Annotated in this window: 100 protein-coding genes (2 of these 100 running past the window's edge); 39 read left to right on the forward strand and 61 right to left on the reverse strand. The window is 62.3% G+C overall.

Going from position 1 to position 115,343, the window contains the following annotated elements:
• Together A0U93_RS13910 and A0U93_RS13915 are read right to left on the reverse strand one after the other, a co-directional pair.
• On the reverse strand, positions 1-695 hold the 5' portion of the coding sequence (locus tag A0U93_RS13910; protein ID WP_077807860.1) for a metallophosphoesterase. It extends 232 nt beyond the left edge of the window; 695 of the gene's 927 nt are visible here — the first part of the coding sequence; its start codon is at positions 693-695; the stop codon falls past the left edge of the window.
• A gap of 3 nt (positions 696-698) precedes the next feature.
• Positions 699-1,457 (reverse strand): acid phosphatase, encoded by a 759-nt coding sequence (locus A0U93_RS13915; RefSeq protein ID WP_147150663.1) that lies wholly within the window; start codon positions 1,455-1,457, stop codon positions 699-701.
• A 206-nt stretch (positions 1,458-1,663) separates the two neighbouring features.
• Between A0U93_RS13915 and htpG the strand changes: the two genes are divergently transcribed.
• Positions 1,664-3,529 carry a molecular chaperone HtpG gene (gene htpG, locus A0U93_RS13920; protein ID WP_077807861.1) on the forward strand — a complete coding sequence of 622 codons (1,866 nt, stop codon included), beginning with the start codon at positions 1,664-1,666 and terminating at the stop codon, positions 3,527-3,529.
• 61 nt (positions 3,530-3,590) lie between these two features.
• On the opposite strand, the gene A0U93_RS13925 is transcribed toward htpG, so the two are convergent.
• The 4 genes from A0U93_RS13925 to A0U93_RS13940 form a co-directional block, all read right to left on the reverse strand.
• Entirely contained in the window at positions 3,591-4,427 is an 837-nt protein-coding gene (locus A0U93_RS13925) for a helix-turn-helix transcriptional regulator (RefSeq protein ID WP_077807862.1), read from the reverse strand.
• 308 nt (positions 4,428-4,735) lie between these two features.
• Entirely contained in the window at positions 4,736-5,854 is a 1,119-nt protein-coding gene (locus A0U93_RS13930) for a retropepsin-like aspartic protease (RefSeq protein WP_077807863.1), read from the reverse strand.
• Between the two features lie 70 nt (positions 5,855-5,924).
• A complete protein-coding gene (locus A0U93_RS13935) occupies positions 5,925-9,362 on the reverse strand; it encodes an ATP-binding protein (protein WP_077807864.1) in 3,438 nt (1,145 codons plus the stop codon).
• Positions 9,362-10,630: a metallophosphoesterase family protein gene (locus tag A0U93_RS13940; protein ID WP_077807865.1), complete on the reverse strand. Its 1,269-nt coding sequence runs from the start codon at positions 10,628-10,630 to the stop codon at positions 9,362-9,364. Before A0U93_RS13940 ends, A0U93_RS13935 begins: the two co-directional genes overlap by 1 nt.
• 97 nt (positions 10,631-10,727) lie before the next feature.
• On the opposite strand from A0U93_RS13940, the gene A0U93_RS13945 reads away from it, so the two are divergent.
• From A0U93_RS13945 to A0U93_RS13960, 4 genes are all read left to right on the forward strand, one after another.
• A complete protein-coding gene (locus tag A0U93_RS13945; RefSeq protein ID WP_077808553.1) occupies positions 10,728-12,413 on the forward strand; it encodes a Na+/H+ antiporter in 1,686 nt (561 codons plus the stop codon).
• Between the two features lie 166 nt (positions 12,414-12,579).
• Positions 12,580-14,643, forward strand: a complete 2,064-nt coding sequence (locus A0U93_RS13950) for an FUSC family protein (protein WP_077808554.1) — start codon at positions 12,580-12,582, stop codon at positions 14,641-14,643.
• Positions 14,640-14,834 carry a DUF1656 domain-containing protein gene (locus tag A0U93_RS13955; protein ID WP_077807866.1) on the forward strand — a complete coding sequence of 65 codons (195 nt, stop codon included), beginning with the start codon at positions 14,640-14,642 and terminating at the stop codon, positions 14,832-14,834. The genes A0U93_RS13950 and A0U93_RS13955 overlap by 4 nt, the downstream gene beginning before the upstream one ends.
• A 12-nt stretch (positions 14,835-14,846) precedes the next feature.
• Complete coding sequence (locus tag A0U93_RS13960; RefSeq protein WP_077807867.1) at positions 14,847-15,797, forward strand: HlyD family efflux transporter periplasmic adaptor subunit; 951 nt, start codon at positions 14,847-14,849, stop codon at positions 15,795-15,797.
• A gap of 12 nt (positions 15,798-15,809) precedes the next feature.
• Here A0U93_RS13960 and A0U93_RS13965 read toward each other — a convergent pair whose 3' ends face one another.
• Positions 15,810-17,015, reverse strand: a complete 1,206-nt coding sequence (locus A0U93_RS13965; protein ID WP_077807868.1) for a mechanosensitive ion channel family protein — start codon at positions 17,013-17,015, stop codon at positions 15,810-15,812.
• Between the two features lie 125 nt (positions 17,016-17,140).
• A complete protein-coding gene (locus A0U93_RS13970; protein ID WP_077807869.1) occupies positions 17,141-17,542 on the reverse strand; it encodes a winged helix-turn-helix transcriptional regulator in 402 nt (133 codons plus the stop codon).
• A 97-nt stretch (positions 17,543-17,639) separates the two neighbouring features.
• Between A0U93_RS13970 and A0U93_RS13975 the strand changes: the two genes are divergently transcribed.
• The gene (locus tag A0U93_RS13975) at positions 17,640-18,704 is read left to right on the forward strand and encodes an SDR family oxidoreductase (RefSeq protein WP_077807870.1); all 1,065 of its coding nucleotides are present in this window, start codon (positions 17,640-17,642) and stop codon (positions 18,702-18,704) included.
• A 16-nt stretch (positions 18,705-18,720) separates the two neighbouring features.
• Here A0U93_RS13975 and cyoD read toward each other — a convergent pair whose 3' ends face one another.
• The 10 genes from cyoD to A0U93_RS14020 all read right to left on the reverse strand — a co-directional run bounded on the left by cyoD (position 18,721) and on the right by A0U93_RS14020 (position 29,205).
• Positions 18,721-19,026 (reverse strand): cytochrome o ubiquinol oxidase subunit IV, encoded by a 306-nt coding sequence (gene cyoD, locus A0U93_RS13980; protein ID WP_077807871.1) that lies wholly within the window; start codon positions 19,024-19,026, stop codon positions 18,721-18,723.
• Positions 19,023-19,694 (reverse strand): cytochrome (ubi)quinol oxidase subunit III, encoded by a 672-nt coding sequence (locus A0U93_RS13985; RefSeq protein WP_077807872.1) that lies wholly within the window; start codon positions 19,692-19,694, stop codon positions 19,023-19,025. Before A0U93_RS13985 ends, cyoD begins: the two co-directional genes overlap by 4 nt.
• On the reverse strand, positions 19,691-21,739 hold the full coding sequence (locus A0U93_RS13990) for a cbb3-type cytochrome c oxidase subunit I (protein WP_077807873.1): 2,049 nt from the start codon (positions 21,737-21,739) through the stop codon (positions 19,691-19,693). The genes A0U93_RS13985 and A0U93_RS13990 overlap by 4 nt, the downstream gene beginning before the upstream one ends.
• Positions 21,740-21,770: 31 nt before the next feature.
• Positions 21,771-22,721 (reverse strand): cytochrome ubiquinol oxidase subunit II, encoded by a 951-nt coding sequence (locus A0U93_RS13995; RefSeq protein WP_077807874.1) that lies wholly within the window; start codon positions 22,719-22,721, stop codon positions 21,771-21,773.
• A 91-nt stretch (positions 22,722-22,812) separates the two neighbouring features.
• A complete protein-coding gene (locus tag A0U93_RS14000; protein ID WP_077807875.1) occupies positions 22,813-25,236 on the reverse strand; it encodes a TonB-dependent receptor in 2,424 nt (807 codons plus the stop codon).
• 202 nt (positions 25,237-25,438) lie between these two features.
• Positions 25,439-26,206 carry a sulfotransferase family 2 domain-containing protein gene (locus A0U93_RS14005; protein ID WP_245824920.1) on the reverse strand — a complete coding sequence of 256 codons (768 nt, stop codon included), beginning with the start codon at positions 26,204-26,206 and terminating at the stop codon, positions 25,439-25,441.
• 104 nt (positions 26,207-26,310) lie between these two features.
• Positions 26,311-27,261, reverse strand: a complete 951-nt coding sequence (locus A0U93_RS14010) for a bile acid:sodium symporter family protein (protein WP_077807876.1) — start codon at positions 27,259-27,261, stop codon at positions 26,311-26,313.
• 48 nt (positions 27,262-27,309) lie between these two features.
• Positions 27,310-27,498 (reverse strand): hypothetical protein, encoded by a 189-nt coding sequence (locus tag A0U93_RS16285; protein ID WP_147150665.1) that lies wholly within the window; start codon positions 27,496-27,498, stop codon positions 27,310-27,312.
• Between the two features lie 66 nt (positions 27,499-27,564).
• Positions 27,565-27,987, reverse strand: coding sequence for an alternative ribosome rescue aminoacyl-tRNA hydrolase ArfB (gene arfB, locus A0U93_RS14015; RefSeq protein WP_077807877.1), 423 nt, complete (start codon positions 27,985-27,987; stop codon positions 27,565-27,567).
• Between the two features lie 93 nt (positions 27,988-28,080).
• Positions 28,081-29,205 carry a zinc-dependent alcohol dehydrogenase family protein gene (locus tag A0U93_RS14020; RefSeq protein ID WP_077807878.1) on the reverse strand — a complete coding sequence of 375 codons (1,125 nt, stop codon included), beginning with the start codon at positions 29,203-29,205 and terminating at the stop codon, positions 28,081-28,083.
• Positions 29,206-29,501: 296 nt separating this feature from the next.
• Here A0U93_RS14020 and A0U93_RS14025 point away from each other — a divergent pair, with 296 nt between their 5' ends.
• On the forward strand, positions 29,502-30,335 hold the full coding sequence (locus A0U93_RS14025; protein WP_342743044.1) for a L,D-transpeptidase: 834 nt from the start codon (positions 29,502-29,504) through the stop codon (positions 30,333-30,335).
• Positions 30,336-30,372: 37 nt separating this feature from the next.
• Here the strand turns inward: A0U93_RS14025 and A0U93_RS14030 are convergent, their stop codons facing one another.
• The 3 genes from A0U93_RS14030 to A0U93_RS14040 all read right to left on the reverse strand — a co-directional run bounded on the left by A0U93_RS14030 (position 30,373) and on the right by A0U93_RS14040 (position 32,657).
• Positions 30,373-30,765, reverse strand: a complete 393-nt coding sequence (locus A0U93_RS14030) for a DUF3597 domain-containing protein (protein ID WP_077807880.1) — start codon at positions 30,763-30,765, stop codon at positions 30,373-30,375.
• A gap of 122 nt (positions 30,766-30,887) precedes the next feature.
• Positions 30,888-32,192: an adenosylhomocysteinase gene (gene ahcY, locus A0U93_RS14035; RefSeq protein ID WP_077808556.1), complete on the reverse strand. Its 1,305-nt coding sequence runs from the start codon at positions 32,190-32,192 to the stop codon at positions 30,888-30,890.
• A gap of 135 nt (positions 32,193-32,327) precedes the next feature.
• Positions 32,328-32,657, reverse strand: a complete 330-nt coding sequence (locus tag A0U93_RS14040; protein WP_077807881.1) for a hypothetical protein — start codon at positions 32,655-32,657, stop codon at positions 32,328-32,330.
• Between the two features lie 275 nt (positions 32,658-32,932).
• Between A0U93_RS14040 and A0U93_RS14045 the strand changes: the two genes are divergently transcribed.
• Positions 32,933-34,003 (forward strand): CorA family divalent cation transporter, encoded by a 1,071-nt coding sequence (locus A0U93_RS14045; RefSeq protein ID WP_077808557.1) that lies wholly within the window; start codon positions 32,933-32,935, stop codon positions 34,001-34,003.
• A gap of 3 nt (positions 34,004-34,006) precedes the next feature.
• On the opposite strand, the gene A0U93_RS14050 is transcribed toward A0U93_RS14045, so the two are convergent.
• Both A0U93_RS14050 and nagA read right to left on the reverse strand, forming a co-directional pair.
• Complete coding sequence (locus A0U93_RS14050) at positions 34,007-34,405, reverse strand: hypothetical protein (protein ID WP_149026885.1); 399 nt, start codon at positions 34,403-34,405, stop codon at positions 34,007-34,009.
• A 26-nt stretch (positions 34,406-34,431) separates the two neighbouring features.
• Entirely contained in the window at positions 34,432-35,535 is a 1,104-nt protein-coding gene (gene nagA, locus A0U93_RS14055; protein ID WP_077807883.1) for an N-acetylglucosamine-6-phosphate deacetylase, read from the reverse strand.
• Positions 35,536-35,702: 167 nt separating this feature from the next.
• Here nagA and A0U93_RS14060 point away from each other — a divergent pair, with 167 nt between their 5' ends.
• From A0U93_RS14060 to aroE, 4 genes are all read left to right on the forward strand, one after another.
• A complete protein-coding gene (locus A0U93_RS14060) occupies positions 35,703-36,899 on the forward strand; it encodes an acetate/propionate family kinase (RefSeq protein ID WP_077807884.1) in 1,197 nt (398 codons plus the stop codon).
• Positions 36,900-36,914: 15 nt separating this feature from the next.
• Positions 36,915-39,278: a phosphoketolase family protein gene (locus A0U93_RS14065; RefSeq protein ID WP_077807885.1), complete on the forward strand. Its 2,364-nt coding sequence runs from the start codon at positions 36,915-36,917 to the stop codon at positions 39,276-39,278.
• Complete coding sequence (locus A0U93_RS14070; protein ID WP_245824922.1) at positions 39,275-40,093, forward strand: Cof-type HAD-IIB family hydrolase; 819 nt, start codon at positions 39,275-39,277, stop codon at positions 40,091-40,093. The genes A0U93_RS14065 and A0U93_RS14070 overlap by 4 nt, the downstream gene beginning before the upstream one ends.
• A gap of 94 nt (positions 40,094-40,187) precedes the next feature.
• Positions 40,188-41,042, forward strand: coding sequence for a shikimate dehydrogenase (aroE, locus tag A0U93_RS14075; RefSeq protein WP_077807887.1), 855 nt, complete (start codon positions 40,188-40,190; stop codon positions 41,040-41,042).
• A gap of 26 nt (positions 41,043-41,068) precedes the next feature.
• Here the strand turns inward: aroE and A0U93_RS14080 are convergent, their stop codons facing one another.
• Both A0U93_RS14080 and A0U93_RS14085 read right to left on the reverse strand, forming a co-directional pair.
• Positions 41,069-42,082, reverse strand: a complete 1,014-nt coding sequence (locus tag A0U93_RS14080) for a lysophospholipid acyltransferase family protein (RefSeq protein ID WP_077807888.1) — start codon at positions 42,080-42,082, stop codon at positions 41,069-41,071.
• Between the two features lie 57 nt (positions 42,083-42,139).
• Complete coding sequence (locus A0U93_RS14085; protein WP_077807889.1) at positions 42,140-43,189, reverse strand: sulfotransferase family 2 domain-containing protein; 1,050 nt, start codon at positions 43,187-43,189, stop codon at positions 42,140-42,142.
• Between the two features lie 177 nt (positions 43,190-43,366).
• Between A0U93_RS14085 and A0U93_RS14090 the strand changes: the two genes are divergently transcribed.
• Positions 43,367-44,602, forward strand: a complete 1,236-nt coding sequence (locus A0U93_RS14090; RefSeq protein WP_371862825.1) for an SMP-30/gluconolactonase/LRE family protein — start codon at positions 43,367-43,369, stop codon at positions 44,600-44,602.
• A 32-nt stretch (positions 44,603-44,634) separates the two neighbouring features.
• Here A0U93_RS14090 and A0U93_RS14095 read toward each other — a convergent pair whose 3' ends face one another.
• The gene (locus A0U93_RS14095) at positions 44,635-45,555 is read right to left on the reverse strand and encodes a hydrogen peroxide-inducible genes activator (protein ID WP_077807890.1); all 921 of its coding nucleotides are present in this window, start codon (positions 45,553-45,555) and stop codon (positions 44,635-44,637) included.
• 143 nt (positions 45,556-45,698) lie between these two features.
• Here A0U93_RS14095 and ahpC point away from each other — a divergent pair, with 143 nt between their 5' ends.
• Together ahpC and ahpF are read left to right on the forward strand one after the other, a co-directional pair.
• The gene (ahpC, locus tag A0U93_RS14100; protein ID WP_077807891.1) at positions 45,699-46,262 is read left to right on the forward strand and encodes an alkyl hydroperoxide reductase subunit C; all 564 of its coding nucleotides are present in this window, start codon (positions 45,699-45,701) and stop codon (positions 46,260-46,262) included.
• A gap of 124 nt (positions 46,263-46,386) precedes the next feature.
• Positions 46,387-47,970, forward strand: a complete 1,584-nt coding sequence (gene ahpF, locus A0U93_RS14105) for an alkyl hydroperoxide reductase subunit F (RefSeq protein WP_077807892.1) — start codon at positions 46,387-46,389, stop codon at positions 47,968-47,970.
• Positions 47,971-48,010: 40 nt separating this feature from the next.
• On the opposite strand, the gene A0U93_RS14110 is transcribed toward ahpF, so the two are convergent.
• The 10 genes from A0U93_RS14110 to A0U93_RS14155 form a co-directional block, all read right to left on the reverse strand.
• Positions 48,011-49,144, reverse strand: coding sequence for an aminotransferase class I/II-fold pyridoxal phosphate-dependent enzyme (locus tag A0U93_RS14110; protein ID WP_077807893.1), 1,134 nt, complete (start codon positions 49,142-49,144; stop codon positions 48,011-48,013).
• Positions 49,145-49,148: 4 nt separating this feature from the next.
• The gene (gene rsmA / locus A0U93_RS14115; RefSeq protein ID WP_077807894.1) at positions 49,149-49,979 is read right to left on the reverse strand and encodes a 16S rRNA (adenine(1518)-N(6)/adenine(1519)-N(6))-dimethyltransferase RsmA; all 831 of its coding nucleotides are present in this window, start codon (positions 49,977-49,979) and stop codon (positions 49,149-49,151) included.
• Between the two features lie 2 nt (positions 49,980-49,981).
• Positions 49,982-51,379 carry a peptidylprolyl isomerase gene (locus A0U93_RS14120; protein WP_077807895.1) on the reverse strand — a complete coding sequence of 466 codons (1,398 nt, stop codon included), beginning with the start codon at positions 51,377-51,379 and terminating at the stop codon, positions 49,982-49,984.
• A gap of 10 nt (positions 51,380-51,389) precedes the next feature.
• On the reverse strand, positions 51,390-53,726 hold the full coding sequence (locus A0U93_RS14125; RefSeq protein ID WP_077807896.1) for an LPS-assembly protein LptD: 2,337 nt from the start codon (positions 53,724-53,726) through the stop codon (positions 51,390-51,392).
• Positions 53,726-54,880 (reverse strand): LPS export ABC transporter permease LptG, encoded by a 1,155-nt coding sequence (gene lptG, locus A0U93_RS14130; RefSeq protein ID WP_245824924.1) that lies wholly within the window; start codon positions 54,878-54,880, stop codon positions 53,726-53,728. Before lptG ends, A0U93_RS14125 begins: the two co-directional genes overlap by 1 nt.
• A complete protein-coding gene (lptF, locus tag A0U93_RS14135; RefSeq protein ID WP_077808559.1) occupies positions 54,870-56,075 on the reverse strand; it encodes an LPS export ABC transporter permease LptF in 1,206 nt (401 codons plus the stop codon). The genes lptG and lptF overlap by 11 nt, the downstream gene beginning before the upstream one ends.
• Before the next feature lie 79 nt (positions 56,076-56,154).
• Positions 56,155-57,582: an FAD-binding oxidoreductase gene (locus A0U93_RS14140; protein WP_077807898.1), complete on the reverse strand. Its 1,428-nt coding sequence runs from the start codon at positions 57,580-57,582 to the stop codon at positions 56,155-56,157.
• 15 nt (positions 57,583-57,597) lie between these two features.
• A complete protein-coding gene (locus tag A0U93_RS14145) occupies positions 57,598-58,134 on the reverse strand; it encodes a hypothetical protein (RefSeq protein ID WP_077807899.1) in 537 nt (178 codons plus the stop codon).
• On the reverse strand, positions 58,134-59,144 hold the full coding sequence (locus A0U93_RS14150) for an L-threonylcarbamoyladenylate synthase (RefSeq protein WP_077807900.1): 1,011 nt from the start codon (positions 59,142-59,144) through the stop codon (positions 58,134-58,136). Before A0U93_RS14150 ends, A0U93_RS14145 begins: the two co-directional genes overlap by 1 nt.
• Entirely contained in the window at positions 59,141-59,953 is an 813-nt protein-coding gene (locus A0U93_RS14155) for a 3'(2'),5'-bisphosphate nucleotidase CysQ family protein (protein ID WP_077807901.1), read from the reverse strand. Before A0U93_RS14155 ends, A0U93_RS14150 begins: the two co-directional genes overlap by 4 nt.
• Before the next feature lie 58 nt (positions 59,954-60,011).
• Between A0U93_RS14155 and A0U93_RS14160 the strand changes: the two genes are divergently transcribed.
• Positions 60,012-61,226: an outer membrane beta-barrel protein gene (locus A0U93_RS14160; protein ID WP_245824926.1), complete on the forward strand. Its 1,215-nt coding sequence runs from the start codon at positions 60,012-60,014 to the stop codon at positions 61,224-61,226.
• Between the two features lie 18 nt (positions 61,227-61,244).
• On the opposite strand, the gene A0U93_RS14165 is transcribed toward A0U93_RS14160, so the two are convergent.
• Positions 61,245-62,030, reverse strand: coding sequence for a sulfite exporter TauE/SafE family protein (locus A0U93_RS14165; RefSeq protein WP_077807903.1), 786 nt, complete (start codon positions 62,028-62,030; stop codon positions 61,245-61,247).
• A gap of 230 nt (positions 62,031-62,260) precedes the next feature.
• On the opposite strand from A0U93_RS14165, the gene A0U93_RS14170 reads away from it, so the two are divergent.
• The 9 genes from A0U93_RS14170 to A0U93_RS14210 all read left to right on the forward strand — a co-directional run bounded on the left by A0U93_RS14170 (position 62,261) and on the right by A0U93_RS14210 (position 71,419).
• Positions 62,261-63,784, forward strand: a complete 1,524-nt coding sequence (locus A0U93_RS14170; RefSeq protein WP_077808560.1) for a leucyl aminopeptidase — start codon at positions 62,261-62,263, stop codon at positions 63,782-63,784.
• Entirely contained in the window at positions 63,781-64,227 is a 447-nt protein-coding gene (locus A0U93_RS14175; RefSeq protein WP_077807904.1) for a DNA polymerase III subunit chi, read from the forward strand. The genes A0U93_RS14170 and A0U93_RS14175 overlap by 4 nt, the downstream gene beginning before the upstream one ends.
• Before the next feature lie 12 nt (positions 64,228-64,239).
• Positions 64,240-65,058, forward strand: coding sequence for a hypothetical protein (locus tag A0U93_RS14180; protein ID WP_077807905.1), 819 nt, complete (start codon positions 64,240-64,242; stop codon positions 65,056-65,058).
• Positions 65,059-65,188: 130 nt separating this feature from the next.
• On the forward strand, positions 65,189-66,034 hold the full coding sequence (locus tag A0U93_RS14185) for an aldo/keto reductase (protein WP_077808561.1): 846 nt from the start codon (positions 65,189-65,191) through the stop codon (positions 66,032-66,034).
• Between the two features lie 74 nt (positions 66,035-66,108).
• Complete coding sequence (locus A0U93_RS14190) at positions 66,109-67,494, forward strand: hypothetical protein (RefSeq protein WP_077807906.1); 1,386 nt, start codon at positions 66,109-66,111, stop codon at positions 67,492-67,494.
• A complete protein-coding gene (locus A0U93_RS14195; RefSeq protein ID WP_147150669.1) occupies positions 67,491-68,387 on the forward strand; it encodes a hypothetical protein in 897 nt (298 codons plus the stop codon). Before A0U93_RS14190 ends, A0U93_RS14195 begins: the two co-directional genes overlap by 4 nt.
• A complete protein-coding gene (locus A0U93_RS14200; RefSeq protein WP_077807908.1) occupies positions 68,384-68,926 on the forward strand; it encodes a hypothetical protein in 543 nt (180 codons plus the stop codon). The genes A0U93_RS14195 and A0U93_RS14200 overlap by 4 nt, the downstream gene beginning before the upstream one ends.
• Positions 68,916-70,034, forward strand: a complete 1,119-nt coding sequence (locus A0U93_RS14205) for a hypothetical protein (protein WP_147150671.1) — start codon at positions 68,916-68,918, stop codon at positions 70,032-70,034. The genes A0U93_RS14200 and A0U93_RS14205 overlap by 11 nt, the downstream gene beginning before the upstream one ends.
• Positions 70,031-71,419: an NADH-quinone oxidoreductase subunit D-related protein gene (locus A0U93_RS14210; protein WP_147150673.1), complete on the forward strand. Its 1,389-nt coding sequence runs from the start codon at positions 70,031-70,033 to the stop codon at positions 71,417-71,419. The genes A0U93_RS14205 and A0U93_RS14210 overlap by 4 nt, the downstream gene beginning before the upstream one ends.
• A 36-nt stretch (positions 71,420-71,455) precedes the next feature.
• On the opposite strand, the gene A0U93_RS14215 is transcribed toward A0U93_RS14210, so the two are convergent.
• Positions 71,456-72,154: an NUDIX domain-containing protein gene (locus tag A0U93_RS14215; protein ID WP_077807911.1), complete on the reverse strand. Its 699-nt coding sequence runs from the start codon at positions 72,152-72,154 to the stop codon at positions 71,456-71,458.
• A gap of 126 nt (positions 72,155-72,280) precedes the next feature.
• On the opposite strand from A0U93_RS14215, the gene A0U93_RS14220 reads away from it, so the two are divergent.
• Both A0U93_RS14220 and A0U93_RS14225 read left to right on the forward strand, forming a co-directional pair.
• Entirely contained in the window at positions 72,281-72,757 is a 477-nt protein-coding gene (locus A0U93_RS14220; protein ID WP_077807912.1) for an NADH-quinone oxidoreductase subunit B family protein, read from the forward strand.
• Between the two features lie 5 nt (positions 72,758-72,762).
• Positions 72,763-73,653 (forward strand): NUDIX hydrolase, encoded by an 891-nt coding sequence (locus A0U93_RS14225; RefSeq protein WP_077808562.1) that lies wholly within the window; start codon positions 72,763-72,765, stop codon positions 73,651-73,653.
• Between the two features lie 12 nt (positions 73,654-73,665).
• Here the strand turns inward: A0U93_RS14225 and A0U93_RS14230 are convergent, their stop codons facing one another.
• Complete coding sequence (locus tag A0U93_RS14230) at positions 73,666-75,828, reverse strand: histidine kinase dimerization/phosphoacceptor domain -containing protein (protein ID WP_077807913.1); 2,163 nt, start codon at positions 75,826-75,828, stop codon at positions 73,666-73,668.
• A gap of 354 nt (positions 75,829-76,182) precedes the next feature.
• Here A0U93_RS14230 and A0U93_RS14235 point away from each other — a divergent pair, with 354 nt between their 5' ends.
• Entirely contained in the window at positions 76,183-78,381 is a 2,199-nt protein-coding gene (locus tag A0U93_RS14235) for a TonB-dependent receptor (RefSeq protein ID WP_077808563.1), read from the forward strand.
• Between the two features lie 43 nt (positions 78,382-78,424).
• Here A0U93_RS14235 and A0U93_RS14240 read toward each other — a convergent pair whose 3' ends face one another.
• Entirely contained in the window at positions 78,425-81,115 is a 2,691-nt protein-coding gene (locus A0U93_RS14240) for a M16 family metallopeptidase (protein ID WP_245824928.1), read from the reverse strand.
• 159 nt (positions 81,116-81,274) lie between these two features.
• On the opposite strand from A0U93_RS14240, the gene A0U93_RS14245 reads away from it, so the two are divergent.
• From A0U93_RS14245 to A0U93_RS14255, 3 genes are all read left to right on the forward strand, one after another.
• Positions 81,275-81,823 (forward strand): hypothetical protein, encoded by a 549-nt coding sequence (locus tag A0U93_RS14245; RefSeq protein ID WP_174807208.1) that lies wholly within the window; start codon positions 81,275-81,277, stop codon positions 81,821-81,823.
• 128 nt (positions 81,824-81,951) lie between these two features.
• Entirely contained in the window at positions 81,952-83,010 is a 1,059-nt protein-coding gene (locus A0U93_RS14250) for a glycosyltransferase (protein ID WP_077807914.1), read from the forward strand.
• A 227-nt stretch (positions 83,011-83,237) separates the two neighbouring features.
• The gene (locus tag A0U93_RS14255) at positions 83,238-86,411 is read left to right on the forward strand and encodes a TonB-dependent receptor domain-containing protein (RefSeq protein WP_245824930.1); all 3,174 of its coding nucleotides are present in this window, start codon (positions 83,238-83,240) and stop codon (positions 86,409-86,411) included.
• A gap of 58 nt (positions 86,412-86,469) precedes the next feature.
• Here A0U93_RS14255 and A0U93_RS14260 read toward each other — a convergent pair whose 3' ends face one another.
• Genes A0U93_RS14260 through A0U93_RS14315 form a run of 13 tightly spaced genes read right to left on the reverse strand, consistent with a single transcriptional unit; the run spans position 86,470 to position 97,249 of the window.
• Positions 86,470-86,772 (reverse strand): hypothetical protein, encoded by a 303-nt coding sequence (locus tag A0U93_RS14260; protein ID WP_245824932.1) that lies wholly within the window; start codon positions 86,770-86,772, stop codon positions 86,470-86,472.
• 12 nt (positions 86,773-86,784) lie between these two features.
• The gene (locus A0U93_RS14265; protein ID WP_077807915.1) at positions 86,785-87,939 is read right to left on the reverse strand and encodes a hypothetical protein; all 1,155 of its coding nucleotides are present in this window, start codon (positions 87,937-87,939) and stop codon (positions 86,785-86,787) included.
• Positions 87,939-89,279 carry a hypothetical protein gene (locus tag A0U93_RS14270; protein ID WP_077807916.1) on the reverse strand — a complete coding sequence of 447 codons (1,341 nt, stop codon included), beginning with the start codon at positions 89,277-89,279 and terminating at the stop codon, positions 87,939-87,941. The genes A0U93_RS14265 and A0U93_RS14270 overlap by 1 nt, the downstream gene beginning before the upstream one ends.
• Positions 89,279-90,151 carry an OmpA family protein gene (locus A0U93_RS14275; protein WP_169852774.1) on the reverse strand — a complete coding sequence of 291 codons (873 nt, stop codon included), beginning with the start codon at positions 90,149-90,151 and terminating at the stop codon, positions 89,279-89,281. Before A0U93_RS14275 ends, A0U93_RS14270 begins: the two co-directional genes overlap by 1 nt.
• A 43-nt stretch (positions 90,152-90,194) precedes the next feature.
• Entirely contained in the window at positions 90,195-91,550 is a 1,356-nt protein-coding gene (locus A0U93_RS14280) for an MFS transporter (protein WP_077807918.1), read from the reverse strand.
• A gap of 10 nt (positions 91,551-91,560) precedes the next feature.
• Positions 91,561-91,965, reverse strand: coding sequence for a DUF4870 family protein (locus A0U93_RS14285; RefSeq protein WP_077807919.1), 405 nt, complete (start codon positions 91,963-91,965; stop codon positions 91,561-91,563).
• Positions 91,966-91,987: 22 nt separating this feature from the next.
• On the reverse strand, positions 91,988-92,719 hold the full coding sequence (gene ccmI / locus A0U93_RS14290) for a c-type cytochrome biogenesis protein CcmI (RefSeq protein WP_077807920.1): 732 nt from the start codon (positions 92,717-92,719) through the stop codon (positions 91,988-91,990).
• Positions 92,720-92,723: 4 nt separating this feature from the next.
• Entirely contained in the window at positions 92,724-93,203 is a 480-nt protein-coding gene (locus A0U93_RS14295) for a cytochrome c-type biogenesis protein (RefSeq protein WP_077807921.1), read from the reverse strand.
• A complete protein-coding gene (locus A0U93_RS14300) occupies positions 93,200-93,733 on the reverse strand; it encodes a redoxin domain-containing protein (RefSeq protein WP_245825211.1) in 534 nt (177 codons plus the stop codon). Before A0U93_RS14300 ends, A0U93_RS14295 begins: the two co-directional genes overlap by 4 nt.
• Positions 93,734-93,756: 23 nt before the next feature.
• Positions 93,757-95,739, reverse strand: coding sequence for a heme lyase CcmF/NrfE family subunit (locus A0U93_RS14305; protein WP_077807922.1), 1,983 nt, complete (start codon positions 95,737-95,739; stop codon positions 93,757-93,759).
• A 3-nt stretch (positions 95,740-95,742) separates the two neighbouring features.
• Positions 95,743-96,282 (reverse strand): cytochrome c maturation protein CcmE, encoded by a 540-nt coding sequence (ccmE, locus tag A0U93_RS14310; protein ID WP_077808568.1) that lies wholly within the window; start codon positions 96,280-96,282, stop codon positions 95,743-95,745.
• A 32-nt stretch (positions 96,283-96,314) separates the two neighbouring features.
• Positions 96,315-96,461, reverse strand: coding sequence for a hypothetical protein (locus A0U93_RS16510; protein WP_169852775.1), 147 nt, complete (start codon positions 96,459-96,461; stop codon positions 96,315-96,317).
• Complete coding sequence (locus A0U93_RS14315; RefSeq protein ID WP_077807923.1) at positions 96,458-97,249, reverse strand: heme ABC transporter permease; 792 nt, start codon at positions 97,247-97,249, stop codon at positions 96,458-96,460. The genes A0U93_RS16510 and A0U93_RS14315 overlap by 4 nt, the downstream gene beginning before the upstream one ends.
• A 158-nt stretch (positions 97,250-97,407) precedes the next feature.
• Here A0U93_RS14315 and A0U93_RS14320 point away from each other — a divergent pair, with 158 nt between their 5' ends.
• The 3 genes from A0U93_RS14320 to pstS all read left to right on the forward strand — a co-directional run bounded on the left by A0U93_RS14320 (position 97,408) and on the right by pstS (position 99,862).
• Entirely contained in the window at positions 97,408-97,827 is a 420-nt protein-coding gene (locus A0U93_RS14320) for an EVE domain-containing protein (RefSeq protein ID WP_077807924.1), read from the forward strand.
• Positions 97,824-98,756 carry a nucleoside hydrolase gene (locus A0U93_RS14325; RefSeq protein WP_077807925.1) on the forward strand — a complete coding sequence of 311 codons (933 nt, stop codon included), beginning with the start codon at positions 97,824-97,826 and terminating at the stop codon, positions 98,754-98,756. Before A0U93_RS14320 ends, A0U93_RS14325 begins: the two co-directional genes overlap by 4 nt.
• A 122-nt stretch (positions 98,757-98,878) precedes the next feature.
• Positions 98,879-99,862 carry a phosphate ABC transporter substrate-binding protein PstS gene (pstS, locus tag A0U93_RS14330; RefSeq protein ID WP_077808569.1) on the forward strand — a complete coding sequence of 328 codons (984 nt, stop codon included), beginning with the start codon at positions 98,879-98,881 and terminating at the stop codon, positions 99,860-99,862.
• Between the two features lie 129 nt (positions 99,863-99,991).
• Here the strand turns inward: pstS and A0U93_RS14335 are convergent, their stop codons facing one another.
• The gene (locus A0U93_RS14335; RefSeq protein ID WP_371862830.1) at positions 99,992-101,407 is read right to left on the reverse strand and encodes an amino acid permease; all 1,416 of its coding nucleotides are present in this window, start codon (positions 101,405-101,407) and stop codon (positions 99,992-99,994) included.
• A gap of 80 nt (positions 101,408-101,487) precedes the next feature.
• Positions 101,488-102,708, reverse strand: a complete 1,221-nt coding sequence (locus A0U93_RS14340) for a lytic transglycosylase domain-containing protein (RefSeq protein WP_077807926.1) — start codon at positions 102,706-102,708, stop codon at positions 101,488-101,490.
• A 132-nt stretch (positions 102,709-102,840) separates the two neighbouring features.
• On the opposite strand from A0U93_RS14340, the gene A0U93_RS14345 reads away from it, so the two are divergent.
• Genes A0U93_RS14345 through A0U93_RS16290 form a run of 5 tightly spaced genes read left to right on the forward strand, consistent with a single transcriptional unit; the run spans position 102,841 to position 107,968 of the window.
• Positions 102,841-103,302, forward strand: coding sequence for a flagellar basal body-associated FliL family protein (locus A0U93_RS14345; protein WP_147150676.1), 462 nt, complete (start codon positions 102,841-102,843; stop codon positions 103,300-103,302).
• Positions 103,299-104,336 carry a FliM/FliN family flagellar motor switch protein gene (locus tag A0U93_RS14350; RefSeq protein ID WP_077807928.1) on the forward strand — a complete coding sequence of 346 codons (1,038 nt, stop codon included), beginning with the start codon at positions 103,299-103,301 and terminating at the stop codon, positions 104,334-104,336. The genes A0U93_RS14345 and A0U93_RS14350 overlap by 4 nt, the downstream gene beginning before the upstream one ends.
• Entirely contained in the window at positions 104,329-104,778 is a 450-nt protein-coding gene (locus A0U93_RS14355) for a DUF6468 domain-containing protein (RefSeq protein WP_077807929.1), read from the forward strand. Before A0U93_RS14350 ends, A0U93_RS14355 begins: the two co-directional genes overlap by 8 nt.
• A gap of 30 nt (positions 104,779-104,808) precedes the next feature.
• Positions 104,809-105,474, forward strand: a complete 666-nt coding sequence (locus A0U93_RS14360; RefSeq protein ID WP_077807930.1) for a MotE family protein — start codon at positions 104,809-104,811, stop codon at positions 105,472-105,474.
• Positions 105,467-107,968: a hypothetical protein gene (locus tag A0U93_RS16290; protein ID WP_147150678.1), complete on the forward strand. Its 2,502-nt coding sequence runs from the start codon at positions 105,467-105,469 to the stop codon at positions 107,966-107,968. Before A0U93_RS14360 ends, A0U93_RS16290 begins: the two co-directional genes overlap by 8 nt.
• 33 nt (positions 107,969-108,001) lie before the next feature.
• Here A0U93_RS16290 and A0U93_RS14370 read toward each other — a convergent pair whose 3' ends face one another.
• The 6 genes from A0U93_RS14370 to ftsZ all read right to left on the reverse strand — a co-directional run.
• A complete protein-coding gene (locus A0U93_RS14370) occupies positions 108,002-108,592 on the reverse strand; it encodes an isochorismatase family protein (protein ID WP_077807932.1) in 591 nt (196 codons plus the stop codon).
• Between the two features lie 39 nt (positions 108,593-108,631).
• A complete protein-coding gene (gene ligA / locus A0U93_RS14375) occupies positions 108,632-110,683 on the reverse strand; it encodes an NAD-dependent DNA ligase LigA (protein ID WP_077807933.1) in 2,052 nt (683 codons plus the stop codon).
• Positions 110,680-112,407, reverse strand: coding sequence for a DNA repair protein RecN (recN, locus tag A0U93_RS14380; RefSeq protein WP_077807934.1), 1,728 nt, complete (start codon positions 112,405-112,407; stop codon positions 110,680-110,682). Before recN ends, ligA begins: the two co-directional genes overlap by 4 nt.
• A 179-nt stretch (positions 112,408-112,586) precedes the next feature.
• On the reverse strand, positions 112,587-113,465 hold the full coding sequence (locus A0U93_RS14385) for an outer membrane protein assembly factor BamD (RefSeq protein WP_077807935.1): 879 nt from the start codon (positions 113,463-113,465) through the stop codon (positions 112,587-112,589).
• A 72-nt stretch (positions 113,466-113,537) separates the two neighbouring features.
• On the reverse strand, positions 113,538-114,482 hold the full coding sequence (gene lpxC / locus A0U93_RS14390) for a UDP-3-O-acyl-N-acetylglucosamine deacetylase (protein WP_245825212.1): 945 nt from the start codon (positions 114,480-114,482) through the stop codon (positions 113,538-113,540).
• A 220-nt stretch (positions 114,483-114,702) separates the two neighbouring features.
• Positions 114,703-115,343, reverse strand: partial view of a cell division protein FtsZ gene (gene ftsZ / locus A0U93_RS14395; RefSeq protein ID WP_077807937.1) — the 3' end only. It continues 814 nt past the right edge of the window; 641 of the gene's 1,455 nt are visible here — the last part of the coding sequence; its start codon lies beyond the right edge, outside the window; its stop codon occupies positions 114,703-114,705.

Below are 115,343 nucleotides of genomic sequence, written 5' to 3' on the forward strand. Positions count from 1 at the left end.
ACGTAGATTGTCACCCGATGCTTCTGAAGCAGGGGAACCAGTGCGTCGATCAGCTCCGGTTCATCGAAGCGCTTTTCGGCGGTGTGGATCGGGTGATGGCCGATCACGATCTTCCAGTCGGCGTCCGATCCGCCGAGGGCGCGGTCGAGCCATGCCAGCTGGGCCGCGGTGTCCTGCCCGCTGATATCGACTTTCGTGCCACGATAGCGGCTGATGAAAGGCGATGTATCGACGAAGAACGTGTCCAGCACGCTGCCATCCGGCAGCCGGTCGCGCAGGGCATAGTAGCGCGCGGGCAAATGCCAGCGACTATCGACCTGCGCGCCATAGCGCAGTTGCGGCTCGATCTTGCCGCGATAATCGTGATTGCCGAGAATGACGCGCCAGGGCGTCTGGAGGCTGGGAGCGCGATAGATCGATTCGAATGACGATTGCCATTGCGCGTCGGACACGGACGTGACGCCGTCATCGTAGAAGTTATCGCCGACGGAGACTGTATAGAGACTGCCGTGCCGGGCGGCGACCTCCCCCATGACATCGGCGAGCTGGCCTTGCTCGTAATGGCCCTGACGTCCCCAATCGCCGATCATGACGCAATTATGCGTTGGTGTGCGCGCTTGGGCAGGAAGTGCCGGTAGCGCCGCACCGGCGACGGCCGTGCCGAGGAAGCGACGGCGGGTGAGCATGGGAATCATGGGTTATTCGATTGGCTGGCTTGCGGTCTGGCTGTCGGCAGCGCAGCGGGCGGCGTCGGGCACCTGCGGCCTGGCGCGCAGGGCCGCGACTTCCTGTCGGGCCGCCAGCAGGTCGGCCTGGAACTGGGAATCTGCCTGAAGGGCCGCGAACATCGCGCCGCCGTTGATCCAGCCCGCCTGCACGTCGCTCTTCCAGTGTACGCCGCAGACGATGCGGCTTTCACCGAAGACGCGCCCGCGATGCAGGATTTCAGTAGCGCGGTCGGGCATGATCTCCGCCAGGATGGAGGCCACGATCCAGCCATGCGTGGTGTGACCGGATGGGTAGGCCGGACTATCGCCCAGATGGGCCCGGTCGTCCGTGCAGATCGGCAGGTCGTTGCCGACGAAGGGGCGCTTGCGCTTCCAGTATTGCTTCTCGTCCGTCACCGATTGTTCGATCGCGGGTTGCAGATGCGCGATCAGCGCCGTGAGCCGGGGCAGACGGTTGGCGTCCAGTGTGACACCCGCGGCGCAGGAGAAGTCGGCCAGCAGGTGTTGGGGGTGCAGATCGGCATCGTTCAGCGCCGTGCGCCAGCGCGCCGAGCCGGCAAGATGGCGCGTTTCCTGGAATACGGCGTCATCCTCGTGCTGGGCGGTCGAATGGGCGGCCGGTGGCGGCGGCAGGATGATGCGGCCATCCGGCAGGGCAGGCGCGGCCCAGGCCGCCAGGGGAAGAGCGGCGGCGAGGAATGGAAAAGTGAAGAGCAGACGCATCGACATGATCTCGTTTCGATAAACGGGCGGACGTGTTTTCAAATCGCGTCATCATGACCGGCGCGCCGCACAGCGTCACGCCCGGCACGGCTGGTTTCATGGAAGTATCATATCGGTTGCGTGGCTGCTGACCGGTTGAAAATCTTAACGATGCTCCGCATATCCTAGCATCATCACGAGGCCATACCGGCGCGTCCCCACGAGAGGAAACCATGAGCGAACAGACCACGCAAACGCCGCAAGGTGCGGAACAACACGAGTTCAGCGCGGAAGTCGGGCGACTTCTCGATCTCGTTGTTCACGCGCTGTATTCCGAGCGGGAAATCTTCTTGCGCGAGTTGGTCGCCAATGCCGCCGATGCCTCCGACAAGCGTCGCTTCGAGGCGCTGACAGACGCCTCCAGGGCGCTTCCGGCCGATGCCTCGATCCGCATCCATCCCGACAAGGATGCGCGTCTGCTGACGATCAGCGACAACGGTGCGGGCATGAGCCGCGATGAACTGGCCAGGAACCTTGGCACCATCGCACGTTCCGGCACGCGTGCCTTCGGCGAAAAGCTGGACGCCGCCAAGCCGGAAGACCGTCCGAGCCTGATCGGTCAATTCGGCGTCGGCTTCTATGCGGCTTTCATGGTGGCCGACAAGGTGGATGTGATTTCCCGCCAGCCCGGTTCGGATGAAGCGTGGCAGTGGTCGTCGGACGGCAAGGGTGCCTATACGCTGGCGCCGGCAACGCGTGAGACACCGGGCACGGACATCATCCTGCACATCAAGTCCGATGCGGATGAATTCCTGGATGCATGGCGTCTGCGGTCGATCGTGCGCAAATGGGCCGATCATATCTCCTGGCCGATCACCCTGCGAGAGGGCGAGGAGGACAAACCTGCCAACGAAGGCACGGCGCTGTGGCGGAAGTCCAAATCCGATATCACGCCGGAGCAGTATACCGAATTCTACCGCCACGTTTCGCATCAGTTCGACGAACCGTATGCAACGCTGCACTGGCGCGCCGAGGGCACGACGGAATTCACGTCGCTCCTGTTCATCCCCGGTGCGCGTCCGTTCGATTTCATGGAACAGTCGCGTGAGAGCAAGGTGCATCTGCACGTACGCCGGATGTTCATCACCGACGAAGCTGAGCTGCTGCCGGCATGGCTGCGCTTCGTGCAGGGTGTGGTGGACACCGAGGATCTGCCGCTGAACGTCTCGCGCGAGATGTTGCAGTCCACGCCGGTTCTGGCGCGCATCCGCAAGGCCGTGACCAAGCGCGTGATGACGGAAATCAAAAATCGCTCGAAGGATGCGGAGCAGGCCGCCGGCTTCGCGACGTTCTGGGAGAACTTCGGCCCGATCGTCAAGGAAGGCATCTGGGAGGATTCGGAGCATCGGCAGGAACTGGCGGCGCTGGCACGCTTCCGCTCCACGCATTCCGACGATCCGACGACGCTGGACGATTATATCGGTCGCATGAAGCCGGATCAGGAAGCGATCTATTACTTGACGGGCGATAACGCGGAAGCACTGGCAGCCTCGCCGCAGCTCGAAGGTTTCCGTGCACGCGGCGTGGAGGTCCTGCTTCTGTCCGATCCGGTGGACGGATTCTGGCCGGAGCGCCTGTCCTCGTATCAGGACAAAACGCTCAAGAGCATCAGCCAGTCGCATGGCGATCTGGAGAAGTTCGAGGCACCGGCGCCGGAAGGCGAGGCCGCGGATCTGACGGCGCTCATTCCAGCACTGAAGGAAGCGTTGGGCGAGGCGGTCAAGGACGTGCGTGGCACCGTGCGTCTGGTGGGCAGCGCCGTGGTGCTGACGTCGGAAGGCGGTCCGGACCTGACGATGCAGCGCCTGATGCGTCGTTCCGGGCAGACGTTGCCGAGCATTCCGCCCATTCTGGAAATCAATCCGCACCATCCGCTGATCCGCGACCTGGCGGCCCGCGCGACGAAGGGTGAAAGCGTTGCGGATTATGCGCAGGTTCTTCTGGACGTTGCGCGTATTCAGGATGGCGAGACATTGCCGGACGCGACAGGCTTTGCGCAGCGTCTGACGGCCATGCTGGCCGCGTCGGTCGCCATCTAGACGGCCATACGCCCCGACCGTTCCGGCATGACCGCCGGAACGGTCGGGTTTTCAGTTTCGCTTAGCGCTGATCGTCTTTCGCGCCTTCGCGTCGCAGTTCGCGGGGCGAGAGAGCGAAATGACTGCGGAAGCGGCGCGAGAAATGCGCCGCATTGCGAAATCCGTGCTGGCGGGCGATATCTGCGATGCTGATGTGCTGGCGATAGGGGTCGAGTAGCGCCTCACGCGCTTTTTCAAGCCGTCGCGTCGCAATCCAGCCGGCGATGGCGCCGGGCTCGTCCTTGAAAAGCTGGTAGAGAGTGCGGGGCGATATCTTGTGGCCCTCTGCGATCTTCTGCGGTGTCAGTGTCAGATCGCCGAGATTCCGGTCGATATGTTCGCGGATACGTTTACGACGCCAGGCCCGTTGGTCATTAAAATCGGCAAGATCGACACTGCTACGAAGCGTCATGTCGATCAGGTCCATCATATGATCGGAAAGTCGTGCTTCGACGACCTGATGTGCGCCTTTTTCAGTATCGGGATGGCAGAAATGACGCGCCATGGCGAGGAGAAGGCTGCCGGGGACTATTTTCGTCGAGAATGCGACGGCATCCAGTTTTTCCAGGTTCGGCAACCTGTTCATGATATGCAGGCGCGGTACTTCGATCCGCACGGCGTGCGACTTGTCGTGCGGTAGCCAGTGGCTCTGTTCATGAAGCCACAGGAACCCATCATGCACGTTGGCGACCGTGATGTCCTTATTGCAGGTGACATGGCTTTCGTGGGCGACCTGAAGGAGTAGCGACAGACGATCTTCCGGCGTCAGATGGGTTTCATTATGCCCAGCCGTATGCTCGACGATAAAAACATCGCCGAGCGAGTAATGTGAATTAACTCGAGATGACGTCTCGCACATTACAACATCCTCATGGATTTTTCGTTATGTATACATACGTCGTAAAATAGATTTTGCATAATTTTTTCATTTAATTAAATTGAATACAAATCGATAGATCGTCGGGACTGGAAAAATTCCTGTTTTCTTTGATTTGGAGGGCAGGAAATTTGCATGGGCGAACTATCGACGCATTCAGACTGCGATGCAATATTTTCGTTAGTAATTAACGACGCATTAACTTAGAAAGCCATAAGCGGCGTGGTGGCAACACAGATATGCGGGGGAAGTCATAAAAGGTCATGGAATGCGTGTTCCGACAGGAACGCCTAATGCTGTGACGCAGTCGCATGGGCGACATGCGAAGCAATCGGGGACAGGTTGCCGGGACCGACATCTTTCGCGCCGGTGTCATCCAGCGCGCCGCTGAAGAACATCATGGCCGTCGGGAAGGCCATCAGAACCTTGCGATGGCGAAAGAAGTCACGCCCCAGAAGATTATAGTTCGCCGGTTCGATGCTGACCGGGAAATTCGCACCATGCCAGTTTCCGATGTCGACCTGCCGGTAGGTATGGCGATAGCCGACCAACGTGCTCCCGTTGAGGGTATTGACGCGATCGCCTTCGTCCAGTGCGGCGCGGGTCAAACCGTCCGCCAGGGCGTCCTGCTCGGAAATGACGGAGAGATTGGACCCCGGCTCGAGATGCATGCCGATCGCAGCGCCATCGAGCGTCACGCTCACCAGATTATCCACGCCGGTCCGGCCGGTGAGAAGGGGCGCGCGAAAGGCATGTCCCCCGACGGCGGTGGAGAGCGGCGGGCAACCGGCGGCGTGCGTCTCCATGAAGAATGTCGCGCGACGTGCGGGAATATTCAAAAGGACGTTGTAGTTACCCAGCATGTCGAAGCCGAGAACGGCGATGGCGCTCATCGCCACACGCGACGACTCTCCGGTCGTTTCGCCGAGCTTGATGCCATCGACTTTTTCCGCGTGGCCCTGGGCGAAAACGAGCTGCCGGATGCGGGTCGTCCAGGTATTCTGGACACCGCTGATCGTCTGGGAGCCGATCTGTTGCAGGTCGGGCAGATCGAGATTGTCGTCATTCCCGTCGAAAACGCCGATCATGTCTTCGCTCGGACTAAGAAAACCCGCGCCTTCCTCGCCATTGATGCCGACCGGAACGGTCGGACTGCCGTTGCGACTGAGAAGGTCGGCCGCCAGGACATGATTGATGCAACGTGCCGGCAGCCCTGTTTCCGCGACAATATCGAATGGATAGGGTGGCGGCACGAAGCCGGTCTGGCCGTTCGGACCCTGCTGGACGAACATGAGAGGATGAATGCCCGGATGCGCCGGCGGTTGGCATGCGGAGAGTGTGCCGCCTGTCACGACGCACAGGGCGGTTGTGCGGAGCAGGGTGTATCCTTGCCGCAGACATTTGGTCATCGTGTCGTCATCCAGCCAAGCGAGAGATATTCCGTCTCACAAAACTGGTGCCCGGGAAAGACACGCTCTGTCACACTGGCACGGTATCCAGTTCGACGACCGGCGCATCCAGCAGGTCTTTGGCCAAAGCCGCGATATGTGCGTGATGCGTCAGGAACAGGACCTGCGTCCTTTCTGCCATGTCGCCCAGGACAGTCAGCCCGGCCTCGGCGCGGGCCTCGTCGAAGGTGATGAACAGATCGTCCGCCACGAACGGCAGCGCCACGTTGCGGGCGAGGGCACCATCCAGCGCGGCCAGGCGCAATGCCAGAAAGAGCTGGTCCGCCGTGCCTTCGCTCATCGCATCCACACGCACCATCTCCGTTCCGTCGGCGCATATCCCGACGAGTTCCGGCGCGCCGTCGTCCAGCACGCTGAGCCCGCGATAGCGACCGCATGTCAGGCGCGAGAACAGTTCGCCCGCGCGTTGCAGCAGTGGGTTGCGCGTGGCCAGACGCTGTCGCGCCACGATGCGTCGCAGGATGGCGACCTGCAGGCGGCTTCGCACATAGTCTTCCGCATGGGTATTGATTTCCGCCAGGGCGGCCTGCGCGTCTGCAGCGGCTTCATGCGCGCCCGTCCGCGTCTCGAGCTGGCGCAGTGATTCGGTCGCTTCCCCGAACCGGGCCGTTGCATCGTCCTTTTCCCGCTGAAGCCGGGCGAGTTCCTCACTGAGGTGTCCCTTGTCGGCACGAAGGGCATCCGGATCGGCCTGTTCGGCTTCCGCCCTCAATTGCGCAATCGAGAGACCCTCGCCGAGTTCCAGCAGCTGCGCTTCCTTGTCGACACGTCGCGCAAGAAGCGCGCGAATACCGCGAGCGCGGACGATCGCCTCTCGCAATGCGGAAGGTTCCTGCGTCCCGGCACGCTCGGCCAGCGGTTGCAGCGCCGAGGTCGCCTCGTGCTCCGCTGCGCGATGATCCCGAAGATTGCGATGCTGGTCGTCCAGACGTTGCTTAAGGGATTCCGCCTGCCTGGCCGCTTCCTGCGCTTCCGTCAGCAGGCGCAGCAGGGCGTCCAGTCGGGCCGATGTCGTGTCTTCCGGCACGCCGTGCCGTTCGGCCAGTCCCGCAATCGCCGCGTCGTGCGCTTCCGCGGATCTTTTCGTGAGCGCAATGGCGTCGCGGCTCTTCCGGACGTCGAACGCCAGATGTCGCACCTCGTCGATACGGGTGAGCATGTCGGCAGCCGTCTCGGGCGGCAATCCGGCGCGGCGGGCGGCGTCTGCCCACCGTCCTTCCCAGGCCGTGCGCGCGACGGCGATCTCCGACCGGTTGGCTTCCGCCCGGCGGAGGGCGTTGCGCTGATCTTCGATGGACTGTTGCTGCCGCTGGACCCGCGCCTGACAGGCGTCATCCTCCCCGCGCTCGACCCCTGCACGGGCAAGCCAGTCCGCGAGCTGGTCGCCGGTCGGCGCGTGGCGCAGAACGGCCCGTAGGCTCGCCATGGCGCTGTTCCGCTTGGCATGGAGGGCTTGCTCCGCCGTGTCAGAGTCCTCTGCCGCGACTGTCTCCGCAAGCGCGGCGTCGCGGCGTGCAAGCCATGCCTGTAATTCATCCGGGGATAACGGTGGCAGGCCGCCACGCTGCACCATGCGTTGCCAGGCGGCTTCGGCGTCGGCGGCAGCCGTCTCGATCGCGGCAAGCGTCTCCGTTGCCTGTTTTTCAGCCAGATTCCCGGCCGCCATGTCACGTTCGATCTGCGCGAGCCGTGCGGCATGACTGGCGGCATCGAAGCGGCGGTCCGCCAAGGCGTCGGCTTCTGCCATGATGGTGATAACGCTGCTCCAACGTGTCTCGTCGAACAGGCCGCCCTCGGTCCAGTATTGACGTAATGCCTCGGCCGAGCGATCGCGCCTGACGCGCGCTTCGGCGATCTGTTCGGCGGACACGACCGCACGCGATCGAAGATTGTCGCGTTCGTAAGCAAGCCGTTCGACGTCGTGCCGTGCGGCGCGCTGCTGTCGCTGACTTTCCTCACGCTGCGCCGCATGTCTTCGGGCCGTCTGCTGGGCGTCCGTCAGTTGTGCGGCGTCCGGCACGATGAGGCATCGAAGCGCTACGTCGTCGCCCGACCAGGGGCGCAGGCGTGCGAAGGCGTCGTCACGTCGGCGGCGGGCCGACGTGGCGTGCTTTCGTGCCGCATGCAACTGCTCGTCCAGATCGCCCAGCCGGGCAACGGCATCGACTGTCTCGCGCAGCGGGCGGATATCGCGCGGGGTGGTCGTCTCGTCGTCCGGCGCCAGTTCCGCCAGACGCTGCTGTTGCATTTTTAGCTGGGCAATGCCCTGTTCTTCGCGCCCTTCCAGCGTACGGCGCTCGGCGAGCAGTGCCTGAAGCTGCCCGATTGCCTGCCGATCCGGGAGGCGGGCGAGAAGAGAGGTGGCGTCGGCGGCGGCCTGCCCCAGCGCCTGCGCGAGCACCGTCAGGCGGGCATCGTCCTCCAGCAATTGCCGTTCCCGGGCCGGCAGGCAGGCACGCTCGGATCGTTGGGCGATGGAATCGTCGCGCAGACCGGTAATGGCCGCCGCATCGTCGAGGAGGAGGGCATTCGGGCGAAGGGCGTCATATTGCGGTTGCAACCCGTCGATGGCCTGTCGGCAGCGCACGATGTCGTGGCGCGCGGAGGTCAGGGCATGGATGCCCCTCTCGAAGGCTTCCTCGTCCGCGGCATCGAACAGTGGCGCATCGATTCCGGCGAGGCTGGTTTCGAGTTCCGCCAGTTCCCGCAACGGTCTGGCGACTGCCTGAATGCGTGTGAGTTTCGCCAGTGACCGGGTGATGCGGTCGATATCCCGTTGCAGGGCGGCCTGCCGGGCCGCGAGCGTATCGCGCTGGGCCTGTGCCTCCTTCCAGAGGCGTGTCGAGACGGCATCGTCACGCAGGGATTTCTCCGCCTCGCTCCAGCGGGCGCGAGCGGCGTTGACGAGCGCGTTCCTGCTGCGCGACTTCCAGAGCGTGGCGGCTTCCGTCTCAAGTTCGTCCAGAACGGTGCGGATGCCTGCGAGACCGAAACCGGCGGAAAGAAGCTGTTGTCCCAGATCGTCCCTGAAGGCGGCGATCTGCGCGCCACCCTGGCGCAGACGTTGATGGTCGAGGCTCCAGAGGCGTTCGAAACCGGTGCGGTCGAGGCCATCCAGAGATGACGTCAATAAGGTCTCGTCCACTATCCCGTCATCACGGCCATCGCGCAGCGTTCCACTCCGGCCGCGTCGGCGTATGCAGGCCAGTCTCTGCGTCCCGAGGTCGATATCGCTTCCGACGCGCAGCAGCCCCGCCTCGAAACGCCAGTCCTGCGTCTTGTGATGCGGGAAGCCGAACAGGAGGTCGCCGATGGCGGACAGCGTCGTGGATTTCCCGGCTTCGTTGCGACCAAGAATGACATGGAAATCCCGCGACGCCTTCGGGAAGGACAGGCGGCGGTTTTCGAACCGGCCATAGCGGATGAGATCGAGCGTGTTCAGGCGCATCAGGAATCGCCGGCTTCGGTCGTGAAGCGGGTTCGAAGCGTGTCGGCGGCCGCGCTCAGCAGGGGTGTCCACGCCTTTGCCCGAACGCGGGCGAGAGCCGCGTCTCCCTGGTCCGTTTCGGAAACGGCGGGGAGGGTGGCCAGAAACGGCGCCAGATCGGCCTCGATTTCATCCAGCAGCAGCGGGTCGGCCAGCGCCTCCTCCAGCAGACGGGACAGATCGTCCCCCAGTTGTGGCTGGGGGTATCCTTCGACCGGCAGCGTTGTCGTCAGGACGATTTTCTCGATCGCGGGTGCGCCTGGCAGCATTTCCGCGATCTGTTGCGCGTGGATGCGCAATGCGCCGCTATTGGCGGCCAGCCGCGCATGCAGCGGCGTGGCGCCCGACAGCGCCAGCCGCGCGACAAGCAGGCGGTCGCCCAATGTCTCGTCCATGGCATCGCGCAGGGCAAGGCCGATGGCGTCGTGCACCGCGCTTTCGGATGCCAGATCCGTGCAGTCCACCGCCACGCGTGCCCACCGCACGACATCGCAGGGCAGATGGTCCATGGCCGTGACCCGCCCCTCCGTCACGCTGACCAGCGTGGCGCCTTTCGCGCCGCTTTCGCGGATATGCCGTCCCTGCAGGACGCCGGGGAAAACGATATGCGGCCCGTCTCCCCAGACGGCGCGCTCGTGCACATGCCCGAGCGCCCAGTAGTCGTAGCCTTTCGCCAGCAGGGCGTCCGGCGTGCAGGGCGCATAGGTCTCGTGCTCGCCATGGCCACTGAGAGACGTGTGCAGCACGCCGATGTTGAACCAGCCGGGAACGGGCGTGGGATAACGCGGTGTCATGTCCTGCTCCACGCGGCGCTGGGCGAAACTCTGGCCATGGAGCGCCACGCGCAGGTGGTCGATCTCGAAGGTCTCGGGCGCGCGGGTGCCGAAGCGTTGCACACCATCGGGCAGCGGCAGGTCGTGCGTGATATGGGACGCGGCGTCGTGATTGCCTTGCAGCAGGAAAACGCGGATGCCGGCCTGCACGAGACGGCCGAGCGCGCGCGCCATGTAAAGGCCCGTCCCGGCGTCCTTCCATGTGCCGTCGTAAAGATCGCCCGCGATGACGACGAAATCGACCTGCTCGCGCAGGGCGAGGTCCACGAGGTTGTCGAGAGCCTGCCGCGTTGCCTCGCGAATACGTGTGGCGGGCAGGCCGTCATGGCGGGCCAGGCCCCGGAGCGGGCTGTCCAGATGGATATCGGCGGCGTGAAGAAAGCGGAAGGATGTCATCGGTAACGGAAAAACTGGGGCGCGGAGGAGGGCACGTCAAGCGCAATTCGGCTGTCGAGAGTTGCCCTGTCGCGCGAAGGCACGCATGAAGTCGGGCATGACATCCGCCGACCATATTCTTATCCTGCTTGTCCTTACCGCCGTTAGCAGTCTTCTGACGCGCGCCTCTTCCGGCCGGGTGCCGCTACCGCTCCTGCAAATCGCGATCGGTGTCGTTGCGGCGCTATGCGGGCTGCGGATCGGGCTGCGACCGGATCTTTTCATGCTGGTCTTTCTCCCGCCATTGCTGTTCGCCGATGCGTTCCGCATGCCGTTGCGGGAATTTGGCGAACTGCGCGGGACGATCCTGTTCCTGGCGTTCGGGCTCGTGGTATTTTCGACCGTGCTATGTGGCTACGTCATCCACTGGATCGTGCCGCAGCTCGATCTTGCGATCTGCTTCACATTGGCGGCGGCGCTTTCGCCGACCGATACGGTGGCGGTCTCCAGCCTGACCGCCGGGCGCCGGGTGCCCGAGCGTCTGTTGCACATCCTGTCCGGAGAAGCGCTGTTCAACGACGCGTCCGGTCTGGTCTGCTTCCGTTTTGCGACGGCGGCGGTCATGACGGGCGAGTTTTCCTATCGTCAGGCATTCGGCTCGTTTCTCCTCGTGTCGCTTGGCGGCCTGGCGATCGGCGCGCTGATGGCGTGGGCGGCATCGCGCGCCGAGCGCATCCTGTTGCGTCGCGGCTTCGACGATCCGCCGTTGCAGATCACGCTGATCGTCCTGCTGCCGTTCGTCATCTATGTGGTGGCTGAGGCGGCGGGTTGCTCGGGCATTCTGGCTTCGGTCGCGGGGTGCATGGTGGTCAAGCTCAGCGGCGTGGTGGAGGAGGCGGCGACCGCCACGCGTCTTCAGGCGACGACGGTCTGGACGATGGTCAGCTATGTTTTCAATGCGCTGATCTTCCTGCTGCTCGGCCTGCAACTGCCCGCCTTGCTGAATACCGGGATGGCGATGGCGCATGAGCACCATGCGACGATGTGGCAACTCTCCGGGCTGGTGGCGATGGTCTACGTCATCATGCTCGTCCTGCGGTTCGTCGGTATCTGGCTGTCGATCCTGCGGCGATGGATCGGAAAGCGGATGGAGCGGCAATCGTTTATCTTTCCGAGCGTGGCCGGCACCGTTCTGATGACGATCGCCGGAGTGCGCGGTGCGGTGACCCTTGCGGCGGTACTCTCGCTGCCCGTGGTGGATGTGGGGATCGAGGCTTTCCCCGCGCGCGACCTCGTCATCTCCGTGGCGACGGGCGTGATTGTCCTGTCACTGGTCGTGGCGGGTGTCGTCATGCCGTTCTGCATCCGCTTTCTGCCAAAGGACGGAGTCGACAAAAGCGCGATGGAGGAGAACGTCGCCCGTCAGCGTCTTGTACGGGCCGTTCTGCGGCAGTTGCGTCAGGAACAGAGCACGGCGGCGCAAACCATGGCGGAGGAAAAGCCGGGTGAGGACAAGCTCCGGCTGGAGGTGGTGGGTCGGTTGCTGCAAACCTATGAGAACCGGCTGAGCCAGATCGACGAGACTCCCCAGATCCCGGTGATGAACCGTACGAATGCGCTGCGCCGTGAGCGTATCGAACTGGCGTTACGACTTTTGCTGCTGCGGACCGAGCGCCAGACCCTGCGCGATCTGGCCCATAGCCGGGAAATCAATGACCGGACGGAATGGGAATTGCAGCAGGAGCTCGATTACGAGGAGCAGGTACTCCGCAATCGTGTGCAGCGTCTGCCGAAGGATATATGAAGTATAAGTCATTATCCGTTCAGAAAAACGCGCATTTTCGCCATTTAGATTTTCCTGTTTGCTTCAAACGATATCGCTCCCGCTGATTTGTCTTCCCGTGACTTGACGCCGCATCGCAATGGGCGGTCCAGATAATGCGGTCATCGTGCGTATCGGGAGGCGGATCATGGAACGGCAAGCGGAAGGGGGCCTGCGATGGTGGCCCCGGCTTGCCGACCTGCCGCCCGGCGCTTTTCCGCCAGGCTGGATCAGCTTCAGCCTGCGCACCTGGCTGGCCCTCGTCCTGGCGCTGGCCGCGGCGTTCTGGGCGCAGATCGACGCGCCCGCCGGGGCAGGCGTCTCGGTCATGATCCTGGCGCAGCCATTTCGCGGGCAGGCGCTGTCCAAGGCGCTTTATCGCCTGCTCGGCACAGCGGCCGGGGTGGTCGCCTCCGTCCTCCTGGCTGCCGCCTTCGGTCAGGATCGCCCTCTCTTTCTGGGCGGCGTGGCGCTCTGGCTCGCCTTCTGCGCGTTCATCGGCACGCTGGAGCGCGATTTTCGTTCCTATGGCGCCCTGCTTGCCGGCTACACGGTCGCGCTGGTGGCGCTGAACAATATCGACGGGCCACAGAATGTCTTCGACGTGGCGATGGCACGCGCCAGCGCGATCGGCATTGGCGTGGCGTCGATCGCGGTCGTCAACAGTCTGACGGGTGCGCCGCAGGTCTGGCGCAAGCTCGTGATGAGCATGGATGCCCTCGCGCAGCGTATCCGCATGATGGGCGAAGCAACCCTGAGGGGCGAAGGCTCCCACGATGGCTGGGAGACGACCGGGCTCGCGGCCGAAATCCTCTCGCTCCTGACGCAGATTTCCTATGCCCGGCTGGAAATCGATCGGGCGCGCCTTCGGCTGGCGGGCGGACGACTGGGCATTGTCGGCATGCTGAGCGTGCTGACGGCCAGCCGCGCAGTCTCCATGATCCTGGCGCGTCATGAGATTTCCGACCTCGTGCAGCGGCATGTGCGCCTGTGGCATGCGCGGCCCGCCGTGCAGATCGCCCGGGAGGATATCCTCCGGGCGCTCATGCGCGACATCGTTCAGGAGAAGCCGGACTATGTGCCGTCGGCCCACGATGCCTATTTTCTTGAACGATCGGCAACGTTGATCAGCAACAATGCGCATATCGAAGCCGGAATGAACACGCTGCGCGATGCCGTTCCCGCTGGCGACGCGCTCCGGCTCGCACAGCTGAGCCGCGAACTGGATTATACGACCGCTCTGATCAATGCGGGGCGCGTGCTGATCGGCTTTTCCCTGGCGGCCGCATTCTGCATCGTCGTCGGTCAGCCGGACGATCACACGGCCTTGTCCCAGACGGCCCTGACACTCACGCTGGCATCGACGGCTGTCGATACCGCGCAGTTCGGCATGGGGGCGATGATCGGCATCCCGATGGCCGTCCTGGTGGCGATGTGGCTGAATTTCTGGATCCTGCCCCATGTGTCGGACATGCTGACGCTTGCCGTCGTGTTCCTGCCGCAGACGATTTTCGCGTGTCTGCTGCTGATGAACGCGCGCACGGCGACCATCGGCTTTAATTATGGCGTGTTCTTTCTGGTTATCCTCGGGCTGGGCAATCATCACAGTTACGACCCGATGGCCTTCCTTACACGCAACATCTTCTATCTGCTTTCGGCGGTCATCTCGTTCGTGACGTTGGTACTGCTCCTGCCGCCGCATCCGAAGCGGCAGCGGCTGCGCATGGCCGTCCTGATTGGTCGCGATTTTGAGAAACAGGCAGCAGGGCGTGGCGATCGGGTCGGGCCGGGGCTGCTTAGCCGGAAATACGATCGTCTGTCGCAGGCTCTGGCATGGAGCCGCCGCATGCAGGGGCAGGGAATGGCACCGCGCCGGGTGTTCGATCGTCTCGTGGGGCTTGAGGACTTCGCCAGCACCCTGGCGCGCACGCGTCTCTATCTGGACGAGGCGGAAAACGTTGCTGCCCTGCGTCCCGATGCGACGCAGGCGCGGCGAGTGTTGTTCACCGCCGACTTCGTGCGTCTGCAAGCCGAACTGCCGGCTTATGTTCAGAAATTCCTGCATCACATGCAGGCGGACCTGCCGGAAGATGCGCGTATTCGCGCCCTGACATGTGCAGCCGGCTTGCAGGCGGTGATCGAGACGCTGGGGCGCAACAGGGTCATTCTGCGCCGATACGGTCTCGTTCGGAAAAGGAATGCGCTCTCGTGAGACAGGTTATCGATCTGGACGGCGTTCTGGTGTCGGCCTTCGTGCTCAATCTTGCATTCGCACTCGTGACGCTCGCGCTGCTGCGATGGGTGCTGGGCGTGCTCGACTGCTGGCGCTTCGTCTGGAATCCGCCGCTGGCGCAATTCGGTCTGCTGGTCGGCCTTCTGGGCCTCTACACATTGATATTCTGAAAGGCAGAGCTTTTGCTTCCGCGCGCCTATCGTCTGATCCGTCTCTCCATCACCCTGGCCATTCTGGCCGTGGCGGCGGTCGTCGTCATCATCCTCTGGGATTATTACACGGCCTCGCCATGGACGCGGAACGGCCAGGTCCGCGCCCAGGTCGCCAACATGGCGCCACGGGTATCGGGACAGATCCTCGACGTGCGCGTGCACGACAACCAGTTCGTGCATCGTAACGACGTGCTTTATGTCATCGATCCGTTCGACTTCAAGGTCCGTCTGGACATCGCACAGGCGCGGGTGGCGGAACGCAAGGCCGATCTGGCGTTCAAGGTCTCGCAGTTCGAACGGCGGCGGATCATCCCGGGCGTGGCGGTCTCCGGCGAGGAGAAGCAGCAATACGAGGCGCAGGCCGCTCAGGCCAAGGCGCAGTATGAAGCGGCGCTTGCGGACCAGCGGCAGGCGCAAATCGATCTGGATCGCACGACGGTGCGCAGTTCGATCAACGGCTACATCACGAATCTCATCATGCGTCCGGGCGATTACGCGACGGCGGGACACGTCAATATCCAGATCATCGATGCCGAATCATTCTGGGTGGACGGCTATTTCGAGGAGACCAAAATTCATGCGATCCGCGACGGCGACCCGATCCGCATCGATCTCATGGGTTATCACGATCCGATTTTCGGGCATGTGGAAAGCATGACGCGTGGCATCGCCAGCAACAATGCGGCCGTCTCGACGCAGGGTCTGCCGACGGTCGATCCGGTCTATACCTGGGTGCGACTGGCGCAGCGCATTCCGGTCCGCGTGCATATCGACACCATGCCGAAAGACCTGCAACTGGCGGCGGGCATGACCGCGACGGTCACGGTCGTGACGGAAGCAGGCACGCGCCGCCACATGTCAACGCGTGACGCGTTGCGCCATGTGGGGGACGATCTGCGCCACGTCGTGGGACACCGCTAGACCGGGAAAGTTTTACCGGCCCGGTGGCGGCATCTGAAGGTTAGGGCCGGTATAGGGGCCCTGATCCGGCCGGTTGATGCGCGGCGAGACGAGGGCTTCCGGCCATGCGTCGTCGCCTGCGCCGTCGCCGACCAGCGCCGTGCGGCTACGTGGGATGCATTCCGGAATTTCGTCCCGGATACGCTTGAGGATGCGTTCACGCATATCGCAGCACAGGTTCCACATCTGCCCCGCGCCCGCAGCGCCGGCGATGATACGGATGGAGATGACCTGCGCATTGCTGTCCGCCATCTGGCAGGCGAGGTTGGCGCGGTCCTGGTCCCAGTCCGGGCAGTGGACGATTTCCTCCTCCAGGAACTGGCGGATGCGGTCCATTGGCGTGCGGTAGTCGAGCCAGAGGAAGACGGAGCCGATCAGCGCCGGGGAGCTGTGCGTCCAGTTCTGGAACGGATTTTCGAGGAAATAGGAGATCGGCACGATATAGCGGCGCTTGTCCCAGGTGCGCAGCACGACATACGTGGCGTTGATCTCCTCCACCCATGCCCAGTCTCCATTGAGGATCAGCATGTCCTCCATCCGGATCGGCTGGGTGATGGCGATCTGGACGCCGGCGATGAGGTTGCTGAGCGCCGGGCGGGCGGAGAGCCCGACGACCAGCGAGGCGGCGCCGGCGGAGGCGAAAAGCGAGACGCCGTAGCGCTGCACCGCGTCGAACACCATCAGGGCCGACGCGACGGTGATGACCCCGAACGTGATCTCGATCAGGCGGCGCAGCACGCGGATTTGCGTCTGGTGCGAACGGACGGAAATGTCGTCCGACGAGTCCTTCAGCGTGATGCGCGTCAGATAGCTGTCCGTGGCGATGCGAAAGGCGCGGATGATGCCGAAGCCGAGGATCAGGATGAACAGGAACGCGAAAATCTTGCCCAGCATGTGCAGCGTTTCGCTGGACAGGCCGATCGCGGCGGGCAGGGCGGCGGAGGCCGCAAGGAGCATCAGCAGGAAGCGGATGTAGGAACGCAGCTGGCCGATCACCATGCGGACCACCGGGACGCGGCGCAGGCCCGGCAGGCGCGGAATGGCGTCGGTAATCAGGCGGCTGAAGACCAGGGCGATCGTCGCGGCGATGACGAGCAGGAGGATGGACGCGATCGGCGCCGGGAGCCAGTCGAACCAGTGCCGGACGCCGGACATCGAATTGACGTAGTCGTGTCTCATCGGTGTGTCATTCTCCCTATGTCGCCGCCAGTCGTGCGATGGCGTATTGCAGTTGTTTTTGTTTGCGGTGCTCCATTAGCGCCCCAGTCTTGAGGGCGGTTGCGAAAGTTACAGAAACGCAATTTTCATGCAGGGTTCGTGCCGGAGCCGGAGCCGGATTCGATCCGATCGAGTGTGTCGGCGTGGCGAACGGCCCAGTCGTAGAGCATGTTGATGGGCTCAACGACCAGTTCCCCCATGGATGTCAGGCAATAATCGACATGTGGGGGCATGACCTGACGGACTTCACGACTGACCAGTCCAGCACTTTCCAGTTCGCGCAATGTCTGCGTCATCATTTTCTTCGACAGGCCGGGAATGTTGCGCATGAGTTGTCCCGGTCGCGCGCTGCCGCCCAGAAGATGCAGCGTATGCAACACCATCGTCGTCCATTTGCCGCTGAACAGTCGGAGGATGCGGCGTGGCGCGCAATCTTCGGCAAATGGCGGTTCACGATAATGGGCAGGCAGATCGTTGAGCGTCGTCATGGTTACCTTCGGGACTCCAGGGCACGAAAAGGTGCCGTCTGGCGGCGGGGATTGCAATCGGACAAGCTGGATATCCCGAAGCAGAGGAGACAAACGCATGTCGAAAACCGCACTTGTTGTTGGCGTGACGGGAATCGTCGGTCAGAATCTTGCCGCACGTCTGATAGCGGATGGTTGGGTTGTCTATGGGCTTGCCCGAAATCCACGTCTGGATACGGCACCGATTATTCCACTCGCTGCCGATCTGCTCGATCTCGGAGCGCTGAAGGCGACCCTTGCGAACGTCCGCCCGACGCATGTTTTCTTCTGTTCATGGCTCAGGCAAGCGACCGAGGCCGAGAACTGCCGGGTCAACAGCACCATGGTCCGGCATCTTTTCGAGGCGCTGCCGGCGCCGGGAAAACTCGTGCATGCAGCGCTCACTACCGGTTTGAAGCATTATCTCGGACCATTCGAAGCCTATGCCAGCGGCACGCCGCCCCAGACGCCCTTTCGCGAAACCATGCCGAGGCTGGCACTCCAGAACTTCTATTACGATCAGGAGGATGTGCTTTACGCCGCCGCGAAACGCCACGGTTTTTCATGGAGCGTCCACCGGCCGCATACGATCATCGGCCATGCCGTGGGCAATGCGATGAATATGGGCACGACGCTCGCCGTTTATGCCAGCATCTGTCGGGAAACGGGTCTGCCATTCATTTTCCCCGGATCGCCCGCACAGTGGCAGGGACTGACGGATGTGACCGATGCACGGCAACTCGCGGCCCATCTGGTGTGGGCATCGACTGCTCCTGCCGGGCGCAATGAAGCGTTCAACGTGGTGAACGGGGATGTCTTTCGTTGGCAGTGGCTGTGGCCGCAGATTGCCGAATGGTTCGGCCTCGAGGCGGGTATTTATCCCGGCCATGCGACGTCCCTGGAGGAGCGACTTTCAGGGGCGGGCGGTCTCTGGCGCGATATCGCCGAGCGCCACGGCTTGCAGGAACCAGATATCGGGCGTCTGGCTTCGGCATGGCATACCGATGCCGATCTGGGACGGCCGGTGGAATGCGTCACGGATATGAGCAAAAGCCGGAAGGCCGGCTTTGGTGGCTATATCTATACGCCTGACAGCTTCATCGATCTGTTCGCGCGGCTGCGTGCTGAGCGCCTTATTCCCTGAGAGCGTCTGGCTTTCCTTACATCATCATCGCTTTCTCGTTGCCGATGACCCACAGCGTGCCGCCGACCATCAACAGGACGATCAGGGTGGAGAAAAGGATCAGTTGCAGGTCGTCGCGATGTGAGCGTTGCAGGTCGATGTGCAGGAAGTAGCGGAAATGCGCGACGACCTGCACCACGGCGCAGAGTGCGACGCACCAGAGGAATGCGCCGCGTGACAGCGTGCCTGCCATCAACAGTCCGAACGGGATGGCGGAGAGGACGACGGCCAGCACGAGGCCGATGATATAGGAATGGCGTTCCCTGGCTTCTTCCTGATTCATGGTGCGAGCCCCAGAAGATAGACGACGGAGAAAATTCCGACCCAGACGATATCGAGGAAATGCCAGAACAGGCCGAGACGCAGGAGCCGCGTCTTGACGCCAGTATCGAGGCCGAACACCTTGAGTTGCACGAGCATGACCGCGATCCACAGGCATCCCGTGGTCACATGCAGCCCATGCGTGCCGATAAGGGCGAAGCACGCGGAGAGCCAGCCGCTGCGCGACGGCGTGCCGCCTTTGGCGATCATGTCCGCGAAGTCGTGAAGCTCCAGACCAAGGAAGATCAGGCCGAGGACGAGAGTGACGGCAAGCCAGAAGGATGTCTGGCCAACGGATTGCCGATACTTCATTGCCAGAGAGGCCATGCCGAAGGTGAAGCTGCTCACCAGCAGGACGGCTGTTTCCATCGCGGCGCTGCTCAGTTCGAACAACTGGTGCGGTCCGGGACCGCCAGCCAGCGCGTCGAGCATCGTGCCATAAGTCGCGAACAGCATCGAGAAGATGATGAGATCGCTCATCAGGAAGACCCAGAAGCCGAAAACGAGTTCTTCCGCCTCTTCATGGGCTTCGCCGTCGTGGGGATGCAGGTTCAGTCCAGGATGACGGGAGGGGTCCTGGCCGCCGCGTCCGATATTCCGGGCGGCGACGCTGGGTGAGGCTTGGATCATTCTGCGGGAATCCTCGCAAGGCCGCGATTCAGATTGGTGACTTCGTCCTCGACCGGGATGGCCGGTTCGAACTGAAAGGCCTCGATCCAGCGCTTCTCCGTCTCGCGGATTTCCGCGGTGCTGATGATGCGCTTCGTGTGGCGATTGAAGCTGCGTGCGATGATGGCGATGGCAAAGACCAGCAGTCCGCCGATCGTCAGCCACCAGATATGCCATGTCAGCGCGAAGCCGGTGACTCCCATGTCCACGCAGACGATGAAGCCAAGCGGCGAGTTCGCAGGCATTTCGATCGGTTCGTAATGCTGCGGAATTCGGTAGGCGCGCCCATGTCGCTTGTCGGCGAAGAATGTATCCCGGCCGCCAACTTCCGGCAGGATGGCGAAATTATATTCGGGCGGTGGCGCGGAGACCGACCATTCGAGCGTCCGCCCATCCCAGGGGTCGCCCACAAAGACGTTCGTGGCGGCCCGATCCTTGATGCTGACATAGAGCTGGACGATCATCGCCACCATCGCGAACCCGATGATGAGCGCGCCGAACATGGCCACGATGGCGTAGGGCAGGTAGGCGCCCTCGAAATATTCCTGGCTTCGACGTGGCATGCCAAGGGCGCCGAGCGCGTAGAGCGGCATGAACGCGAAGATGAAGCCGAGGCACCAGCACCAGAAGGTCGTGCGCCCCCAGCCTTCATGCAGGCGAAAGCCGAAGGCTTTGGGGAACCAGTAATGATAACCGCTCAGCATCCCGAAAAGCAGACCGGGAATGAGCATGTTGTGGAAATGCGCGACCAGGAACAGCGTGTTGTGCGCCTGATAATCGAAGCCGGGATTGGCGAGCATGACGCCCGTGCTGCCGCCGATGGCGAACAGGATCATGAACGCGCTGGCATAGAGCATCGGCACCGTCATGCGGATGCGGCCGCGAAACATGGTCAGCGTCCAGTTGAAGATCTTCACGCCCGTGGGAATGGCGATCAGCATGGTGGCGATGCCGAAGACGGCATTCACGTTGCCGTTCTGCCCCATGGTGAAGAAGTGGTGCAGCCAGACCGTGAAGGACAGCACGGCGATCGAGATGGTCGCCCAGACCAGCGAGGTATAGCCGTAGAGCGTCTTCGACGAGAAGGTGGAGACGGTCTCGGAATAGACGCCGAAAGCCGGGAGGATCAGGATATAGACCTCCGGATGCCCGAATAGCCAGAACATGTTGATGTAGTTCATCATGTTGCCGCCATCGGTGTTGGTGAAGAAGTGCATGTCCAGATAACGGTCCATCGCCAGCATCAACGTCGCGACGGTGAGCGGCGGCATGGCGAAGATCATCAGGATCGAGACGCACAGTGCCGTCCACGCGAACAGCGGCATGCGGAACAGATGCATGCCCGGCGCACGCTTCTTGTAGATCGTGACGGCAAAATTCACGCCGGTCATGGTATTGCCGATGGAACTCAGCGTCAGGGCCCAGATCCAGTAATCCACGCCGACATCCGGGCTGAACGCCAGTTCCGTATAAGGCGGGTAGCCACTCCATCCGCCGGTCGAGAATTTGCCGATGCACAGCGAGACCATCATCAGCATTGCCCCTGCCGTCGTGAAGGCGAGGCTGACGGAATTCATCAGGGGGTAGGAGACGTCGCGCGCGCCGATCTGTAGCGGCATGACGAAATTATAGAGGCCGATCAGGAACGGCATGGCCATGAAGAAAATCATGATCGTGCCGTGTGTCGTGAAAAGCTGCGCGAAGTGTTCCGGCGGCAGAAAGCCCGGCGACTGATAGCCGGCCACCTGCTGGGCGCGCATCAGCATGGCCTCCGCCAACGCGCGCGCCAGCATGACGAACGAGACCACGATATACATGATGCCGATGCGTTTATGGTCGACGCTGGTCAACCAGTCCGTCCAGAGTGCCTTCCAGCCGCGGAGATAGGTAATGAACGCGACGACGCCGATCGCGCCGAGAACGACCATCGACGCCGCGACTGTCGCAATGGCGCTGTAGAACGGAAGCGCGCCATAGCCGAGTTTGCCGAAAAGGAATGAGGTCATCGGACGGACCGCCCCGGGAGGATGGAAAGTGTCATTGCGGCATGGGTCCCTGATGAGCCGACGAGCCATGATAGCGGCTGACGATATTGCGGAATAAATCGTCCGATACGTTCGAGAAGCTCAAACCCTGCGGTTGCATCGGATCGGGGGTATCCGCTTTCACGCCGAGATCGGTCATGGCCTGTCTGTCATCGCCATCTTTCAGGAGCTTTCGATATGTTTCATCATTCAGCGTGACGGGGCTTGTGCGGGCATGTTGCGCCCATTGCGTGAACTGATCGGGCAGGAGGGCCAGGGTCGTGAATTTTTCGCCCTGAAAGCCCATGCCGTTGAACTGCGTGTTCTCGCCCAGATAACGCCCGGGCCTGTTTGCCAGCAGATGAAGGTGCGTGACCATGCCGGCCATGGCATAGATCTGGCTGCCAAGTGATGGAATGAAGAAAGATTGCATCGTCTTGTCGCTGGTCAGCAGGAAGCGGACCTCACGCCCGACGGGCAGCACCAGCGTATCGAGACTGGCGACGTGCTGATCCGGATAAATGAAAAGCCATTTCCAGTTCAGGGCGACCACCTGGATATCCAGGGGTTGCGCAGTGCCGATTTGCCGTTCGGGGCTGTGGCGGGTCTCCGATCCCGCGATCAGCAGGGAAAGGATGATGACGATCGTCGCGGGAACGCCCCAGACCAGGAACTCGAGCGGCAGCGCGAACGACCAGTCGGGCCTGAAAGCGGCATTCCGGTTGCCGAGACGGTAGCGCCAGAGACAGAACGCAACGCCGACGAAGACCGGAATGATGATGACGGCCAGCGCAATGACGATTTCGATCAGCCACTCACGCTGCAACGCCGCAATCGTGCCAGCCGGGTGAAGAAACGAGATACTGTCCGCCTGGCAGGCTGTCAGAGAGAGCGGCAGGAACGGCGATAGTCTCAGGCCGTGCCTGATGCGCGTTGGTAGAAAAGCATGTCCTGACTGGGGCACGTCTCGCTCGTTTCGTTTTGTGTCTGTGCGACGACAAACACGTCAACGTCAGGCGCGTTCCCTGTCAGGACATTTTGTTTTTAACGCGTTATCAGAAATCCACACTTGCCGAGCCGGTCACGAAGAACGGCGAGGCGACAAGGAATGTGGTGCTGGAACCGTTCAGGTTCGAGCCGTAAACGCCGCGTGCGCGATAAGCGTTCGCCGCCGTTCCGTTAACGAAGCCGAGATAATGACGATCCGTGATATTCTGAATGTTCAGACGCAGCGTCGGCGCCTTGAACGGTCCGACATTGCGGAAACGGTAGCCGGCATTGACGTTCATGGTCAGATAATCAGGAATCTGCTGATCGTTGACGAAGGTTGAATACTGCTTGGCCACATATTTCAGACCATAACCTGCGAACAGATGGCCGTCGTCGTAATCCAGATGGAAGCCGAACTGGTATTTCGGCGTCTGCGGCGCGAACTTGCCCTTGCTGAAGACAAAGTCGCTGCTGCTGCCGCCGGCCGATACGTTGCTGTCCGTTCGGGCATTCACATACTCGGCCGAGAAATATGGACGGAGGTGATAGAGGATCGGGCGCGTGCCGATTTCAAAATCAACGCCGTCCGCATGTGATCCGCCACCATTGATGCTGCGCGAATAGTAGGCACCTGGATTGTCGGGCGGTACGACAACCTGCGTGTAGAGGCGGTTGGTGAAGTTGTAATGGAAGTAGGTCAGGGAACTCATCACCGTCGGACCCTGATAGCGCCAGCCGAATTCTTCCGAGATCGAGACTTCCGGTTTCACGTTCGGGTTGGCTTTGGTGCCATAGCCGCCGTTCTTGTAGTAGGTGCCCGAGTCATAAAGTGACGAGTTCTGCGGGATGCGGAAATTCGTCGTTGACGAGGCAAAAAGCTGGTTTTCGTTGTTGATGCGATAGCGGATCGCAACGGCCGGCAGCGGCTCCTGCCAGGAACCGTTGATGTACGGGCCTGTGGACGTATCGGGCAGCATATTATGGCCCTGCCGGTTCACGACCGTGTATTTCAGACCGCCGTCGATGGTCAGGCGATCGTGCAGCAGCGAGATGCTGTCGTCGATGAACATCGTGTGAATGCGTGTCTGCGTCAGGGTATCGCGATATTCCGCTGTCTGGCCATTTGCCAATACCAGATTCTGACCGCCGCCCAGTTCGTCGTAGGGACGTCCGTTTTCAGGGTCGATGAGGCTGTAGGGGCCAGTCTGGGCCTGTTTCGAATATTCGAACCAGTAGCCCACCATCAGGCGGTTGATGCCCGTATGGAGTGTCAGTTTCGTAACGGCGCCGGGACGATAGGTCTGCGTGTTCGACGGATTGTAGAGCAGCATCGACTTGGTATTCGACGCATTGTACTGGCCGATCGAGCCGTTCTCACGGGTTGCGCCATACTGATATCCCGAAAGATACGTGTTGTATGCGCCGCCGCCATTGCCGTTACCATACCAGAAATAGGGCGTTTCCGTCAGCGTAAGGTTGTCCGTCAGCTTGAAGGTGGACGGGGCGCTGGCGTAGATGTTGGTGAACGGATTGCGGTGCAACTGGTAATAGTTACCGTTTGCGCTTGAATTGGGATTGTTCTTGTCCCAGGTCGCGGAATAGGTGTTGTAGATACCGAGCTGCTGGAATTTTTCCAGGCTCGTTGTCGGAAACAGTACGCCACGGCTTTGATTGCCGACGAGCGAGAACGACACGACGTTGCCGTCACCCCAGGAATCGATCCACTTGGTTTCGCCATGGAGCTTGTTCTGCCCGCCGGGACCGCGCCATGAATGCTCCGTCGCGGCTGAGAAGGAAACGAAGCCCTTCAGGTTGGAGTGGCCGATATAACCGGTATCGACGCGACCGAAGATGCGGCGTGCATTATACGAGCCATACGACCCGTCCACCGTGCCGCCAAAATGCTCCGCCGGGTCACGCAGATACATATCGACCGAACCACCGGTGGCGCTGATATGCGGGCTGTCGAGATCGGCGGATCCCTGCGCGACATTGATGGTGCGCAGGTTCTCGGAATCGACGATCTCCTGCGGATAGACGGCGTAGCTGCCGATATCGTTGATCGGGAAGCCTTCCAGCGTGAAGCCGATCTGCGTCTGGTTGAGGCCGCGCATGGACATCTGGCCGCCGGAGAGGCCGAGCGGGTCGGTCGACGTCGTGTTGACGCCCGGCAGCATCTCGATCAGCTGCATCGGGTTCAGGCCGGGAGTCTGCTTGCTGATATATTCGGCTGTGACCGTCGAGCGCGACTTCGGCGCGTCTTCCTTGATCATCATGCCGCCGCCGGCCTGGCCGTGGCGGGAGGCGTGAACTTCGAGATGTTCGGACTTCATTTCGTCCGTCGGGGCGGTGGAACCCATCATTGACGGCGTATTGCTGTCAGATGCGGTCTTGCTCGACGTATTGGCGGCGGGTGCTGCCAGCGCGGCAGGTGCTGCGATCGTCATGAGGGCGGTCGTGGCGAAGAGCCGTCGTGTAAAAAAGGGCATGGTTGTCCTGGTCAAGCATGGGCCAAGGCGCGCACAGTGCCGAATATCCGTTACGATACACAACCGAAATGTAATATCTATCTACATTTCAAAATGTTGCGAGACATATCGGTATCTGCTATGCGCCGCGACCTCATACGAAGACGCAGGATCGAATTGTGTGACGTTTTGATGTCAGGGAGGGGATCACGCCCCTGTTGTATCAAATCGGCAACAGATGGTCCCGGAGTGCTTCGTCCTGCGCGTAAATTGTCCGAATGCGGGCGATCTGCCGGGCGCCTGGCTGGATGGACGTACGGAAACTGTGATTGAGATGAGGGATCGATTTCCCATCCAGCGCCGGAATGAGCGTAGGCAGGGCGTTCAGCCCATGGAACGGTACGAGCTTGTCCACCATGACCCGGTTCTGCCGGTCGCGGATATACCAGCTCTGAGGTCTGAAGACGTGATCCATCTCATAGATGCTGCGGGCCTGCTCGACATGGTCAAGCGCGTCATCGAGCGAGCGGAACTGGCGGTAGATGGCGGCGAAGGCGGGGTGAAGCCGAACGGCGCGTCCACCGCCGCGTCGCGCGAAATCGAAGGCCGACAGGAAACGTTCGACGGGATCGCGCCAGATGGCGAAACGGACGAAATCGGGACCGTCGAACGCTGGCTGGACGTGGTGGAAATAGCGTGCCGTCTCATGCCGCATGCTCTCTCCGTACAGGAGGGCATTGACGGATGTCCCGGCATTTTTCGGGACATGAATAAACAGCGTGCGCGTGCGGTAGATTTTGGCGATCCGGGCCTGTCGCTTGCGTCCAAGGGGAAGGCGCAATCCCAGATCGCAGGCTCTTTCATGAATGTCGCTGAACAGCTGAACGCGGCATAGCGACTCGACAAGACGGTGAAGTGGCGGTTGGGCAGCTTCTGAGGGCCTGGCTGGAAGGATGATGTCCGTTGTGTTGTCGTTACAGCCTGCTGCCACCCGTCATGCTCCTTCGTCCTGTTATCGCGTACAGTAGTGCGAAGGTGAGGAGAGGAACGTCAAACCCTCTTCTGGTAACGGAATGCGACTTTCTTTGCAGAGCCTCAGAAATCGCGCCGTTGTGCGTAGTGCCGCGCGAGAAGTGTGCAGATGAACAATTGCAACTGGTGATAGATCATCAGCGGCAGGACGACCGTGCCGACGGTGGCGGTCGGAAAGAGCACGTTGGCCATCGGCACGCCGGATGCGAGCGACTTTTTCGATCCGCAGAATGTCAGCGAAATCGTGCTGGGTGCCGTAAAACGAAAGAGACGGCCCAGTGTGTGCGTGAATATCAGGACGAAGACAAGGAGAAGCAGATCCAGCCCCCCGGTAATCGCCAGATCCCGCAACGAGACACGGTGCCAGATGCCTTCGACCACGGCGCCGCTGAATGCCGTATAGACGACCAGGACGATCGATCCCCGATCGGTGAGTGAGAGCGGCAGTTTGTGTCGTTTGACCCAACTGCCGATGCGTGAATGCAGCGCCTGTCCGATGGCGAAGGGCAGGAGCAGTTGCGTTGCGACGTCCAGAATGGCACGGGCAGACCACACACCGCCATGTTGCAGAACGAGCATGACGAGCACCGGCGTGATGACGATGCCTGCGATATTGGACAGTGTTGCGGCGCAGATCGCGGCGGGCACGTTGCCACGTGCGATGGATGTCAGCGCGATGGACGATTGCACGGTAGACGGCAGGCAGCAGAGGAACAGGACGCCCTGCCACATATCGCCGATCAGCAGGTGTGGCAGGAGCCTCGACAGCCCAAGTCCCAACAGCGGAAACAAGATGAAAGTGCAGATGAGCACGCTGATCTGAAGCCGCCAGTCACGAATGCTTTCCAGCACGGCGCGCGGCTCGAGACGCGCGCCCTGAAGAAAGAACATGAGGGCGATACAAAGCGTTGTGAGGGTCCGCAGGTTGGCGGCGACTGCCCCGCGACAAGGCAGCAGTGTCGCAAGGACAATCGCGGCGATCAGGCTTGCCAGGAAGGGGTCGAGACGGCGCATCCAAGCGGTTTCGACGTTGCGGCGTGTTTTGGCAAGCCGTCTGAATGCTCACATTTGGTAATCCGGGCCCGGCTCCGTGATCGGCGGCGGTTCGGGCGGTGGTGGCGGCGGGATGGGGCCAGGTGGATCGCCTTCCGGTGGCGCGGGCGGTGGTGGTCCCGGCGGCGGAGGCATGGGGGGCGTCGGCATCGGGCCGCCCGGTGCGACCGCGTCGGGGCTGTGAGATAGCGCGTTCATGCGAATTTTCCTGTGTAGTCCCGGCATGTCAATGCCCGGTCGGGAGGAACGGTTGCATGGCATTGCTCAGTCGTCGCGGATTACCTTTCGGTTGCGCTTGATATCCCCGCGTTTCGCCTTGCCGTCCATGCGCCGCTGCCGGGCGGCTCTCGATGGTCGTGTCGGAACGCGGAAGATCGTCTTTTCGGCCGCTTCCCGGATCATTTCCGCCAGCCGTTCCATGACATCGTCACGGTTGCGGGTTTGACTGCGGAAGCGCCGTCCGGTCAGGACGACAATGCCTTCGGCCGTCATGCGGGAGCCGGCGATGCGCCGCAACCGGGTGCGCATTCTTGCGGTCAGATCTGGCGCGCGACGGGTATCGAAGCGCAACTGCGCTGCGGTCGCCACCTTGTTGACATTCTGCCCACCCGGACCGGAGGCGAGGATATAGCTGATCTCGATGGCCGAATCGGGCAGGGACAGGTTCGGGAGAATCTCGATCGACAAGAGCGTGCTTTCATGGCGGCTTCGGCGCGTTCTCGCATGGAAACGTATGATCCGCCAAAAAGAGCGGCGCGACAGGGTGCCGCCGCTGAGCTCCTACATGACGATGACCTGGCGAATGGCCTTGGCTTCCCGCAGCTTGTCGAAGCCTTCGTTAATGTCCTCCAGCTTCAGCCGCGCGCTCAACAGTTTGTCGACTGGCAGCCGGCCTTCGCGATAGAGCGCGATGAAACGCGGGATGTCGCGGGTTGGCACGCAACTGCCCATATAGCTGCCGCGCAGGGCGCGTTCCTCGCCGACGAGACGGGCGATATCCACGGGCAGCGTCGCGCCGCCGGGTGGCAGGCCGGCCGTGACGGTCGTGCCGCCGCGACGTGTCATGGCGACGGCACTGTCGAGCGCACGGATCGAACCTGCCATTTCGAAGGCGTAATCCACACCGCCGCCTGTCATGGCGCGGATCCTGTCGATGGCGTCCGGGGCGGCGGCGTTGACGGTGTCCGTCGCGCCGATCGTGCGGGCGAAGTCCAGTTTTTCGTCGGACAGGTCAACGGCAATCACCCTCCGTGCGCCAGCGGCATAGGCACCCATGATCGCGGCCAGTCCCACCCCGCCAAGCCCGACGACCGCGACGCTCGACCCCAGTTCGACCTTCGCGGTGTTGATCACCGCGCCTACACCGGTCATCACCGCGCAGCCGAACAGGGCGGCCTCGTCGAACGGGATGTCAGGGTCGATCTTCACCAGGGAATCCGGGGAAACGACGGCGTGATCGGCAAAAGCGGAGACGCCCAGGTGATGGTATACAGGATGATCGTGATCGGCGAGGCGGATGGCGCCGTCGATCAGCGTGCCAGCCCCGCTGGCCGCCGCGCCCGGTTCGCAGAGCGCCGGACGGCCCGAGGCGCAGGGCAGGCAGTGGCCGCAGCTTGGTGTAAATGTCATGACGACATGATCGCCTGCCTTGAAGCGGGTGACGGTCTCGCCGGTCTGCACGACGACGCCGGCGGCCTCGTGCCCAAGCGCCATCGGCATCGGGCGGGCCCGGTTGCCGTCGATCACCGAAAGGTCGGAGTGACAGAGCCCGGCGGCCCGGATCCGGACCAGAACCTCCCCGGGGCCGGGAGGCGCCAATTCCAGCGTCTGGATGGTCAGCGGGCGGCTCTGCGCGTAGGGCGTGGGGCGACCCATCTGGTGCAGAACGGCGGCGCGGATTTGCATGGTCGTATCTCCGGTTGGCAACGACTTGAGACGATGATGGAACCTGAGAATAAGCGCGGGGCTGGACCTGCCGCCATGATGCAGGTCAAATGAAACCGAACGTATCGCTGTCTGGCGTGGATGCCTTATGGTACAGATCAGCAATGCCGCCGGGATGGGCCGGTATTGCCGTTAAAAGAGGAAAGACAATGCTTCGTTGTTCAGTAGCTTTTCAATGGCGATCTTTTTCCCGGCTGGTCGCCATGGGGCTGCTGATTCCCGGCGCAGGCTGTGCCGCCCCGGTTAGAGATGCCGCGTTGGACAACGCGGTTCCGGCGGTGGGCGTCACTGGCGTCACCCTAATCACGCCAGTGACGCCCACCGCCGGGCCGGAAAATGCGCCGGTGGATATTCCGCCGTTGCCGGTCGTGAATGTCAGCCAGGCCGAGGCCGAGGCCGCGGCACTGACAGCGGGGATGCGCCGTGACGTCTCCCGTTTCACGACATATTCGCCGAAAACGCGGGCACGTTTCGTGGCATTGGCGCGTGATGCGATCACGCGGAGCAGCACGGTGATCGACCGCCCGCAGGTGCTGGTGGTGGTGGATCGGAACCCTTCCGTGCAGGCCCTTTGTTTCGTTCTGGCATTCCCGGACGACACGCCATGGACGGCGTTGGGCGGCACCCCGGTTTCGACCGGGCAGAGCGGGCGTAAATTCTATTACATCACGCCCACCGGCGTGTTCATCAACACGCCGGATCGGCTGGGATATCGTGCGGAAGGCACAAAGAACGAAAACGGCATCCGCGGTATCGGAGCCAAGGGAATGCGGGTGTGGGACATGGGCTGGCAGACAGCCGTAAAAGGATGGCGTCCCGATCACGAGACGGGCGATATCCGTCTGGAAATCCATGCGACGGACCCGGACTTTCTGGAGCGTCGCCTCGGTCATCCCGCATCGGAAGGCTGTGTGCGCATTCCGGCAACGATGAACAAGTTCATTGACAACCACGGTCTGCTGGATGTCCTTTATGAGCAGGCGTCCAGCTATGACGGTCGCTTTCGCGCCTTGTTGCCCCGGGGGCGCACGCCATCGCCGATTGCCGGCGATGCGCTGGTCGTCGTCGATTCCGGCGAACGACCGCTTTGAATGGCATGGAGACCGATGTCTCCATGCCGCATGACAATCAGTGCTTCAGTTCATCCGGCACCTTGCCGCCGTTTTCCGCCAGCTTCTGCATGACCTGCTTAATCAGCCAGACGTTCATCGTCGCCGTATCGTCCGTGCTGCCGGTGTAGTGCAGTTCGTTCGCGAGTTCCTTGCGGGCAGGGAGAGAACTGTCCATGTCCAGCAGTTTGAGCAGGTCTACAATCGATTCGCGCCAGTTCAGGTTCTGCCCGTTCGTGGCCGCGAGGCCTGACAGCACGGCATTCACATCGACCGGCGCGGCGGGCGCCGCAGGTGAGGCGGCAGGCGCCGACTGGGATGGGGCAGGGGCTTCGGAGGCTGGCGCGGCCGCTTTCGGCGTCGCATCGGCGTGGCCGAAGATCTTGGACATGATCGTGCTGAAGATGCTCATGATTCAAACCTTGAAACGTTTATGAAAAACGCCCTCCCGTCGGGAGGGCGCTTCGGTCGTCACAACGTTCAGGAAGGCCGGTTGTTGCGTGACGAACAACCGGCTGTTGCCCTGGTCGAAGCTTAGTAACGATACTCTTCGTGCTTGAACGGACCCTGCTGCGGCACGCCGATGTAGTCGGCCTGCGCCTTCGACATTTCGGTCAGCTGCGCGCCGACCTTGGCCAGATGCAGGGCTGCAACCTTCTCGTCCAGCTTCTTCGGCAGCACATAGACCTTGTTCTCATACTGGCCCGGCTTTGCCGTCCAGAGTTCAAGCTGCGCGAGCGTCTGGTTGGTGAAGGATGCCGACATGACGAAGGACGGATGGCCCGTGGCATTGCCGAGGTTCACCAGGCGGCCTTCGGAAAGCAGGATGATGCGCTTGCCGTCCGGGAATTCGATCTCGTCGACCTGCGGCTTGACGTTGTCCCACTTGTAGTTGCGCAGGGCTTCGACCTGGATTTCGCTGTCGAAATGGCCGATGTTGCACACGATCGCGCGGTGCTTCATCTCACGCATATGCTCGACGGTGATGATGTCGATATTGCCCGTGCAGGTCACGAAGATGTCGCCGCGCGGCGCAGCGTTTTCCATCGTCACGACTTCATAGCCTTCCATCGCGGCCTGAAGGGCGCAGATCGGATCGACCTCCGTGACCAGGACGCGGCAACCGGCGTTGCGCAGGGAAGCGGCCGAACCCTTGCCCACATCGCCATAACCCGCGACGACGGCGATCTTGCCGGCCATCATCACGTCCGTGCCACGGCGGATGGCATCGACCAGACTTTCGCGGCAGCCATAGAGGTTGTCGAACTTCGATTTCGTGACACTGTCGTTCACGTTGATGGCCGGAACCTTCAGCGTGCCCTTCTTCTGCATCTCCCAGAGGCGGTGCACGCCCGTGGTCGTCTCTTCGGACAGGCCGCGGACGTCGTTCAGCATCTCGGGGTATTTGTCGTGCATCAGCGTCGTCAGATCGCCGCCGTCATCGAGGATCATGTTCGGCGTCCAGCCGTCCGGTCCCTTGACGGTCTGTTCGATGCACCACCAGAATTCTTCTTCCGACAGGCCCTTCCAGGCGAAGACCGGCACGCCCGTCGCGGCAATGGCGGCCGCGGCCTGATCCTGCGTCGAGAAGATATTGCAGGACGACCAGCGGACCGTCGCGCCCAGCGCCGTCAGCGTTTCGATCAGCACGGCCGTCTGGATCGTCATGTGCAGGCAGCCCGCGATGCGTGCGCCCTTCAGCGGCTGGCTGTCGCCATATTCCTCACGCAGCGCCATCAGGCCCGGCATTTCGCCTTCGGCGATCGAGATTTCCTTGCGGCCCCATTCGGCCAGGGAGATATCGCGGACCTTGTAGTCGGCCTGCTGCGCGTCGCTCATCGTATGAACCTTGTCTGCCATTGGAATGGCCGCAGGGTATAATGGTAATGCGCTGGAGACGCCAGCATCGCGGCAAAAAAGAACGCCCGGCGCAAGGCAACCGGGCGTATTGAAAATTATAAGCCTGTGGTCGGATCAGCCCGGTTTATGAGCGGTATGCTTGGTGTGGACATGCCGGGGCTTCATCTTCTGCGCGACCGGTGTCTTGTCCGAAGTCTGGCCCGTCGGCGCCATGGCTTCCGGTGTCGCGGGCGCGCCCTGCTGGGGCTGCTCCTTCGCCTGATTGGGATAGGTCTTGTTCTGCTCCGTCGGGTTGCTGACGTGAGACGCATCCTTCTTGTTGAAAGCGTCCTGCGCCGTGGGTGCCTGATCGGGCTGCTGGGTCGTCGTGGCCTGGGCGAACGCATGCGTCGAGCCGGATGCCAGAAGACCGATTACGAACATGCCCTTAATCATGTGGCGCATTTTTCTATCCTTCACGTTCGATCCTGCTGCGCAGCCACAATCATCCGATGACGACTGACAGGGCAGCTTTTGGATTATAACATTTCGTATCCAGAGTGGTTCCCCTAACGACGCGCTTATTGGTTATACGGGGTCGAGATTATCGCCAGTTGCATACGGGCGCGGGGCGTGCCAGACGTTTGCGATAATCGACTGTCTTTCGAGGCAGCCGGTTCTTTCCTTATCGACGCACGCCCCAACCGACGGCACATGCTTTCGGCAAGATGGAGGTCGCCATGTCCAGTTCGCGAATCTCCACACCGTTCACCGTCATCGGCAATCAGGACAATGGCACGCGGGCCGGGCTCAAGAACGGCCTCGTCTGGGCGATCCGCGCGCGCCCCGGCGAAGATCCGACGCCACTGGCACCCGACGAGATCGAAGCGATCTTGGACGATGCGACGCCCCCGTCCAACTGGCCGCGACAGGCGGAAAGCTGGGCATGGCTGCATTTCGATACGGTTCACAGCGCCGCGCGGGCGCATGTGGGGGAATTGCCCTGCCTGCCGCCGGATGTCCGCAGCATGCTGGCCGAGACGGAATACGGCATCATGCTCGAAGCCCTGCCGGGCCTCGTCTGGGGCGCCATGCCGGCGTTCGACGACGGCATGGAGGACGATCGCGATATCTGCGCCTGGCGTTTCGCGATGCGTCCCGATCTGCTGATTACCACGCGTCGCAATCCCATTCCCGTCCTGGGGGCCGCCTACCGGAGCCTGCGCGCGGATTCCATTCCGCGCAGTCCGGCAGGCGTGATCGATCGTGCCCTGCGAGAATTCACCGGTTCGATCCGCCGCCAGATCGGCCAGTTGGACGACGAACTCGACCGTGCCGAGGATGCGCTGCTGCTGATCGAGCACCGGACCGATCTCGGTCATCTGGGTGGTATCGTCGGTAAGGTGCGCCGCCGCGCGACGGAATTGCGGCGTGTGGTGACGCCGATCGACCGCGTGCTGAAGGACGATGAACTGGAATTGCCTTCCTGGGCGGAGGACGAATTGCGGGACCGGACGGAACGTCAGGTTCATGCCGCGCTGGACGACCTGATCGCATTGCAGGACCGCGCCCGCTCGTTACAGGACGAACTCGGCTCGTCACAGGCGGAAGAAACGAACCGGCGCCTCTATATCGTGTCCGTCGCCACGACGTTGATGCTGCCGGCAACGTTCGTCACCGGTTTCTTCGGCATGAATACCGGCGGGATGTTTCTGGCGCAGGGCGCATGGGGCACCATCGCCGCCGGTGCGGTCTGCGGCATCGCCATGTTGCTGACCGGCGTGTTCCTGAAGCTGGCACGGCTCCTGTAGGCGTTACTGGCCGTAGGGCGCGACGGCAGTGTCGTCTTCCCAGGCCATGCTTCTGAAACGGCTGTTCGAACCGCGTTCGTGCGTTTCGGCGATGACGAAACTCCCCTGGAACGCCTGCCCGTCCTGCGTGTGCACGACACCACGGCAGCGGCGGATCCATGTCGTGGCGCCCGGCAACTGCTGCTGATCCTGCGGACGCTCGTAGAAGGACTGGAAGGTGATCGGCAGTTTGGGAGAGGGGGAATTGCCGATCTGCTCGTTGCGATGATCCATGAAGTCCTGGAAGGCCATGGCCCAGAGGCTGTAATACTGGCCATTCGTGCAGAGATGCGTGTCTTCCATCGCCATGGCGACCAGCGGGCGCTCGTGCGAACATGCGGCAAGCGATAGCCCGCAAGACAAGACGACCGCGCGAGATCGCCAGGGGTTCATGCCTGTCGCGCGCCGCCGACCCAGACCTCGGCAATCTCCAGTCGCTCATCCATCACGACGAAATCCGCCAGCTTGCCGGCGGTAATGCTGCCGCGGTCGGAAAGGCCGAGATAGGCTGCGGCATTGCTGCTGACCAGACGGGCCGCGTTCGGGAGCGATGCGCCACTCTCCACAGCATTGCGAAGGGCGCGGTCGAGCGTCAGCACGCTGCCGGCGAGCGAGCCGCCCGGCAAACGCACGACGCCGTCCTCGATCATGACGTCCTGTCCGCCGAGCTGGCTCGGTCCTTCCGGCTGTCCCGCGCCGCGCATGGCATCGGTGACGAACAGCAGGCGATTGCCCATGACGCGGGAGACGAGGCGGAAGCTGGCGGGATGGACGTGATGCGTGTCGAAGATCATCTCGCCAAAGGCTTCGTCATGGCACATCAGTGCCGTGACGGGACCGGGACGGCGTCCCTCGATCGGTGACATGGCGTTGAACAGGTGCGTGCCGCCGGGCACACCGCCTGCTGCGCAGATGGCGCAGATGGCGCGATCCGCGCCTTCGTAATCGGTCGTCGTATGGCCCAGGCTGATCCGTACGCCGGCTTCGGCGAAGGCGGCGATGGCCGTTTCCGCATGTTCCAGTTCGGGCGCGAGCGTCACGACGCGCACGCAGCCGGTGCCAACAGCCTCCGCCACCCGTTCAGGGCTTGGCGGAATGGCGAAGGGCGGCTGCGCGCCCAGCTTGTGTGGGCTTACGAACGGGCCTTCAAGATGGGCGCCATGGATACGCGGACCGTTGGCGACGCCGCGCGACATGACCTCGCTGATGGCGTGCAGCGCATCCATCACATCCGCCCAGGGGCGGGTGATGGTGGTTGGCAGGATGGTTGTCGTGCCATGTGACAGGTGAAAACGCGAAAGCCTGTCGATGGCAGCCGCGCCGTCCATGGTGTCCGCACCGTCGCCGCCGTGGACGTGACCGTCGATGAAGCCGGGGAGAATGTAGCGGCGTGGCGCATCCGCGTCAGGTTCGACCGAGCGGATATGCGTGTCAAAGGAGACTCGTCCGGGAAGAATACGATCTGGCAGGACGATATGGCCTTCGAGACGCATGATGACTCCTTGAAATAAAAAGACATGATTTTTTGATGGCGGGGAATGCCGACCATTGACTTGCAGTGTTCACACCAACGCGAGGTCGATGTCGAGTATCGCTATCTTCCGTTATCGGTTGACGTGCATCAATGCGACGCTCCGCGCGGCGTGGGAGAGCTTTTTTCATGACAAGCGCGATCCTGACCATGAATGCCGGTTCATCGAGCGTGAAATTCGCCTTGTTCGACCGGTCCGGCGCGCGGCTCGTGTCCGGCGCGCTGTCCGGCATCGAGACGGCGCCGAGACTGACGGCGGCCGATGCGCAGGGTAAGGAACTGGTCGATCGTGGCTGGTCGCTGGAAGGCGGTGCCGACCCGCATCTGGCCGCCATCGACGCGCTGATGTCGTGGCTGGACGACCATGTCGGCCTGAGCGCCCTGCGGGCTGTCGGTCACCGCGTGGTGCATGGCGGGCCGGATTTCGTCAGTCCCCTGTTGGTCGATGACGATGTTCTCGAAAAGCTGGCGGCGCTCACGCCGTTTGCGCCGCTGCATCAGCCGGCTTGTCTGGGGCCGATCAGGGCCCTTCGCCAGAAGCATGCCGATCTGCCGCAGGTGGCGTGTTTCGATACGGCTTTCCATCGCACGATGCCGCTGGTCGCACGGCAATTCGCCCTGCCGCGTGACTATGAAAGCCAAGGGGTCAGGCGCTACGGCTTTCATGGCTTATCGTACGAGCATATCGCGCGGCGGCTTCGCCGGGATTTTCCGGAGCTGGCAAGGGGACGCGTGCTGATCGCTCATATCGGCAATGGCGCCAGTCTGTGTGCCCTGCGCGAGGGAACGAGCATTGCGACGACAATGGGCTTTTCCGTGCTTGACGGGCTTGTGATGGGGACGCGTTGCGGGGCGGTCGATCCAGGCGCGCTGCTCTATCTGCTGCAACAGGCCGGTGTTTCGGCTGATGGGCTGGAGACGATGCTCTATCATAAGTCCGGCCTGCTCGGCGTTTCCGGCGTATCGAGCGACATGCGCGAACTGCGCGCGCGCAGCAATGAACCAGCCGTGCGCGAGGCGCTCGATCTTTGCGTACATCGCTTCCTCGAGCAGGCGGGGGCGATGATCGCCAACCTGCATGGCGTGGATGGCATCGTCTTCACGGGTGGCATTGGCGAGCACGATGCGATGTTCCGTCGCGATGTCTGCGCGCAACTCGGCTGGCTGGGTGTCGGGCTGGACGTGGCGGCGAACGCGGCGCACCGACCCGTGGTGTCGACTGCCGAAAGTGCGGTCCGTGTGCTTGTGATACCGGCCGATGAGGAAGCCTCCATTCGGCGACATGTTCAGGCCTGCCTCGGCGATGACAGCCCTGGCGAAGGGTAAGGAGGAAACAATCCGATGAGTGAAACGCGTATGCCTCTCTCTTCCGATGAGATCGTGCTGTTCGACAAATGGTGGTTCGCCGCGAATTACCTGTCCGTGGCGCAGATCTACCTGCTGGCCAATCCGCTCCTGCGCGAACCGCTGACGCTGGAGCATACCAAGCCGCGTCTGCTGGGGCATTGGGGAACGACGCCGGGGCTGAACTTCCTCTATCTGCATCTCAACCGGATCATTCGCCGGGATGGGCGGAATGTGCTGTTCGTCGCCGGGCCGGGCCATGGCGCGCCGGGCGTCGTGGCCAGCACCTATCTGGAAGGCACCTATACCGAGTATTTCCCGGAGGTGACGCAGGACACGATCGGGCTGGAAAAGCTCGTCAAGCAGTTCTCCTTCCCGGGCGGCATTCCCAGCCACGCGGCAGCGACCACGCCGGGCTCCATCCATGAAGGGGGCGAGCTTGGCTATTCCCTATCCCACGCCTATGGCGCGGCGTTCGACAACCCCGATCTCGTCGTGGCCTGTGTCGTGGGCGATGGCGAGGCGGAGACGGGGCCGCTCGCGACATCGTGGCACAGCAACAAGTTCCTCGATGCGAAGACCGATGGCGCGGTGCTGCCGATCCTGCATCTGAATGGCTACAAGATCGCCAACCCGACGGTTCTTGCGCGTATTCCGTCCGATGAACTCGTGGCGCTGTTTAGGGGCTACGGCTATGCGCCGATCCTGGTGGAAGGGCACGAGCCGGCGGCGATGCACCAGCGCATGGCCACCGCGATGGACGATGCCTTCGCGCAGATCGCCGCTATCCAGAAAGCGGCGCGCGAGGGTGGTGAGACGGCACGCCCGACCTGGCCGATGATTATCATGCGTTCGCCGAAAGGCTGGACCGGTCCCAAGACCGTCGACGGGCAACGGGCCGAGGGCTACTGGCGATCGCATCAGGTGCCGTTCACCGATCTCACCAATCCGGGTCACCTCAAGCTGCTCTCCGATTGGCTGCTGAGCTATAAACCCGACGAGCTGTTCGACGGGAACGGCACGCTGCGACCGGAAATCCGCGCATTGGCGCCCCAGGGGGACAAGCGCATGAGCGCCAACCCGCACGCCAATGGCGGCGTGTTGAAACGCGCGCTACGCCTGCCGGACCTGAGAGATTATGCGGTCGCCGTCGACAGGCCGGGCGCGACCGATGGCGAAAGCACGCGCGTGCTCGGCACATGGCTGCGCGATGTGATGAAAGAGAATCTGGGCAGCCGGAATTTCCGTGTTCTGGCGCCGGACGAGAATAATTCCAACCGGCTCAACGCCATACTGGATGTCACGAACCGCGCCTGGGATGCTGAAACGCTTGATTACGATGACCATCTCGCGCCCGATGGGCACGTGATGGAGATTCTCAGCGAGCACACCTGTCAGGGCTGGCTGGAGGGCTATCTGCTGACGGGCCGTCATGGCTTTTTCTCGTGCTACGAAGCCTTCATCCACATTGTCGACTCGATGGTCAATCAACATGCGAAGTGGCTGAAGACGTCCAGGGAGGTGCCATGGCGTCGGCCAATCGCGTCGCTGAACTATCTGCTTACGTCGCATGTCTGGCGGCAGGACCATAATGGCTTCAGCCATCAGGACCCCGGCTTTATCGATCATGTGATTAACAAGAAGGCCGATATCGCCCGCGTCTATCTGCCGCCGGACGCGAACACGCTGCTGGTCGTCGCGCGTCACTGTCTGGCGAGTTGGGATCGGATCAACGTTATCGTGGCGGGCAAGCAGCCGGAGCCGCAATGGCTCAGTCTGGATGCGGCGATCAAGCATTGCGAGCAGGGCATCGGCATCTGGGAATGGGCCAGCAACGATGCCGAGGGCGAGCCCGATGTCGTGATGGCCTGCGCGGGGGATGTGCCGACGGGCGAGACGCTGGCGGCGGTGTCGCTGTTGCGCAAGCATGTGCCGGACCTCAAAATCCGCGTCATCAACGTGGTCGACCTGTTGACGCTGGAATCCAGGACGCAGCATCCGCATGGTCTGGACGATGCGATGTTCAACAGCCTGTTCACGCTGGACAAGCCGGTGATCTTCGCCTTCCACGGCTATCCGCAACTCATTCACAAGCTGATCTACAAGCGCGAGAACGCCCGTAATTTCCATGTGCACGGTTTCCGCGAGGAAGGCACGACCACGACGCCGTTCGATATGACGGTGCGCAATGCGCTGGACCGCTTCCATCTCGTGCTGAACGTCATCAAGCATGTGCCCAGCCTGTCGGTGCGTGCGGCGTATGCGACGCAGGCCATTCACGACAAGCTGATCGAGCATAAGCTCTACGTGGCGCAATATGGGGAGGACATGCCGGAAATTCGCGATTGGAAATGGTCATGACCACAGAATTGCCGATCCGCCTCGTGCTTGCCGACGTGGACGGCACGCTGGTGACGAAGGAGAAGATCCTCACACCACGTGCCATTGATGCCGTGCGACGACTGCGCGAGCGCGGCATCCTGTTTGCGATCACCAGCGGGCGGCCGCCACGCGGCATGGCGATGCTGCTGGCGCCGTTGGCGATCGACGAACCGGTCGCGGGCTTCAACGGCGGCGTCATGGTGGATGCCCACGGCAAGGTGATCGAGATGCGCACCCTGACCGAGGCGCAGGCGCGAAAGGTGATCGGGATCATCCGAGACCATGGTGCCGATCCATGGGTCTATACCGGCACGGACTGGATCGTCACGAGGGCCGATGCGCCGCATGTGGCGCGGGAACAATGGACGGTGAAGTTCCCGCCGCGCGAAGGCGATATCGAGAGCGATCTGTCGGGGGTCGTAAAGATTACGGGCGTCAGCGACGATGCCGATCTGATGCATCGGCTTGAGCACGACCTGCAGGCGGCGATGGGCGATGATGCTTCCGCAGCCTGCTCGCAGCCCTATTATGTGGACGTCACGAACAAGGATGCGAACAAGGGTGGGGTGGTGCTTGCGCTGGAACGGCTTCTGGGTGTCCCGGCGGCGCAGATGCTCACCATCGGCGATCAGCCCAACGATATGTTGATGTTCGCCAGGAGCGGTCGGTCGATCGCGATGGGGCAGGCCAATGACGCGGTGAAAAGCGCGGCAACCTATGTCACGACCTCAAGCGAGGATGAAGGCTTCGCCAGCGGTATCGAACGTTTCGTTCTGGAAAAGGACGGCCGCTGAGGGCTGGTCACTGAAAAGTGGCCGGTGCAACGATTGCATGGCGACATGAAAACGGCCCTGATGAGCCCGGACGTCACTTAGGAAGGATATGCCGATGGCCGAGCGCAATTTCAGAAGCCAACTGACCGGGTCTTTCTCGTCGCCATCCAAAGGCAACCCGACCGTGGCGATGGTCGAGGCCGGTTATCGTCATGCCCGGCTGGATGCGCGCTTCATCAACTGCGACGTCAAGCCAGCCAATCTCGAAGCCGCCGTGCGGGGCGCCGTGGCGATGGAGTGGGTGGGCTTCAACTGCTCGCTGCCGCACAAGGTCGAGGTCATCAAATATCTCGACGACGTGGCGGAATCGGCATCCATCATCGGTGCGGTCAATTGCGTGGCCATCCAGCAGGGGAAGCTGATCGGGCATAACACGGATGGCAAGGGCTTCCTCTCGTCCCTGCGCAGCGTCACGGACCCCAAGGGCCGGAAGATCGTGCTGCTCGGCGCCGGTGGCGCCGCGCGGGCGATTGCCGTGGAACTGGGTCTGGCCGGTGCTGCGCATCTGACGATCGTCAATCGCAGCAGGGAAAAGGCGGAAGCCATCGCGAAACTCGTGACGGAGCACACGCAGGCGACGGCCAGCGCCGAAGGGTGGTCCGGTGATTACGCCGTATCGCGGGATGCGGAAGTGCTCATCAATGCGACATCCATCGGGCTGGGTGATCCGGACGCGCTGCCGAACATCGATCTCGACAGTTTGCGCGAGGGCCTGATCGTTGCTGACGTCATTCCCAATCCGCCGGTCACCCGATTGCTGCGGGAAGCGAAGCAGCGCGGCTGCACGACGCTGGACGGCCTCGGCATGCTGGTGAATCAGGCGCTGGTCGGCACCGAGCTATGGTTCGGCCAGAAGCTGGATGGTGCGGTCATGCACAAGACGCTCGCGGATATCTTCGCACAGGACTGACCGCTGATTGGCCGCTTGAGGTCGCGTTATCGGGGCGTCGGGATCTCCGCATTCTGACGCAACTGCGCCGCACCGTCCGAAACGGCTTTCCATGCCGCATTGGCCAGCGCCTTGCGGCTCGGGAAATCCTCCGGTGCGAGCGGCGGATGCAGCATGATCGTCGCGCGGATCGTGTGGCGCTTGAGCAGCTGCCATACGTGCGGACCGAGATCCATGTCGCCATACCAGGCAAAGACGGCGCGTTGCGCACGGTTGACCGGAAGCCCTTCCAGCCGGTCATAGACCACGGATACAGGCTGGATCAGTGGTGTCAGGCCGGGAGGATATGTGGGCATTTGTTCATCGGCCATGACGCCTTTCGGCAGGCGCGGCAACTTGGCGATGGCGAAGAAGGTGGACATGAACGGCAGGACGCGTGAACCGTCGGACGACGTGCCTTCCGGGAAAAGGACAAGATTGTCGCCTGTCGCCAGACGGGTGATCATCTCGTCGCGTTCGCGCCCGGTCGTGCTGCGGTTGCGGCTGACGAAGATCGTACGGCCAATCTTCGAGACCAGCCCCATGATGGGCCATTTCTCGATATCGCCCTTGGCGACGAAAACCGAATAGAGCTTGGTGCCCAGAACAGGGATATCGAGCCAGGATGAATGATTCGATACATAGATCACGGGTCGTTCGCCGCGGGCACGGCCTTTCGCGCCGCCAACCGTTCCGGCCGGACGTCCCAGGACCCGGATATGCAGCGAAAGTATCTTGCAGAGCCCGCCCCAGACGACGCGTGTCCAGCGGATTTTGGAGACCCCCGGCACAGGGAGTAGCAGGGCCTCGAACCCGACGGAAAGCGGCACCCAGACGACAACGCCGGCGAGTTTGCAGCCGGCCATGACGCTGGCCCGAAGGCGTGCGGGCAGGTCCGATTGCCGGGCCACTTCGTCCCGACCCGGCCAGACGGCTTCGGTCGGAGCTTGCGCGGTGAAGCCGCTAAGACGCGGTTCGGCCTGATGGCCAAGCCGCCATCGACGGAAAAACTCTGCAATCATGCGTGATCCATAACGTCCGCTGGCGTGCGCTACAATGGCATCTGCATGACGTGTCGTTCAGGAATGCGCGCGTAACCGTTCGTAAAGCACGAGTTCCGGGGCGGCGAGCGCACGTATCTGGGGAAGGCATGCCGCGAATTCCGCGAGGTCATCAGCCTGCGCGTCGAGGTCGCTGACGTTCAGATGCTGGGTTGGCATCGTGCTGGGGCGCGTTTGCAGAATGATGCGTGAGTCGGCGATGAATTTCGCCACATGATCGGTCGTCATGAACAGGTTGCGCGGACTGTCCAGCGCCCGGCACGCGCGCACGAAGACGTCGCGATCGGTGGGATCGTCGTCGTTTCCGGGTGAGCCGCCAAGCATGAGCAGCTGGAGATTGGCTTCCTGCCGGGCATCCGGATGGGCGAGGAACTCCTTGAACGGAAGTTCGCGCATCAATCGCATCGTGGGCGTGAAGGTTTTGGGATCTTCGTAGGGGCGTCGGCTGTGCAGGAAGGCGGCCCGGAAACGCAGGACCGGATCGCGGAGCAGGCCAATGAACCGGTCCTGCGGCGACGCATGCATCTGGAATGTTGCAAGCGGAATATGGCCGCCAACAAGATCGAACTGGTCGTCCGAAGGCGGATTGGCCCGGAACGATGCGGTGCTGTCGTAATAGGCCTTGGCCCGGACGGTATGGCCGATCGCGTTCCAGACCGTCGTGCCGGCGGTTTTCGGGATGTGAACGAAGAAAATCGTGTTGCCGAGGCGCTTGAAATGCCGTGTCCGAAGATGGTGGCGAACCGGCAGGAAGTGCCGGCTGTGGCGGCGCAGGCTGTTGATGAAACGCCGGGGTCCGTCGCGCAGGAAACAGACGAAGACCTCGTTCGCGAAGACGATCTGCCATTCGTTGCAGAGGCGAACGAGCGCCTCCCGCGGCAGGGCGTTCAGGCGCCCCTTATGCAGGATCACGACGGAGGCGTTCTGCACCTCGATACGGTCCGTATAATGACGCAGCGTTCCGACCGGTGGCGTCGGCCAGTCGCCGATCGGCGCAAGAATGCGGTCATCTGGCTTCAGCTGCGGTAGCAGGCTGTCCCAGGCTGCCTGCCATACCGGATCGAGCATGGAGCTCTCCTTGTCGTTTTTTTTTGGGACATGAGTTCCCCGGGAAAGAGTGCCGCCAACCGCGACGATCATTGGCGCGAATTTATGGCCGGGGCGAAATACAACGTCTCAACCGAAACGGGGTGTTACAGAACAAACCATTCGGCGCGCGCATCGTTCCAGAAATATGATGTCACAATGAGGATCAAGATGCAGCCGTTCGAACTCCCTGCGCAAACCGCCAATATGAGGAAGCGACGCGTCTTTCTGACGCAGATGCTGTTCGCCGGGGCTGCTTTGGCGACGCGGAGCCGGGCTGCAACCCTGCCTGAACCGTCGAGTGTGGTCAGCAATCCGCCCCGCCGCTGGGATGCTCATGCGTCGGCGCATTATGTTCCCGACCCGGACATCCTGTCGCTGGATGCCGACTTCAAGGCCATGCTGTTCCCGGGCGCCAATATCGAACGTGTCGTGACCGGCATGGGCTGGCTGGAAGGACCGGCCTGGTTGGGTGAAGCGCGCATGCTGCTGCTCAGCGACACGGTCAGGAGTCAGCAATATCGCTTCGTGCCATCGGACACCACTGGAGACGGGAGTCTCTCCGTCTATCGGCAGGAGAGCTATCACAGTAACGGCAATACGCTTGATACGACAGGCCGGGTGGTGACGTGCGAACACGATATGCGTCGCGTCGTGCGGTGGGAGCTGGACGGGAGCTGTCACGTCGTGGCCGATCGCTTCGAAGGAAAGACGCTCAATTCGCCGAACGACGTGGTCGTGCATCCCGGAGATGGCAGCATCTGGTTTTCCGACCCCGCCTATGGCGATACGCTGATCGAAGGGCATCCGGATTCGCCCGGCGGGTTGGCCAATCGCGATGGCAGGCTCCGCTGGAATCTCGGCGACGAGGTGCCCACGCAGTTCGCCGGGCATGCGCGCCAACCAGATCATGTCTTTCGGGTCGATGCGCAGAGCGGTGCGGTGGAAGCGGTCCTGACGCAGGAGCAGTTGCCGAGCCCGAACGGACTATGTTTCTCGCCGGACCTCAAAACGCTTTACGTGATCTCCTGCAATCCGGACCCCGGTCAGCAAGGGGCGAAAGGTGACAATACCATCCATGCCTTCGATATGGTTGATGGCCGTCCGCGTCATGGCCGGCTGTTCTCAGACATGATGCTCGACGGCCATCATATGGTCCCGGACGGCATGCGGGCGGACGTGTTTGGCAATCTCTGGTGTGGCGCCAGTGGCCCGCTCGGGTTGGCGGGGGTCTTCTGCTTCAATTCCGCCGGCAAGCTGATCGGTCGTATCCGTCTGCCATCCGGATGCTCCAACCCGACGTTCGGCGGAATTAAACGCAACGAGCTTTATATGTGTGCGGGGCACGACCTGTTCCGCCTGCGTCTCGAGACGCAAGGGGCCGGGCTGTCATAGACCCCGCGCGGGTTAGGGGCCGAGTGGCCCCGTCATTCGATCGGCGTGCAATCCGACGGAACGTGATCGCGCAGGAACGCCGCGAATTCCCTGAAAGCGGGGCCGCGTGGGTCCGAGCCGCGCCAGACCAGCCCGATCGTGCGGCTGGCGCCGGTCATGGGGCGGACATCGACCAGTTCGGCCATTTCCGCCCGGTTGCGCAGGGCGAGCTGCGGGATGAGCGAATAGCCTTCCCCTGCGCCGACCATATGCCACAGCATCTCAAGGCTCGTGGCCAGACGCTGGCTGCCGTGTTCGCTCAGACCGCAGACCGACAGGGCCTGATCGCGCAGGCAGTGCCCGTCTTCCAGCAGCAGCAGGTCCGAGCCCCCGAGTTCCTCCAGCGATAATTCATCCGTCTGGGTCAGGGCGTGATTTCTGGGGAAGACACCCAGGAAAGGCTCTTCGAAAAGTGGCTCCGCATGCAGGGCATCGCTGCCCAGCGGCAGGGCGGCCAGCACGAGATCGAGTTCGTTGTGCCGCAGCTTGTGGAGCATGGGTGCGGTCATGCTTTCCGTCAGTTGCAGGGAAAGCTGGGGATATTTCTGCCGCAGGCGGGGCAGAAGGCCCGGAATATAATATGGCCCCAGCGTTGCAATCACACCGATGCGTAGGACGCCGTCGAGCGGTCCGCTGCGGGCGCGGGCGACTTCGATCAGTGTCCGCGCCGACACGAGGACGTCGCGGCAGAGGGCGATGAGACGCGTGCCATCGGGCGTGGGCGCGACGTGACGGCGGGACCGTTCGAAGATCGTGACGTCCAGCAGCGCTTCCAGCTTGCGCACCTGTTCGGACAGCCCGGCCTGGCTGACGCCGCAACGTTCCGCGGCGCGCGAGAAGTTGCGCAGGTCATCCACCGCAACCACATATTCGATGTCGCGTAGAGAAAGTCCGGAGAGCGGAATATAGGCCATAGACAATAGATAACGTCTGGCGCTGCTGAAGGAAAGACCGGTTCTGCCTATGAACGATATTGACAGGAACTGTTTCCCGGTCGTTCGTATCCGTGGGACAAGAGGCCCGTCAGAGTAACTGTGACACAATCAGGGAGCATCTCATGCCGCGTATCAATTCGCCGCTGAAGCCGTTCGAGACCGACGCCTACCACAATGGCAAGTTCATCAAGGTGACCGATGCCGATGTGAAGGGTAAATGGGGCGTCTTCTTCTTCTACCCGGCCGACTTCACTTTCGTCTGCCCGACGGAACTGGAAGACATGGCCGACAACTATGCCGAATTCCAGAAGCTGGGTGTCGAGATCTACTCCGTGTCGACCGACAAGCATTTCACGCACAAGGCATGGCACGACACGTCGCCTGCAATCGGCAAGATCAAGTATGTCATGCTGGCCGACCCGACGGGTGAAATCGCGCGCAACTTCGATGTCATGATCGAGGAAGCCGGCATGGCCGATCGCGGAACCTTCCTGATCGATCCGGAAGGCAAGATCCAGTACATCGAAGTCACCGCCGGTGGCGTCGGTCGTAGCGCGACCGAACTGCTCGACAAGGTGCGCGCCGCGCAATACGTCGCGTCCCATCCGGGCGAAGTCTGCCCGGCCAAGTGGAAGGAAGGCGAAGCGACCCTGTCGCCGTCGCTCGATCTGGTCGGCAAGATCTGATTATTCATGGCGGGAGCGGAGCCATTACGGTTCCGCTTCCTGCCTTCCGTGACTGTCCGGTCGCGCGACGAGACGCCGCGCTGTCGAACAAGCACCGATTCCTCTCTCCGGAGATATTCCTCTCATGCTGCAAGACAATATCAAGGAACAACTGCGCGGTTATCTGGCCAATCTGAAGCATCCGATCGTGCTCGACGTGGCTTTGGACGACAGCGCCAAATCGCGCGAGATGGACGAACTGCTGCGCGATATCGCCGCACTGTCAGACAAGGTGCGCGTGTCGGAATTGCGCGAGGCGGCGCGTCGCCCGTCTTTCCTCGTGCGCCGGGAGGACGAAAGCGTCGGCGTGACATTCGCCGGCATCCCGATGGGCCATGAATTCACGTCGCTGATCCTGGCGCTGCTTCAGGTCGGTGGTCACCCGCCGAAACTGTCGGACGATCTGGTCGCCCAGATCAGGGATCTGCCCGGGACCTATGAGTTCGAGACGTTCATCTCGCTTTCCTGCCAGAATTGCCCGGATGTCGTGCAGGCGCTCAATGCGATGAGCGTCATCAACCCGAACATCCGTCATACGATGATCGACGGTGCCCTGTTTCAGGACGAGGTAACGGCGAAGCAGATCATGTCCGTCCCGCAGGTGTTCCTGAACGGTCAGTCCTTCGGGTCTGGCCGGATGGACGCCGAGGCGATTCTTGCCAAGATCGACACGGGCGCGACAGCACGGGCGGCGGCAAAAATCGGCGAGAAGGCACCGTTCGAGGTGTTGATCGTCGGTGCGGGACCGGCGGGTGCCGCGTCCGCGGTCTATGCCGCGCGCAAGGGGATCCGCACCGGCATTCTGGGCGAGCGCTTCGGCGGGCAGGTGCTCGATACCATGGCCATCGAGAATTTCATCTCGGTGCCGGAGACGGAAGGGCCGAAGCTGGCCGCGGCACTCGAACGCCACGTTCGTGAATATGAGGTGGACGTCACAACGGGCCAGCGCGCCAAAGCCCTCATCCCGGCATCCGAACCGGGTGGATTGCATGAGATTCAGCTGGAAAGCGGCGCTTCCCTACATTCGCGTTCGCTGATCCTGGCGCCGGGCGCGCGCTGGCGGCATATGAACGTGCCGGGCGAAGACGCCTATCGCAACAAGGGCGTGGCCTATTGTCCGCATTGCGACGGCCCGTTGTTCAAGGGCAAGCGTGTTGCCGTGATCGGCGGTGGCAATAGCGGCGTGGAAGCGGCCATCGATCTGGCGGGGATCGTCCAGCACGTTACCCTGCTGGAGTTCGCGGACAAACTTCGGGCCGATGAGGTGCTTCAGGCGAAGCTGCGGAGCCTGCCGAATGTGAAGATCGTGACCCGCGCCCTGACCACCGAGGTCGTGGGCGATGGGCAGAAGGTCACGCGCCTTCTGTATCGTGACCGGCAGACCGAGGCCGAGCATGAAATCGCGCTGGAAGGCATTTTCGTCCAGATCGGTCTGGTGCCGAACACGGAATGGCTGCGTGACACGATTGCCCTGACCGAACGTGGCGAGATCGAAGTGGACGCACATGGTGCCACGTCGGTACCCGGCGTTTTCGCGGCGGGCGATGCGACCACCACGCCCTACAAGCAGATCATCATCGCAACGGGCGAGGGGGCGAAAGCGGCATTGTCGGCCTTCGATTACCTGATCCGTCTGCCGGTTCCTGCCGAAGCGCGTCAGGCCGCCTGAATTGCCCGGGACCGGCGCCTTCGGGTTCCGGTCCTTGGTTTTAACCCTGTCGGGCGAACCAGGGCCGCAAGCGGCGTATCGCTTCCTCGACGCGGTCGGTCGAAACGGCGAAGCTGAAACGCATGAAGCGATGCCCATCGACCGGATCGAAGTCGATACCGGGCGCTGTCGCCACGCCGGTATCGCGCAACAGTCGCTCGCAAAAGGTCAGGCTGTCGTCGGTCAAATGGCCGATATCGGCATAGATATAGAAAGCGCCGTCCGGCGGGGCGATCCTGGTCAGGCCGAACTCGGGGAGGGCAGTCAGCAGCAGGTCGCGGTTGCGGCGATAGGTCTCGACATGCCCGTTCAGTTCTTCCACACAATCGAAAGCGACCAGACCGGCATGCTGGCTCAGCGCGGCCGGCGTCAGGAACAGGTTGCCCATGCGTGCGCGTGCGGCGGCGATCTTATCTGGCGGCACGACCAGCCAGCCAAGCCGCCATGGCGCCATGCTGAAATATTTGGAGAAGCTGTTCACGACCAGCGCCTCGCGATCATATTCCAGCACGCTGTGTGCGGGCTCGGTGTAGCTCAGGCCGTGGTAGATTTCATCGGAGATGATCCGAATGCCTCGGGCTTGGCATAGATCGGCAATCGCGCGCAATTCCGGATCGGAAAGGATCGTGCCCGTTGGATTGGCGGGGCTGGCGATGATGAGCCCCTCCGGCACCGGGTCGAGGGCGGCGATGGCATCGGCGGTAAGCTGGAAACGCTCTTCGACACCGCAGGGAATTTCAACAGGCACCATGTGAAGGGCCTTGAGCGCATTGCGGTAGGCGACATAGCCCGGTCGGGCGAGGGCGATGCGATCGCCCGGGTTGAACAGGGTCGTCAGGGCCAGGACGAAGGCCGGGGACGCGCCATTCGACAGGACGATCTGTTCCGGCGTGACGGGAATGCCATAACTTTCCCGATAGTGTCGGGCGATCCGTGCCTTGAGGGGCTGACTCTCCCAGTAGCCCATCGGGTCGGTTTCCAGCACATGCTGGGCACGCTCGATGGCGTGTTTCGGCGCCCCGGTCGAAGGCTGGCCGAACTCCATGTGAATGATGCTGCGCCCCTCGCTGGCCAGTCGATGCGCCAGCGCACTGATCGAAATGGCGTGGAAGGGATCGATGACGGGGACACTCATCGTATCAGGCCTGATCTTCCCGGACGAGCGCGGCCAGTTGCGCGAATTCGGCAACGCTCAGCGTCTCGGCGCGGCGCGTGGGGGCAATACCGGCACGTTCGAGCAGAGCCTCGCCGCCAGCTGCTTTCAGCGAGGACCTGAGCATCTTGCGTCGCTGCCCGAAAGCGAGCGCCGTGATGCGTTCCATGGTCCTGAAAAGCGCCGGCTCAGGCTGCTCGGCGTGGGGGATAAGGCCAACCACCACCGAGTCGACTTTTGGCGGGGGCGTGAAGGCGCCCGGCGGTATTTTCATCAACAGGCGGCATTCGGCACACCACTGCGCGAGCACCGCGAGCCGTCCGTAAGCGCTGGTGTCCGGCGCGGCGCAGATGCGTTCGCCGACCTCGGCCTGGAACATCAGGGTCAGGCGCTCCCACTGCGCTGCCTGCCGTAACCAGCCGATCAGCAGGGGCGTGCCGACATTGTACGGCAGATTGGCGACGATCTGTCGCGGAGTTGGGGAGAGCGTTGTGGCATCCAGACGCGTTGCGTCGGCTTGTACGATATGGAGACGATGGGGATAATACGCTGCCAGGTCCTCCAGCAGCGGCCAGGCGCGCTGGTCGATCTCCACGGCATGGACCGTCTCCGCCGGCGTCTCCAGCAGCGCGCGCGTAAGACCGCCGGGTCCGGGGCCGATCTCCACGACATGGCGACCGCGAAGATCGCCTGCCAGGCCTGCAATCCGGGCGGTAATACCGGGATCAAGCAGGAAATGCTGGCCAAGGGATTTTCGCGCGTCGAGGCCGTGCGCGGTCATGATCGCGCGCAGGCTCGGCAACGGCGTATCGGGCATCGTCAGCTGGCTTGCGGTCGCATCTGGATGACGGAGCGGCGTTCCAGATCGCGCGTCATCTGACGTGACGCCTGCTCGACGCGCTCGTTCATCAGTTCGTCGGCGATTTCGCTCGGCGTCTGCTGGGCGACGTTCTTGTCCTGCCGCTGGCAGACCATCAGCACGGCGATACCATCCGTCGAAACGAGAGGACGGCTGACCTGGCCGACCGGCAAGGTCGACAGAACCTGACGCATCTGCGGGTTCAGGCGGTCCAGCATGACGGCGCCGGGATCGCTCGGATGCTTGTCCGCCGCGCCGAGCGACTTGTTGAGCGCTGCCATCTGGTCGCAGCTATGCACCGTGCTCGGTGCTGCCGAAGCATGTTGCAACTGGATCTTCTGCTGGTCCGTCGGGGCCTGCGGATTGAGCGGCGCGTCGAAAGGATAAAAAGCCTGACGCAGCGTGACCATGGTGGCCATCTGATGGCCGATGGTCCGCTTCGCCGCGACCGTGGCGATCACATAGCCGCCCGGCACGCGGATGGGGTTGGAGATCGCGCCGATCGGCATCTGCTTGACGATTTCCGCCACCGGCGGGTCGAGGCTGTCCTCCTGCACCCAGCCCATCGCACCGCCGTTCAAGGCCGTCTGCGACTGGGAGAACTGCGCCGCGACGATCGGGAAGGGCGCGCCTTCGCGAAGCTGCGAGATGATCGTCTTGGTAAAATCGAGTTCCGTCTGGTCATGCCGCGGATCGGCAACCGGGATGAAGATTTCACTGACGTTATATTGCGGGCGACCTTCCTCGGCGCGTAACGCGTTCTCACGCTGGGAGATCTGTTGTGCCGTGATATGGCCACCACCGCCGATCTCTTCCCGAAGGACTTGCATCCAGCCAAGTTGCACGCGGATCTGATCGATCAGCGTCGTCAGCGATACGCCATCCTGCGCCAGCTTGTCGCGCAGGGCGTTCTTCGGCATGCCGTTACGCTGTTCGATGCCTGCGATGGACTGCGCGATCTGTTCCGGCTCGATGTTGATATGACGCTTGAGGATTTCCTGCGTCTTGTATCGTTCCTCAATCAGCTGATGCACGATCTGCGGTCGCAGGCGCGCCATCAGTTCGGGGCTGATGGAAAGGCCGGTCGACAGGGCGAACAGGCGGCCCCGGTTATCCACGTCCCGCTGTGTCAGCACCTGGCCGTTGACGACGGCGATGATCGCGTCTTCCGGCGGGGTGGCGACCGGTTTCGCGGCTTCCTTCGCCGTGCCGGCATCGGCGTGACGCGCATGATGGTGTGCTGGCGCCGCCATGGCGAATGCCGGGAAGGCCGCACAGGCCAGCAGGCAGAGCCGCGCAATCCTGGGGCGCCCGACTGGCGGCCGGCCGCGCTTGGCAGCTTGGTCGAAAGGGGTCATCTCAGATCCGTCAGCCGTTGATTCCAAAAGTACCGATTGTCTTGAACGTGAAGTTGAACAGCACGGTGGTGTTCCGCTGCTGCCCGCCGATCGTGGTATATTGCTTGATCGCCAGGATGTCCAAGCCGAAGCAGTCGTTGCTGTATCCCAGATCGCCGCCGACGCTGACGAATTCGTGGCGCGAGATCGAGCGGCGACCGTAGACCGACGCGTGGTATTGCCGCCAACGCGTTGAAATCCCGGCCGAAACCTCGTTCGTCGGCGTGTAATACACGCTGGTCGGGCCACTGACGCGATAATTTTCCGCATAATAATAATACGGTGTGACGGGCTGGTAGATGTAGCCCGCATTCACGTGGAAGATCGGCACACCAACACTCAATAGGCCTTCGCCGTAATCCAGCCGCCCATGCCAGGGATCGTATCGGCCGCGCGCCGTCAGGTCCAGATACTGGTTCGGGCTCAGACGGATGCGCCCGACCGGGTCGGAGGCATGGTGGTCCAGCCCGGAATAGGGGATGCGGTTGTGGTCGATGTGCTGCTGGAGACTTTCACCAACCAGAAGGTCGATGACATGCCCGTTCCATGTCCAGTTGCCGTGAACGCCGACATTGCCGCGCAGGCCGCCGTCCAGACGGTCCGTGCCCAGATAGCGGTTGAGCGAGAACAGCGTGCTGTCGGTAAATTCGTAGGACAAGCTGTCTTCGTTCGGCATGTAGCTGTTGGCGCTGTTGCCTGTATTGGGGGCCGCGATCGCCTGCACGATCGGCTCGACGATCTGGGTTCCGTGCCCGCGCGCAAAACTGCGCAGGAACGGCCAGTTCAGCTTCAGGGCGACCGTCGGCAGCACCTGCCCGGTCACCTGATTCTTGCCCGTGCCATAATAGGTCGGCTGCTTGTAGAGCTGGTTGCCGCGATAGACCGTTGAATCCAGCCGCATGGTGAGCAGCCAGATCTGGCCGAGCCTGTTGCGGAAGGGACGATCCCAGTTCATCTCCAGCTGGCCGCGCTGATCCGACACGCCGGACGCGCGATAGAGGTCGAAATCTGTCGTGCGCGCCGAGAACGTGCCGCCCCAGGCATCGGGCCGCCCCTGGAAATTATAGCTGAAACGCGGCAGGACGAACGGCAGTTCGGAGTCACGGATAACGCCCTGGTTCAGGCCTTGATAGAAGGCGGAGTCGAGGCGCGCGTAGGAGCCGATGCCGAAGCCTTCGACGAAGGCGTTCGAATTCAGGTATTCGTTACCATATCCGGAAATACGATAATCGCGCATGTAGTTGGCGGATGTCGCGAGATTGGCATTCACCCCGGCGCGCCAGTTGCGGTTGATCGAGAACAGTCCCTGAGCGCGTAGATAGCCCTGCAACCCGTGTTCGTCTGAGGAGCCCGTGTCCTCGCCGAAGGTGTTGACGTACGAGCCCTGACGATGCGTGTCATAGGCGAAGCCGCCGATGACGTTGATCTTGCCGAAGTTGAGATTGTTCCGGTACTGGCCGCTCAGCTGCGGGCCTGTCCGGGTGGAAATCAACGCCTGGGCCGTCAAATCCTGCTGCTTGTCGATCGCCCAGAAATACGGGATCGTCGCATAGGTGCCTAGGTAACGGTCATGCGGGCTGATCCCCGGCATCAGGAAGCCGCTTTGCCGCTTCACCGACGGGTCGGACATCGAGAAGATCGGCAGATACACGACGGGAATGCCGAACATATCCAGCCAGGCATGGCTGAACTCGATTCGCTGATGTTCCTTGTCCTGAATGGCGTCATAGGCCCGGAGTTGCCAGAACGGCGGCATTTCCGGGTTCTTGGCGCAGATTTCGCACGCCGTGTAAACGGCGCGGCTCATGTCGTTGATGACGCCGTTGGTGCGACGCATACCGTTCGCCGCCAGCTTCGCATTGTCCTGCATGCGGATGTAGATGGCCGTGGCGATGCCTTCGTGCATGCCGTTGCTCAACTCGACATAATCGGCGTAGGTCGTGCTGCCGTCAGGCTCTACGATCGCCACGTGGCCGCGCGCCGCCATGACACCGGTGCTGCGGTCGTAGGTGATCTTGTCCGCCCGCAGCGCGTGCTCGCCCTGCCAGACCTGAACGTTGCCGGACCACGTCATCAGGCCGGACTTCTGATAGGACTCGTGATCGGTCAGATACGTGACCGGATCGGCGGAGGAGGTCGGCTTGCCGATCTGGACGGTGGGACCGGCCTGGCTTTTCGTGGCGGCGTTGGAGTCGGCTGGCGCGCCGAGCGTTGCCGAGCCGGCAAGCATCGTCGCGGCCATCCAGCGCCCGCGCGCCCGCAGGCGCCTCTTCCGTTTCGTCGTCACCGCGCCGCGCGCAATCGACATCAACCGTCCTCCAGATGCAGCAGCAGCGATATCGCCAAACAAAGTCCCGCGCCAGTCGGCGCCCACGCGGCAAGCATGGGCGGTAATGCGCCCGAATCGCCGAATTGCGCCGCCACTTTCGAGACGGTGAACAACAGGAAACCCGTTGCGATGCCCGATCCCAGCATGCGCGCCACGCCACCGCGTCGCGTCGGTCGCATGGAGAAACCGGCCGATACCAATGCCATCGTTCCGGTCAGGATGGGAAGCGCCAGAAGTGTCTGAAAATGCAATCGGTGACGAATCGACGAAAATCCGGAGCGGTCGAGAAGCCGGATGAAGCCCGGCAGCGTCCAGATGGAAAGGGTTTCGGGAGAGGCGAAGCTCTCCTCGACGCGCGCCACGGTCAGATTGGTGGGGAGCGCATAATCGCCGATGCGAACGGGGAGATGATCGGGGCGGATCGTGCTCGCATCCTCGAGTTGCCAGTGCTTGTGCGCAAGAACACCGCGTGGCGCTTCGATGCGCAGCACGAGATGATCGTGATCGTCCAGCCGGAAGATGCTGATATTGGTGACGTTCAGGACGCCATCGCGCAGATGCACGTCGCGCGCATGCAGGATCGCGACCCCGCGGGACTCTGCCGTGTCGTCGGGCTGGCGCGTCCACAGGGCGCCGCCATTAAGCGCCAGGGGGCCGCCGCCCGTCTTGAGGTAGGTCTCGTCCAGCAATTCCGCCTTGCGGAACATGAAGGATGAAAGTGGCGACAGCCCGGCTGTCGCCAGACCGCCGATCAGCAGGGCGCAGGCCAGAGGCGCGGCGAGGAACTGCCAGGCGGAGATGCCGGCGGCGCGTGCGACGATGAGTTCCGACGAACGTGTCAGCCGCCAGAAGCAGACGATGCCGCCCAGAAGCACACCGAACGGCAGGATCATGATGATGAAATAGGGAACATGCAGCCCGGCGATTTCCGTCACTAGTCGTGTCGGCACGTTCGGCTTGGTTGCAACGCGGCGTAACAGGTCGATGAAATCGAACAGGGAGACCAGACCCGTCAATGCCATAATCATGGCGACGACGGAAAGTGTGAACTGTCGCGCAATATAAAGGGACAATGTGACGGAGACGCCCGTTGTCCAGCGGCGATGCAATGCGCGCGCGCGATCAGCGGCCACGATGGCGCTCTCCATTCGCTGTTGGCACTGCCGGTCCGCCGCCCAGCATGGCGCAACGGTTCTCGCGCCATTCGGTGCCGAAAAGCCAGGCTGCGCCAGCCAGGGCCGGAAGCCCGGCCACGATCCAGATCAGCGGTACGAGATGCAGATTGCGGCCGGCGAGATTTTGCAGCATCAGCGAAAGGGCAAGCAGCCCTACGACGCCGAAAATGGCGATGAGCGGCCGCTTGAAGCTGCCATGCCGGGAGAAGACGCCGCCCAGTGCCGCCACCATGCCGATCATGGAGAAGGACAGCACCGTCAGCGGTGAGCTGAGACGCCGCCATGCCTCGACCGCGAACTTGCCGCGATCGCGTTCGGCGACCTCGTGCGGGTCCGGGCGCAGCAGTTCATGGAGCGACATTTCGGAAGCGTCGCGCAATTCGGCGCTGTCCTTCTTGTTCGGCGTCAGGTCGACGGTATTGCGCGCGAAGCTCAGGACATTGAGGCGCCCGGTCTTGCGGTCGATCTCCTGCCGCGAGCCGTTGTAGAGCACGACGCGCGGCTGGTTGTCGATTACAACCATCGAACCGTGCTCCGCCAGGATGGTCGCATGGGCGTCCGGCTGGCGGTCGTCCTCCACCAGAATGCCATGCAGCTCGCCACTGCGCTCACGCGTGCGGACATAGACGGTCATGTCCTGCGAAAGCTGGGTGAACACGCCGTCCTGCAGGAGAAACGCCGCCATCCTGTTACGGATCTGGAATTCGTAGCGCCGAAATTCATGATAGGCGGTCGGCACCAGCCACAGATTGAGCACGTAGCACAGCAACGTGGCCGCGACGGCACAGATGATGCCCGGTCGCGCCAGCTGGAATGACGACAGCCCTGCGGCGCGCATGACCGTCAGCTCCCGGTCGCCCGCCATCCGCTGGTAGCCGAACAGCACGACGAGGAAGGTCGTGATCGGCAGGATGACCGCGACGAAACCTGGGATGAGGAGCGATGTCAGCCCCAGGAATGTCCGCAGCGACAGGCCGCGATCAACCACGAGGGACACGAATCGCAATGACTGCATCAGCCAGATCAGCGCCACGGCGCCGCCGGTCATTGCCGCGAGCCCGATGACGAGCTGGCGGATGACGTAGCGATCAAGCAGCGGCAGCTTGAAGGAAGAGGTCGCACGGGACGATGTGGCAGGGGCCGAAGCGGGCATCGGCATTATCTAGCCTTCCGGCGCGATCCGCAAAAGCGACAAATCGCTTGCGGATGTAACAAGCCGACAGGGAACCCGGTCAGGCAGGCGGCAGAACCTTTCCGGGGTTCAGGCGACCTGCGGGATCGAACGCTTCCTTGATCCGGCGCATCAGGGCCAGTTCCGCGCCGCCACGCCATGTTTCCATCATGTCGGTCTTCAACTGTCCGACACCGTGTTCGGCGGAGAATGAACCGTCCAGATCGTGCACGACCCGGTGGATGGCATCGGTCAGGGCCTTGCCGTCCCGGAGGAATGTCGCGCCTTCCATCTCTGCCGGCTGCACGAGATTGAAGTGGATGTTGCCGTCACCGACATGGCCGAAAGGCGCGATGCGTACATCGGGCATGATCGCGGCACAGGCCGCCGTCGCCTGCGTGAGAAGGGTGGGCACGGCGGGAACCGGCACCGAGATGTCGTGCTTGATCGAGGCACCGGCCAGGCGTTGCGCTTCCGACTGTTCCTCGCGCAGACGCCACAGTGCCTCGGCCTGGGTCATGTTCTCGGCCAGAACGGCGTCAACGACGGTTTCGGTCTCCAGCGCTTCCTCGAGAGCGGCCTCCAGCGTATCGCGCAGGTCTTTCTGTCGGCTGGCCAGTTCGAGCAGGACATAGCAGGGTGCCCGTTCCGAAAACGGGAAGTTCAGCCCCTCCACTTCCGTCAGGGCCAGATCCATGGCCACGCCCGAAATATATTCGAAGGCTTCGAGCACATCGCCCGCATGTTGCTGGAAGATGCGGAACAGCCTGAGCACGGACGCGTCGTCGGGCAGGGCGCAGAGCGCGATTTCGCGCGCCGTCAGTGCCGGGCGCAATTTCAGGCGCGCGCGCGTAATCAGCGCCAGCGTTCCTTCGGAGCCGACCAGTAACTGACGAAGCGCATAGCCCGTATTGTCCTTGCGCAGGGAGCGCAGCAGGTTGAGCGGCGTGCCGTCCACGCAGATCGCCTCGATCCCGGCGACAAGCTCGCGCGCCGAGCCGTAGCGAAGGGCCTTGCTGCCGCCCGCGTTCGTGGCCAGAACGCCACCGATCTGCGCCGAACCTTCGGCCGCGATCGATAGCGGCAGCACCATGCCGGCGGCGGCGGCGGCGTCCTGCGCCGCGGCGAGTGTCACGCCGGCGTCCACGATCATCGTGCCGTCCGTCGCATCGACCTCGCCGATCGTGTTCATGCGCGCGAAGGATACGACGATATTGACCCCGGAGCCGGACGGCGTGGCGCCGCCGCAAAGGCCCGTATTGCCGCCCTGGGGCACGATATCGATCCGGATCCCGGCCGCCGCGCAAATGCGCAATGCCTCGCTCAGCGCGGTGGCGTCCGCCGGGCGCATGACCGCGAGTGCCGTTCCGTGGAACAGGCTGCGCCAGTCGCGACAATAGGGTGCGATCTGATCCGGATCGGTCAGGAGGCCGCCCGGGCCGAGGCAGTCGGCGAGACGGGACAGGACGGCGGCTTGATTGTCGGGCACGGCGTTCTTCCTTCGTCAGCGAAGATAAATCGAATTGTCCGGTCGCGGCACATCGATCACCGAATGGACAAGCTGCGTCGCGGCAATGCCCAGTAGCGCGCCGACGATGCAGGCAAGAAAGATCATGGGCATCTGCACCGGGCGTTTGATGCGTCGGGCGGCATAGAGCTGCGACTGCGCCTCGGCACGGGCGGCTTGCGTCTGGTGCAGTTCCGCACGCAATGCTTCCACGCGTGCGCGGCTGGTGCGCAGGTCCAGATCGAGCCGCCTCAGGTCTTCAGTCAGGCTCATGATGCGTTGGCGGCTGGCGGCACTGTCGCCTGTGTTATTGGCAGTGCCGGCTGTCGATCGTGCGCGTGGCTTGCGTGGCGGCGGGTTGGGGGCGATCGCAACGAAAAGGTTTTTCAGCGCGCCGCCCGTCATGGCATTGCGTCGCGCCCGGTTGCGGATCGCTTCCAACGCATTCGACGCCTGGCCCGGCTGGTCTTCCAGAACCAGGGCCAGGATGTCGGACAGGATTTTCAGTTCCTTGGGGTCGAGTTTTTCGCTCATCAGCCCAGGGCGTCGGCGAGGTCGTCGTCGTCTCCGCTCACAGGCGGCCGTGGTGCCGCAGCACGGCGCAACCGATCGAGGATCGCCAGACCGAGCCCATGGCGCGGCACCGTCATGGCGGCAATGCCGCTCAGTCCGCGACGTTCGCCCTCGCTGTCGAGGAAGCGCAATCCGGAGAAAAGACGCGCCGCGGCCTCTTCCAGATCGCCATGTTCGCTCAGGTTCCAGGTAAGTTTCGAGCCCGGCAAGGGTGGGCCGAAGGCCAGCAGGGCCTCATCGGGCCCGACATGTTCCGCGTTCAGGCGCACCGGCAGGCTGGGCGCGTAATGCGATGCCATCAGCCCCGGTGCGATCGGCCGTTTGCTGGCATAATCGTCCGCATGGCGGACCGTGCCGCAAATGTCGCTCAACTGTTCCAGCGTGATGCCGCCCGGACGCAATAGCACGGGGGTGGGGCGGCTGAGGTCCAGGACAGTGCTTTCCACGCCCACCGAGCAGGGGCCGGAATCCAGTATGGCCTCGATGCGTCCCTCAAGGCCGCGCAGGACGTGATAGGCGTCCGATGGGCTGACCCGGCCCGAAGGGTTGGCGGACGGTGCTGCGATCGGCAATCCAACGGCGCTCAACAGGGCGCGTGCCGTCTCGCCGCGCGGCACGCGCAAGGCCAGTGTCGGCAGGCCGGCGGCGGCGAGGTCGCAGATCGTGGCGTTGGGTCCACGTGGCAGGACGAGCGTCAATGGTCCCGGCCAGAACCGATCGGCAAGGCGTCGTGCGAGGTCGTTGACCTCAACCTGTGCAAACGCGGCTTCGGCATCGGGAAAGTGGTTGATGAGCGGATTGAAGCGCGGACGGTTCTTCGCGGCGAATATCCGCGCAACGGCGGTGTCCGAGGTGGCGTTCGCGCCCAGGCCGTAGACCGTCTCCGTGCCGAATGCCACCAGCTTCCCGTCGCGCAACAGATCGGCTGCCTGCGCGATTCCGTCCGGTGTGGGTTTCAGAATTCTGGTCATGATGCAGCATCGTCCCCGTCATGGCGCCCGCAACACATGAACGGTGGGTTGCGCCAGCCCGGCTTGCCGTATTGCAAAATCGCGCCCTGTTCGTCCAGTACGCGTCCGCCTGCCGCCTCGACCACGGCCTGGGGCGCTGCCGTGTCCCATTCCATGGTCGGGCCGAGGCGCGGGTAGAAATCCGCGGCCCCCTCCGCGACGCGTACGAATTTCGCGGCCGATCCGATATTGCCGACAGACGCCACCTTGCGCCCCCCCAGCCATGCTTTCAGGCGCGGGTCGTCGGCGTAATGGCGTGATGCCAGAACGCGGAGGCCTTCCGCACCGGGAGACACCGCTTTTATGCCGACCTTGCCACCCGCATCGGTCCGGGTCGCGCCGACACCGACGATTCCGCCGTAAAGTTGATGGTAGGCCGGCAATGCCACGGCGCCGAGGACGGCGCGTCCGTCGCGCACCAGACCGATGTTGACGGTGAAATCTTCTCGACCGGCCGCGAACTCGCGCGTGCCGTCCAGCGGATCGACAAGCCAGTATATAGGGGCGACCGCCGTTTCGACCCCGGCGGCGACTTCTTCCTCCCCGATTGCCGGAATATCCGGCGTTGCGGCGCGCAACCCGGCGAGAATATGGCGTTCGGCGGCCCGGTCGGCCTCGGTGACGGGGGACCTGTCCGACTTGATCTCCGTCTCGAACCCGCGCGACCGGATTTCCCGGATAATTGATGCGGCCTCGTCGGCCAGGCGTTCGGCAAGCGCCAGCAATGCCCGGTCGTCAGGCATGGCGCGTTCGGAGGGTGCGCGGATCATGATTTCGACTTACCCCAACTTCCCGTCAGCGTCATGACGTAATATCGCTATGCCCGCCATGATGTTGTCTCGCCACAGCGTTTTTACGATCGTGTTGATGACGGCCGCCCTGCGCGCCCAGGTGGCGCGGAGCGGGAGCCTCCTCGATTCGATCCAGTGGGGTGCCCAGATCGAAGGCGGTATTCGCGGCAATCCGGCCCGGCCCGCCAATGGCGTAAACGCGGCATCGTTCATTGGTGACCGCGCCAATCAGGCCGAACTCAACCAGCTGACCCTGACGGCGATCAGGCCGGTCGATCGGTCCCGGGCGGATTACCAGTGGGGCTTCAGCCTGAGGCTGCTCTATGGGGCGGATGCACGATATTACAATATCGCCGGTGTCTCCGATAAAATCTTCACCGGGCGCGAGCAACTCATGCCGGTCATGGCGCATATCGACGCGCATCTGCCGTGGGCGACGCCGCGCGGGCTGGATATGCAGGCCGGTATTCTCACCGCCCCGATGGGCGTCGAGAACCTCGATCCGATGACCCGACCGTTTTACAGTCTGGCCTATACGACTGAATACTCGACACCGTTCGAGCATGTGGGCGCGATGTTCCAGTGGCATGTCACGCCCCGACTGGATGTGCAGTTCGGCATCGATACCGGGAATCAGACGTCTTTCGGCCACGGTGACAACAATCGCATGCCGGCCGGTTATTTCGGCATGTCGATGAGCGCTCTTGCTGCCGGGCGATTGAGTTTCACCTACCTGTCGCGGGTGGGGTCGGAGAACGCCGTCAGGGCGCTGGGGCCGAGGGCCGATCATGCCCAACGCTTCTGGAACGATCTGAACGGCAGCTACAAGGTCACATCCCGGTTGACCGCGACGGCGGAAGTCAATGTCCTGCATGACGCGGGCTTGCGGGCCGACACATGGAGTGTCGTCGGATGGCTCAATCATCAGACGGCGCGAACCGTCGCGCTTAACCTCCGCGCGGAAATCTATCGCGACAATTCGGGCGCCATCGTCACGACGTTTCTGCGCGATGCGGCATACGAGCGCGCTCTGCTGGGTGACCCGGCCATCGTGCAGAATGCTGCGCCCACCACCTATGGCGCACTGACACTGGGGGCGACATGGACGCCAGCGATCGGTCATCATGTGAAAACGTTTGCGATACGCCCCGAAATCCGCTTCGACCGGTCGTTGAATGGAACGCGCCCGTTCAATGACCTGCGGCAACAGAGCATGTTCACTTTCGGCAGCGACGTGGTGCTCGGCTTTTGAAAGAGCGCAAGGGCTCTTTCAGATCATGCGCGCGCCGACGATGAACAGTACGGCGGCCAGCAACGAGCGTTGCACGCGCTCATGAACCAGCCCGACGCACAGGCTGCCCAGGATGATTCCGGGGATGGAGCCGCACAGAAGGGAGGCAAGCATCTGGCCATGGACCGATCCGAGCCACCAGTGCCCCATGCCGGCAATGAGAGTCAGCGGCACGGCGTGCGCGATGTCCGAGCCCACAATGCTGGCTGTGGGCAGGCGGGGGTAAAGCAGGATCAGGATGGTTACGCCGATGGCGCCGGCGCCGACGGATGAGAACGTGACCATAACCCCGAGCGCGAACCCGAGCGCGACCGTCAGCAGGCCCGTTGCCCGCTCGGAGACCGATCCGGCCTTTCGATGCGACCATTGTTGCAACTGGTGCCGGAAGAAAACGCTTGGCGCGGTCAGGAGCAGGGCGATCCCAAGCGAGACGGTGATGATATGTGAGGCGTCGTGCGAGGGGCTGCCATAATGTTGCAGCACGAGCAGCGACAGCAATGTTGCAGGAATACTGCCGCTCGACAGGCGCAGCACGACGCGCCAGTCGACAACGCCCCGGCGTCCGTGAACGATCGTGCCGACCGATTTGGTGATGGCGGCGTAAAGCAGGTCGGTGCCGACAGCCGTCTGCGGATGGATGCGGAAGAGCAGAATGAGCAGTGGCGTCATCAATGATCCGCCCCCGACCCCGGTCATGCCGACGAGAAAACCAACCGCGAGGCCGGAAAGTGCATAGAGCGGCTGTATATCATCAATGAACGGCATGGAGACGTTTCCGGGGAAAATTACGCTCTCAAGCTAGTGGTTTCGTGCGACAAGTCAACATTCAACAATCACATCGATGTCTTGGTGTAACCACGGTTCCGGATGTTGGAATAGGCGGACCTTGCCTTGTTGCTGGCAGCTTATGATAAGTAGGATCAGGAACGTTCTGAAACAACGAGGAAACCGGCCGGCCCGTCGAACTAAAAGGGGCGGAGGTGTTGAAAGCCATCATGCTCGATATCAAAATTCAGCCTTTGCCCGACTTTCCGACCCAAAACGGCACGACTGACAGCGCGTGGCCCGTCGGGCGCAACCGGGTGCTGTTCGTCGGACATGATTTCGATACGCCGGGCAGTTCCTTCGACCGGTTCGACCGGCATGTGGGCGGTGCGCTGCGTCGCGCGGCGGTCGTGGCCGGTTTCGAGGGCAAGGCGGAGCAGAGCCTCGTGATGCTTGCACCGGCATCGGATATCGAGCGGCTTGTGCTGATCGGTCATGGCGAGGCTGCGACACTCGACCCCGTGGGAATGGAAGCGGCGGGTGCACAGGCGTCACGGCTTTTGAGCGGCGCGACCGAGGCGCAGTTCGTTTTCGAGGGGCATGGCAGCGTATTCGCCGCGCATGCCGCCTATGGCGTGGTTTCCAGCCAGTATCGCTTCGATCTGTATCGCACTGGCGAGCCTGCCGGGCATGATACGAAGCGCCTTCAGGGCGTGACGCTGCATGTGGCCGATACGGAGGCGTGCGCGGCGCAATGGGCGGACCTTTCGGCCGTTATCCATGGGGTGTTCCGGGCACGCGATCTGGTAACGGAACCGCCGAATGTTCTGACGCCGCCGGAATTCGCGCGACGTATCGAGACGCTGCGCGAGCTTGGCGTGACGGTCGATATCCTGGACGCGGCGGCGATGCGGGAACTGGGCTTCGGCGCGCTGCTCGGCGTGGCGCAGGGCAGCGACCAGGAAGCGCGGCTGGCGGTCATGCAATGGAAGGGCGGGCAGGGCGATGCGCAGCCGCTGGCCTTTGTCGGCAAGGGCGTGACGTTCGACTCCGGCGGCATCTCCATCAAGCCCGCGGCCGGGATGGATGAGATGAAGACGGACATGGGCGGCGCGGCGACGGTCGTAGGCCTGATGGAAGCACTGGCGCGGCGCCGGACGACGGCGCATGTCGTGGGGCTTGTCGGGCTTGTCGAGAACATGCTTTCCGGCAATGCGCAGCGGCCCGGTGATGTCGTGAAAAGCTATGCGGGAACGACCATCGAGGTGTTGAACACCGATGCGGAAGGGCGGCTGGTGCTGGCCGATGTGCTGGCCTATGCTAAGGCGCGTTTCGCCCCGAAATTCATTGTTGATCTTGCCACATTGACGGGGGCGATCGTCGTCAGCCTCGGCTACGTGCGGGCGGGCCTGTTCAGCAATGACGACACGCTGGCGCAGGATCTCTACACGCTGGGCGAGACGGTGGGGGAGGGTGTCTGGCGCATGCCGATGGGCAAGGCCTATGACAAGCTCCTCAAGTCGGACATCGCCGATATCAAGAACATCACGGGTCGTCCCGGCAGTGCGATCACCGCTGCCCAGTTCCTGGCACGTTTCGTGGGCGATACGCCCTGGGCCCATCTCGATATCGCGGGGGTCGCATGGCGCTCGGATGCCGGGCCGATCGGACCGAAGGGTGCGACGGGCTTCGGCGTTCGGCTGCTCGATGCGCTGGTGCGTTCGCATGAGACGGGCGCCGGCCGGGCGGCATGAGCGAAATCGGGTTCTATCACCTGACCCGTAGCAGCGTGACGGACGCGCTGCCGCCGCTGCTTGGCCGCACGCTGGAGGCCCGGCAGCAGGCGGTGATCCGCTGCCGCGATGCGGCGCAGGTGAAGGTGCTGGACGCGGCTTTGTGGCAGGTGAAGGACCCGATCTGGTTGCCTCATGGCAGCAAGGCGATGGGACACGGCCTGCGCCAGCCGATCTGGCTGACCGATGGTCCGGATGTGCCGAACGATGCCGCCTTCCTGTTCCTTCTGGACGGCGCGTCGGAAGAGGGGCTGGAGCAATTCGCGCGGATTTTCGATCTGTTCGACGGTGGCGATGAAGAGGCCGTGGCGCGGGCGCGAACGCGCTGGTCGAGCGCCAGGGCAGCCGGCCATGTCCTGACATATTGGCAACAACAGCCGCGCGGCTGGCATCGGGCGCGGTAGGGGATTTCGATCATGACGCCACCTGACCTGCAGGCGACGCGGTTCGAGCGGCAAGGGGAACCGCCATCGGGGCCGCCCCGGCGTCCCGAACCTTCGACGGGCGTTCCGCCATCGATGTGGCGCGTGATCGCCGACAGCATCCGGGATGCCGTCGCCCTGGCGCGGGCTGACAGGTTTGTCGTTCTGGCCCTGCTGGTTCTGAACATCGCCTTGAGCACGCTCTCCATCCTGACCGGTCGTGAAGGGCGCCACAGCGACCTGCCGTTTTTGCTGGCAATGGTCGCGCAGCTGGCCAGTCTGCCGTTCACTTTGCGGTTCTGCGCGCAGCTTCTGGATATTCCCGGGCCGAAGTCTTTGCCGCCGCAAACATGGCCGAGACTGATCGGGTGGTGTATTTTCTGCGTTCTGCTGGGTCAGGTCGAGCAGGTCGCACTGTTGCCGCTACCCTTGCCATCCCTGATTTCGGGCGCGCTGTTCGCGGGGGCGATCTATTTCCAGCTTCGTCTGCTGCCGCTCTATCCGGCTCTGTTGAGCTGGCCGGAATGGCGGGGCATCGATCGGGTATGGACGCCGTCCGGGCGGTTCGTCGTGCCGTTGGCGAGTTGCGCCGCCGTCATCTATATTCCGTTGATCGTTGTCGTGGCGGTGACGCTTGTCGTGGTGACAGGCGGACTTTCGTCTCATCCGGATCAGGCGCTCATTCTGGCGCGCCTGCATCATGTCATGAGACCTGTCGTGCCGATCCTCTCTCTCGTCATGGCGTTGGTGAATGTTGCGACGACCCTGTTCGGCGCGGCACTGCGTGTAAGACTGTTTCGACTGATTGCCTGAACGGCGCGTGGCGTCGCCATGATTGCCATTGCCTGTGCGCGCGTCGTGCGGGCCTGTGAGCTTTCCGATTGAACGATCGCCCGGATGACGCGCTGTGTTCCTGACACAGTTCGATACGGGAGAGATGAAGATGCGCACCGTCACATTGAAGAACGGCAAGACCCTGCCGGCATTGGGTATGGGCACATGGAATATCGGTGACTCCCAGTCGCGGCGGGGAGAAGAGATCGCCAGCCTTCAGGCTGGAATCGAAGCTGGCATGACGGTGATCGACACGGCGGAGATGTATGGCAGCGGTCGTTCGGAGAGTCTGGTGGGCGAAGCGATCGCCGATCTGCGCGATGACGTCTATCTCGTCAGCAAGGTCACGCCTTCCAATGCCTCCTATGATGGTGTGCAGAAGCACTGTCGCGCGTCGCTCAGGCGGCTCGGTACGGATCGGCTCGATCTCTATCTTCTGCACTGGCGTGGCGGTGTGCCGCTCTCCGAGACCGTTCGTGGCATGGAGCAACTCAAGGACGACGGCCTGATCCTGGATTGGGGCGTGTCGAATTTCGACACGGACGACATGGAGGAACTCGACGGCATTACCGATGCCTGCACCGCCAATCAGGTGCTCTACAATCTGGAATATCGCGGTACGGAGTTCGACCTGCTGAACGAGGATCGCGAGCGCGGCGTGATGACGATGGCCTATTCGCCCCTGGGGCAGGGTGGCGACCTTCTATCGCATCCCGCGATGAAGGACGTGGCGAAAGGGCATGAGACCTCCGCCGGCCCGGCGACGACGGCCCAGATCGCGTTGGCATGGGTGTTGCGCCAGGAGAATGTTATGGCTATCCCCAAGGCCGGTTCGTCCAAACATCTGCGTGAAAACGTTCTCGCCACCGAAATCGAACTGACGCCGGAGGATCTGGCAACGCTCGATCGTGCTTTCGCCCCGCCCCGGCGCAAGACGCATCTCGCCATGATCTGACGCGCGTGGTTTGATGGCGCGGCGCGATCACCCGCCATCAGGAAGCCGCTCTGTCTCACGTCTATCTCCTCGTCATGCTGCTGGCCCTGCCGTGTCTGCGGATGGGCGCGGCATATGCGTGGGAATGGCGTGGACGCTACTGGCGGAGTGGCCTGGCGGCGGCCCATGTCTGCATAGCGGCCGTTGCCGCGATGGGTGCCGGCACTTTGCAATGGGGGCCATGGCGCCTTGATCCGCTGACGGCGAACTGGTCACTGGCGCTTGCCGTGGTCAGTCTTGCGTCGCCGGGCCGTCACTGCGGGCCGCTGATGCTCGGCGCGGGCGCATTGCTTTGCGAGAGCGGCCCGCTTCAGGCGTTTCTTCTGGGGCTGGCGGCATTGCTGGTCCTGGGGCTCGACGATCGTCCCATCCTTGCATGGCGACTGGGCTTGCTCGGCGTGGCATTGTTGATGCTCGGCGTCCTGCCGGTCGGGCAGGTCATTGCACCGTGCGCGCCCCTGGCGTTGCTTTTGGCGATGCCGGCTCTCGCGCCTGTCTGCATACCGCTGATGGTCGATATAACCGGTCCGGTCGTGTTCCCGTACTGGCCGCCGCTGATGTGCCTCGCGGGCCTGTTGCCGCTGCCATATGCAGGCGGGCGGCGTAACGCGATGCCCCTGCTCTGGGCGGGAGTCATGCTCGCGGCCCGGCGGGCGGAATTGCCGGAAAGCGCCCTGGCGGCCGGAGAGGCGATGATGCTGACGCTGGTGTTGCCAAGGGACGACGGTCGGCTCGACCGGTTGACCTTATGCCTGCGATCCGCGCTGCCCGGTGCCGCGGGATTCCTGCCTTTGTGGCTGGGGTTGCACGCCCTGTTCGGACTGGCTGCCGCCATGACGGAATGGATCGCGGGCGCCATTGCGCTCGTGCTGGCGGTGGGCTGGTCTGTTGCGCGGCAGGGTATCGACGACTGGCGACGGTTCGGCGCGTCCGACGCTGGGATAGGGCAGAATGCCGGGCTTGTCGTCGCGGGGCTTCTGGCCGTTTGTCCGGGTGTTTTCCTGACCGCTCTTTCGCCCGGTCTGGGGATGTTGAGCGGCGCTCCCGCCGCCAGCACGCTATACACGATCTCCCTCTGGGAGGTTCCCGGTGGCGACGGCGGTCGATGGTATCCTCCGCTGGCTTTTCTGATGCTGGGCCTGCCGATATTCGTCCTGCTTTCGGCCGTGCCATGGCGGCAGCCCGGCAACGTATCGCTGCCGGACGTGCCGATATGTCCGACCGGGATGCCTCTTCCCTTTCCCGCGCGGCGCGTGCTCGTCTGGCTGCGGCGTTCGTGGCGCGGTGAAGAGCGGCTGCGGATTGCCTTTGCAAGCGGGCTTCATCGTTTCGTGGCGCGGGACCGGCACGCGCCGATGATGCTGGCGGGCTGGCTGCTGCTGCTGGCCGTTGGACTCGCCATGCTTGCCGGGGGGCGATGATGGGCGTTCTGGCCGCTTTGGCCGCTGAAGTGGCGCAGATCGTGCTTCTGCTGCTGGCGGCCCCTTTGTGGGTGGATGTGATGCAGGCAGTCGGGGCGTGGATGGGCGGTGAACGCGCGGCGCCTTTCGGCACGCGTTGGCGCGAGATTATTGCCGGCTGGCGGCGTGGCGATGCGGTCGGCTTCTTCGCATGGGCCACGCTGGTGCCGGCCATGGCGGCGACGGCCATCCTTCCGCTGGGGACTGTTCATACGCTGCTGGCCTGTCTGGCCGATCCTCTGGCAATCGGGCTTATGTTGCTGGCCACGCGGCTGCCGCTCTGGGTGCGTGTCCCGTCCGATGTCGTGCTCCGTCGGAATATTCTGGCGCGGCTCGCCGTGAGCCGGGAATGGCAGACGACACTGATGCTCGTGCCGCTTCTGGCTTTGACGAGCGCCCTGCTGGCCATCGGGCTGCCGGGGGTCGACGGTCTGGCCGGGCTGGTGCGTGACATGCGCGCGCAGCCGGTTTCGGCCCTGACCGGGGCGTTGGTGTTCGCGGCGCTGGGTATTCTGCTGGTCGTGCAGGGCCGTCTGCTTTCGGCGGAAGAGTTCGACACGCTGGCGCCCTCCGCCGAGGGACGTGAGCGGGCGGTGCTGCGTTATGGGCATGACGTCGCAAGTGGCTGCTGGCTGCTGCTGATGGCGGATCTGGCCATGCCGGGCCTGATGGGGAACGGTGCTCGCCTGTCCATGACGATGACGGGATGGGCGGTTGCGCCGCTGCGTCTGGCGGCGGTGGCGGCTCTGGTGGCCGTGGTGCGGGGGCTGGCGCCGCGCGCGCCGTCGCGTCATGCGGCGATCTTCGCCGGTGCGGCAGTCCTGCTCGTGCTGGCGGGGCGATTGTCGGCATGACGCTGATCTTCGCCCTGCTGCTGCTGCTGTCGCTGTTCGCCATCGGGCGCGACGGCCGGGTTCTTCCGGCACATGGCGCCTGCGGTGCGTTGTGCGTGGCGCTGACGTGGCATGGCGGGGTTGCGGTTGCCGCTGTCGTCATGCTTCTGGGTGGCAATATGCTGGCATGGTGGGGGTTGAGTCGTCTGGCGCCTTATTCGGCGGCCTCTCGCGGAGCGTTCAGCGTCGTGGCGCTGGCGGCGGTGGGTGGCATGTTGCTGGCCCTCCTGCTGTTCCTGGCGGCCTCGCCGGGTCTGTCCGTCTCGATGGCGGGTGCGGTGGTGCTGATCGGACTTTGCGCGACAGTCGTCCCGGCGCCTCTGGCACAGTTTACGGGCCTCTTCTGTGCGCTGAACGGTCTGATCGTTCTGGCTGGCGCGCTGGGCAACGGCATGCTGCTGCTGGCAGGCTTCGTCTCGTGGGCGGCGCTCGCGACCCTGGGCTATTGGCTTCTGCCACGCCTGACCTGGCTGCGTGCGGATGCGAACGATGAGATTTGAGGCGTTGTTCCACAGCGGCGGTGCGGGACTTTCCCTGCTGCTGGTGCCCGGCTGGCCATTGCTGGCAGCGTGTCTTTTGCTGCTGGTGCCACGTGAGCAGCGTTTCGCGGCGATCGGATCGCTTTCGATATTCGGCCTTGTGCTGACCCTCGTCCTGACGCCGCTTTTGCCCGGGCAGGACCTGCTTTCGATCGTTACGCGTCTGCTGGTGGCGGCCGTGCCGTTCCTGACACGGCGGGAGGGCCTGTCGCGGATCGCGGCCATCGTGCCGCTCCTGGCAACGGGTTGCGTGCTGGCGGCGCTGACGTTGCACGATCTTCTGGTCGTCGTCTCGCTGCTGGCATTCGCGGTGGCGCTTCTGGGGCTGTATGACGCGGCGGCCGCGGCGCGGGCACGCGCGGCATGGAACACGGCGCGGCTACGCCTGTCCGGTGCGATCCTTTCGCTGCTCGGGGCGAGTTTCGGCGCCCTGCCGGCCATGGCGGGCGGCGCCCCGGTTGCACGGGCAGGCGATCTGCTGCTGGTCGTCGGGCTGTGTCTGCTGGCGGGACTGGGGCCGCCGGGCAATGCGGCGGTGACCGGCCGCGCGGCATGGCTCGATATGCTGCCGCGTATCGGCGCGCTGGCGCTGATGCTGCGCCTGCCGGGCAGCGACGTGACGCATCTGGTGTTCCTGACGGCCGGGGTGGGCACGTTATGGTTATGCGTCGTGGGCCGACGGGGCGGCCCGACGCTCTGCGCCGGTCTGGTGACGGTCTGTGCCGTGGAGGCCCAGATCGTGCCGGCCCTGCTTTTCATGATCGTGGCCATGGCGACGGCGGCGGAACGACTTGAGGACGCTGCACGACGCTGGCTGGAGGCGCCCGTCCCGCCGGGTCCCGCATTCGTCGGCGCGATGGCGCTGCTGGCGGGTCTCGGCTCTGTCTATCCCGTCTCGGCGATGCTCTTTCTCGCGGCTTCGGGGTGTCAGATCGCGCAGTTGCATGTGGATCGGGCGGCGGCGCGACGCGGCATGCGCGATGTCGTCGTGCTCGGCGTCATTGGCGTCGGGCTGGCCGCGCCCTTTTTCCTGCGCGGCTCCTGGCCGCTGGCGTGGCATCCGTCATGACGATGGGGGCAATCATCCGTGCCGGCGAGCGTCTGACATCCTGTCATTATGCGCTCGACGAAGCGCAGTGGGATGCGATGCTTGCCTCGCCGCCGCTGTGGTTCGTGGCGCACTGGTGCGACGCGCATCGCGTCTATGCCCTGTTCCTCGAACATGAGCGTCCGCTTCTCGCCAGTACCGAACTTCTGGACGGGCGATATCTCGCCTTGTCGCGCAACCTGCCTGCGGCGGAATGGCCCGAGCGCATGGCGCAGGATCTGTGGGGCGTGCAGCCCATGTTCGCCCGTGACCTGCAACCGCTGATCGACCGGGATGCGTGGACCCGGACGGCGCCGCTTTCGCCCCGTCCGGGACCGGGCGGCGTTGCCGGATTGCCGGCGGAAAGTCCGGAGCCGTTTTTCGAGGTCGGTGGTCCCCTGGCACTGGCGGCGCGTCATCTGTCATTGGGTTACGCGCATCGTGGCCTCCTTCGGCGGTTGCGCGGTGCGACGCCCGAAGAGGGGCTGCGACAGGTGGGGCGGATTTCCGCCGGAGGGTTCGTCGCGCATCCGCTGGCCTATTGCCGTGCGGTCGAGCAGGCGCTGGGGGCGCGCGTGCCCGCGGCGGGCCGGGACGGGCGGATCGTGCTGGCCGAGATCGAGCGTATCGGCGTCCATCTGCATGACATCGCGGCCTGTGCGCAGCAGACGGGTGCCCGACTTCTCGCGACGCACGCGGCGCTGGCGCGTGAACGGCTGGCCGATCTGGCGGTCGAGCATGGCGCCACGCGCCGTCTGACGGACATGTTGACGCCGGAGGGTATCGCGCCCGACATCGCGGCGCCGGCGCCGGCGCTCGCCTTGGCCGCCGAGGCGATGATGGCCGAGCGGATGGGTCATCTCATCATGCTGCATCGGGCCTCCGCCAGTCATCTGCGCGGCGTGGCCCGTCTCAGCCTGGCGCAGGTCGAGCGTTTCAACATTGGCGGTCTGGCCGCACGCGCGACGGGCCGCTCCTTCGACTGTCGCCAGCAGGAGGACGACCATCGCTATCTGGCCGGTCGGGCGGGATCGCTGATCGAGGGCGATGCGTTGGCGCGTGAGCGTCTCCGGTTAAGGGAGATCCGGGATTCGTTGCGTCGCCTGCGCCGCGTGGCCGATGGTTTTGGTGCCGAGTGGCCGGAAGGGGGAAGCGTTGCGCCTTCTGGAGAGGGTATCGGCGCGGCGGAAGGTCCACGCGGGGACATCTGGTATTGGGTGCGGCTCCGCGCCGGGCGGATCGATGCCATTCATGTGCGAGATCCCGCTTTCAGCCTTGCACCGCTTCTGCCGCGACTGCTCGACCCCTCGATCGACACGCTCGTGCTGTCGTCTTTCGGATTTTCCGCGGCGGCGCTTGAACTCTGACTTCCCGGTCGTAGCTTCCTGTCGCACGGCGGAAATCTATCGGGTTGCGGCGGTTTGCCCTTCGGACACGCGCTGTTTGTAAAGCGTATAGGAAAGCAGCGTCTTGGCGTCCGTCATGCCGATCGACGGCAGGGCGTCCAGTTCGATGACGCGGACGACGATATGTTCGTGTTCATCGGCGTTGCCGGTCGCGCGATCCTGGAGTTTGGCGAGAAGATCGGCGGAGATGTCGAGTTCGGTGTAGTAGAGCCCGATTTCCTCGTCGCAACCGCCGGGCGTCGTCCAGACGCGTGTCAGTTCGATGAGATCGTCCGCCTTCACCGGCAGGTCCGCACCGATTTCTTCCGCAAGTTCCCGAAGGGCTGTGCTGGAGAATGTGCCCCCATCCAGCATGCCCGCCGGAAGGGACAGGATGTCGCTGCGACCGACGGGCAGGCGGGGTTCGCATGTCAGAAGCGTGCGGTCTGGTTCCCCGGGGCGGCGTAGCACGACCAGGACGGACACCGCATCGCCGCGCAGCAGGGCGTATTTCGGGACAGGGTTGCCCTCATGCAGGGCGTCCGCTTCCAGAAAGATGAAGCCGATGCGCGTGCCGAACATCACGGCATCACGGACATGCACGCGCCGCAGCTCGAAACTGGCGGAACTGCGGGCGATCCAGCGCTGGAAATGCGACGCCTGGCGGATGGCGTCGTAACGATCGGCGGGGATGTCGGCGGCGAAGGAAATCTGCATCGGGTTCGGAACGTCTTTTCGGTTGCGGGGAGGCAACGTCCCGCGCGCCCTGCCGGTTGCCCGCCGGGCGGCGGCTCCATACAATCATGGGTTCACGCGATGTTATGAGGAGGATGCGTTCTGTCTATGTTGCGGGCCTTCCTCGATGCCTCGGCCTGGCGTCCGCGCGACGATCTGCCCAGGGCGCCGCGCGCGCTGACGATCCTGCACAGGCAGGCTGGCGGCTGTGACGGGTGCGCAATGGAAATCGCGGCGTTACGTAGCGGCGCATACGATCTCGCGCGGCATTGCATCCGTTTTGTGGAGACGCCGCACGATGCGGAATTGCTGCTCGTGACCGGCAATGTGACGCGCGCCATGGCGCCTTGGCTGATGGCGGCATGGAACGCCATGCCGGCACCGAAAGGTGTGGTGGCGGTGGGCGATTGTCCGATCGATGGCGGCCCCCTGGGCGAGACCTATGCCACGTTGGGCAGTATCGCCGCCTTAGAGCTACAGGGTTTCACACGCTGCGATATGACGTTGCGCGGCTGCCCGCCGTCGCCGGCGGAGATCCTGCGTGGCTTGTTGCTGCTTGCCGCCGGGCGGGTGGTTTCTGCATGAACGAAATCCGGTCCGAACTAGTTGCCGTGCTGATTGCGGTGCAGGACAACGCGCCGATGGTCCTGACGCTGGAGGGTGGCCGCGCCCTGCCGTCAGGCCCGCTGGAGATGGCGCACCGGTCGCTGCAAACGGGGATGCGACTTTGGGTCGAGCAGCAGACCGGCCATCGGCTCGGGCATGTCGAGCAGCTTTATACGTTCGCCGATGCCCCGGACGATCAGGAAACGCGGCTGATCCGCATCTCCTATATGGCGCTCACGCGGATGGATGCCGACAGCAGCGGCTGGCGGGGATGGTATGCATTCTTCCCGTGGGAGGATCAGTCATCCGAGGAAGGCGAGCAGCGCCGGATGGACATTGGCGCCTGTCTGCGGCCCTGGAACGACGCTGCGCCGACGCCGCTGCGTGAGGGCCGGTTGCTGCGCATGGCGCAGGCGTTCGGATTGGATGGCCATGCCTGGGACGATGAACTCGTGCTCCAGCGGTATGAGTTGCTGTGGGAGGCTGGGCTTGTGCCGGAGTCGCCGCGATATGTGGCCAGTGAGGGCGGTGCCGGGATCGGCGGAATGGCCATGATGCGCGATCATCGGCGAATTCTGGCAACCGCGATGGCGCGGTTGCGGGCCAAAATCCGTTATCGGCCGGTGATCTTCGAATTGATGCCGGAGCGCTTCACGTTGCTCCAGCTTCAGCAGACGGTGGAGGCCGTGGCGGGGCGCGTGTTGCACAAGCAGAACTTCCGGCGACTGATTCAGCAGCAGGCGCTCGTCGAGGAGACACCGGACATGGCGATGGATCTGCCGGGGCGTCCGGCACGCCTGTTCCGTTTCCGCCGGGAGGTGATCGGGGCCCGTCAGGCGGCGGGATCGAAGCTGCCGATCATCCGACCTGTCTGAGCGACGCGATCCCTAGTGCCGGAGGGGATCGGTCCCGGTTTCGACCGGGATCATCAGGGTGGCGCGCAGGCCCGGATACAGGGGGTCGTAATTGAGTGTCCCGGACAGGCTGCCGACGATCGCGCGCATCATGCGCGTGCCGAAGCCGTTCCGCTCGGCATCCGCCATGGCGACGCCGCTATCGGAGACGGAGAGCGTCAGGCGGTTCTGGACCTGTTTCATATTGATATCGATCGGGCCGGACTGACCACCGTAGGCATATTTGCTGATGTTGATGACCAGTTCCGTCACGATCAGCCCGATATTGATCGCACGGTCGGCGGAGATCATCACCGGCATCATCGACAAGGTCAGCTTGCGCCGCCATTCCGGCCCGATGGAGGAGCAGAGCTCATCGCAGAGTTCGTCGAGATAGCGCGATAGATCGATCGTGCCCAGATGATCGTCACGATAGAGACGGCGGTGAACGAGGCCGATGGCGGCGATGCGGCGCTGGGCCTCCGCCAGCGAGAGGGCGGTTTCCTCATTGTTCGACGCGCGGGCCTGAAGCTTGAGGAACGATGCCACCAGTTGCAGGCTGTTCTGCACGCGGTGATTCACCTCGCGGATCAGGAAATCCTTTTGCTGGATCAGGCTGTCGCGCTCGCGAAGCGACGCGTTCAGCGAGTTGTTCAGTTCGCGCAACTGCTGATTCTGATTGTGCGCGATGAGGTGGCGGCGGAGGCGGCGGGCGCCCTGAACCTGTTCGCTGTCCCAGCGCGGTGCCAGTCCGCGCACCGTCTCGCGCCATGTCTCGAACGACTGGCGGGGACGGAGCATTTCATTGGGATCCGTGGGGATATTCTTGTGAGGATGTCCCGCCCATTTCAGAACCTCCACGATCTCCGCGCGCAGCCAAAGCAGCATGATCGGTTTCGGGAATGGCAGGTTGATCGCGAGAACGCCAGCGGTGCGGTCCGGGAAGTCATCTGCCGGCGGATAGACGCTCGACAGGGCGTGTGTCGCGAAGATGCCGGATTCGTTATGGGTTGCGATCCATTTTACAAGCTTGCGAAGATCGGCGGGTGAGGGGCATTCGCGTTGGCATAGGACCTCCTCTTCCGAGACGATGGCGAAGCCGTCCGTCGGAAAGACCAGACGAAGGTCGTCCGCGACGTTCTCGATCATTTTCAGGCTGCTGAGGGAGAGATCGATCCGCGTATCCAGCGCTTCCACCGCATTACGGATCCGCAGGCGCTCCTGATAGGTCAGCAGCTCTTCCTTGCCGCGCAACTGGCGTGACAGCACGCCGGCCAGCATGCTGCATGCGTTGCGCGTGCCCTCGTCCATGAAATGCGGCGTGCGGTGATGGCAGGCGATCAGCCCCCAGAGCATGCCGTCGATCACGATCGAGACGGAGGCGGAAGCGCCGACCCCCATATTCTTGAGATACTGGATATGGATCGGGGACACGCTGCGCAGTGCGGCATCGCTCATGTCCAACCCCGACAGGCCGTCGTTTTCCGGGCGCAGCGGCGCGGGGATGTAATCGACGTCGGGGATGGTCCGGATACGATTGCGCAGGTAAAGGGCCCGCGCCTGATGGGGGATATCGGTGCTGGGAAAGTGATGGTTGATTAGCGACGGCATCGCATCGTCGCGCGCTTCCGCCAGCACTTCGCCGCTACCGTCCTCGGCAAAACGATAGACCATCACCCGGTCGAAACCTGTCAGCCGCCGGAAATTCTCGGCGGCCAGATGACAGATCGGCTGAATGTCGGCGCATCGTTCGAACTGCGTGGCGCACTCGTCGATCTGGGCCAGTACGGCGCGCGCCGACATGCGTTCCGGTGCGACCGGTTCGAGTTCGATCAGGAAACAGGCGCCCGAGGTGAGGCAGCTGGCCGTCCATTCCCTGTCCGTCCGGGTGCGCACGGTGATGGAACCCAGCGTTATCGCAAGCGTGTCGGGGTCGAGCGGTTGATCCAGCCCCAGCACGGAGGCCAGCGACTGCCCGAGCCAGGTCGGCTGGAGCACGTCCTCGATCGCGCCGGCGCCACCACGGATGATGAGCGCCTGATCGGCGACAAGGAGGATGCCGTGCGGCTGGATCGCATCCGGGCGATGGATAGGTTCGCGGTCGCAGGCTGTCAGCAGCGCTTCTTCAAGCGATGCGGCAGGCGATCCGAACGTCATGTGCTTCGGTGCCGTCAAGGCCGCGTTCCGGCATTCTTCTTGGCATGAGCCGGCATGGACAGCTGCCTTTACCACGTTAAGTTCTTACTATGTTCGAGCATTAGAGACGCTGCGGCCAATCTGTCAAATAACGTTCGCTGAACACTACGGACGTAACGCACTTTCACGCCGTGGTCAGGCAGCGGGGCGAAAACCGTTGCCGCGCGGTGGGCGATGGGCCATAGGCGGTCGGGCCTCTGACTTCTGGAACTGACCCTGCGCGATATGATCCGAATTGCCCGACCCCGCCGGTCGTTACCGTTCGTCCTCGTTATCAGCGTGCTCCTGCCCATCGTATTGCCCGTGAGGGTGTCGATGGCGGCCGCCGGGGGCAGGGTCGTGCCGCATCCGGCGCATAAGAAGCATCCGCTTCCCAAGGCGGAATCCATCGAGGTGAGCGGCATTCGTCGTGCCTTCACCCATGGCGCGGCGCAGCATCTGCCGGATGCCGATACGCGCCTGACGGCGGAGCGCCTGACCGAGCGCGGGGTCGTCGATCTGCGTGGGCTGGAACGCGTGGCGCCCAACCTGACGATCCAGAGCATCAACGGCACGGCGTCGACCAATTTCTATCTGCGGGGTATCGGCTTCAACGACTTCACGCAGAACAACATGGGCCCTGTGCTGGCCTATTTCGACGATGTCCCGTTCGCCTACTCGACCATGAGCAGCGGCCTGATGTTCGACATGGCGGACGTGACCGTCACGCCGGGGCCGGTCGGCACGCAGCATGGCCAGTCCGATAGTGGCGGTGAGATCCGCCTGCGGACGAACGATCCGACGGACAGTTTCCATTACGGCGCCAGCCAGGACATTGCCTCCTATGCGCGCAGCCGCAGCGAGGCTTATGTTTCCGGTCCGATCGCTGATGGGTTGAGTTTCCGGCTGGCAGGGCAGACGCGGCACGGTGGCGGCTGGCAGACCGATCCGCTGAATGGCGATCATCTGGGTGATGCCGACGAATGGGCATTGCGGGGAAAGCTCAGATGGCAGCCGGACAGCCGCACGACGATCATGCTCTCCGGCCATGTGGTGCAGGACAACAGTGAGGTGGTCGGTGCCGTGCCGATTCATCGGCTGATCGGAGGGGCGGCCCTGCCAACGGTCGGGTGGCAGCAGAGCGAATGGTCGGCGCGCCCGGAATTCACCCGGCTGATCGGTCGCAAGGACGGTCTCAAGCCCAGCGAGCACAACTGGTTCTGGGGCTGGGACCTCAACGTGCGGCACGATTTCGGGCCAGTGACCCTGACCTCGATCAGCGCTTTCGAAACGGAGCGGGAGGGCGAATATACCGATCAGGACGCCACGGCCGCCGCGCAGGCCGATACGTATCGGACCGTGAACGCCAATGCGTTCACGCAGGAACTGCGCCTATCGAATTCGCACCCCGACGATCGGCTGCAATGGGTGATCGGCGCATTCTATCAGCACACACGCATGAACCAGCGCTTCTTCTTCGATTATACCGATTACGTTCCGGCGCGCGGGTATCTTCAGGCCACCAGCTTCGGGATGGATCAGGAAAGCACGTCCGAGTTCGGGCATGTCAGCTACCGTTTGCCGAAGCATGTCACGATTTTCGGCGGGCTGTTGCACGAGATCGACGACCGTTCGATCACCGGGTTGCAGTCGGAGATCTTCGGACGTTCGGTGACCAATTTCCATGCCGAGAGCACAGCCGCCGCGCAGTTCGCGGGGCAGGTCGGGGTTTCGTGGCAGGCGGCAAGGAACGTGCTGCTCTATTACAAGATGAGCAAGGGGTTCAAACCCGGCGGGTTCACGGCCAACAACACGCAGCTTCAGGCGCAGCTCGCCCCGTTCAGGCCGGAAACGGTCCTGACCTATGAGCTGGGCCTGAAAAGCGACCCGATCCCGAACCGGCTGCGGATCAACGCGGCGGCGTTCTACAATGATTTCCACAATCAGCAGATTCTCGGGACGGTCCTGATTCCGAATTACGGACCGTTGAGCCAGCTGACGAATGCGCCCAAGTCCGAGAGCTGGGGTTTCGAGGGCACGCTGGACATCCATCCGTTCCGTCATCTGTTCCTGACCCAGAATCTCGGTTGGCAGCGCGGTAATTTCCAGGATTTCCCGACGGTCAACCGTGCCAGGACAAATGCCTATTATGCGAAGACGGGCATGTGGCGGGCGATCAACGACAATTTCTCCGGCGTGGACAACGGTCAGCCGAAGTTGACGCTCAACGGTCAGGCCGACTGGCGACAGGCGTTGTCGCCACGTTACGGCCTGGAGTTCGGGCCGGACTGGAGCTATCGCGGGGCACAGGCGCTGACGCCCGGTGGCACGGGTTTCTATCGCCTGCCGCCGTATTTCCTGCTGGGCGCGCATATGACGTTGCGGCCATCGAACGAGCACTGGCAGGCGACGATCTATGCGACGAACATTCTGGATCGCCACTATTATACGAGCGGCGGCCAGGCGACGACGGTCTATATGTATATACCCGGCGCACCGCGTTTCATCGGCGGCCGAATTTCCTGCGGGTTCTGAAAGGCCTACCCGTCGCGGCGCGCGTCGCGACGGGTGGCGAGGATCAGCCCGGGGTCGGGCCGCGCACGATCTGTGAGAGGTCCTGAGGGCGGACCCACTGGCGGTAGGCCTTGCTGACGGCATCCGGCGTCATGGCGAAAATGGCGCGTGCCTTGCGGTCCTGTTCGTCCAGCGGCAAGCCGAGATTGACGTAGGACAGATACAGGCCGGCGAGATCGTCGAAGCTCGCGCGGCTCATCGGCATGCCGCGCAGCATCGAGGCCTTGGCGCTGGCCAGTTCGTCCGCCGAGACGGGCTGGGACTGCATCGTTTTCAGTTCGCCGATCGCGGCGGTGCGGGCGAGATGCACCTTGTTGGGATCGGCACCGAAGGCCATCAGGAACGCGCCGCGCTGCCGCGACCATTCGAACGCGCTTTCGGCGGAGTATGCGTAGCCGGTGCGCACGCGCAGATCCTGCATGAGACGGGAGGCGAAGCCGCTGCCCAGGATCTCGTTGCCGACCGCAAGGGCATAGCGGTCCGGATTGCCGATGCCGCTGCCGACGTTTTCAAGAAGATAGACCTCATCCTGCAGGCGGCCGCCGTCGGGCACCGTGATCGCGGCCGATTTGCTCAGCGGGCGCTGAGGCAGATCGACGACGGGCTTCGGCCCTTCGGCCTTCCATCCGCCGAATTCGCGTGCAATGGCGTCGCGTGCCTGTTCGGGCGCGATATCGCCGACGACGACGATGGTCGTCAGGTCCGGGCGATAGGTGTGACGATAGTAATCCTGCACGTCCGCCAGCGTGGCGCCGGAGACCGATTGCGGAGAGACTTCCCGGAGGCTGGGATCGGTCGGCTGGTTGAGGGCGTGAAGGCTCGCGCGCTGGAAGCGATAACCGGGCGACTGGAGAACGCCGGGGAGTTCCGATACGGTCTGGTGCTGCAGGACCGCGAAGGCCTGCGCCGGGAAGGCCGGGTGCAGTTCGTTGTCGGCCAGGATCGACAGGGTCCTGTCGAATGCCGGCGTGAGGCTGCTCATCGAGAAGCTGGGCCCTGCCGCGGCCTCGGCGGCGAGGGCGTCGAGGTCAGCGGCCAGCGTCAACCGGTCGCGCGTCTTGCTGCCGAAAAGGAAGAGCTGTGATGTCAGACGCGCCACGCCTTCCTTGCCCTTGGGCTGTTGCAGGTCGTCATTATGCCGGATGAGGCCGAAGAGCTTCACGGTGTGACTGACATGTTCAGGCTGCACGAGGATATGCAGTCCGTTCGGCAGCGTATAGGCGGTTGGCAATGTCGTGGCCGGTGGCAGGTTCAGGGCCGATATTTCCTTCTGCGCCCATTCCGGAAGCTGGACGGGATGATTGGGCGGCGTGATGAAATTCTCCGCTGCCTTGCCCTGCATCGCGGCCGGATTGGGCGAATCCGTGGGTGTCAGGATGCCGGTCAGCGCATGGTCCGGATCGAGCAGTCTGGCCGCGAGGGCATTCACCTGTTCCGGCGTGACGCGCTGGAAGGCCTGCACGAGACCCGCGGGGGAATCGAGGCCGTTCAGCGACATTGCCGTCGCCCAGCTTTCCGTCAGGTCGGTGATGCTGTCGGCATTGAATTCCAGATTGGCGATTTCCTTGCGTCTGGCCGCGTCGACGAGGGCTGACGGCACGCCGTGGGCGCGGATGTCGGCCAGCACGGCGCGCACGCTCGCCAGCAGTGCCTTGGGATCCTGCCCCTTGGGGAACGCTGCCAGCGCCACGCCGCTGCCGGCCTGTGCACAGGCGCTGTAATCGAACTCCGTTTGCAGCGCCTTGCCCTGTGGCACGAGCGCGAACAGCGCACCGCGCTGACTGCCGAGCGCATCCGCCAGGATTTGGGCGGTGGCGTAGTCGGGGTCGCGTGCGCCGGGCATTTGGAAGGCGATCGTCAGGAAGCCCGCGCCCAGATCGCTGTCGAGATGGATGGTCTGGGCCTGGAAGGGACGGAGCTTCACGGTCGGGGCGGGTGGCAGCGGGTGGCCGGGCAGGCTGCCGAACTGCTCCTTCACGCGCGCCAGGGTAGATTGTGGGTCGACATCGCCGACGATCAGCAGGATCGCGTTATTGGGTTGATACCATGCGTCGTAGAAGCGGCGGAGGAGATGGGCGTCCGTCTTCTCGAAGGAAGGGCGCGTGCCCAGGGCGTCGTGTTCGTAGGGCGTGCCGGCAAAGAGAATGGCGTTCTGCTGGACGAGATACCGCTCGATCGGCGAGGAAAGATCGCGGGAGACCTCCTGTTCGATCGCGCCGCGTTCGTGGTCCCAGTCGGCTTCGGACAACAGGGCGCCGCGCATCCTGTCGGCTTCCAGATGCAGCAGCAGGTCCAGATTCTGGGCCGGCGCCTGGAAATAGAACTGCGTCGTGTCCTCGGTCGTGAAGGCGTTGTTGTTATTGCCGATCCGCGCACTCAGCGTCGACAGCTGATCGCGGCCCAACTGCCGCGCACCGTTGAACATCATATGTTCCAGCGCGTGTGCCGTGCCCGGAAAGCCATCTGGCGCGGCAGCCGAACCGGCGAGGTAGATGACCTGCGTCTGCACGACGGGGGCGAGGCGATCCGGAACGATGACCACCCGCAGGCCGTTCGGCAGGGTCGCGCGGACGGCGCTGTCCATGGCCGTGGCGGCCTCTGCTGCGGGGAGCGCCATAGCGCCGATGCCGATCGCCAGCCCGGCCAGAAGAAGTCGACGGCGCCATACGCCGCTACGAAGTGCCAGCAGGGTCATTCATGTCTCCGCGTTACAAAAGCCGGCGCAATCTAAACCCGAGCCTTCGTCTGCTGTCCATGCACCGTATGTGCGACCGCAACGATCGTTCGGCAGGCTTGCGGCGGATATGGCGAAAAACAGATGCGGGAAATGGGATTTCACGTTAAGGTCCAGCATATGTCCATTATCGATCGCATCAATCAGGCCGATGCCTGGTTGCTCGACCATATCTTCCAGCCCATCTCCGACCGCCTGCCGGAACGTCTGCCCGCCGTGGACGTGGGGATGAGCTGCCAGCTTGGCGCTATTCTCTTCTATGGCGCGTCGATCGCCCTGATGATTATCGTCGGGCATATGTCGCTTGGCGATGCGATGTTCAATCTGTTGGTCTGGTGCGTCGGGCTGGCGTTTTTCGTTGGCATCAACCGCGCCCGGCCGCTTGTCAAAGCCGGGCAGGCGAACCCGCTCCGGCCCATGCTGGCCGGCATGCGGCCGCTTTCCATTCCCTTCATGCTGATGGCGGCGTGGCAGGGCGCCGACGCGCCGCCCAATCTCGTGATGGCATCGTGGTTCATGACGCTATCGGACGTTGTCTTTGTGCTTGGTCTCTATCTGATCTCCTGCCAGCCGAGACCGCCATCGCGACGCACTGTGAAGAACAGGCGCGCAGTGCTGACGCCGCTTGAAGGCGGATTGAGCGGGACGTCGCGACGCGAAGTGATCTGATTCCAGCAACGTGGCGAAGGTAATTTGATATAGTCTGATACACGGCATTCAGGCATAAGGTCCTTCATACGCCCGTTGCGATCCCGACGCGCCCAATGGCGTCATCGGAAGGAAATCTCAGTTAGCGCATGCGTATTCTCCATTGCCTTTCCACCCGGGAATTTGCGGGAACGGAGCGTCATGTCGCGGAGTTGGTCAATCAACAGGCGCTTGAGCATGACGTGACGATCCTGCTGGATCGGCATACGATCGATATTCGCACCGGCGATGACATCTGCCGATATATCGGCCCGAATGTGCGGATCGTTCATGCCGGTCGGCTCGGTTATGCCGCAACGTTCTTCTGGTTGACCCGCCGACGTACCTTCGACGTGATTCACACTCATCTGGGGCGCGCAAGCTTCCGTGCGCGCTGGCTGGCGCCGCGACGCACGCCGCTGGTTGCGACATTGCACAATTGCTTCGTACCGCGTGTTTATGCCGCTCATGACGGGCTGATCTGTGTTGCCAAATGGCAACTGGATGCGCTGCCACCCTCTTCAGCAGAAAATGCAGCGGTAATCGGCAACTGGACCTGTTGTGCGAAACCCGATCCAGACCGCCGTGTACGCCTGCGGAAGGAATTCGGTATCGATGACCAGACGTTCCTTATCGGGGCAGCGGGACGGCTGGTGCCTGAGAAATGCTTCGATCTGCTGATCGAAGCTTTCAAGATCGCCAATCTGCCGCACACGAAACTAATCATTTTCGGCGACGGACCCGAGGCTGACAATCTTCGGAATCGTGCGGCTGCGAACGTCGTTTTCGGTGGCTATCGTCCTGACCTTAAACAGGACATGGTCGCTTTCGACGGTTTCGTCCTGCCTTCACGGCGGGAGCCGTTTGGTATCGTCCTGCTGGAGGCCATGGCCACGGGACTGCCGGTCTGTGCGACGGCGGCCGGCGGGGTGCTCGATCTTCTGGCCGCACATAACGAATGCCTCGTGAAACCCAATGACCGTGATGGCCTTGCCGAGGGACTGAAACGGTTGCGGTCGCGGCAGATCGTTGCCTGGAACATGGAACCCTACGACGTCGCGCAGAAAGCACTTGGAATTATGTCGTTCTATAGAGAAACAATACTGAAATGTAACAAAAAAACGTCAAACTGCGACGAGAGCACAACGGAAAGTAAAAACCGTGTCTAATTAGCAACGACACAGATTGTCACGAATATTGCATCTTTATTACGCTTGCGTCATTCCACTATCGAAAGCAGATTTTCCGCTCATCGTAACGAAACGATGCAATGCGGGAGAAGAGCACGGCAATGTCGCGTGGTGGTTTGCAACGAATATCGTCATCGAAAAAAAGTGTCGCGCGGGCGGCATTTCGTATCAGCCTGCTTGGCAGTATTTCCTGCATATGTTTCACGATGGTGAGCGCTGACGCGCAGACGCAGGCTGTCGGCACCGCACCGGCGGCGCATCACAAAAAGGCCAAGCGCCACACGCATGGTCGCGTCATGTCATCGCCGGCTCCTGTCGAGCATGCCACCGTCGGCGCGGCCGCGTCGTCGACCAGCCCTGTCAAAACGGCGCCGGCCACCCTGCCGAACGTCACTTCGACGACGAACCGCGACCTTAGTGCGGCCAACACGCAGGTGCGCGACGAGCAGATCACGGTAACGGGAACGCGTCTTTCCCAGAGCCGGCTGACGAATGTCATGGCCGGCACGACGGTCGATGCCGAGCAGTTGAAGGAGCGTGGATACACCAACGTCGGCCTGGCGCTGCTGCGCGAAGATCCGGCCTTCAGCGTGCCGAGCAACAGCCCGATCGGCAATCAGGGCAGCTATGGCGCGGGTCAGACATTCAATGGTCTGCTGGGCCTCGGCTCCCAGCGTATGCTGACACTGGTGAACGGTCGGCGTTATGTTGGCGGCGCGTCGGCGTCGATCTTCGGCGCGGCATCCGGTTCGCAGGTCGATAGCAGCACGATCCCGAGTTCGCTGGTCAAGAAGGCGGAGATCAAGTACGGCGGCGCGGGCGCTGCGTATGGCGCGGACGCCGTGGCGGGTGTCACGAACTACATCCTCGATGACGATTTCGAGGGCGTGGATCTGACCGCGCAAGGCGGCATGACGCAGAAGCTGGATGGCGGTCAGCAGAAGATTGCCTTCAAGGCAGGCCGGCACTTCGACCATGATCGCGGCAGCGCTGTCTTCGACCTCGAATATAATGGCAATTCCGGCCTGACTTATGCCGATCGCCCCAATGTCTTGGGCGGGAACGCGACGACCTACAGCCAGCCGCAGTACGGCACGGTCAGTCCGTATGCCTATACGCTTCAGCAGGCCCGGCGTTATCTTCAGGTCACGACGAGCGGTATTCCCATGACATCGGGCTTCGGCTTGCCGGATCGCTACGGCAGGCCATCGGCCGGCATCGCCGGGGCGAATGGCAACACGCTGATTTTCAGCCCTGACGGCAAGTCGCTGATTCCGCAGACCTATAACTACGCTTTCCGCGACAACCGTGCGGGTAGTGGCGGCAATGGGCCGGCGCTCGCGAACTACAATACGCTGCAAACGCCGCAGGATCGTCTCAACCTCACGACCTTGGGCAAATACGAGTTCAACGACCATCTGCGGGCGAACTGGGAAGCGTGGTACCAGCGTGGTTCCGCAAGCAGCCCGACGGCGCAGGGGTACTGGAGCACGGCGCTTTTCGACGATCCGTTGACCATGGACAACTTCCTCAACGAAGGCGCGGTGAATGGCCCGTATGTGCTGAGCACGAACAATCCGTATCTGACGGCGGCCCAGCGCACGACGATCATCAACGGGCTGGCGGCGAAAGGCCTGCCGACGGACACGTTCTACATGACGCGTCTGAATCAGGATCTGGACGGCGGCAGTTTCCAGACAACGAACCAGATGTTCCGCTTTGCCGGTGGATTGACGGGCGATTTCAATGCCGTCGGGCGCAAGTTCGAGTGGCATGTGAACGGCACCTACGGCAAATACATGAACTCGACCACGCAGCCGCAGGTTGCCACCCAGAACCTTATCAACGCCGTCAACGCCACGACGGATGCCGCGGGTAACATCGTCTGCGCGCCGGGCTATGTCACATCCAGTGCGCCAACCCGCAGCCGGAACTGCGCGCCCATCGATCTGTTCGGCACCGGGCAGCTGACACCAGCGGCCCGGGATTACGTCACGGCGGATTCGGTGGCGAAGAATTCCAATGCGCAGCGCGACTTCACGGCGGAAATCAACAGCACCGTCGTCAAGCTGCCGGCGGGCGACGTTCGCTGGGATATCGGTTACGAACACCGCCGGGAAGGCTACAACTTCAATCCCGGCGTGTTCAACCGTGGCGAATTGCTGGAGGACGGCACGTATCGTCGCTACGGCAACTCCATTCCCATCACGCCGGTTGCCGGTGCGTATCACACGCATGAAGCCTACGGAGAACTCGACGTTCCGCTGATTTCGCCGGACATGCATCTGCCGGGTGCTTACAACCTTTCCGGCACGGCCAACGGGCGCTATGTGAACAACTCCATCACCGGTGGTTACTGGACCTATATGTTCGGTGGCGCGTGGTGGCCGACACGCGATCTCGGGCTGAGCGGCAATTATGCGCAATCGGTGCGTAATCCGTCCGTCACCGAACTGTTCGCGCCGCAGGGTTCCGTCTATGACAGCGGCAGCGATCCGTGCTCGACCCAGTTCATCGGTTCGGGGCCGAATCCTGCAATTCGTGCGGCCAACTGCGCCAAGGCCGGTGTGCCGACCAATTTCAGCGACTCCAACATCAACCTCCAGACCGTTCCGGGCAGCAGTGGCGGCAATGCGCGGTTGCAGAACGAGACGTCCAAGAGCTTCACGGGGACGTTGACGTTCCAGCCTCACTTCATCCGGGGTTTCTCGCTGACGTCGTCGTTCATCGACGTGAAGATCAACAATGAGATCGAGGATCTCGGCGTGGCCGATCTCATGGCCGCCTGCTACGACTCGGCGTCCTACCCCAATCAGTATTGCAATGCTTTCACGCGTGACGGTGCGACCCACCAGATCACGAACTTCCAGGAGGGGCCGTATAATATCGCCAATCAGCACGTGCAGGCGCTGCAGTCCAAGATCGACTACTTCCTGCCGCTGCGTCGCGTCGGTCTGCCAGCGGACGCCGGGAGCGTCGAGGTGGCGGCGAACTACATCCACTATGTGAAGAACACGACGTCCTATCTCGGCACGACCTATCAGAACACGGGTGCCACGGGTTCGCCGAACGACAGCTTCACGGCCAACTTCAACTACCTGCGCGGTCCGCTACACATCCAGTGGCAGACGATCTTCTACGGTCCGAGCAAGTATGCCCTGCAGGTGACGGACACCACCTACGACCATCTGAAACGCCCGAGCTATGCGTATTTCAATACGACGATCGGCTATCAGTTCAACCGGCACTTCGATGCGAACTTCATCATGAACAACGTGACGAACTCGCTGCCGAAGTATCCGGGCACGGTCAGCCTGACCCGGTATTACGATGCAATTATGGGGCGCTCGTTCCTCCTGGAACTCAACGCGCACCTATAGGAACGACAATACCGCTGGCGACGATCGCGTCGCCAGCGTCTTCAATGCTGGAATGCCATCAGGCGCGTTTGAGCCAGCGGTCTCCGCCATGGCGGGAATGCGCGACGAAGAAGCCACCAAGCGCACCGGCGACCATGAAGACGCCGGTCCAGATCGATACCGGCAGCAGCAAGGTCGAGATGGAGGGCGCCGCAAGCATACCCAGCCCGGTGCCGGTCAATACCTCGCGCTTCGTGGGGCCGAATTGCCGTTCCGCGCCGCAATGCGGGCACAGCTCAACCGTCAGCCGTGTCTTTTGACGGCAGACCGGGCATAGCGTCAGCGTCTCCATGGCCGGCTGTTGCATGGGAATGGCGTTCATGGGCGTCCTTTGTCAGTCGGTCGCGGGATTGGCGGTCAAGGCAAGATTGACGTTGGAGCCCGGCACGCCGATGTGGCCTTTCAGGCTCTGGCCGTCACGACCGGCGAGATGCACGTTCTCGGATGGGCTCATGGTGACGACCCCGCCACTGCTCGTCGCGTTCAGCATGCAATTCAGCGCATCGGCCGGGCCATTGCAACGATAAACCCCGTTCAGCGTCGCGTTGCGCAATCGCGTGATGCCGATCCAGCTATCGACGAGCGTGCCGTCGGCATCCGCCAGCAGGGACAGATGGCCGGGCAATGTCTGCCCCGCGTCCTGAAGGGTCACGTCGTAGGCGGCTTCCCGAACCGGCAGGATGTTCGGCACGCCCAGATCGGACCCGAAGCTTGCGACGGTGGCGTTCATGGAACGCAGGGCGTTGTCCCAGAAATGCCGCGTGGTGTCCTGAAGCGCGCCCTGACCGTGCATGTCGCTTCCCAGACCGAAAACGTAGAACACACTGCGGCGCAGATAGGTGCCGAGTTGAGCACCGTAATCCACAGGTGCTGCGGGCAGGGGCTTGAAGACCGAACCCAGATCGCTGTTCTCGGCGAGGTCGGAATAGAGAATGGCGCGGACGGTTTCGCGTGTGTGAGCGTAACGCGCGCCATCGGAGACCAGTGTCCGCAGGACGGATTTGGAAGGCGGACTGGCCGGGTCGATCATGACGGCGGAGGCGGGGCGGGCGGCTTTCTGTTCGATTTTCTGCGCGGCCACGCCGAAGTCGTGGAAGAAGTAGCCCTGCTGCTCGCCGATGCTGTTCAGCGGATTGGCGGAGAAGATATGCGTCTCCGACGCCAGCCTGGCCGATTGTGCCGGTGTGTAGGCCGGCCAGCAGCCCGACCACATTTCCGTGCTGCCGCCTGTCGTGGGGGAGAGCTCCACCAGCGTCGTGCGTTCGCCGGGCGTCAGCGTGGCGCGCAGCTTGGCGTAGATCGTGCGCGCCCACTCCGTATTGCCGGCAACGAGGATGCTGTCGTCGATATAGACGACCGTTTGACGCACCGTGTGCTGCTTGCAGAAAGCCGGATCGAGGGTGTTGCCGCTGCCGAAGATCCCCTCCGCCATGGCGGAGGGTGCGAACGCCGCGGTGGAAAGTAATGTGCAGAGAAGAAAAGCGCGCATCAGAAACTCGCAGCAGAAAGGAAAAGGGGCGGCGTGGTCAGCGGCATGGCGCCGAATTCGTTGAGCGAGATTGGCGCCTGCGTGGCGACATTGATGAACGCGATGCTGCCATGGCTCTCCCGCCCCAGACGCAACAGCGCGTCGCGATAGACATAGAGATTGCGGTGCATGGCGGCGGTCGTATCCCGCTCGATGGCCGCGCCGCGTGCCCGGACCTGTTCCAGCATGTCCAGTTCCCGTGTGACGCCGCGTCGGCGGGTTTCGGCGGACTGGACTTTCTCGGCGATGCTTTTCTCATGCCGCGCCTGGACATGCCGCAACTGCTCCAGCAGCTTGCCGCGCGCCCGGTTCCAGCGGCGGCGCGCCACCCGGTACTGACTTGTCGCGTGCATATAGTCCGGGTCCGCATCATGCGCGTTATAAGAGAGGATGACGCTGACCATCCACGCGCCCAGATTGGCGATCAGGCTGATCATGACATCGCGTAGCGGATGGACGGCCACCACGCCGATATCGCCCAGTGCGCTGGTCTGCGCCTGCGCGCCGATCGCCTGCAGGGCGGCGGCCCACCGCGCCCAGCCGGTGAAGGCGAGCACGAGGAACAGGGCACCGCTCGACAGGCCGAACAGGCGCCAGTCCGTGCGTCGGGCCATCGGTTCGCGCTGCATGCCGAATCGGAACGACCACTGCTTGAGCAGCTTGCCGTGTTCATGGGCGGCGAGGGCCAGCAGGACACCCAGCACGACCGTCGAGCCGAATGCGACGGCCGGCACGCCCCAGAACTGGTTGAAGGCGTGATAGTTGATGAAGCATTCCGTTACCAGCACCAGCGCCATGAGGAGCCAGTAGAACGGATTGAGCGCGAACATGATGGCGTTGCGGTTGCGATGCTTGTCGCGAAATTCGTCGAACAGATGCCGGGAGCGGCTGTGGTGGTCGTCGATCTGTTCGTAGCGCGGGTTCTTGCGCCATTCCCTTTCCGCGCCGTCGAGTTCCGCCGCCATATCCGCGCGTTCCTGCGCGATCTGTGCGTCCAGCCGTGCGACGGCGTCCAGATCGGCGCGCTTGGGTTGGAGCGCAATCTCGAAATCGTCCCGAAGCCGCAGCCATTCCTGCGCTGCCTCCCGTCCGGGTTGCAGCAGTTCATGCCGCATCGGGCCGGTCAGGCCGTCGACATCCACCGCGATACGCTGCGCGCGCGCTTCGTGCTCCGCGAAGGCCAGCGCCTGTGCGGGACGCAATGCCAGATCGGGCAGGCGAAACGCCAGGGCGCGACCGTAAGCGGCATCCAGCGCGCGGTGTTGGCGGCTGGCGTCGTTCGTGGTTTGCGAACTGCTCATCAGTAACTCGTCTGGTTGCTGCCAAGGGGACGGGATTGAACGGGCTGCGGTGCCAGCAGTTTGACCGGTCTGACGCGTTGCACGCGAGCCCGGCGGACGGGTGCGGCCTCCAGCGGCGCGGTGGCCGGGAGTGGATCGGGCGGTGCGAGCGCGACATCTCCGGCGGGAAGCAGGCCGTTCTGGTTCAGCCCGTAAATCGGGGCGCTGGTAACATCCCGTATATCCGTTGCGAGATTCCCGGCCATGACATGCGTTTGCCGAATGGCGGCGAGGTTGTCCGCCTGGCTGGGCGAAATCAGGAATTCCACCCGACGGTTCAGCGCGCGACCCGCATCGGTATCGTTGCTGGCGATGGGTTGCCGTGCGCCGATGGCGACGGCGCTGAGCGCGGCCGTCGGAATGCCGCGCGCAGCCAGCGCGCGCAGGGCCGCCTCGGCGCGGCGACGGGAGAGGTCGACGTTATAGGCCGCCGAGCCGATTGAATCGGTATGGCCCAGTACCGTCACCGTCTGGCCGATATGTCCCGCCTTCATCTCACCCGCGATGGCGTCGAACGCGCGGGCGGCGCCCGGTAGGGGCTGGTCTTGGTCGAAGGCGAAGAACGCCCGTTCCGAAAAGACGACACGCGTGACCTGCGCCGTCGGCGACGCCGGATCAAGCGTGCCGGCGGGGATCGTCACCGTGGAGATTTGTGGGACGAGGTCGCCCGTCAGGCTGGAGAGCGTCGTGGCTGGTGGCGTGCCGACAGGCCCCTGGACGGTGGCCATCGCGCCCGGTGGCAGGGGCGGTATGGGGCCGTTCGATGCGCAGGCGGTCAGTCCGCAGGCGAAAACGGTGGCGAGAAAGGGAGCACGACGAGACAAACCGGACATGGCGCTTTTATGGCATGTCCGATTGATATCGTCTGTCAAAAATTCAGGCGCCTCTTTCATGCCGGATGGCGCCACGCGATGCGCTGAGAATGGCACCCGACAGCGCGAAGGCCACGGCGAGATACAGGCAATCGATCGCGCCGCCACTACCGCTCGAAAGGCCGAACATCACCACCACCAGCGCGGAACCGAACGACCAGCCCATCGTCCGCGCGACCGCCAGCATGCCGCTGGCGGCACCGCTGCGCATGGCCGGGCCGGCGGTCATGACAGTCAGGTTGTTGGGCGTCTGATAGAAACCGAACCCGATGCCGCTGAGTGCCATCCGCCAGATGACATCCGCGATGGCCGGTTGCGCGGGCATCAACGCCAGTGCCAGAAGGCCGCATGCCAGCACGCCGAGGCCGATGCTGCTCAGCAGCGATGAGGGGTATCGGGTGGCCAGCCGTCCGGCCCAGGGCGCGGCGAAAGCGACGAGCAACGGCCATGGTGTCACGAGCAGTCCGGTGGCGATGGCCGAGCGATGCATGACGTTCTGGAAAAGGAACGGCAGCGACACGTATGCCAGAATCTGCGCGGCGTAGGCGCAGATCGACGTCGCGATGGAGAGCGAGAACAAGGGAATGGCCAGAAGGTCGAGCGGCAGGAGTGGCGCGGGCCGATGGCGCTGCTGCCGGTAGAGACAGGCGCCGCAGAGCAGGCTGGCGGCGATTTCAGCCATGGCCAGCGTGTGTTGGCCATGACCCAGCGCGTCCACGCCCAGCACGACCAACCCGAGGGTGCCGATATTGAGGAGCGTTCCGGCGACGTCGAACGATTGCGGGCGCCGGGCGCTCATTGGCGTCACGCGGAAGAACAGCGGCACGGCGACCACGCCGATCGGCACGTTGATGAGGAACAGCCAGGGCCATGTCGCCACGGCGAGGATGCCGGCGGCCAGTGTCGGGCCGATGGCGGCGGAAATCGCCACGGCAAGGGCGATGGTGGCGAAGGCGCGATGCATTGTCTCGCGCGGCTGTGTCGAGCGGACCAGAGCCCCGCTGAGTGCCGCCATGCACGCCCCGCCGATGCCCTGCACAACGCGCGCGCTCACGAGCGCGCCGATCGAAGGTGCCATCGCACAGCCGAGCGACGCCGCGGTGAACAGCGCCATGCCGAAGCCGTAGACGCGTTTGATCCCGATGGATTCACCAAGTGCTGCGGCAGGGAGGAGACATACGGCGACGGCAATCTGATAGGCGTTGACGATCCAGACCGTTGCCGTCTCGCTGCATGCCAGTTCACGTGCGATCGTTGGCAAGGCGATGTTGGCGATCGCGCCGTCCAGTCCGGCCAGGACAATGCCCAGAACCGCGCAAAGCATGACAAGGCGGCGCGTTGCCAGGGACATTCCGGTCATGCGCGATGCGTCAGAGATAGGTGTAGGGATCGGCGATGGGACGGTTGTCGAGCAGGGCGACGATCGGTCGGACCATGCGGATGATCCACCAGATGGAGAGGAGACCGATCATGACGGCGCATAACGGAATGCCGATGATCGTCAGGAACAGCATGGCGATCAGGAGTGTTCCGGCAAGGCCGAGCCAGAACGTGCGTATCGCGTAGGTGAAATGGCTTTCGTAACGCGTGCCGCGCGCGTCGCCGCGTTTGAGATAGGCGACGATAACGCCGGGTATGCTGGTGATGCCGGTGAAGAACGTTGCGACATACAGCCCATGAACGACCCAGGCCCAGGTTTTCAACGATGCGTCGGTTTGCGGTTCGTTCATGGGCGATCCCCAGCCGGGGGGCGGCGCATCGTAAAGCGAGGTCATGGTGGCTCCGTTTTCCTGCGGGTCAATGTCCCTGATCGTGTTCTCCAACAGCGATACGCGCTTCCACCGCCATGCGCCATGGTGCATTCGGCGGCGCGGCGTCGAGCGCACGGCGGTACAGGGCGAGGCTGTCGGCCGTTATATGGCCGTCGCGTGCGGATTGCAGTTCCGCGATGCGCAGGGCGAGCTCCGGTGAGAAACGGGCGTCGAGCGCGAGGCGGAAATCGTGGAGCGCGGCCTCGTTCTGACCGCGCGTTTCCTCGACCTGCCCGAGCAAGGCATGGCCCTGGGCGTAGCCGGGGTCGTTCGGGCTCATGGCGCTCACTTCCTGTTGCAGTTTCGCCAGCAGGCCCGCCATGCGAGGGTCGTTATTCGCTACGGCCCGATGCGGCTGCGGCGGCAACGATGGATGGCCGTTGACCAGATAGAGCGCGAACGCCAGCAGGGGCACGACGACGATAACCGCCGCGACCCTGCCGCGACCGCCGCTCCGCAGTGTCGTGCCCGTCAGTCGATCCGCCGCGAGCAGGCGACGCTGGACCTCCAGCCGGGCCGTCGCGTGTTCCGCCGGGGCGATCAGGCCAAGGGCGAGGTCGCGGTCGAGTTCCACGAGTTGCCCGCGATACAGGGCCAGGGCGGACGCGCGCTCGTCCGCCATGTCCGTCGTGGGCACGGCCGTGTTCAGGCGGCGCAAACCCGCAAACAGGGGCAGTAGCGCGATGGCGCCGATCAGCAATAAACCTGCGAAAATCATAAAGCTAATCGTGTCCCGTCGCGTCCGAAGGCGACTCTGATAGTTCGTGAAGACGACGTGTTTCGTCATCGCTCAGTGGCGTCGGGGCTTCGCGGCGGCGCATGATTGTCGTTGCGGCGGTCGCGATGCCGATGACGATCGCCAGGGCCGGCATCGCCCAGAGCATGACGGTCGCCCAGGTCAGGCGTGGTTTCAGCCGTACGAATTCGCCGTAGCGCGCCGTCATCCACTGCATGATCTGCCGGTCGGTCTCGCCGCGGGCAACGTGCTGGCGAACGACGTGCCGCAGGTCGCGGGCCAGATCCGCGCTGCTGTCCTCGATGGATTCGTTCTGGCAGACGAGGCAGCGCAGTTGCGATCCGATGGCTTCGGCCCGCTGTTCCTGCTTGCGGTCCGGCAGCATTTCCGATGGATCGTCCACCGCCCATGCGGGCCCCGCCGCCAGAAACAGGCCAAGGGCCAGGATAGCGCGCGGGATTCTCATCGGAGGGCCTGCAGACGGGGCTGGATCTCGTGCCGGAACGTATCGTCGGTGAGTTCGGCCGTGCCGTGCCACGCGATGCGTCCGCCGGGGAGGATCAGGAACGTCTCCGGCACGCCCGTCACGCCCCAGTCGATGGCCGCCATACCGGAGCGATCCGCCGCGACGCGTGCGAAAGGCGAGCCGTCCCGTGCGGTGAAGCGTGCGGCGTCTTCCGGCTTGTCCTTATAGGCGATGCCCCAGATCGGCAGCTTGCGACCGATGTCGCGCAATGCCGGCATCTCCGCCACGCAGGGTATGCACCACGACGCGAAGAAATTGAGCAGGACGGGTTCCTTTTGCGCCCGAAGCGTTGCGCTGTCGAAGCCGTCGCCCTGGCCGGGCAGGCCGGGCAGGGTGAAGTCGGGCAACGACCTGTCGAGGATCGGCGCGTTGACGGCGTGCGGGTCGAAGCCGCCGCTGCTCATGCCGCCCAGCATGCGCCAGAAGCCCAGGCCCAGAGCGCCGGCGGTCGCCACCGGCAAGGCCGTCAGGACGCGGCGCCGCGCAATATCGTTCACGACGTCGCCTCCGCCCGGATCGATGCGGCCTTCTTCGGCGCGCCGACGCGCAGGCGACGGTCCGAGAGGGAAAGGCCGCCGCCGATCGCCATAATCAGCCCACCGAGCCACATCCAGGGTGCCAGCGGATTGTAATGCAGGCGCAAAACATATGTGGTGTCCGCGCCAGTGCCATGCCGGTCGCCGATGACGCCGTAAAGGTCGGCAAGCAGGTTCGTGCGGATTGCAACCTCGGTGGTTGTCTGGTGCTGGCTGCTGAAATCGCGTTTCGACGGATGCAGGACGGTCACCAGATGCCCGTGCCGACGTATGGCGATGTCGGCGATCATCGCGCGATAGTTCGGTCCCTGTGCGTCCCGGACGTCGAGAAGCGTCCATTCATAACCGGCCAGGGTTTCGGTTTGCCCGACCTTGACGTCGACGATGGCATGTTGCGCCTGCGACATGCCGCACAGGCCGAGCACCGTAACTCCTGCGCCGATATGGGCCAGCGCCGCGCCGAACGCCGAGCGCGGCAGGCTTCGGGCGCGCGCCCAGCTATGCGCGAGGCTCAGGCGCGACACGCCCAGCCGCCCGGTGAGGTCCGTAACGCTTGCCCCGATCACCCAGACGGCCCCGACGGCGCAGAGGATCGGCAGTGGGCCGCTCAACGTCCAGCAGGCGACTCCGAGGGCTACGACCGCCAGCAGGCCTGCGATGCGCAGCCGATGCAGCAGCGGCGACATTTGCGCGCGCTTCCATGGCAGCATGGTGCCGAATGCCATGGCGCCCAGAAGCGGCAGGGTGAGCGGAATGGTCGTGGCATCGAAGAACGGCTTGCCGACGGAGATCGTGCGCCCGAACAGCAATTGCGCGAAGGGCGGATACATGGTGCCCGTCACCACGACAGCGCAGATCGAGCACAGCAGGATGTTGTTCAGCACCAGCGAGCCTTCTCGCGACAGGGGGGCGAACATGCCACCGGCGACAAGGCTCGGTGCGCGCCAGGCGAAGAGCAGCAACGAGCCGCCGATGACGACCGCCAGAAGGCCGAGGATGAAGATGCCGCGCGCGGGATCGTTGGCGAAGGCATGCACGGAATTGAGGATGCCGGAACGCACGAGGAAGGTACCGGAGAGCGAGAAGGAGAAAGTCGCGATCGCCAGAAGGACCGTCCAGATCTTCAGCGCCTCGCGCTTCTCGACGACGATGGCCGAATGAACGAGTGCCGTGCCCGTCAGCCACGGGATCAGCGAAGCATTTTCAACCGGGTCCCAGAACCAGTAGCCACCCCAGCCGAGCACGTAATAGGACCACCATGAACCGAGCGCGATGCCGCAGGTCAGGAAGCACCAGGCCGCGACGGCCCAGGGCCGGACCCAGCGTCCCCAGGCCGCGTCCACGCGTCCTTCGATCAATGCGGCGACGGCGAAAGCGAAGGGCACGGCAAAGCCGACATAACCCGTGTAGAGGATGGGTGGATGGAAGGCGAGGCCCGGATCCTGGAGCAGCGGGTTCATACCCTGTCCGTCCGGCGGTGCGGGCCAGACGCGGGCGAACGGATCGGACGTCAGGAGGCAGAAGGCCTGAAACCCGGCGGAGACGCCGCCGAGGATGGCCAGGACGCGTGCGCGCAGGATCGCGGGAAGGTTGCGTCCGAAAGCCGCGACGGCCGCGCCGCATACACCCAGGATCAGGGCCCAGAGCAGGATCGAACCTTCATGGTTTCCCCAGGTGCCCGTGATCTTGTAGAGCAGCGGCTTGGCAATGGCGGAGTTCGCCGCGACGTTCTGGACGGAGAAATCGTCATGCGTCGCGGACCATACGAGGCAGAAGAACGACAGGGCCAGCGCGATCAGCTGCGATACGGCCAGAAGCGGCGCGAGGGCCAGCATGCGCCGGTCCTGTCGCGCGGCACCCCAGAGCGGAAGGATGAATTGCGTGAGCGCCAGGATACAGGCGAGCGCGAGTGCGAAATGTCCTTGTTCGGGACCGAACATACCTTAACTTCCGTTGCCGGTGGACGGGTTCTGGGCGGGAAGCGCCTTGGCGTCGGCGCGCGTCATGGTGTCCCAGCTTGACGCGCTCGGCGGCTTGCCGAAGCGCGGGTCCCATTTGCCGCTGCGCTTGAGCGCTTCGGCGACTTCCTTGGGCATGTAGGTTTCGTCATGCTTGGCCAGGACTTCGGTGGCCTTGAACACGCCGTCCGGCTGCACGCTGCCGAGTGCGACGACGCTCTGCCCTTCGCGGAACAGGTCGGGCAGGATGCCCGCATAGCGCACCGTGACGGCGGCCTGACCGTCCGTGACGGCGAAGGAATTCACGGGTGTCTCGCCGTCCCTCTGGCGTGCCAGCGATCCGGCCACGACCATGCCGCCCAGCCGGACGGTCCGATCGGCGGCGGGCGCATGCGCCTTGATTTGCGACGGTGCCATGAAGAAGACGATGTTGGAGCGAAAGGCATTCAACGTCAGGGCCGTGGCGACGCCGAGGCAACCCACGCAGGCGACCAGCAGCCAAAGCCGGCGGGTCTTGCGCGTCATGCCGCGTCGCACATTGCCCATTCGTGTGGCGCTCATCGGCCTGCTCCGTTTCGTTTCGTCTCGATCAGCGCCAGCCGTGTCCCGGCTCGGCGCAACCGCCATGCCGCCTGAAGCGACAGGGCCAGGGCGCTGCCCATGACCAGCGCATAGGAAGCGACGATGTAGGGGAGATGCGTCATGCGGCGTATTCCCGTTCGGCGATGCGGCGTGTCATGAGCTGGCGCGTTTTCTGTTCCAGAATGGCCGCTTTCAGCCGCGCGACCACAAGTGCGCCGAATCCGCATGAAAATCCGATCATGCAGACGAACAGCGGGCCCAGCATCGACATCGACATCGTGGGTGCCCCTGTCAGCGTGATGCTGTCGGGCTGATGCAGGGTGTTCCACCATTTGACGCTGAACTTGATGATCGGCAGGTCCACCGCTCCGGCGATGGCCAGCACGGCGGCGGCGCGATAGCCGCGTTGCGGCTCATCGAACGCGCGGATTAGCGCGATATGGCCCAGATAGAGGAAGAACAGCACCAGCACGGAGGTCAGGCGCGCGTCCCAGACCCACCATGTTCCCCACATCGGTTCGCCCCAGAGCGAGCCGGTCACGAGACACATGGCGGTCACGACCGCGCCGACCGGACCGATCTCCACCGCGGCAAGGTCCGCCAGCGGATGGCGCCACACCAGAGACAGTGCGCCGCAGACGGCGAGGGCAAAATAGCCGCCCGATGCGAGGATCGCCATCGGCACATGCACGTACATGATGCGCACCGTATCGCCCTGCTGCCAGTCGGCCGGGGAGAGGAACAATCCCCAGATCAGGCCGACGGCCAGGGCCATCAACGCCAGGACGCTCAACAACGGCAGCAGCCACCGCGACAGGCGCAGGAAGCGACCGGGATTGGCGAAGCGGTGCAGAAAGCCCGCCGAGGCCGGATTGGAAACCGCGCTCAAGATTAAATCTTCTCCGGACATGCAACCAAACCGGGGCATGATACGCTTTGTCGCGCTTGGCCGCAAAAAACATTACCGACAGCGGGAGGCAATAGGCCGATCGGGCGTGTCGTGATAGGTGCGAACTGTCTGTTTGTTCCGATGATGGTGATCGGAACCATCAAGGAAGCGCGAGCGGCATGGCATACTGGCTGGTGAAATCCGAGCCCGAATCTTTCTCATGGGATCGGCAGGTTGCGCATGGCACGGAGCCCTGGACCGGGGTTCGGAACCATCAGGCCAAGAAAAACCTTCTTGCCATGGCGAAGGGCGATCAGGCGTTTTTCTACCATTCGGTCACGGAGAAACGGATCGTCGGCGTGGTGGAGGTGGTGCGGGAGGCTTATCCCGACCCGACCGCCCCGGTGGAGTCGAACTGGGTATGCGTCGATGTCCGGACCGTCGGTCCGATGCCGAGGCCGGTGACGCTGGCGGCGATCAAGGCGGATGCTGCGTTGCAGGAACTGGCATTGATCCGGCAGTCGCGGCTTTCCGTGGTGCCGATCTCGTCCGATCAGTGGCAGCGCCTCTGCCGGATGGGGGAGTGGCACACGCCATGAAGATCATCATCGACACCGATCCCGGCCAGGACGACGCCATCACGATTCTTCTGGCTTTGGCGAGTCCTGAAATCGAGCTGCTCGGCGTGACGACCGTCGCGGGCAACGTGTCGGTCGGACAAACGACCGCCAATGCGATCAGGACGCTCGATCTGGCGGGTCGGGCCGATATCCCGGTTCATGCGGGCGCGGCTCGTCCGCTGGTGGCAGCGGGTGTGACGGCTGCTCATGTTCATGGAGCGACAGGTTTCGAAGGTGCCGACCTGCCGCCGCCCAGCCGTTCCGCCGATAAGGGGCATGCGGTCGATTTCATGATCGAGACGATCATGCGGCATGAGCCGGGATCGATAACGATCTGCGCCATCGGTCCCCTGACCAATCTGGCGCTCGCCCTGCGGCAGGCGCCGGCGATTGTGGGACGGCTGGCGCGGATCGTGCTGATGGGTGGTGCGTTCTCGGAGGTGGGCAATATCTCCTGCGCGGCGGAATTCAACTTCTTCGTCGATCCTCATGCGGCGGCGATCGTCTGTGCGTCGGGTGTGCCGCTGACCGTCATTCCGCTCGACGTGACGCACCGGTTGCATACCTCTGTAGCGCGTCTGGCGCGGTTTCGCGCGTTGGGTAACCGTATCGGCAATATCGTGGCGGACTGGCTGACCTTCGAGAAGCGCTTCGAGGCTGAAAAATACGGGACCGATGGCGGTCCGCTGCATGATCCGAACACTGTGGCGTGGCTGCTGGCGCCCGATCTGTATCAAGGGCGGATGGTTAATCTGCGCGTCGAGACGCAGGGCGAACTAACGATGGGGGCCAGCGTCGTCGACTGGTGGGGGATTGGCGACCTGCCGAAAAACGCACTGTTTCTCCGAACGGTCGATGCTGATGGCGTTTATGAACTACTGTTCGAACGCCTGGCGCGCCTGTCATAAAACGTTCATGCGACTCTGGCTGTTTCCGCCATTGCGGGGCGATTAGAAGGGCGGCGGACCCATCTCGGGGAATCCCTTAATAAGGATTTGCAGACATCATGCGCGCCTTCCGTTTTCTGACAATGACTTCCTGTGCGGTCGCTGCCGTTATGGCGACACAGGCTTATGCCGCCGATATCACGGGTGCGGGCTCGAGCTTCGCCGCGCCGATCTATTCCGCCTGGGGCGAGGCTTCCAAGGCCCATGGTGGTCCTGTCCTGAACTACCAGAGCGTTGGTTCGGGCGCGGGCCAGAACCAGGTCATCGCGCGCACGGTCGATTTCGGTGCGTCCGACAAGCCGATGGATGCGGCAAAGCTGGACGCGAACAAGCTCTACCAGTTTCCGACCGTCATGGGCGGGATCGTCGCGATCGTGAACGTGCCGGGTGTGGCGCCGGGTGCGCTTAAGCTGGATGGACCGACGCTTGCCGGTCTGTACGACGGGTCGATCTCCGAGTGGAATGATCCGAAGATCAAGGCGCTGAATCCGGGCCTGAACCTGCCGGAAACCGATGTCGCGCCGATTCATCGTGCCGATGCGTCGGGCACGAGCTTCGTCTTCACCGGCTATCTCTCGAAGGTCTCTCCGAGCTGGAAGCAGAAATTCGGCGCGGCTACTTCTGTCGCCTGGGCGGGCGGCGCTGGTGCGCGTGGCAATGACGGTGTTGCGGCCAGCGTGAAGCAGACGGAAGGCGGTATCGGCTATGTCGAGTATGCCTATGCCAGCCGCAATCATCTGAACGTCGCGCAGTTGAAGGATCATGACGGTCAGTTCGTAAAGCCAAGCCTGTCGAGCTTCGCGGCGGCGGCGCAGGGCGCGGATTGGGCGCATGCTGACCGTTATGCTGTCGATCTGCTCGACACGGCGGGAGCGAATGCATGGCCGATCGTTAGCGCGACATTCGCCCTGGTGCCGACGAACGCGGGCAACCCGACGCAGGCCAAGGCTGTACGCGAATTCTTCATCATGGGGCTTCAGAAGGGCGACGATGCTGCCCGTCAGCTGGACTACGTCGTGTTGCCGTCCAACATCAAGACGCAGATCGTCGGCGAACTGCCGAAGTAAGACAAAGGCCGATCCTGCGGGATCGGCCTTTTGACGATCTGTTTTGTGAATTCAAGCCGTTCGAATGGATTGCCATTCGAACGGCTTTTTTAATGGAGCGCTTTCAGTCCCTTATGCGTCAGGCATGCGTCACATGCTGTTGGCGCGCCGCCGTAGCAGTAACCAGCCGACGACGAGAATGACGGCGATCAGCGGGATTGTAGCGATGGTGTAGGTGCCTTCGGGGTAGTCGAAAGCCATCATAACGAGCACGAAGGCCAGGAAGCCGAGCGTTACCCAGTTGGAGAAAGGCGCCCAAGGCATGGCGAAGCTGACCCGCGCGATTTCGCCGCGATTGATCTTAGAGCGTAATTTCAGCTGACAGATGAGGATGAATCCCCATGTGCTGACGATGCCGACGGCGGACATGTTCAGGACGATCTCGAAAACGCGCGACGGGATCAGATAATTGAGACCAACGCCCACCATATAGACCGCGACGGTCGTCAGAATGCCGACATAGGGAACGGACTGTCGGTTCATGCGCGCCAGGCCGGTCGGCGCGGAGCCGCCCAGAGCCAGCGCACGGAGGATGCGACCGGTCGAATACAGCCCTGAATTGAGGCTGGATAGTGCGGCGGTCAGAACGACGATGTTCATGACATGACCGATGCCGGGCACGCCCAGTGCTTCGAAGAAGGTCACGAAAGGGCTGACCCCGGCATGGTAGGCGCTCCAGGGGAGCAGGCAAACCAGCAGAACGACGGAGCCGACATAGAAAAGGGCGATACGCCAGATGACGGTGTTGATGGCCCGGGGGAGGATTTCCCGCGCATCGGCGCACTCGCCGGCGGCTGTGCCCAACAGTTCGATTGCGGAATAGGCGAAGACCACACCCTGCAATAACAGGAGGGAAGGCAGGACGCCGTGCGGAAAAATACCGCCGTTTTGTGTGATGAGGTGGATGCCGGTCGTGTGGCCACCGACGGGCATGCGAAGGCCCAGGACAACCGTGCCGATGATCAGGAAAAGGACCAGGGCGATGACCTTAATCAGTGAGAACCAGAATTCCAGTTCGCCGAAATATTTCACGCCGATCATGTTCATCGTGCCGACGATACAAAGCGCCACCAGGGCGAATGCCCATTGCGGCACGCCGTCGAAGGCGCCCCAGAAATGCATGTAGAGCGCGACGGCCGTGATATCGACGATTCCGGTCATGGCCCAGTTCAGGAATGACATCCACCCCGCAACATAGGCGGCCCGTTCGCCCAGCAGTTCCCGCGCATAGGACACGAAACTGCCGGCCGTCGGGCGATACATGACGAGTTCGCCGAGGGCGCGCAGGATCATGAACGAGAAGAAGCCGCATACGAGGTAGACCAGCGCCAGTGCCGGCCCGGCCATCTGCAGCCGTGACCCGGCGCCGAGGAACAGGCCGGTGCCGATCGCGCCGCCGATGGCGATCATCTGGACCTGACGGCGGCCGAGATCCTGGTGATAGCCTTCGTTGGCCGGTGGAACAGCGGCATTGGCCGTGTTGGGGAACGTATCCAAATTGTTGATCCTGCGCACTCTGAAGACCTAAGGTGATCGTATCGTAAGCGCGACGGACGCTCTTGCCAACGTGGTACGATGGCAGAAAGTTAATGACCCGGTGGCACCAGCATGCAGGCCATTCCTTGATTTTGCAGCGTTTGACAGGCGGAAGCTGCCGCGGAATGGCTCAAACCGGCCAGACGGGCACGCCAGAATATACCTCGCCCCAGTGCAGGCGCCTGTTGCAGGACAAGCTGCGTTCCCCGCAACGTTTCATAATCGGCTTGTTTCGCCATCGTCGCGGCGAATCGCGCCTGTCCGCTTTCCGAGAATGCGCCAACCTGAATCGCATAGGGACCGTAAGCTGTCGCTGCTGTGGGCGTCGTTGGCGGGCGATAGGCTGCGCGGACAATGTGAGGCGGTGGTGCGCTGGAGGTTGATGATGCGTCGATGACGCCTGGCACCACACTGCATGACACTTGCGTGTCATAGGCGGCATCCGGGTCGCACGCTGTCGGAGAGGGGGGTGGAAGCGCGGATGAGGCCGCGGCCTGGGTGACGATCGGGGCAGGTGGCGGCGGCGGTGTCGAGACAGGAAGAGAGCATGGCATGTCCGGGTCGTAGGCGGCATTCGGGTCCTGGATGCATTGCGTTCCTGACGCCGGTCCGGATGTCGGTTCGCTGGGCGCCTCTGCGACCTCGATAACGGCGCCTGTGCCACCACCGCCTTGTTGATCCGGGCCGGCGTAGGCGGCAAGCGGGCCGCTCAGGGCGATCTGATTGCCGAGATGCGGCGTTACGCTGGCGATATAGTTGATTGTTTCGTTCGGAAGTTCCCGGCCGGTCTCAAGGTAGTCATCCAGTCGTCGTGGGCCCGCGTTATAGGCCGCCAGAAAACCGGGCGCGCCATATTTCTGGTAGAGAATGCGCAGATATCCGGTCCCGGCCATGATGTTGTCGTGCGGCTCATAGGGATCGCTACCCAGCGAAAACTGCGCCTGCATGTCCGCATAGGTTTCCGGCATGAGTTGCATGAGCCCCATTGCGCCGGCATCGGACGTTGTGGGTTGACCGTTGAGATACTGATGACCGCCCGACTCCTGCTGGATGACGGCCCGGATCCACTGGTGCGGGATTGAAAAGCGGCTGGCCGCCTCACGAATGTAGGGGCCCCACGGATCGGTTGCCGGGCCAGGCGCGCGATAAGCGCCGTTGTTATAACGATTATAGGGGGAGTTCGAGGTTGTGCTGCATGCACACAGCAGACCTGTCGAGGCAAGCGCAAGCGCGCGGGATAACGACCTGAAGAGATGAAACTGACCCGACATCTGTATAGCTTGCACCATTCATCGTTAGCGAAAACTGAATAACGGAATACCAAGGCGACACCGAGGCAGCTTAAACCTGATGTTAACTCTTTGTCGGCAATCTTGCCCCACTCAGAAAGGGGAAAGACAAAGGTGTCGGAAGCGGCTGTCAAAAAAGCATCGGTAGGCAGAAATCCGCGAAACTTGATTTTGGCTGCCGTGGCTATTCTGCTCGCCTTTGCGGCAGGTGGCGGGATGTATGTCTGGAAAATGAAACATTCTGCAAAATCGCCGCAGGCAGCTGTCGCCGCGTCTCCGTTCAATCTGCCGCTACCGACCATGATGGCAACATTGGATTCGGATAGTGGTCACGCGTCATTCGTCCGCGTCACCGCCCAGCTTCAACTGGCTTCAGAGCAGGATGCCGGTGTCGTCAGGCAGAAATTTCCCCAGATTGAGGATCTGTTCCAGACCTATCTACACGATACTCGACCCGATGAACTGTCCGGCAGCGGAATCTACCGTCTGCGCGAAGCTCTTTTCGCACAGATTTCCAATGTGTTGGCACCCGTATCGCTACGCGACTTGTTCTTTACTGAACTGCTGGTTCAATGATCGACGAAAGCATAGCCATGGCGCATTCACGGGTGGGTGCAGGCAGTAACCAGCAGGTGCGGCACGAAAGCGAAGTTAACTACCGACGCATAGGGATTGAGAATCTCATCGGAGCTTCTCATGTCTCTTACGAGCGGCTGCCGATGCTGGAGGTCGTTTTCGATCGCCTGATGCGCTCTTTGGCGACGAGTCTTCGCAATTATACGAACGACACCATCGATGTCGTCATGAAGCAATTGACGTCCGAGAAATTTGGCGATGTCTTCGGACCTGAGTCCAGAAACGCCTTGTTTGCAGTCTTCAAGGCTGAGGAATGGGAAAATTACGGTGTCCTGATTCTCAGCTCGCCGCTCGTATATATGGTGGTGGATGCTCTGCTGGGCGGTAAAAACCATTCCCTTGATCCGACTCTGGCGGCAAGCCTGGCGCAGCGGCCTCATACGACAATCGAGCGTGCCTTGATTACGCCGCTGATCCACACAATTCTCTCCGATCTCGGCGATAGCTTCAATCCGCTCTGTGCCGTTAGTTTTCGTTTCGAGCGCCTGGAATCAAACGACCGGTTCGCAGCTATTGCGCGCGCGAACAATGGGGTCGTTTCCGCACAATTTTCCATCAACATGGGCGGAAGTAGCGGCCTCGCAAATCTCATATTGCCACATGCAACGCTGGAACCCGTTCGCGACGTCTTACTCCAGCAGTTTATAGGCGAGAAGTTCGGTCACGATGCGACATGGGAATATCGTCTTGCTCAAGAACTACGAAGCACTGAAATCGAACTTGATGCCGTTTTTGACGAGCAGGTTATGAGCCTCGGCGACGTCATGAACCTGAAAGTCGGACAGCAGATCATGCTTCAACGTCAGAGCAATTGTTCTGCCCGCATTCGATGTGGTGGAAAAGATTTGTTCGAAGGGCGGGTCGGGCAACGTCGCGGACGTGTTGCTATCAAGATCGAAAATGATCTGCGTTCGTTGTCTGAAAATTATGATCTTGAGGATATTGCGATTAATCAAGGCAAACAAGATGAGTGACCTGCAAATATGTATCGAGGTAACGCTCTCATTTCTTCTCGTGCTATCGATATTCTATAGCCTCCATCTCGCTAGGGCGCTTTCCGTGCTGAAGCGTGATCGGAACGACATAAATACGCTCATAAAAACCCTGGAACGGAGCACTGATGAAGCCCGGCGTGGGATCGATCATCTGCGTCTGACGACGGAAATGGTGGAACGGCAATTAGGCAAGACAGTAGGGCAGGGTAAGACTCTGCGTCAGGAACTTGCAACGCTCTGCGAGCGGGGTGAAGCACTTGCAGATCAAATAGAACACTATCGGCCGGCTGTGCGGGGGCAAGTCGTGGCGACGCCGAAAGCATCGCCAGATTTGAGGGAGCGTCGTGAGGAGTCCGTTCGAAGTTCGAGAAGTGAAGCGGAGCGTGAGCTGATTCGAGCATTGAAATTGCAGCGAGCATGATCGCGATATTTTCTGAGGCAGGCGAGTAATATGCTGCATCGAATCGTGAATATTGCAACGGTATTGATGGTTTTTCTATTTGGCGTGAACTCGTATCTATTATTGAGCGAAACATTCTTCTCGTCTGGAAAAATCGAGAATGGCGGCCTTATCAGTCAAGCGCATGCTGTTCCGGAGAAGGGAGCAGCTATCTCTGATTTGACGACATCTCAAAATCTTTCGGGCGAGGATCATTGCGTTATTCAGGGAAGTTGCGTCGGCAAACCACAAGCCAGTCTGACAGGGTCACAAAAGCTGCTGGTGAAAGACATCAATGCACGCATGCAGGATTTGGAACTGCGAGAAAAGAAACTGGCAGCCCAGCAACAGCTTCTTGACGCGGCAAATATCGCATTTCGTCAGAAAGTTGACGATGCGGCAAAGGCAAGCGCTGACATAGGCAAGCAAAACAGTGCGCTCTCAAGCGAAGAAACCAGTCGCCTTGTTTCTATTTATCAAACAATGAAGCCGATCGATGCGGCGGCAATTTTCAATGTGCTTGATTTGCGTGTGTGCGTAACGTTGCTCCAGCACATGCCGACCCGGCATGCATCCGCCATTATGGAAGCGATGTCCCCTCAACGTGCGATTTTGGCGACTCAGATGCTGGTGGGACATCAGCCGAGCTTGCTGCCGGTGGCTACCAACGGTGGCTAAGCGGAAAATAGGAGCGGCTTTATTTTGCTTCCTGATCGGCTTACCGCAATATGCACGTGCCGCATCGCTGTATCACGAGTGGGTTGTTTATCCGCGGCCACTGCTGAAAGTCATTCCTGTTGCGTCCGCTTCTTTCTCAGCGCCAAAACTCCCAACCGGATGGGCATACGTTGGCAACACAGGCCTATTCTTCCAGAAACATAGCGAAGGAAACAGGCTGTTACCGAATGATGTCATCACGTCGTTTGGGGCACAGTCCGATAAAGTTCAGCCGCCGTCGATATATGTCGACAAGCATGAAATTTGGCTACCTCTAAAAGCTGACGCACTTGTTGCAGCCTATCGGTCAGGTGAAAACGTATTTATCTCCGTCAAAGGGCGATACGCATGGCAACCCGATAATGCCCAGCCAACTGACATGCCCAAAATCAAAGAAATTCGTAATTTCAACGATATAACACTTATCCGGGTGTTCTGGCCTGGCGATCAAGGCATTATTGCTTGTCCGGCGCGCCACGAGGATTCGGAAGGGTGGCATCTAACAGATGACGTAAGCGCCAAGATGGCGCCAATATTAATGCGTCAAATGGGCCACGCGATCATTTTCTCTCCGAATGACGTTAATGGCGGGGACAAGTCCTACGTCACGGAAATCCGCGATCCGATTTCCGGCCGGAGAATACTACTTGGCATGACAAAACCGACAGCCGGAGAAGTGCAGCAGAAAATCCGGGGTCCGGGTTATGAAATACGATCAAGTCTGGTCGGTGTTGTTGTCGCGGCCGATGCGGATACACTTGAACTTCGATCCGTGACATCAGGTTTCGTGCTCGACGCTATTGGGACCGATGCCGTGCCGGTGCAGATGCCAAGCACTCATATCATTACCGATAGTCCCGGGTTAATGTTGGCAGATGCTTCCAAAGAGGTTCTCAGGGAAAATTTCCGGCGCGCGTGGACATCAGCGGCCACAGTAAAGCCTGCAAGACGTTTTTCTGCCCGGATGACTGCTGTACGCAGTGCATTAGCCTTGGGCAATTCAAAAGATGCGAGCAATATTCTGGACGTAGCACTGAGAGACAACCCTGAGGGAATTGATCAAGTTGGCGTGCCTGACTTGCAGCGCGCTGTAAATATTCTTCAATACCGAACGAAAACATTGGACGCGGCAGCTGACGGCAACAGTGCAGAAGACCAGTTATGGCGAGGTCTCGCATTGATTCTACCACCCCCGGGTAAAAGATTGACCCCGGATCAAACGGCGCAGGCCGCGTCTCTGCTATCCAACGGCTTCTCAATAATGTTGACATATCCACAGCCGCTTAGAGACCAGCTTACGCCGATTGTCGTAGAATGGATGGCTCGCCATGGATCGGCAGATATCGTGGCAAAGGTTTTGGAAAAAGGTAATATTCCCGGCGGTCAGCTTGCTCGAGCGCTCGTACTTGCACGTAATGACTCGCCGGCGGCGGCGAATACTTTGAAAGAAATCGCACGCACTCCTGATCCCGTTGAATCAGTAAAGGCGCAGGAGGCTTTTCTTCTGTTGGCGGGTCGCACTCAACAATTGTCCCCTATGCAAGTTGCTGAGGGACTGGACAATTTGCGCCCATCAGCACGTCTGGCAAATAGGGAAAGTTCTGTTCTAATTGAAGAAATACAGGCGGATGTCGATGGCGGCCAATGGGAGGCCGCTCAGGCACTGCTTCCTTTGCTGAAGCGGATTGAAAATAACGGGCCGGATGACCGCAGTAACGAAATTTCCGATTTTATCGAGCATATGCATGAGGCTCATGCGCATGTTATGGATTTAACAACAGATCAGGCTGCACAGCTTTTATCCGCAACGCAGGCGCAAATAGACAGTATGTCTGTGGATGATCAAAAAACGATAATGCTGAATAATGATTTGACGGCAAGTTTTGGCCGTCTGGGTTTGCCCGGACATGCGCTGGAGGCAATGCGTAAGTTAGAACCTCGCGATAACACGTCCGAAGCACATCAAAACTGGGTCATCAACATGGCAGGTCTGTTAATTGCCGATAAGCAGGAACAAAAAGCCGTTGAACTTTTGACGAATAATAAAATGCAAAATGGCAACAATATTGAGAGATCACAGTTTCTGATCGCCAAAGCGCAAGCGATGCTTGGTAATTCCAAAGATGCCTCGATGTCACTCGATGGTCTTACGAGCGATGAATCCTTTGTATTGCGTGCGGAACTGGCGGAAAAAGCCTCTCAATGGCGTGACGCTACGTCCGCCCTGCAACAGATCAGCTTTTTCCGTTCACCACCGTTGGGAAAGCTGGATGCTGACCAACAAAATCTGATTATGCGATTGAGCGCAGATGCCGCTCGCGCTGGGAACCGCGATTTGCTGAGCGATATTTGGGAGAAAGACGGGGATCGCGTCACCGATCCGGAATTGCATAAGCTTTTGTCTGTCATGACCAATCATAACGCTAACCAGCCCGCCACTCTGTCCCAGAGATAATGCTTGAAATTTGTTCGATTCGAACAGTTCCGCCTAAGCATCGCCTATAAAATCGCTTGCTATGAAGCGAATGCCCAGAGTGCTCAGCTTCTTGATTGTTGTGCTTATATCGCGCGCAATACCCTGGACTGCGTCTTCAATAATATATGTCTTTAGTCCGAGCCGTTGAGCATCACGAGCAGTTGCGGCAACGCAATACTCAGTTGCCAGACCGCCGATGAATACACGTTTGACGGCCAAGGCGCGTAGAAGCCCGTCCAGACCAGTCGTTTTCTCGCCATCATTATCAAAAAAGGCGGAGTATGAATCGCACTCCGCTTCTCGACCTTTACGTATGACATACCCAATCGGAGCTTGATTAAGCGCGCTCGCCAATGCGGCGCCATAAGTGCTCTGCCGACAATGAGGCGGCCACGGTCCTCCTTGCTCGACGAAAGACATATGATCGATCGGATGCCAGTCCTGCGTTGCAACGACGCAGCCAAAACCCAGTTTCGCCAGATGGTTTAGTGGCGCGATGACATGATTGCCGTCAGGCACTGCCAATGCGCCGCCCGGAAGGAAATCGTTTTGGACGTCGATGATCAGAAGTGCGTCTTCCGCACCCGGGCTTATGGTGCTCATGGGATAATACCAGAAGAGAGAGCAGATTATATATCCGTTCTATTCCTCTGAAGCTGATCCCGCAATCGCTCGCCATCCGTTCTCGTCGACGGTTTCAATACCAAGGTCGGCCGCCTTTCGTGCCTTCGATCCGGCTTTCTCTCCCAGAACCACCAAGCTTGTGTTCCGTGAGACATTGTCCGAGACCTGAGCTCCCAGCCGTTCTGCGATGGCTTTGGCTTCCGGGCGGGTCATTGTCGACAATGTGCCTGTAAAAACAATCGTCTTGCCGGAGAGTTCGCCCGACGCCGGTTCCTTTTCCGGGAGGATTGTCAGTTCCCCAACGAGGTCGGCAAGCGTTTCGAGGTTATGCTCTTCCCGGAAGAAGGCGACCAGTTCGTCTGCAATCGCGCCGCCAATCCCCATGATGCTGCCCAACGTAAGGCGCTGATCCGACCCAATGACAGAGGCGGCTATCATGTCATCGCGCCATGTTTCGAACTGGCGATAATGACGTGCCAGCAATTGTGCATTGCGTTCGCCGATCCGCCGAATGCCGAGGGCAAAGATGAAGCGTGCCAGTGAGATCGTTCGCCGATCGTCGATGGCACGCAAGAGATTGCGCGTCGAGAGCGCGCCCCATCCTTCGCGTTTGTCGATTTCAGCAGCGCGGGCGTGGAGGCGAAAAATATCGCCGGGCCTACGAATGAAACCAGCGTCGTGAAATTCACGAATACTGCGCTCTCCAAGACCGTCGATATCGAAAGCCGCGCGGGAAACGAAATGGATAAGCCGCTCGACGACCTGCGCTTCACAGGTCAAACCGCCCGTGCAACGTCGTACGGCCTCGCCCGGCGGGCGCTCTGCCAGAGCGTGACAGATAGGGCAATGATCGGGGAAGACAAAGGCAGGTCCACGTGGTCTGTCTTCCTCGACGCGACCGAGAATTTGCGGAATGACGTCTCCCGCGCGTTGAAGTCGGACCAGGTCACCGGGACGAACATCCTTGCGAGCGATCTCATCTTCATTATGCAGCGTGGCGCGGGATACCAGCACGCCACCGACATTGACCGGCTCAAGATGGGCGGTCGGAGTCAGCGCGCCGGTTCGTCCCACCTGAATTTCAATGGCATTGAGCCTTGTCATGGCCTGCTCGGCCGGAAACTTCCACGCGACAGCCCATCGTGGTGCACGCCCCACGAAGCCGAGACGATCCTGTAAAGCGATGTCATCGATCTTCAGTACGACGCCATCAATGTCGTAGGGCAGGGAGGAACGTTCCCGTGCGAGGCGGGCGATGTAGGTCGGGATATCGTCGGCATGATCGATCCGCTCTGAAAACGGGTTGACGTCGAATCCCCATTTTCGCAACGTTTCCAGGTAGTTCCAGTGGGATGATGCCACAGGCTGTGTGGCATAGCCCTGCGCATAGGCAAACAGCGATAGGGGCCGGCTCCGCGTCACTTCAGGATCAAGTTGCCGAAGCGAACCCGCCGCCGCGTTGCGCGGGTTGGCGAAAAGTCGCTGGCCTTTTTCCTGTGCCCGCAGGTTGATATCCAGAAAATCCTGTTTGGAGAGAAAGACTTCTCCCCGAATTTCAATAAGCTCTGGTGCATCCGCCGGCAGGCTCTCGGGTATGTCGTGCAATGTTCTGAGATTGGCCGTGACGTCTTCGCCAATCATGCCATTCCCGCGCGTGGTACCGCGAACAAGACGGCGGTTCTCATAGGTCAGGCTGATTGAAAGACCGTCGATCTTGGGCTCCGCGACAAAACGCAACGCCTGCGCCTGTCGTTCATCAAGGCCGAGAAACCGTGCCGCGCTGGCAACGAATGCCGCAAATTCGGCATCGTCGAAAACATTGTTGAGTGAAAGCATCGGTACGCGATGGCTATGTTTGCCGAAAGCGCTGTCGGGCGCCGCGCCAACACTCTCGCGAACCGAGTTGTCCTGTTTTAGTTCCGGATGCGCATCTTCGAGCGCGATCAGTGCACGTCGTGTCGCATCGTATTCGGCATCGGTGACTTCCGGCGCGTCCTTGCCATGATAGGCCTCGTCCCACCGTGCGATCAGAGCTGCGAGGCGGGCATGCTCTTCAGCATAATTCGTCATACGGCAAAGGAGCCTTCCAGTAGACTATCGGCCGCTGCCCGCGCGGCGTCGGTGACAACGTCGCCGGCCAGCATCCGCGCGATCTCTTCGCGTCGGGCTGGCGCCGGCAGGACTTCGGCCAGTGTTTCCGTATGGCTGCCACGTATGCGCTTCGCGATACGCATATGCGTGTCACCCCTTGCGGCGACCTGCGGACTATGTGTGACAACCAGAACCTGCACGTCGTGCGCGACGTGATGCAGGCGATCGCCGATCGAGGATGCCGTTGCCCCGCCGACGCCTGAATCCACTTCGTCGAACACGAGGGTCGCGACGGCGGAGCGCTCCGCCAGAACAACCTTGAGCGCCAGCATAAGGCGGGACAACTCGCCGCCAGATGCCACTTTCGCAAGCGGGCCGGGCGGCTGTCCCGGATTGGCGGTAATCAGGAAAGACGCCTGCTCTCGCCCGCGCCGGTTCCAGGCCTCCGGTTCAAGCGGTATCAGCGAGACGATGAAGCGGGCGCGCTCCAGCTTGACGGGCTTGAGTTCCGCCGTAACGGCGGCTTCCAACCGGCGGGCGGCCGCTTCCCGTTCGGCGCTCAGCAATGCAGCGGTTTCCGCGAACGCCGCACGCGTTTCCCGAACCTGTACTTCCATTTGCGCGATATGAGCATTTCCGCTGTCCAAGGCGCTGAGTCGATTTTGCAGATCGGCCAGCAAACCGGGCAGTTCGACAACGGCGACACTATGTTTTCGGGCAGCGGCGCGCAGCGCGAACAGACGCTCCTCCGTATCCTCCAGCAGTTTGGGATCGGCCTCGGCATCGGCGGCGAGACGGGAAAGAAGCGTCTCGGCATCGGCAAGAGCTTCTTCGGCCTTTTCCAGAGCATCCAGCGCTTCCTGCGCGCGTGTCTGTTGGGGCGACGTATTGGCGGCAGGTTCGTCCAGCGATGCGGGCATCAGGCGGGCAAGGGCACGACTGGCCCCGCGCAATGCGGCAGCGGGGCCTGGCGTCCGTCGGTCGCGCGGCGTCAGTTCCGACAAGGCTGCAGCAATGGCCTCGCCACGGCGTTCGTCCTGCTGGAGGCTGACACGCAAGGCGGCCAGTTCGTCTTCCTCGCCCTCCTGAGGCGCCAGGGTCGAGAGATTGTCGACCGACTGGCGTAACCACTCTTCTTCCCGCTGTGCGGCTTCCATCTCCGCCCGGGCGGCCGCCAGCGCGGCGGTGGCCTCGATCCATGAGCGGTAGTTTCGTGCAACGTGCTCTCGCCGGTCGGGCGACACACCGAAAGCGTCCAATAAATCCAGATGGGTGTTCTGGTCTGCCAGTCCCATCTGTTCGTGCTGCCCCTGAATTTCGACCAGTTGGGCAGCGATGCGTCGTAGTAGGCCGACACCGATAGGCTGGTCATTCAGATAGGCCCGGGATCGGGCATCTGGCGTCACGATACGGCGCAACAGCAAAGGCTCGTCCGGATCGTCGAGGCGTATGCCCTGTTCGGCCAGTAATTCATGGACAGGATGTGTCGGCGGGATCTCGAAACTTGCCGAGACGGCTGCATGTCCGGCATTGGCCCGCACGAGGCTGCCGCTTGCGCGTTCTCCGAGTGCGAGTCCCAGACTGTCCAGCAGGATTGACTTGCCAGCCCCGGTTTCGCCGGTCAGGACCGTCAGACCTGGCCGGAATGCAAGATCGAGCTTTTCGATCAGAACGACATCGCGGATCGAAAGATGCGTCAGCATGAAAACCCGAACCTGCAAGCCTGAATCACACGCATTCACCAGACAAAGCGGAGACAGATGCGAAAAGAGAAAATCAGCCGCCCTTGCGTCTGACTGAGATCAGTCCTTCGAAAACGCCAGCAGATCGCGTTTGTTTCAGCACATAAGAATGACAGATGCGAGACCGGCTGTCGCCGAGGTCAGAACACGGCGTGCCACATGCGGCTCATGAAGCCCTGGGCGTGCGACTTCGGCTGAACGGTGCCATTCGACAAGAGATGATACTCGCGCAGGTCGTTATAGGTATAGCGATACCACTGGCTGTCAGGGTAGTTGTATCCAAGAACGGATGCGGTGTGCTTCGCTTCGTCCGCCAGGCCAAGCGCCATATACACTTCGACCAGACGATGCAGGGCTTCGGCAACATGGTTGGTCGTCTGGAAATCCTGCACGACGCGCTGGTAGCGGTTCAACGCTGCCTCATAATTGTGCTGCTGCTGGTAGTAGCGCCCAACCAGCATTTCCTTGCCGGCGAGATGATCGCGACAGAGATCGATCTTCAATTGCGCATCCCGCGCGTAGGCCGTCTGCGGGAAGCGGGTGACCACTTCTTCCAGTGCGTCCATGGCCTCGGTCGTGCCCTGCTGATCGCGCTGCACGTCCGCGATCTGTTCGTAATAACAGAGCGCGCGCAGATAGAACGCATATGCGGCATCGGGGCTTGTCGGATGGAGCTCCAGGTAACGATCCAGCTGCTGGACAGAGAGCGCATATTCGCCCTGGAGGTAGTAGGCATACCCCTCCATGAGTTCCGCATTCCCTGTATAGCCGGAATAGGGGTAGTTCTGTTGTAGAAGTTCGAATTCGCCACTCGCCAGCGTGTATCGCTGGGAGTGAAGCGCATCGATACCGTAATTATAGAGCGTCTCGGCGCTCGCCATCTTGGGCGCCTGCACCTTTTCCTTGTTCGACAGCCACGAGCATCCGCATAGCAACGTCACGCTTGCAGCAGCGGCAAGCCTTACGGCATTGCCTCGCGTGCGGAAAGAATTCGAAATGCGATCAGGGCTCTGTGACATGCGGGCTCTTCCAGTGATACAACAGCTTATATCACGGGCGACCCGACGGGAAAATCCCACGCGATGGCGTGGTCATGCCGCAACGCGCAGGCGAACGGGGTTTTGCGTTTCAGTAACCAGGCGCCAATTTGCCTTGTCGGCAAATACGGCATGCAGAAGCCTGTTGTTCAGGCCGTGACCCGACTTGTGTCCCATGAAACCAGCCTGAAAACGATGTCCGGCAAGATAAAGATCGCCAACCGCATCAAGCAGTTTATGGCGAACGAATTCATTCGGACGCCGAAGACCTGCGCGGTTCAGAATACAATCGCCGTCGACAACGATGGCATTGTCCAATGAACCACCGCGCGCGAGCCCCGCTTTCTGGAGCATCTCGATATCGCGGCGCTCCACGAATGTTCGGCAATTCGCCACTTCATGACGGAACCTGTCCGTCGTTAACGGCATGGCAAAATTCTGCTGGCCGATCGCCTCGGACTGGAACGTGATGGACATTGCCAGCACCAGGCCACGACGAGCTGGCCTGAGTTCAGCATAAGCGCCGTTCTCGCTTTCGACGCGGATACGACGCAGGATTTCGATATGCTGGCTCGGCGCCTGCTGTATCTGCCGCCCTGCACATTGCAGGAGAAAGTCGAATTCAGCGGCTGATCCGTCAAGAACGGGAATTTCCGGTCCATCCACATCAATCAGAAGATTATCGATGCTGTTGGCATGCAGTGCGGCCATCAAATGTTCAATTGTCGCGACGCGAAGATCCGGTGCCGATGGATTGGCCACAACCGTGCTCAGACGGGTGTCGACGACATTGTCATAACGCGCGGCAATGAGGGGGGCGTGAGGCGCGTCGCTGCGCCGAAATACGATGCCGTGACCGGCCGGGGCGGGGTTCAGCACGAGGCACACCCTCTCGCCGCTGTGCAAACCGACCCCAACACATCGAATCGATTGAGCCAGAGTTACCTGCGACACCGCCGAGGTGCTCTTCGGTGCCGGTCTGGATACAGCCGACGACATCTCTTCAGAGGGCGGAATATAGTCGTAAGCTGCCTGAGCGGGCATAGATACGGCTATATTCGACATCGACGGCTCCATTGGCTGGGGCGAGAAAACAAGGAGACCGAAAAGGCCTCCTGTTTCCCTTAGACTTCCTGCGGAGATTACCGCCAGTCAATGATTGTTGCCGAGTATTACGGCCTAAGATATTGAAAAGATAGCGGAATTCTTGTTACAATTCTTACTGCTGGCGCCTTAAAAAGGTCGGAATTTCCAGCCCTGCATCGTCATTCGGCTCATGCGGCGTAGCGCGCGGGCTTGTATCACGTTCCGTCACATGCGGTTCGTCACGCTGCGGTGCCTCAGGCTGCGGCGCAGGGCGCCCGCGAAGTGCTCCGGTGACAATACCGAAAAGACTACGTGGCTGCTGTGCCGCTTCGGCTTGACGTGGCGGTTCGGAAAAGAGGCCGGAACGGGGTGAGGGTGCGCGTGCGGCCTGATGTGGAACGGTATTGGGGGAGGGTGCTCCCGATGTGGAAGGAGTCTGCCCGTCGATCTGGTAATTCGGTGATGAACGCGGCACGGATGCGTAGGTCGAGGCTGGCTGGAACGGCGGATTCGCACCGGTGGCTGCCTGAGCAGCCGGCGCGCCGGTCCCTGCGGGCTGTTGCACGGAGGACGCATCTTCCGGCGTCGCTTCGGCCGGAGCGCTGGCTTCCTGACGAACCGTATCGATGCCGGTCGCGACGACGGAAACGCGGACACGCCCGTTCAGTGCCGGATCAATCGCCGAGCCGAAAATGATGTTCGCATCATCGGCGACTTCCTCGCGAACGCGATTAGTGGCCTGATCGACCTCATAAAGCGTGAGATCCTCGCCAC

Source organism: Neoasaia chiangmaiensis (assembly GCF_002005465.1).
Classification (GTDB): Bacteria; Pseudomonadota; Alphaproteobacteria; order Acetobacterales; family Acetobacteraceae; genus Neoasaia; species Neoasaia chiangmaiensis.

Bases quoted from the DNA above. Each gene is read 5' to 3' on its own strand.
- A0U93_RS13945 (WP_077808553.1), top strand. From the start codon at position 10,728: ATGACATCCGCCGACCATATTCTTATCCTGCTTGTCCTTACCGCCGTT.
- A0U93_RS14385 (WP_077807935.1), bottom strand. From the start codon at position 113,465: ATGTCACAGAGCCCTGATCGCATTTCGAATTCTTTCCGCACGCGAGGC.
- A0U93_RS14350 (WP_077807928.1), top strand. From the start codon at position 103,299: ATGATCGACGAAAGCATAGCCATGGCGCATTCACGGGTGGGTGCAGGC.
- A0U93_RS14120 (WP_077807895.1), bottom strand. From the start codon at position 51,379: ATGACCCCTTTCGACCAAGCTGCCAAGCGCGGCCGGCCGCCAGTCGGG.
- A0U93_RS13930 (WP_077807863.1), bottom strand. From the start codon at position 5,854: ATGACCAAATGTCTGCGGCAAGGATACACCCTGCTCCGCACAACCGCC.
- A0U93_RS14060 (WP_077807884.1), top strand. From the start codon at position 35,703: ATGACAAGCGCGATCCTGACCATGAATGCCGGTTCATCGAGCGTGAAA.
- A0U93_RS13935 (WP_077807864.1), bottom strand. From the start codon at position 9,362: ATGCGCCTGAACACGCTCGATCTCATCCGCTATGGCCGGTTCGAAAAC.
- cyoD (WP_077807871.1), bottom strand. From the start codon at position 19,026: ATGAATCAGGAAGAAGCCAGGGAACGCCATTCCTATATCATCGGCCTC.
- nagA (WP_077807883.1), bottom strand. From the start codon at position 35,535: ATGCGTCTCGAAGGCCATATCGTCCTGCCAGATCGTATTCTTCCCGGA.
- A0U93_RS16510 (WP_169852775.1), bottom strand. From the start codon at position 96,461: ATGACGCATCTCCCCTACATCGTCGCTTCCTATGCGCTGGTCATGGGC.
- A0U93_RS14195 (WP_147150669.1), top strand. From the start codon at position 67,491: ATGATGGGCGTTCTGGCCGCTTTGGCCGCTGAAGTGGCGCAGATCGTG.
- A0U93_RS14185 (WP_077808561.1), top strand. From the start codon at position 65,189: ATGCGCACCGTCACATTGAAGAACGGCAAGACCCTGCCGGCATTGGGT.
- rsmA (WP_077807894.1), bottom strand. From the start codon at position 49,979: ATGCCCGATACGCCGTTGCCGAGCCTGCGCGCGATCATGACCGCGCAC.
- lpxC (WP_245825212.1), bottom strand. From the start codon at position 114,482: ATGTCGTCGGCTGTATCCAGACCGGCACCGAAGAGCACCTCGGCGGTG.
- A0U93_RS16285 (WP_147150665.1), bottom strand. From the start codon at position 27,498: ATGAACGCGCTATCTCACAGCCCCGACGCGGTCGCACCGGGCGGCCCG.
- A0U93_RS14040 (WP_077807881.1), bottom strand. From the start codon at position 32,657: ATGCGCCACATGATTAAGGGCATGTTCGTAATCGGTCTTCTGGCATCC.
- A0U93_RS14145 (WP_077807899.1), bottom strand. From the start codon at position 58,134: ATGAGCGAAAAACTCGACCCCAAGGAACTGAAAATCCTGTCCGACATC.
- A0U93_RS14250 (WP_077807914.1), top strand. From the start codon at position 81,952: ATGCGTATTCTCCATTGCCTTTCCACCCGGGAATTTGCGGGAACGGAG.
- A0U93_RS13940 (WP_077807865.1), bottom strand. From the start codon at position 10,630: ATGACATCCTTCCGCTTTCTTCACGCCGCCGATATCCATCTGGACAGC.
- A0U93_RS14150 (WP_077807900.1), bottom strand. From the start codon at position 59,144: ATGACCAGAATTCTGAAACCCACACCGGACGGAATCGCGCAGGCAGCC.
- htpG (WP_077807861.1), top strand. From the start codon at position 1,664: ATGAGCGAACAGACCACGCAAACGCCGCAAGGTGCGGAACAACACGAG.
- A0U93_RS13915 (WP_147150663.1), bottom strand. From the start codon at position 1,457: ATGTCGATGCGTCTGCTCTTCACTTTTCCATTCCTCGCCGCCGCTCTT.
- A0U93_RS13970 (WP_077807869.1), bottom strand. From the start codon at position 17,542: ATGACGACGCTCAACGATCTGCCTGCCCATTATCGTGAACCGCCATTT.
- A0U93_RS14175 (WP_077807904.1), top strand. From the start codon at position 63,781: ATGAGCGAAATCGGGTTCTATCACCTGACCCGTAGCAGCGTGACGGAC.
- A0U93_RS14165 (WP_077807903.1), bottom strand. From the start codon at position 62,030: ATGCCGTTCATTGATGATATACAGCCGCTCTATGCACTTTCCGGCCTC.
- A0U93_RS14265 (WP_077807915.1), bottom strand. From the start codon at position 87,939: ATGCGCGCTTTTCTTCTCTGCACATTACTTTCCACCGCGGCGTTCGCA.
- A0U93_RS14085 (WP_077807889.1), bottom strand. From the start codon at position 43,189: ATGCTCGATCCGGTATGGCAGGCAGCCTGGGACAGCCTGCTACCGCAG.
- A0U93_RS14230 (WP_077807913.1), bottom strand. From the start codon at position 75,828: ATGACGTTCGGATCGCCTGCCGCATCGCTTGAAGAAGCGCTGCTGACA.
- A0U93_RS14205 (WP_147150671.1), top strand. From the start codon at position 68,916: ATGAGATTTGAGGCGTTGTTCCACAGCGGCGGTGCGGGACTTTCCCTG.
- A0U93_RS13965 (WP_077807868.1), bottom strand. From the start codon at position 17,015: ATGAGACACGACTACGTCAATTCGATGTCCGGCGTCCGGCACTGGTTC.
- A0U93_RS14045 (WP_077808557.1), top strand. From the start codon at position 32,933: ATGTCCAGTTCGCGAATCTCCACACCGTTCACCGTCATCGGCAATCAG.
- ahcY (WP_077808556.1), bottom strand. From the start codon at position 32,192: ATGAGCGACGCGCAGCAGGCCGACTACAAGGTCCGCGATATCTCCCTG.
- A0U93_RS14340 (WP_077807926.1), bottom strand. From the start codon at position 102,708: ATGTCGGGTCAGTTTCATCTCTTCAGGTCGTTATCCCGCGCGCTTGCG.
- A0U93_RS14275 (WP_169852774.1), bottom strand. From the start codon at position 90,151: ATGTCCGGTTTGTCTCGTCGTGCTCCCTTTCTCGCCACCGTTTTCGCC.
- A0U93_RS13950 (WP_077808554.1), top strand. From the start codon at position 12,580: ATGGAACGGCAAGCGGAAGGGGGCCTGCGATGGTGGCCCCGGCTTGCC.
- A0U93_RS14125 (WP_077807896.1), bottom strand. From the start codon at position 53,726: ATGTCGATTGCGCGCGGCGCGGTGACGACGAAACGGAAGAGGCGCCTG.
- A0U93_RS14200 (WP_077807908.1), top strand. From the start codon at position 68,384: ATGACGCTGATCTTCGCCCTGCTGCTGCTGCTGTCGCTGTTCGCCATC.
- A0U93_RS14235 (WP_077808563.1), top strand. From the start codon at position 76,183: ATGGCGGCCGCCGGGGGCAGGGTCGTGCCGCATCCGGCGCATAAGAAG.
- A0U93_RS14065 (WP_077807885.1), top strand. From the start codon at position 36,915: ATGAGTGAAACGCGTATGCCTCTCTCTTCCGATGAGATCGTGCTGTTC.
- A0U93_RS14160 (WP_245824926.1), top strand. From the start codon at position 60,012: ATGATGTTGTCTCGCCACAGCGTTTTTACGATCGTGTTGATGACGGCC.
- ligA (WP_077807933.1), bottom strand. From the start codon at position 110,683: ATGACGAATTATGCTGAAGAGCATGCCCGCCTCGCAGCTCTGATCGCA.
- A0U93_RS14010 (WP_077807876.1), bottom strand. From the start codon at position 27,261: ATGCGCCGTCTCGACCCCTTCCTGGCAAGCCTGATCGCCGCGATTGTC.
- A0U93_RS14270 (WP_077807916.1), bottom strand. From the start codon at position 89,279: ATGAGCAGTTCGCAAACCACGAACGACGCCAGCCGCCAACACCGCGCG.
- A0U93_RS14240 (WP_245824928.1), bottom strand. From the start codon at position 81,115: ATGACCCTGCTGGCACTTCGTAGCGGCGTATGGCGCCGTCGACTTCTT.
- A0U93_RS14070 (WP_245824922.1), top strand. From the start codon at position 39,275: ATGACCACAGAATTGCCGATCCGCCTCGTGCTTGCCGACGTGGACGGC.
- A0U93_RS14320 (WP_077807924.1), top strand. From the start codon at position 97,408: ATGGCATACTGGCTGGTGAAATCCGAGCCCGAATCTTTCTCATGGGAT.
- A0U93_RS14030 (WP_077807880.1), bottom strand. From the start codon at position 30,765: ATGAGCATCTTCAGCACGATCATGTCCAAGATCTTCGGCCACGCCGAT.
- ahpF (WP_077807892.1), top strand. From the start codon at position 46,387: ATGCTGCAAGACAATATCAAGGAACAACTGCGCGGTTATCTGGCCAAT.
- ccmI (WP_077807920.1), bottom strand. From the start codon at position 92,719: ATGATTTTCGCAGGTTTATTGCTGATCGGCGCCATCGCGCTACTGCCC.
- A0U93_RS14260 (WP_245824932.1), bottom strand. From the start codon at position 86,772: ATGAACGCCATTCCCATGCAACAGCCGGCCATGGAGACGCTGACGCTA.
- A0U93_RS13975 (WP_077807870.1), top strand. From the start codon at position 17,640: ATGTCGAAAACCGCACTTGTTGTTGGCGTGACGGGAATCGTCGGTCAG.
- A0U93_RS14285 (WP_077807919.1), bottom strand. From the start codon at position 91,965: ATGACCTCGCTTTACGATGCGCCGCCCCCCGGCTGGGGATCGCCCATG.
- A0U93_RS14095 (WP_077807890.1), bottom strand. From the start codon at position 45,555: ATGGCCTATATTCCGCTCTCCGGACTTTCTCTACGCGACATCGAATAT.
- A0U93_RS14020 (WP_077807878.1), bottom strand. From the start codon at position 29,205: ATGCAAATCCGCGCCGCCGTTCTGCACCAGATGGGTCGCCCCACGCCC.
- A0U93_RS14170 (WP_077808560.1), top strand. From the start codon at position 62,261: ATGCTCGATATCAAAATTCAGCCTTTGCCCGACTTTCCGACCCAAAAC.
- A0U93_RS14215 (WP_077807911.1), bottom strand. From the start codon at position 72,154: ATGCAGATTTCCTTCGCCGCCGACATCCCCGCCGATCGTTACGACGCC.
- A0U93_RS14000 (WP_077807875.1), bottom strand. From the start codon at position 25,236: ATGCCCTTTTTTACACGACGGCTCTTCGCCACGACCGCCCTCATGACG.
- A0U93_RS14210 (WP_147150673.1), top strand. From the start codon at position 70,031: ATGACGATGGGGGCAATCATCCGTGCCGGCGAGCGTCTGACATCCTGT.
- A0U93_RS14220 (WP_077807912.1), top strand. From the start codon at position 72,281: ATGTTGCGGGCCTTCCTCGATGCCTCGGCCTGGCGTCCGCGCGACGAT.
- A0U93_RS14245 (WP_174807208.1), top strand. From the start codon at position 81,275: ATGTCCATTATCGATCGCATCAATCAGGCCGATGCCTGGTTGCTCGAC.
- ccmE (WP_077808568.1), bottom strand. From the start codon at position 96,282: ATGACGCGCAAGACCCGCCGGCTTTGGCTGCTGGTCGCCTGCGTGGGT.
- A0U93_RS14305 (WP_077807922.1), bottom strand. From the start codon at position 95,739: ATGTTCGGTCCCGAACAAGGACATTTCGCACTCGCGCTCGCCTGTATC.
- A0U93_RS14255 (WP_245824930.1), top strand. From the start codon at position 83,238: ATGGTGAGCGCTGACGCGCAGACGCAGGCTGTCGGCACCGCACCGGCG.
- A0U93_RS14355 (WP_077807929.1), top strand. From the start codon at position 104,329: ATGAGTGACCTGCAAATATGTATCGAGGTAACGCTCTCATTTCTTCTC.
- A0U93_RS14360 (WP_077807930.1), top strand. From the start codon at position 104,809: ATGCTGCATCGAATCGTGAATATTGCAACGGTATTGATGGTTTTTCTA.
- recN (WP_077807934.1), bottom strand. From the start codon at position 112,407: ATGCTGACGCATCTTTCGATCCGCGATGTCGTTCTGATCGAAAAGCTC.
- A0U93_RS14190 (WP_077807906.1), top strand. From the start codon at position 66,109: ATGCTGCTGGCCCTGCCGTGTCTGCGGATGGGCGCGGCATATGCGTGG.
- A0U93_RS14090 (WP_371862825.1), top strand. From the start codon at position 43,367: ATGAGGATCAAGATGCAGCCGTTCGAACTCCCTGCGCAAACCGCCAAT.
- A0U93_RS14180 (WP_077807905.1), top strand. From the start codon at position 64,240: ATGACGCCACCTGACCTGCAGGCGACGCGGTTCGAGCGGCAAGGGGAA.
- A0U93_RS14280 (WP_077807918.1), bottom strand. From the start codon at position 91,550: ATGACCGGAATGTCCCTGGCAACGCGCCGCCTTGTCATGCTTTGCGCG.
- A0U93_RS14370 (WP_077807932.1), bottom strand. From the start codon at position 108,592: ATGAGCACCATAAGCCCGGGTGCGGAAGACGCACTTCTGATCATCGAC.
- ahpC (WP_077807891.1), top strand. From the start codon at position 45,699: ATGCCGCGTATCAATTCGCCGCTGAAGCCGTTCGAGACCGACGCCTAC.
- A0U93_RS14325 (WP_077807925.1), top strand. From the start codon at position 97,824: ATGAAGATCATCATCGACACCGATCCCGGCCAGGACGACGCCATCACG.
- A0U93_RS14155 (WP_077807901.1), bottom strand. From the start codon at position 59,953: ATGATCCGCGCACCCTCCGAACGCGCCATGCCTGACGACCGGGCATTG.
- A0U93_RS14315 (WP_077807923.1), bottom strand. From the start codon at position 97,249: ATGTCCGGAGAAGATTTAATCTTGAGCGCGGTTTCCAATCCGGCCTCG.
- aroE (WP_077807887.1), top strand. From the start codon at position 40,188: ATGGCCGAGCGCAATTTCAGAAGCCAACTGACCGGGTCTTTCTCGTCG.
- A0U93_RS14110 (WP_077807893.1), bottom strand. From the start codon at position 49,144: ATGAGTGTCCCCGTCATCGATCCCTTCCACGCCATTTCGATCAGTGCG.
- lptF (WP_077808559.1), bottom strand. From the start codon at position 56,075: ATGCCCGCTTCGGCCCCTGCCACATCGTCCCGTGCGACCTCTTCCTTC.
- A0U93_RS13925 (WP_077807862.1), bottom strand. From the start codon at position 4,427: ATGTGCGAGACGTCATCTCGAGTTAATTCACATTACTCGCTCGGCGAT.
- A0U93_RS13990 (WP_077807873.1), bottom strand. From the start codon at position 21,739: ATGACCTCATTCCTTTTCGGCAAACTCGGCTATGGCGCGCTTCCGTTC.
- A0U93_RS14295 (WP_077807921.1), bottom strand. From the start codon at position 93,203: ATGAGAATCCCGCGCGCTATCCTGGCCCTTGGCCTGTTTCTGGCGGCG.
- A0U93_RS14080 (WP_077807888.1), bottom strand. From the start codon at position 42,082: ATGATTGCAGAGTTTTTCCGTCGATGGCGGCTTGGCCATCAGGCCGAA.
- A0U93_RS13985 (WP_077807872.1), bottom strand. From the start codon at position 19,694: ATGATCCAAGCCTCACCCAGCGTCGCCGCCCGGAATATCGGACGCGGC.
- pstS (WP_077808569.1), top strand. From the start codon at position 98,879: ATGACTTCCTGTGCGGTCGCTGCCGTTATGGCGACACAGGCTTATGCC.